A 115,343-nucleotide genomic window follows, 5' to 3' on the forward strand; every position below is an offset into this window, starting at 1 on the left:
CATCCGTCTTGCCGGCGACCGGCTGCGTAGCAGTCGTAAATTTGCGGCGTTTCGCAGATTTCTGCGAGCGCTGCGCACTCGGTCGCCGGCAAGCGGGCTCCTACRGGTGTGAATTTTATAGCCAAKAAAATCAATAAGTTATTTTATGTTTGATGAGCGCGCGGGGACGGCCACAACAGCAACCGCCTGTACATCAGGCGGTTGTTTCAGAACAGCCCCTGCACCTTTTCCAGTTTGCTGCGGGTCATCTGGCCGGTGCGGGTGTGCAGGTTGACGTAGCTTTGCAACACTGCCAGGCGGGTGTCGAGCAGGTCGCGCCGGGCCGAGAACAGGCGTTGCTGAGCATCGAGGATGTCCAGGGTGGAGCGCACGCCGGCCTGGTAGCCCTTTTCAGCTGAAGTCAGGGCGACCTGGCTGGAGCGCACGGCAGTGATCAGCGCACGGATTTTCTCGAAGCCGGCAACCACGCCCAGGTAGTTGGCCTCGACATCTTCGGTCAACTGCTGCAGTTGCGCGTCATAGCTGGAACGGGCGCTTTCCAGGGCCGAGCGGGCCTTTTCCGACGAGGCACTGACGCCACCGCCCTGGTACAGCGGAATGTCGACCACCACCCCCACGTAGTAAGTCGACTGTCGCTGGGACAACTCGTTGATGTCGCTCTGGTCGACTCGCGCCATGCGTCCGCTCAGGGCGACGGTCGGGTAGTGTCCGGACTTCTGCAGTTTCAGGTTGGCTTCGGCCACCTTGATCGTGGCCCGGCTGACGCCCAGTTCGGCGGCGGCCTGATCGGCCTTGAGCATCCAGTAATCGAGGTCTTCCTCAGGCGCCAGCAGGGCGTTGGCCGGCGAAGGCTCCTGCATGGGCTGAATATCGTTCACGGGCAGGCCGGCCCGGCCGGAGAGTTTGCGCAAGGCGGCGCGGCGCCGGGCCTGGGCTTCGATTTCCTGGGCGCTGATGGCATCAAGCCGGGCCTGGGCTTCTTCAAGGTCAGTGATGGTGCCTTCGCCGGCCTCGAACAGGCGCTTGGACTGTTTGGCCAGGGCGGCAATGGACGCTTTCTGCTGGGAGGTCAGTTTCAGTTCGTTTTCGACCTGTGCCACATCGAAATAGGCCTGTACCACCCGGTCGTACAGCGCTTGTCCGGCGTTGTCGTGCTGGAACTCTCCCAGCCGGGCACGGGCCTTGGCCTGCTCGTAGGCCGCCCAGCGGCCTTTGTCGAACAGCGGCTGGCTGACCGTCAGGGCAATGCTGTCGGAGGCAAACTGGTCTTCGCCGCTATTAGCCGCCGACTCCTTGTTGAATTTGCCACCATGGCCATAACGTGAATTGATCGCCACCTGGGGCAACAGGCCACTGCGACCGATCGCTTCTTCCTGGCGCGAGGCTTCGTAATCATGGTTGGCCACCTGGTAGGCCGCATCGTTCAGGCGCGAGGCGTCATACAAGGCCACCAGCGACAGTTGATCGTCAGCCGCCATCAGGTGGCAGGAGAACAGCAGGGCAAATACAGCGACAGGCAGGCGCACGGTCATTCTTCCTTGAAGGCGCCGGCCATACGCTCGGCGATCGGCTGCATCAGATAGTTGGCCAGGGTGCGTTCACCGGTCTTGACCAGTACCTCGGCCTGCATGCCCGGCTTGATGTCCAGGCCCAGGTTGTGCAGCTCTTCGACTTGCTCAGGATTGACCGAGACCTCCACCGAGAAATACGGCGAGTTGGTGTGCTCATCGATCAACTGGTCTGGCGATACGGTCTGGACCTTGCCGACAATGACCGGGGTGTGTACGCGTTGCAACGAACCAAAGCGCAGGTCCACGACCAGCCCGGGCTTGAGCCGGTCGGCCATCATGGGCGGGAATTGCGCCTTGACCACCCAACTGGACCCTTGCGGCACGATGTCCATCAGTCGCTGGCCGGGCTGGGCGATACCGCCAACGGTGTGCACGGCCAGGCTCATCACCTGACCGGCGACCGGTGCCACGACAGCGGCACTGTTGAGTTCAAATTCCAGAGCCTTGATCTGGTCGGCCAGGCTTGAGCTCTGGCCTGAGACCTGGGTCAGTTGCGATTCGGCATCGCTGCGAAACAACTGACCCTGCTGCAGGGTCTTGAGCTTGCTTTCATTGATGCCCTGGCGAGTGCGGCCGATGTCGGAAATCGTCGCGGCCAGTTGTGCGCTCAATTGTGCAGCATTGCTCTCGGCCTCGAACAGGCGGTTGCGCGGCAGATAGCCTTCGCGGGCCAGCTCACGCAGGCCCTTGAGTTCCTGCTGCTGAAATTGCAGCTGTGCCGAGTGGTTGCGCTTGATCTCTTCGTAACCGGCCAGTTGTTCGTTCAGCGAAGCGATTTCGTGCTGGTTGATCTGCAAGCGGCTGGCCAGCTCGGCACGGCGTGTGGCGAACAGGTAGCCTTGCAGTTCCATGGACGCTCGCGCCCGCGGGTCGTCGGCGCGGGCCAGCAGGTCGGGCGACCATTGAATATGGTCACGGTCCAGACGCTCGGCCATCAGCCGCTCTTCAACGGCCCGTGCACTCAGCCATTGGCCGATGGCGACATCAAGCTGCGACTTGGCCTGCACGGTGTTGAGCTGTACCACCACCTGACCTTGCTGCACCTGGTCGCCTTCACGCACCAGGATGCGCTCGATCATGCCGCCGCTGCGTGATTGCACTGTCTTGCGCTCGCCGGACACCACCACCGAGCCACTGCCCACCACGCCCCGGTCGAGCGGTGCAAAACCGGCCCAGAGAAAAAAGCCGCCCAGGCCCAGCAGCAGGCACCACATACCGACGCGGGCGATGTTATTGGCATCGGCATCGGGTTTGGAGACCGGGGTGGACAGGTCGTTCTGACTGGCTTGCATGGATGCCTCAGGCTTTTTGATTGCTGGTTTCCGGGTTGCTGTCGGGTGCACTGGCAGGCGCGACCGCTTTGGGCGCCGCCGCCGGCATCAGGGTTTTCATCACCTGATCGCGTGGGCCGAACAGTTGCTGAACGCCTTCCTTGAGAAACAGCAGTTTGTCGACCACCCCCAGGATGTTCGGCCTGTGGGTCACCAGCACCACGGTGCTGCCTTTGTCCTTGAGCTTGCGCACTGCCTGCACCAGTGCAGCCTCACCGGCGTCATCGAGGTTGGAGTTGGGCTCATCGAGCACCACAAGCGAAGGGGTGTCATAGAGCGCACGGGCCAGGGCGACACGTTGTTTCTGGCCGCCTGACAGACCCAGCCCCCCCGTGCCCAGCAAGGCATCGTAGCCTTTGGGGAAGTGCAGGATCATTTCGTGGATGCCGGCCATCTGCGCGGCCTCAATGACTTTGTCGGAGTCCACTGCGCCAAAGCGGGCGATGTTTTCGGCAATCGTGCCGTCGAACAGCTCGATGTCCTGTGGCAGGTAGCCCAGGTGAGGCCCCAGCGCCTCGCGCGACCACTGGCTGACTTCGGCATTGTCCAGGCGCACCGAACCGTGGCTGGCCGGCCAGATGCCGACCATGGCGCGCGCCAGGGATGATTTGCCCGAGGCGCTCGGGCCGATGATTGCCAGCACTTCGCCCTTGGCCAGCTTGAAGGTCACACCGTTGACGGCCGGGCGCTGCAGGCCGGGCGGGGTGATCACCAGCTTGTCGATGCTCAGGGCACCGCTGGGCGCCGGCAGCGGCATGCGTGCGGTGTCCTTGGGGAATTCATTGAGCAGGCGGTTCAAGCGTTCATAGCTGCTTTTGGCATTGCCCATCTGCTTCCACGAGCCGATCAGCGCCTCGGCCGGCGCCATCGCACGCCCAAGCAGGACGGAGACGGCAATCATGACCCCGGCCGAAATCTGATTCTCGATCACCAGTATCGCGCCCAGGCCCAGGGCCAGGGATTGCCAGGTCATGCGAATAAAACGCGAAATCGCCGCAATGCGTGAACTGCGGTCGCTGGCCTCGCCCTGTTCGGTGATGACCTGTTGCTGGACGTTGTACCAGCGACGACGCAAGGGCTGGAGCATGCCCATGGCCTGAATGACCTCAGCGTTCTGCAAGGTACCGTTCACATAGCTCGAAGACGCCACCGACAAGCGGTTGGCCTCGCTCATGCTCTTGCGCGTGGTCAGCTCGTTCCAGATTGCAAGCCCGGCCAGGATCAGCGAACCGATGACCGTGAACACACCGAGCAGAGGGTGAAACAGAAAGGTCGCAATGACGTAGATCGGCAGCCACGGCGCATCGAACAGCGCAATCAACGCAGGCCCGGTGACGAACTGGCGAATGCTGTTCAGATCGCTCAGGACCTGGGCCGGGTTGCTACTGTTTTCCTTGAGGCTGCGCTGAAAGGCGGCGTCAAAGACCCGTTCACCCAGCTGCGTGTCCAGACCCGCGCTCATCTTGATCATGACCTGGCCACGCACCCACTCCAGGGCGCAACTGACCGCAAAGAAGATGAGCAGGATCAGGCTCAACATCAGCAGCGTGGTTTCGTTACGGCTGGTCAGGACACGGTCGAAGACCTGCATCATATAAACAGAAGGCACCAGCATCAGCAGGTTGATCACCCCGCTGAACAGGGCAAGCACCCCGAAAAGACGACGGTAGCGCAGCAGTGCTGCATCGATGTCTCGCTTGGGATCAAAAAAGAGTCGCATGGCGTCCAGGAGAGAAAGTCACGATAGGAAAAGGGCTGCTGGCCAACAGGCCGGCATCGCATCACGCAAGCTTGATGCCGCGGATGCTAGCACTTTGGCAGACGAACTGCTCAAGGCCGGCCCACACACCTATATCATCGGCTCCAACAGCCTGATCTTGAACCTGTTGACGAAGGCTTCATCGCTGAGCGTACGGTCACGATGCAGCCTGTCGACAAGTACCTGCCAGCCCTCTGCCGCTCGTCGGCACTGACTGGATCCGTTGCGGCCTTTATATCGCGCAAGACGTTTCTTGCCTGATCGCTCAGGTGCATGTTCAAGCTCAGAGCGGCCAATGCTATCGACTACAAATTCCGGCTACATAATGTTTCGGCCTTTGGTTTCAAGTGACAGGCAAAAAAAACAGCTATCTATATAGCTATCTATCTATACGGGTCAGCACGCAGTTGCGCGAAAAATGACGTGCAGCCCCCGTAAAAAGCGATGTGCCGATGCCTGGGCTCTACAGGACCGGTTTACCAGGCAAGGCAGCCGAATCGGCATGGCCGACACCAAAACCGACGTCGCAGGTGAACCGGAGCGGTGCATCGACTACAAATTCCGGCTATGGCAATAACGAAAAATATAGATAGCTATCTAGATATATAGCTATCTTTTAATTCTGCAACTTACTGTTTTAAATACTAATCTTTCAAGATATCCAGCGGGTTTTCGGGAAGTGCCTGCAAGGTATCCCCCAGTGACAGTCGCAACTGGGCAGCCTCTTGAAAGCGAAACACAAGGCTTTTCACGGTCTTGCCTTCGGTGATCGTCTCGTAGGTAATCGAGATGCCCGACTTGGCCATGATCTCGTTGATCGAGGGCGTGATGACACGCTGACGCAGGTTGTTGAAGCGCTTGTAGCTGTCGCCCAGGTCCAGAAGGATGCGCAGCCTCTCGACCTCGATGACCAGAACGCCAGTGCTCTTGAACTGCATCATCAGTTCGAACAGCCGAAAGCTGTGCATCGAATTGAGGTTGGCCACACGGCGCAGGTCGTACGAGGTCAGCTTGCTGTTGAGCATCGACAGGTAGGGGATCACATCCACCGTGAAATTCAACGTCACACGTCCCTCGCCCTCGGCATAGGTCGCCTTGTACACCCAGCGGATGCGCGTGCGGTTCTTGCCGTCGAACGTCTGGATATCGCGCTCGTAGAGGGAATCGGCCGCTTCCTTGAGATTGGTATAGGCAAAACGAATCGGCACACCGTAGATCTCGGCAAAGCTGGCGGCGGTCACGGTGATCTTGGAGGGCATCGGTTTGCGCGGGTCGACCTGGGCGATCGCGGCCAGCAGCAGGCGCTGTTCCTGCAGGGTCAGGCGGTAGGAAGCACTGATCAGATCGTTGGCTTTCGTCACCAGCAGTGACGAAGGTTCTTTGGCGGTCATCGACTACTCCGGGCGCGTTGATGAGTCGATAGTAACAAGCTTGGCGACCGCTTTTCGTCTGGTTTGTGCATGCCTGAAATATCCAGTCGTTAATAGCCATAAGCCATAGCCGGAATTTGTAGTCGATGACCGACACCGGTTTGTCCTGGATTTTCAGTTGCGGCGCCATGATCGACGGTAGCCGGAATTTGTAGTCGTTACCCGCAAGTCTGGCAGTAGCCGGAATTTGTAGTCGTTATGAGCACATGAAGGGCGTGTAGGACGCGTCTGTCAGACGCACTGGCATGGCTGAGGGCCACGTTTGGCGAGGCGTTGAGCCATAGCCGGAATTTGTAGTCGATAGCCAGCCCCTGTTTCGCCACTTGTTTTCGACCGTTGTCGAGCCTACCGGGATGACATCGAGGCAAAGGATCACTTAGCTTAAATTGGGATCCAAAAATTGTTGAATGCCTGTGGATAACAGCCGGAATTTGTAGTCGTCATAGCTGAAATTTGTAGTCGATACAGCTGGAATCTGTAGTCGTCATAGCCGGAATTTGTAGTCGTATAGCCGGAATTTGTAGTCGTTGCACCTCTGGAGGCCACGTAAATCAAGGCCTCCAGAGGTGCTAAAAACAAGCTTTAAAAACAAGCTTTAAAAACAAGAAAAAAAGATTTTAAAAACACACGCGAAGAGCTGATTTTTTTCTGGGATGAAAAATCAAAAGCACAGAGCAAAAAGGAAATAGCGCCAAAACCTCCTGAGAGCTTGCAGGTTGCACGAAATGCATGCCTAAGCTCCACGGATGTGCAAACAAGGGTAAAACCTCTCAAAACTCTCCTCAGGGGCTTTTGAGGCTATTGCTACGAGGTGTGCAGATGAGTTTTTCAGGTGTCATGGAAAATTTTCTGCCGAATTGCCGGCGTGATGAAAAAACACCAGGTGCAATGCATTCGACGTCATATCACTGCAGTCGCGGGCATCGGGGCCGCACTTTGCCCATGATCACCAGAAACGTTACCGACAAGCAAAGCAGAAAAAAACGCACAGTACGAAAAAGCAGAATCTTTCAAAGTGTTCGGATTTTCCCTACAACCACAAATCACTCAGCTGACAGCTGGAATGGAAGACCTGCGCTCGGAGGAAAGCGCATTTAAAATAGCTAGCTAGCTATATAGATAGATAGCTATAATGCACGTCGAAAGAACGGCCTATATATAGCTGCCGCAACGAGAAGGAGACCGCAGTGACTATTTTTGCATGCGTCAATACCAAAGGGGGCGTTGGCAAAACCACCACAGCCGTGCACCTGGCAACCATGCTGGCAACACGAGGAAAGACATTGCTGATCGACGGCGATCCGCAAGCCAGTGCTGCCAGTTGGGCTGCCTGGCGCCGTGATAACCCCGAGTACAGCCCAAGCCCGACCACGGTCTGTCTGCAAGGCAAAGCCATCAACTCGGAAGGCCGCCAGCTGGCGACTTCTTATGAGCACGTCGTTGTCGATGCCGGTGGCCGAGATTCGGTGGGACTGCGCTCTGCATTGTTGTTGGCTGAAGTCGTCATCGTGCCCGTAGGCGCCAGCTCGTTTGACGCAGCAGCAATGACGGATTTGTTGACGGTCGTTGACCTTGCACGCGACTACAACCCCGACCTGAATGTGAAGATGCTGTTGTCCCGAGTCGATACCCGCACCAAGGACACCGGTGAGATGCTGCACTTCCTGGAAGAGCAGTCATTCAGTGTCTTCAAGACCAAAATCTGTGAGCGTGTGGCTTTCCGTCGCTGCATCAGTGAAGGGGCGATCGTTCATGAGCTCAAGCGTGATCATGCCGCCATTCAGGAAATGAACGCGTTCTTTGCCGAGGTACTGGCATGATCAAGTCCAAGCCAGACATCAAAAGCTTCAAGAAGGACCCGAACGATTTTCTCGAAGGCGGGGAGGCCGACAAGGCCTTGAACAAAATGACAGTCCGTGAAGAACCTGTGGCCCAGGAACCGGCCATTGAAGCCTTCAAGCCAGAGCCGACCATCCAGAAGCTGTTTCGCTTACGGTGGGACATTGCCAACGCACTGAAAATGGGGGCTGCACAAGAGTCAGCCAAGAGCGGAAAGCGCGTCACTGAAACTGACATTGTTCAGCAGCTGTTAAAAAAGCACTACAACCTCAAGTAGTTGAAGAGTTGGGCAGGTAAACCATTTTTCGATAGCTAGATAGCTATCTCTTTGGTGCAATCACAGCGCTCTGTCTGCCCGGCAAGGGGTTACCCAAAAGGATAGCTATCTATAAAGATAGATAGCTATCAAAATCAATACCACCCCTAGCGAATAAAAGAGACTAGCCGCTCTACCCCTTCGGATTGCCCGGGCTGGTTTGCGCAGGATGTGTTGTTTTACTTGGGCTCTATATTCAGGGGTGGTATTGAAAAGGAGAGCATATGCTTACTGAAATCGTGTCCGTACATGAGCGCCTGGTTTCCAAGCTTCATGTCTTTAATCAACTATGGCCCAGCCTGGTGGTCAACGGTACGGTCTGGAAGTTGCCTGTCCTGGCAGAGCAAAAGGCGCCTGACCGTATCGATGCACAACGTCTCGAAGGACAGGCTGCCATCGAGGCTGCCATACAGGCCATGACGGCGTTTGAACGTGTTGTCGGCCAGGCACCCGGTACGGTCATGCGCTTGCCGGGTTACTTTGCCGTGCGCGACAGCGTCTTGCCTTGGGTCCGTGAAATCAATGATCTCAAGGACGAACTGATGGCCATGATCGAAAAGACCCGCCTGGAACTGAATCTGGCCACCACGGCACGCTCCAAGATTCTGCGGCAGGCCTTGGGGCATCAATTCAGCATGAAGCAGCTGGGCCGTCATACCCAGGCTTTCGACAGTTGCCCGCGCTTGATTGTCTTTACCTGGGCCGGTCACACCACTGGCGGTGAGCGGGTTGAGGTCGGCAAGGTACGCGAGCTGTTGGCCAAGGCTGCCGAGCAGCAGTCGGACCGCGATAATGTCGCGCCCGGTGAGACCCTTGCCGGCGCTGAACTGCGGCGTATTGTCAACCTGGCGGACCATGCCACCTTGGTCAAATACAAGAAAGTGGCGCCACACCCTCGGGCCATGCTGTATTTCTCGGCCAGTTCCCGTTACGACGCGATGATTCACAGCAATCTGCCGCTGTTCGTGCTGGCCGGTGAAAAGCCGATCGAGGTCCACGAACTGCGTGATTTTGATCGCCATGTACGCCAGGCCGAACGGCCGGACAAGAAAAGCCGCATTGAAGTCATCCCACGGATGAACCTGTACCTCAATCCCAATGACCTGGTCGGCATGCGCAAGTCTCAGCTACCCCAGAGCCGCTCCAGCCTGGTGGCCTCCACGTACTCCGAGAGCCGCGCCAGAACGTCAGAGGACAACCTGCCTCACAACGACGATCAACTGGACCTTAACCTTCCGGCTGCAGATGACTGACGACCTGGCGGGTGCCTTGCTCGATAAAGGCGCTCCAGGCGGTCATGAGCTGCCGGCGTTTATCCAGCAGGTCACCCCGGTGATAAGCCGCTTCAACCTTGTCGCCCAGGGTATGGGCCAGGGCCATTTCGCAGACGTCCCTGGGGAAATCGGTGTGTTCGGCCGCCCAGGTGCGAAAGCTGGAGCGGAAGCCATGTGGCACATAGTCATCGGCATTCAATTGCGCCATGACCCGGCGGATGGCGTTGCCCGGGAGCGCACCACTATGGCGGGCATTGGGAAAGACATATAAAGGGTGTTTGCCACGCTGTTGCTCCAGTACCTGCAGCGCGGCCTCCACCAACGGTACGCGATGAAGCTTGCCGGCCTTCATTCGTCGGGCGTCGATGTTCCAGACCCGATTGACCAGGTCGACCTCCTCCCAGCGCGCTTCACACACCTCTGCACTGCGGCAGGCCGTATGGATGATCAGCTCGCAAGCGCGTGCTGCTGTACTGTCCAGGCTGTCCAGTTCACGGACAAACGCGCCCAGCCGATCAGCCGGCATGGCCGAAAATGGCATCTGGCTGCGCTTTTGTCGCGGCAACAGTTTGTCCAGGTGGCCACGCCAGCGGGCCGGGTTTTCGCCCGTGCGCAGTTTGCGCGCCTTGGCCGCATCAAGCACCAGCTCGATACGGTTACGCAGGCGCGAAGCCGTTTCAGGAATACGGCTCCAGATGGGTATTAGCACATCCAGCACATCGTCGGTCTCAATAGCCTCGACCGTCATTGCGCCCAGCCGTGGATAGACATGATCGTCCAGCGAATGCGTCCATTGCTGGGCATGCCGGACGTTTTTCCAGCTCTGCCGGTGTGTCTGGATATAGCGCTCGGCTTCTTCGCGAAAAGTCACCGGGCCTGCTGCCGCCAGAATGCCTTGTTGCTCGGCCTGGCGCTGCGCCAAAGGATCGATCCCCTGACTCAGGGCCAGACGATGCGTGTCGGCCGCCAGGCGTGCGGCCTTCAATGAAACGGCTGGAAACGCGCCAAGACCCAGGTCATGCCGGCGTTTGTCACGCTGGTAACGCAGCACCCAGTTTTTACTGCCGCCGGCACTCACCCGCAGAAACAGGCCACGTTCGTCAGCATAGCGGCCTGGTTTTTCCACGGTTTTGATAAATGACAGGGTCAGCTTGCTCATTTCTTCTCACAAGGAAAGAACACACAAAGAAGCAAAGTTTACAGCGCAATGTACGCGGAGGCACCCTCCGCGTACATTTGCGATTAAAGCCTTTATTTGCAGGCACTCAGGTTCTGATCAGGTTAATGAACCCTCACTCAGGCCCTCATCGAAATGAAACGCCGCCGATGATAGGGAGCGTTTCATTTCAGCGGGCTGAAAAGACGTCAGATCTTGAAGCTGTCAACCAGTTGCTTGAGGCGACCGGCCTGTTGCGACAAGGCGGCGCAGTCTTTGAGGGTTTCGTTGAGGTTGGCCACACCTTGCTGATTAAGAGTGTTGATCTGGTTGATGTCGACGTTGAGGGTTTCTACCACTGCGGTCTGCTCCTCAGTGGCGGCAGCGACCGACTGGTTCATGCCATCGATTTCACCAATGCGCCGGGTGACATCCTGCAAGCGGCTGCCCGCCTGGTTCGCCACCTCGACACTGCTCTGGCTGGAAGCCTGGCTTTCATTCATGTTGATCACCGCTTCGTGAGAACCACTTTGCAGTTCACCGATCATTTTGTGGATTTCGTCCGCCGACTCCTGCGTGCGATGCGCCAGGTTGCGCACCTCGTCGGCGACCACCGCAAAGCCGCGCCCGGCCTCACCGGCCCGTGCGGCCTCAATCGCTGCGTTGAGCGCCAACAGGTTGGTTTGCTGCGAAATACCCTTGATCACGTCGAGAATGTGGCCGATGTTGTCGGTACTGGCGTTGAGCTTCTCGATTTGTACACATGAGCCACTGATCTTGCTCGACAACTCGCTCATCGAGCGAATCGTCTGTTCGACCACACGCCGACCGTCCTCGGCCTGCTCGCGCGCATCACTGGCCTGGCCCGATGCATCAGAAGCATTACGGGCAATTTCCTGGGTCGCCGCCCCCAGTTCGTTGATGGCTGCCGCAACGCTATTGGTGCGGGCGCTCTGTTCATCGAAGCCGATGATCGACGAGTTGGACGACTCCACCACCCGTTGTGACAGGTCATGCACCTGCAAAGTGGCCGATGAGACTTCAGCAATCGAGGCATGGACGCGCTCGACAAAGCGGTTGAACGAACCGCCCAGTTCGGAAAACTCGTCATTGCCCTGCAGTTTCAGGCGGCGGGTCAGGTCACCCTCGCCCTCGGCAATGTCCTGCATCGCACGCCCCATATCAGTCAGCGGACGCATCAGCGCACTGATCAGCAGGCTCAGCAGCAGAGCGATCACGGCCACCGCAATCAGCACCGCAATCAAGGCCGAATGACGGAACTGGCTCAGTGGTGCATAGGCTTTTTCCTTGTCGATTGACAGCCCGATATACCAGTCAGCCCCTGGCAGGCCGGTGATCGGGGTAAAGGACAGCAGCCGCGCCTGGCCATTGAGCACCACTTCACGCAGGGGCTTTTCCAGTGCCAGGGTCTGGCCCGGATAAAGATCCTTGAGGTTCTTCATGACCTGGTCCTTGTCCGGACTGACGATCACCTGCCCGTCGCGGCTCACCAATACCGCATGGCCCAGGCCACCGAAATCGACCGAATTGATGATCTTGACCAGGACATCGAGGCTCAGGTCCCCCCCGGCCACGCCATTGATCTGCCCACCGGACCGGATCGGGCTGGCAATGGTAACGACAAGCCCCCCTACCGACGCCTGGTAGGGAGCGCTGATGATGGTTTTGCCCGCCGCTACCGTCGAGCTGTACCACGGTCGTTTGCGCGGGTCATAGCCGGCCGGCATCTGTGCGTCCGGGCGCTGGGTGAATACACCGTCGCTGTCACCGATGTAGGTGAACTGGAAAGTGGAAAGCAGCGATTGCGCACCGACCAGACCGCCCAGGTCATTGCTCTTGATGCCTTGGCGCTCCACGTCCTGTGTGAGGTTATCCAGTGCCAGAATCCGGCCGCTCAGCCAGTTCTGCACACTGCTGGCCGTCAATTCGCCCGCCTGGCCGACCGAGGCCTCAAGGTTCTGGCGGATGGTCATGCGTTGCAGGTAGTCGTTGTACAAGGTGAACAGCGCAAAGGCCAATACCACAACGCCCGAGGCGGCCAACAGGATCTTATGACGAAACTTCAAATTCATCAGGGTTTATCTCAGCAGTCATCAGGAACGGGAAAATAACGGACACGTCTTAACGTTCTAGAACTTTAAGGTTCTTGAACAAGAACGATGTCGTACGTCAACTAGGAATAGATGAACGGAAGTATAGATGAGTTTCAAGCGGCTTTTCATTCGGTATCGGCCCGGTGGCATTGTTTTTATGAAGGGTCCTGGAGCCCTTTATAAACGTGGCCTGCACCAAATGAAAGGCTGGTGAAAGAAGAACAGGCTTTTTTCAAAAAATTACTCATTTTTCCTTACAGCCAGACGTTCTGCCGCCGATAGCGTAGTGCGTTATACCTTGCGATGGCCTCACAAAAACAATCCCAGCGGCCCGAATCATTAGAATAGACATTCCAGGAGAACGTCGAATGAACAGCTGGTTTTCCAATATCAGCGTCAATATGAAACTGGCGCTGGGCTTTGGTCTGGTGCTTGTTTTTACTGCCATTTTAGCCCTTGTCAGCTGGACCGGTCTGGGCAAGCTCATTGACCGCAGCAACTGGATGAGCGACATCGGCACGCTCAATGCCCAGTTGACCAAATTGCGTGTTGCCCGCCTGCAGTACATGGTGGCCAACGGTGACGAAAAGGTGGCCGACACCGTGCAGGCGTCCTTCGATGGCTTCAAGGGCCAGATCGACTACCTGCTCAAGACCTTTAAAAGCGCCGACAACCTCAAGATGCTCAATCAGTTGAGCCAGGTCAGCAGCGCTTATCAGCAGTCGTTCAACGACATGCGTACCGGCTACAAGACCAGCAATCAGGCGCGGGCCGACATGGCCATCCAGGCACAAAAGGCTGCTGAGCTGGTCGACCAGACCCTGGCTGAAGTCCAGGGTGATGCCGAACAACTGGAGCAATACCAGGTCATGGTCCAGACCCGCCTGGACCTGCTCAAGGTGCGTTACGAAGTGCGTGGCTACGCGGCAGCTCCCAATCCTGAGGGCGAGCAAAAAGCCTTCGGCCAGCTGGAGACGACCCTCAACGGGCTGGAGCGCATGAACAGCGTCTTCGCTGGCAGCCAGGCTGCACGCGTCAAGCAGCTGGAAAACGCGCTGCTGGGTTACCGTGCGGCCCTGCAAGGCTTCAAGGCAGGTGATGCGCAGATCGTTCAGGCACGCAAGGAAATGACCACTCAGGGCCAGGACATCGTCAAGATCAACGAAGACCTCAACCAGCTTCAACTGGACCGTCGTGACATAGAAAGCGCCCAGGCCCGTCAATGGCAGGTCATCTGCACCTTGCTGGCCCTGATCCTCGGTATCGTGGCGGCCGTGTTGATTACCCGCCAGATCACCCGCCCGCTGCAGCAGACACTGGAAGTGGTCGAGCGTATTGCCTCGGGCGACCTGACCCGCACCCTGGAAGTGACGCGCCGCGACGAACTGGGTGTGCTGCAACAGGGCATCCAGCGCATGGGCAGCACCTTGCGCGAGCTGATCACCGGCATTCGTGACAGCGTGACCCAGATTGCCAGCGCCGCCGAAGAACTCTCGGCCGTCACCGAGCAGACCAGCGCCGGCGTCAACAGCCAGAAAACCGAAACCGACCAGGTGGCCACGGCCATGCATGAAATGTCGGCCACCGTCCAGGAAGTGGCCCGCAATGCCGAACAGGCCTCGCAAGCCGCTTCGGCCGCCGACCGTGAAGCGCGCGATGGCGATCGGGTGGTGGGCGAGGCGATTGCCCAGATCGAACGCCTGGCCACCGAGGTCAAGCGTTCTGCCGATGCCATGACCGAGCTGGAACAGGAAAGCGACAAGATCGGCAAAGTCATGGACGTCATCAAGTCCGTGGCCCAGCAGACCAACCTGCTGGCCCTCAACGCCGCCATTGAAGCGGCACGTGCCGGCGAAGCCGGGCGTGGCTTTGCCGTAGTGGCCGACGAGGTTCGCGGCCTGGCACAGCGCACCCAACAGTCGACCGAAGAAATCGAAGGCCTGGTCGCCGGCCTGCAGAGCGGCACCCGCCAAGTGTCGAGCATCATGCTTGGCAGCCGTGAGCTGACCAACAGCAGCGTGGAGTTGAGCCGCAAGGCCGGTGATTCGCTGGGCAGCATCACCCAGACGGTCTCCAACATTCAGGCCATGAACCAGCAGATCGCCGCTGCCGCCGAACAGCAGAGCGCGGTGGCCGAGGAAATCAGCCGCAGCATTGTCAATGTGCGTGACGTGTCTGAACAGACCGCTGCGGCCAGCGAAGAAACGGCGGCTTCAAGCGTCGAACTGGCGCGTCTGGGTGGTCAGTTGCAGATGATGGTCAGCCGCTTCAAGGTTTGAGTCCATTTGATGTGGGAGGCGCCGGGCGGCACCTCTCACGACAGAATCTCTCTTGAAGATTCCTCCGCTCAATCCCCGATCCGCTTCGTCACCCATTGACGGGTGTACGCCAGCACCTTGTTCGCCATCGTCGTGGGGAAATGAATGAACCCATGCGGTGCGGCCGGCAACCTGTGCATTTCAACCTCTGCCGACCGGGCCCAGCGTTCGGCCAGGCCGAAGGTGTCATCGCGAAGCGGATCCAGCTCGCCAACAAACATCAGCGCAGGCGGGAAATCGGTGAAGTCGCCATACAGCGGTGAGACCGGAGCCTGTCGACGTTGTGCATCGCTCAGTCCAGGGGTAAGCATCTGAAACGCCTCGACCATGCCCGGGCCGTCCAGCAACAGTGTCTCCGGGCCGGCGGTGCGCACACTGGGTGTGCCGCTGAGGTCGAACACCCCGTAGTACAGCACCGTAGCACTGACCCGACGCAGCAGGTCAGGCCACGCTTTCAACGCCAGTAACGTGGCCACCGCCAGATGGCCACCGGCTGACTCGCCGACAACAATGACGGGTAAACCGGCAAATTCCGGAGCGTCCCCCAGCAGCCAGCGGGCAGCACACAGGCAGTCCTGGAGCAGACCTTCGATCGGTGTCGACACGGCAAGCCGGTAATCCACTGAAATGACCGCCACGTCGCAGGCCTTGACCAGGCCGGCGTTGAGGTCGTCATTCATCTGCGCGTTGCCGATCACCCAACCGCCACCATGGAAATCGAGCACGATCCCCCTGACCTTGCCAGCGGGCCTGATGATCCTGACCGGCACCGTCGTTCCGGCCACTGTCACGATTCTGCGTTCGGCGTGCAGGCCATGCCTGTGCAGACCACGGCTGCGCGCCAACTGGCTCATGCGCAGCAGGGCCTGAATGGCCATGGGTGTGAGGCGATTTCTGATGCGAAAACGCGGCAGCCAGGCAAGCTTCTTGTTGAACTGCCTTGCTTGCGCGATATCCTGCTCTGAACACAGGCGTGCGTCATTCTCCAATGGCCGGCTTCCTTGGGTGCACTCTTGAACTACCTGAGGCTGTCGACATATTCGCCGACCGCAATACGCTCGGCCTTGCGCTTGCCAGCCTCTACAAACGCCTCGAAAGACGCGCTGGCCATCAGCTTTTTAGCCTGGATTTCCAGGTGTTTGAGCACCGGCTCCGGCACTTGGGCCAGGTCGTGTTGCAAGGCATGCGAGCACGCCAGTGTTTCCACCAGCTTGGCGCGGAACTTGTCCAGGCCCCGACCGCTTTCAACCCGTTTCCAGGTCGAGATAAAGAACGTCTCACCACGGCCCGGTCCGTTGCTGGTGACATAGGACACTGCACACAGGCCCACCCCACTGCGCTTGCGCCAATGCACGGCGGCATGCTCGTCAAGTTGCAGGATGTCTTGCTCAAGGCACGCATGACCACTGTGCTTGAGGTGAATGCTCGCCGCTTCCAGCGCACCCAGCGTGCTGCCGAATGTGGCATCGGCAAATCGCGACTGCAATATGACACGCTTGTCGCGCACGATACGCACGACCCAGACCGCGCTGCGGACCTCGCGGCTGATGCCACGGGGCACGTTGTAAGTCAGCCCATCGATGGTTTTCTGATAACAACGCAGGCCAGAGACATCGACCGAGGAGCGCACCCAGACGTCGGTACTGGGCTCCAGTGGCTGGTTGATGGGCTGGCCGTTTCGATGCAGGAAACTCAGGATCTGTATAGATCCGGGTGTGACATGGTAGGTGGTCAGGAACGGCCAGCGCTTGAGCGCCAGTTCGCGTACGGCCGGCATGTTCTGGGGATGGGTCGTGTCCAGCGCGCTGCAGCGTTCCAGCGCCTGACTCTCGGCCATCACGTCATCGACAATGGCCTCGGCCTGTTCGGCACCGACCAGTTCCTTGTAATGCTGGAAAATCTCGTCCAGATCCAGGCTGGCCTTGCGTGTCATTTTCAGCATGATGCCTGCCTCGATTGCGCTGTGCGGTGTATCCGCCTGATCCGGTGGTCCAGACGTTCGCCCTGAACGCTGTCCGGAATCTGTGAAACGTCAGAAGCCATGAAAAATATCCTGCTGTCATTATCCGGGCCTGGCAGTAAAAAACCTTGCGCGGCACCGTCGTTTTGCGAACCGGTTCACTGCAGGATCTGTAGATATGGCAAAGCAATATTAAATGGCCATATCTGCACAGTTCGTCATCATGGATCAGGCAACTAAAAAAATGACAAGCGCCTTAAGTTGGAGTTCCCTGTTTTAGTGTAAGCCCATCGGGACAACAGGCTGAATCGGCTGACATTATCCAGCGCGCCAGCCCAGCGATTATTCATCATCGCTCAGGGCTGATCAAGCCAGCGGTCTGTTTCAACCGCCTATCGGATTATACAGGGGTCGGAAATAATCAACAGGCGCCGTGATATCCATGGGTTAACCACGCTCTTCTACACCCCCTGTAACAAGTTGGATGGACTTGAATAACCCCCTCATTTGAATATTAAACGCGGCCTTTTAGAGCATCACCAGCGCCCCTTGTAGCGGTTCAGGGATTCCACATACTGGGCCACGGCAATCTGGTCAACCTTACGTTGTCCGGCCTGCTTGAAACGCGCAAATACGTCACTGTCGAACAAGCGATCGACTGCCTGGCGAATGCTTTTCTGCACCGGATAAGGCGTGTCCCTGGACTCGTTGTCTATTGCCCAGGCCCGTTCCAGCACACTCACCAGCTTGCCGCGAAACTTCTCCATGCCCCGGCCACTGGCCACACGCCGGTAGGTGGAAAGAAAAAAGGTCTCGCCCCGCCCGGGTCCCCGATGCGTGACATACGCCACGGCACATAATCCGACGCCACTGCGCTTGCGCCAATGAACCGCCGTACGTTCATTCAATTGCAGCACATCGTCGCGACGCCAGGCATGGCCACTATGAAGCAGATGAAGAATGGCGGCATCGAGTGCACGCCGCGTGCCCCCGAAGCGCCGATCGGTAAAGCGGGCGGACACTTGCACTTTCTTGTTTTTCAGGACACGAACGATCCACACACGGCCTCGGGTTTCCCGGGTAATGCCGCGCGGAACGCTATAGGTGACATCATCGACACTCTTGTCGTAACACCTCAGGCCTGAAATATCGATTTCAGACTCAGTGTTCATACAGGCAACCGACTGTCTGTAAAGTGAATAAAGCGGCTGATACCGCCGGTTGAATAATCCGTATCGCTGTTCAAGGGCAACTGAACCCGACGGGCCTGTTCACGCCTGTAACAAGTAAGCGTGTAACGGATTTGATCGTGCAGGACACTTCAGGGTGACCGCCGCCGTCGACAGGAACCTTGACGCATGGCGCCCGATCTACACGGTTTCCAGGTTCGGGATACAGACGTCAATCAGTGTGGCAGTCAACAGGCGACCCGGCCCGATCAAGCGATGGATGGACCCGTACCGGGCCCGAAATCTGCCGCCAATTGCCCTCGGTTGCCCGACGCCTGCGCGTTTTTGCCACATACTTGCCGATTCAAGTGACAGCAAGGTCAATCTTCCATTGAAAAATCTACTTCCCTGGCTGCTCGGCGGTGTTCTGTCTTTTCTGCCGCTGTCTTTTGCGTATGCCGCCACTGCCAAGCCTCTACAACTGATCGTTCTGGCCTCCAGCGCCACCATGGGCGCTTTCCAGGCACTAAGCACCGACTATGAGAAGCGCACTGGCGTGCGCCTGGTGGCGCAACTGGCGCCCTCGACAGGCAATGCACCCTATGCGATAGCCAATCGCATGGCTCSCCAGGAGCCGGCCGATGTCGTGCTGTTGAGCCGTCCGGCCCTGGAACGGCTGATCAAGGACGGGCATGCCGATGCCGACAGCCGCGTCGAGCTGGGCAAGGCCTTTATTGCCTTGGCCGTGCCGGCCGGGGCGCCCAAGCCGGATATCAGCACCATGGAGAACTTCCGCCAGACCCTGCTGGACGCTTCGTCCATCGCCTATTCGGACAGCTCCAGCGGTCTTTATGTATCGCGGGTGATGTTCAACCGGATGCACATTGCCGATCGTGTACAAGACAAGAGCCGGATGATCAGCACTGAGCCGGTAGGCGATGTCCTGGCGCGTGGCGAGGCGCAGGTGGGTTTTCAGCAGCTCAGCGAGCTCAAGCAGGCGAACGGTATCCAGATTGTGGGGCTGATCCCCGATCAGGCACAGCAGATGACCTTGTACTGCGGCGCCGTGGCCAGTCGCAGCAATCACCCGCAGGACGCCCAGGCGCTGCTCGATTACCTGGCCTCGAGCGAAGCGGCCGGCACAATGCGTGACAACGGGCTGGAACCCATGAAATGACAGGCTGTTGCCCCGTTCAACTGGTGACCAGTACCCGCACATCACCCTGGCGTTGCAATACCTCGCTCAGCACGCTGCTGCCCGAGCGCCGCAAGGCCAGGTCGACCGAACCCTGGCCGACCTGCAGGCGGCGCAACAGAACCTGATCGAGAAAGGCCGGCAGCACCGGCTCGTCGAAGATCACGCGCAGTCCTTGCGGGTCAAACTGCAGCCCCAGGCATGACTGCAGCATCGACAACGGCGCCGCCGCCGCCCAGGCCTGGGGCGAGCACGCCACCGGGTAGAATGTCGGTCCCTGGGTACGCTGGCGGGCAAAGCCGCAGAACAGTTCAGGCAGGCGGCGCAGGTCGAGGTAGGTCGCGGCCGCGAACAGCCCTTCGCACAGATGCGCCGCTTCACGACGAAAGCCATAACGGGAAAACCCGGCGGCAATCAGCGCATTGTCGTGGGGCCAGACCGAACCGTTGTGATAGCTCATCGGGTTGTAGCGCGCCTGCGCCGAAGCCAGCGTGCGCACCCCCCAGCCACTGAACGATGAACGCTCCATCAGCGTGGCCACCACATGGCGGGCGCGCTCGGTGTAGGCAATGCCAGTGAACAACGCATGCCCGGCATTGGAGGTGCGCACCCGGCAGGGCTGCTTGTCGCCATCCAGGGCCAGCACATAAGTGCCCAACGCCTCATCGAAGAACTGCTCATCGAACTGGCGACGCAGACGCACCGCCTTGCCCTTGAGTTGCGCGGCCCGCTCGGTGTGCCCCAGGCGCCGGGCGATGCTGCGCGCGGCTTCCCAGGCGCCATAGACATAGGCCTGGACCTCGACCAGGGCGATCGGCCCTTTGGCCAGCCGGCCATCGGCATGAAAGACCGCATCGTGGCTGTCTTTCCAGCCCCGGTTGAGCAAGCCGCTGTCAGCACGCCGGTGGTACTCGAAAAAGCCGTCGCCATCACGGTCGCCGTAGTGATCGATCCAGACCAGCGCCGCTTCGATCGACGGCCACAGGTGCTGCAGCGTGGCGACATCACTGGTGCGCGAAAGATAGGCACCGGCCAGCATCACAAACAAGGGCGTGGCATCCATGCTGCCGTAATAACAGCGAAACGGCACCTCACCCAGCACGGCCATCTCTCCGTGTCGGACTTCATGCACGATCTTGCCAGGCTCGGCATCGCTGTCAGCGCGCAGCTCCCGGGCCTGCTGCGCCGCCAGATGGCCCAATACACCGCGGGCAATACCGGGGTCGACCCAGAGCATTTCCAGCGCGGTAATCAGCGCATCACGGCCAAAGACCGTGCTGTACCAGGGAATGCCGGCATAAGGATAAAGCCCGTGCTCAGTCTTGGTCATCAGCATGTACAAGTCGGAAATACTGCGCCGTACCACCTCGTTGAACACCTCATGTGAGGTCTGGATCGCCGCTGCCCGCGACGAAAACGTGCGCAGCTCACGCCGGGCATCGCGCACCGAACTGAAAAAGGCATGCCGCACCGGCACAGGATAAGCGCCTGCATCACAGTCGATGGCCACGAACAATGAGCGACGTTCACCGGGTGCCAGGGTCAGCTCGAACACCGCCTGTTCGCCGTCGAGTTGCTGTGGCGGTGGATTAAAACGTACCGTCGTGGTGCGCAACCGTCCGTCCAGCCCGGTGTAGGAAAGCTGTGCCTGCTGTGCCTCCAGCGCCGCCGGGTGCGGCTGGCCGGTCTGACGACGCGATGTGCCACGGACCTCGAACAGGTCTTTGAAGTCGGCGCCAAAGCGAATCTGCAGCTGTACCTGCCAGGGCTGCTGGTCGAAATTGCGCAACGTGATCCGCTCGAAACATGAACGCTGCCAGAGAAATCGCGAGCGACGCAGATGGATCAGCCCGTGGGGCATACCCTCTGCATCCTGGGTGTCCTCAAGGCCCGGGTTGCTCAGGTCGCACGTCAGCATGGCGTTGTCGTCACGCAGGGTCGAGCTGAGCAATAACGGACGCACTCCGTTAAGGGTCAGGCGCCAGTGCGACAAGTGCCGTGTGTCACGGTGAAACAGGCCTTGAGGGCTGTCGGCAGTCGCCTGCACATCGCCATGAGGATCAAAGACCCCAAAGGTGTCGTTATGCTTGAGGGTGCGCGGACGCAATTCCTGCAACGAGCTGCCGCTGGGTGCCGGTGAGCGGTCGGCCTGCCCGACCTGCTGTCGATACAGCGCCAGGTACTGCGCGGCCATGCGTTCCACTGTGAATCGCTGCTCGAATGCTGCGCGCACCCGGCGACGCTCAAGGCAGGCGAGCGTGCCGATGGCCGCCACCGCCTGCTCGACGCTCTCGACGATAAAGCCCGATTGCCCAGGCGTGATGACCTCCGGTACCGATCCCTGATTGAAGGCAATCACCGGCGTACCACAGGCCATGGCCTCGATCATCACCAGGCCGAACGGCTCTGGCCAGTCGATGGGAAACAGCAAGGCCCTGGCATTGCCAAGAAACGCGGCCTTCTGATGCTCGTCGATTTCACCGATGAACTCGATCGAGGGGTTGGCCTCGATCAGCGGCTGGATCTGCTGACGCCAGTAAGCCTCATCGGCCGGGTCGACCTTGGCCGCAATACGCAGCGGCAGACCGCACGCCAAGGCAATCTCGATGGCGCGATCCGGTCGTTTCTCCCTGGAAATACGCCCCAGAAAAGCCAGGTAGTCGCCTGAGGGCCGGGCAGTGAAAGGCAGCAGATCGTGCGGCAACCCATGCGCAATATTGGCGACCCAGTGCACACCACGCTGCAGATGGCGCCGCTGTGCCATCGAAATCGACACCAGCGGTGCTTCGGAAAAGCCGGCATGAAAGGCCAGCAGTTCCGGATGCTGCAACGGCCCGTGCAGGGTCGTGACGGCTCGTGCTCCCAAGGCGGCACTCATGGGTAGATGGGCGTGACCACCATGAAAATGCAGCACGTCGAACTGTTCCGCCTGCCTGATCACCCGATCCAGCATCAGCAAGGGGAAGGTGTCGGGAAATTCGGGCCTTGGGCCCAGGCGCAAGGCCCGAGGCACGCCTGCCACCAGGCGCGCCCGGGTCTGCGAGTCGCCGCTGGCAAACAGCGTCACCTCATGCCCCAGGCGAACCAGCTCTTCGGTCAGGTACGACACAATGCGTTCGGTGCCCCCGTACAACTGCGGCGGGCAGCTTTCGGCCAGGGGCGCGATCTGGGCGATTCTCATCAGGTGGTCTCCTTGACGGTTCCCTCCTACGCGCGATGAACGACCAGAGCATTATTTCAGGAGTGTCATTGAGCATAGAGAAGTCGCTGGCCGAGGCAGTTCAACGCCATGCCTTGAACGTCACGCCGGCCTGACAAACTGATCCTGACCCGGGCACGTTGTATGACGACATGAGGAAATTGACATTTTGCGAGCGGTGGCCATCCTCTCAATAAACATAAAACAACTGACTTTATCGGATATTGAACTCACCCGTTGCAGGAGCGCGGGGGTTTGCTGTACGACAGCGCTGCGCCTTGGCGCGGTGGACGGACTTTCGAGGCACGAGGTTTTCTCACACCCGGGCGCATTGACAATAGCGCATGAAGCTCCGGATAATCCGGAAAAGTCATACGACGACATACGACAAGGCCTGACCCATGCCCTCTTCTTCTCTTACGCCTTTCAATCGCCTGTTGCTCACCGGGGCCGCTGGCGGCCTGGGCAAGGTCCTGCGTGATTCATTGCAGCCCTACGCCCAGGTTCTACGCCTGTCCGACATCAGTGAAATGGCACCGGCCCGCAGTGCCCATGAAGAAATCCAGCGCTGCGACCTGGCCGACAAGCAGGCGGTGCACGCGCTGGTCGAAGGGGTCGACATGATCCTGCATTTCGGCGGCGTCTCGGTCGAGCGGCCGTTCGAGGAAATCCTGGGCGCCAATATCAGTGGCGTCTTCCACATCTATGAAGCCGCGCGCCGGCACGGCGTCAAGCGGGTGATCTTCGCCAGCTCCAATCATGTGATCGGCTTCTATGGGCAGGACCAGGTAATCGACGCCCATGCGCCGCGCCGTCCGGACAGCTATTACGGCCTTTCCAAGTCGTACGGCGAAGACATGGCCAGCTTCTATTTCGATCGCTATGGCATTGAAACCGTCAGCTTGCGCATTGGTTCTTCGTTTGCCGAGCCGTTGAACCATCGCATGCTCGACACCTGGCTCAGCTACGACGACCTGACCCGCCTGGTCGAGCGGGCCTTGTACGCGCCCGATGTCGGGCACACCGTGGTTTACGGTGTGTCGGCCAACCAGACGGTGTGGTGGGACAATCGCCTGGCCGCACATCTGGACTACCAGCCGCAGGACAGCTCCGAAGCCTTTCGGGCCCAGGTCGAGCACCAGCCACTGCCAGCGACCGATGACCCGGCCCGGCGCTATCAGGGCGGTGCATTTGCTGCCAGCGGGCCATTCGGGGATCATTGACAAAGGCCGGATGGGTGCACGTCAACGCCAGGCAGGCTTTCACTCGTTCGAGTGCAGCGTGAACGTGCATTTTTCCAGGCTTTCACTGCACAGGGGCAAAGGATCATCCTGCTCGCCCCAGTATTCACCCTCTGCCGCCACAGGCGTCGTGCTCTGGATCTGCAGCAGGGACTTGTAGGAGCCTTTTGTGTATTCGCAAAAAATGATCTGGCCTTCGAGGTACAGCAAGACCGCCTGAAACGCCATGGTCGTTCCCTGGCCTTTCTGGGTAAAGTCGGACACTTCAGGGCATTGATCGGCCATGGCCTGAGTCGCCTGTCCAAAGAGCAAAAAAGGACAGGCATCTATAAAAAATTGTTTGATGAAACGGTTCATGATCAAGCCTTCCCTGGCCGTTGCGAATGACACCCGCTGTCCCTGCGGGTGGGCAGCGATGGCTACCCTGCCTGATCAAGCATAGTTCGCCAGGCTCTGGCCTGGCGCAGGCAAGGACCATCGGTGCCTGTACCTGCGCAACAGGCGAATGTCAGGTACTTCTGCAGCGCCCTCAAGCCCTCAAGCCCTCAACCCTGACGCTGCAACTGCACGCCCAGCGACTCCAGCGCCGTCCAGTAGCCAGGGTAGGTCTTGCCGACGCACAACGGATCAAGAATGCGGATGCCGGCCACTTTCAGGCCCGCCAGGGCAAAGCACATGGCGATGCGGTGGTCGGAATGGGTGTCGATCAGTGCATCCACGGTACGACCGGCCAGCTGTGGATCGGCATTGACCACCAGGTCATCGCCCTCTTCCACCGCCAGTTTCGGGTCGATGGCGCAAAGGCCGTCAGACAATGCACGAATCCGGTCGCACTCCTTGACCCGCAGGTTGGCAATGCCCACAAAGCGTACCGGCTGGTTATTGAAGGCCGCCAGCACGGCCAGCGTCGGGATCGCGTCCTGCATCTGCGAGCCGTCGATCACCGCCGGCATGTCCGGGAAGCGCTCGATGAGCTGGCTGGCCAGCGCGTCGGGCTGGGTAAAGGCCTCGGTGGCCACGCCCAGGTCGATACGGCCAGCGGTCAGCGCCTGGGCCGCCCACAGGTAAGTGGCGGCCGACGCATCCGGCTCGATATGAAAATCGGTGGCACGGTAGCCGGTGGCCGCCACTCGCCAGGCCGACTCACCGATGGCCTCGACTTCGGCACCGAAAGCCTGCATGGCCGCCAGGGTCAGGTCCACATAGCCGCGTGCGCCGATCTCGCTGCCGGTCAGGGCCACCTCTAATGGGCCCTGGCCGCACGCGCCGGCCATCAGCAACGCCGAGACGTACTGGCTGGACAGGTTGCCATCGATCTCGATGCGTCCGGCCGCCAGGCCGCCACGGCCCTTGATTGCCACCGGCGGGCAACCAGTCGGTGCGCTGGCCTGCACACCCATGCGCTGCAGCGCATCAACCAGCGGGCCAATGGGGCGCTTGCGCATGTATTCGTCGCCATCGACCACGAAGTCGCCCTCGAAGTTGGCCAGGGCCGCCGTCAGAAAGCGGGTGGCGGTGCCGGCATTGCCCAGCATCAGCGGCTGGCCCGGCGCCTGCCAGTGGCCGGTGCTGGTGACCACAAAGGTGCTGTCGTCCGGCTCGTCGACCTGCACACCCATCAACCGCAGGGCCTCGGACATCACCCGGGTATCGTCACTCTTGAGCGCGCCGGTCAGGCGGCTGGTGCCTTTGGCCAGACCGGCCAGCAGCAGGGCACGGTTGGTGATGGATTTGGAGCCCGGCGGGCTGACACGACCGGTCAGCGGGCGATTGACAGGCACTACGGTAAGCGTGGATTGAGGTCGCATGATGGCCCTGATGAAGATTGGCGGAAAAATCGCGATCCTAACATGCCCGGCGCTCCTCACGGACCTTGCCTGTCGACAGCAATGGGCCCATCAAGTTGGATCCCATGTAACGTATAAATAGAGAAGCCTTTTCGATATTATTTTTTATAAATGTATCGAACTTTTAACACCCTTTAATACTGCGAATTTTCTGGTAAAAATTTTCAAACTTCCTGCGCGCAGCAAGAGTCATTGCTATGTGCACCCCATGCGGTGCCCCTGCCATTGACTGAAGGATGACCACCATGATTCGCGATGATCGAAACCCACCGGCAGGCTATGCCGCACCGGATTACTACGCAGCCAATACTGTGGCGCCTTTACTTAAACGCATTTCATGGAGTGCCATTCTGGCGGGTGTTGTTCTGGCCCTGGTTGTTTCACTGTTGTTGAACTTGCTGGGGACTGCCATCGGTACGGCCACTATTGATCCGATGCAAGAAGCCAACCCGGTCTCCGGGCTGGGCACCGGCGCCGGTATCTGGGTGGTCGTCAGCGCCGTCATCTCTTTATTCGTCGGTGGCTGGGCGGCAGGTCGCCTGGCGCAGCGTGAAGGCGCTTTCCACGGTCTGCTGGTCTGGGCCTCGGTCTCGCTGATTACCGTGTACCTGGTGTCCAGCGCCGTGACCGGCGTGGTCCGTGGTGGCCTTAACCTGGCCGGCAGTGGCCTGTCAGCCGTCGGCAGCGGTATCGCCCAGGTGGCGCCGGCGCTGGGCGATAAGATTCAGGACCAGCTCAAGCAACAGGGCATCGATTTCAACCTCAATGACATCCAGAACGAAATCGAACTGGCCATGCGTCAGACCGGCAAGGCCGAACTGAACCCGGACAATGTGGCACAACAAGCACAGTCCACGGCTCAGGATGCGCAGAACACCGCCGAACGCAGTGCCAACAACCCACAACAGGCCGATGAGCAGATCGGTGGCCTGCTGGATCGCATCAAGGCCAAGGGCAACGAAGCCTGGGATGCTGCTGACCGTCAGGCGCTGGTCAACCTGATCAAGGCGCGTGGCAACAAGACCGATGCCGAAGCCAACCAGATCGTCGATCAGGCCCAGGCCAGCTATCGCCAGGCCTACGCCAAGTACCAGGAACTGAAGGCCCAGGCCGAGCAGAAAGCCCGCGAAGCCGCTGAAGTGGCTGCCAAGCGCGTTTCGCAAGGCGCCTGGATCCTGCTGATCACCCTGGTGATCTCGGGCCTGGTGGCTGCCGGTGCCGGTGTACTGGGTCGCCGTACCCAGCCTGCCGACAAGGTTGTCACCACCCGCTGATCCATCCCTTACAGCCGGCGCCGCCCTGGCGCCGCGCTGTAGCCGTGATCAGCACTACTCCGTAGGAGCAACCAACGGTCGCCAATGGCGCAAAAACCATGCCGGTCTTTTCGCGACCGTTGGTCGCTCCTGCAGACGGGTGTTGGCTGCACGATAGCCCAGGGTCTGCTCAAGCCAGCGTCACCTGGTTGCGCCCGTTCTTCTTGGATTGGTACAACGCCTGGTCGGCAGCCTCGATCAGTGTCTTGTAGTCGGTCGAGGGCTGGCTGAGGTCGGCCACGCCCAGGCTGATGGTGCAGCGGATCTGCTGGCCATCGTGATCCACATGCAGCTCTTCCACAGCCTTGCGCAGCCGTTCGGCAAAGACCTGGGCACCGGCCTTGTCGGTGTCGGGCAACAGCACCGCGAACTCTTCACCGCCATAGCGCCCGGCAATGTCTGCGCTGCGTATGTGAGTACGCATGGCTTCGGCCACGACCTGGATCACCTTGTCTCCGGTCTGGTGGCCCCAGGTGTCATTGACCCGCTTGAAGTGATCGATGTCGATCATCACCATCGCCACTTGCGTGCCGTAGCGTCTATGCCTGGCGTATTCCTGGCGCAAGGACTCTTCCCAATGGCCGCGGTTGTTCAGGCCGGTCAGGCGGTCGGTGCTGGACAACCGTTGCAGCTCGTTGTTGGCATTGAGCAATTGATGGCGATTGGTGGCCACATCGGTCACGTCATAGATCACCAGGCAGATATGACTGATCTGGTTATTGGTGCTGCGCAGCGGAAACAGGGTGGTGTTCTGGTACATGAACGCCTCCTGCCCGGTAATCGGCTGGTAGTTCTTGAAGCGCACCAGATAAGGTCGCTGCTCCCAGATGGTGAATGCCGGCGTGCCCAAGGTCACGACGTTGTCGACCTTCTTGCTGAACCAGGCGCGATTGACCTCCGGAAACAGCTGGAAAAACGACTGGCCAATGGCATCGAACGGCACCACCCCGGAGCGGTTTTCCATGAAGGTGTTCCAGATCTGCACAGTGAAGTCACGGTCGAGCACCACAATGCCTACATCGATGTTCTGTGTAACGGCCAGCAGCCAGTGAAGCTCTTTGATATCGATTTGCTCGTTCATACATCAGCTCATCAGGTAGGCCAGTTTGCGCGAGAGTCGCTCGACCGAGTCTTCGGTGAACAACATCAGCAAATCGAAATGAATGTCGTGCCCTTCCACGCTGTAGCTGACCTCCACGGCCAGGGTCTGTTTCCAGCGTTGCTGGCGGACGTTGATCAGCTCATCGCTGCCGCCCTCCTGGGCCAGTATCTGCGGATGCCCCAGGGAAAAGGGCACATCGATCTGCTCACCGATCCCGCTCAGGCAGGCACCGATGAGGATGGTCGACAGGTCCAGGAGCACTTCCATGTCACTGTAGTCGGGTGAGTCGCGGTGCATCAGCCGGGCGATGTCGGCAATTTCCGAATCGTGCAGCAGCAATAACGCTTCGCCGGCGATACCGCCGCCAATATAGCCCTGGCACACCGCAGTCAGGCGCTGGCCATGCTGGGTGTCGGCCAGTGCCATGTGCAACTCGCCCACCTCCAGCATGTTGACGTTCGGCACCGGCAGTTGCACGAAGACCCCCAGCACCTTGGCCAGCAGGGCAGCGGCACGCCCCATGGCGACGTTGACCGTCTCGCGCATGGCGTCCTGAAAGCTGATGATGCCCTCGCCTGTACGCGGTGCCTGCGCCGTTGCCGACGCCGCCGGCACGCTGGGCGCCTGAGCCGCCAGCGGCTCGCCAAGCAGACCCAGGCGCCTCAGGGTGGACGCCAGTTCATCGGGGTCGGCCGGTTTTTTCAGAAAGGCCAGGGCGCCCAGTTCCATGACCCGGCGCACCGCTTCTTCCTGGACATCGCCGGAAACCACGATCACTTGGGTATCGAGACCTTCGTCCCGGATCGCCGCCAGGGCCTGGTAACCGTCCATGACCGGCATGGTCAGGTCCAGCAGCATCACCTGCCCCAGCCCCTTGCGCACCGCTTCCAGGCCCTCAAGGCCGTTGGCCGCCAGGCTGACCGAGACATCCCAACCGGCCGGCAGCGCCCGGATCAACTGCTTGCGCGCCATATTCGAGTCATCGCAGATCAGTAGCGCGATTGTGGGCATTGCATGGTTTCTCACGACAAAGAAGGTTTCAGGTCAACCCGGACACTGCAGGGGACGCTTCTGGCGGCATTTGCAAGGCCAGCCTGAGCGCCGCTTGTCAGTGTAGGACAGGGGCTGTGCAGGGGCCCGATGGGTCGAATATTCCCCTTTTTTTCTTTCAGAAAAAGGTGATGCAATTAACGTGCTCAGCCTGTCGGCCCATGAGACGGGGCACCGTCGAGGGTGAGCGTGCTACACACACTATCGAAAACCATCAGTAATGGCCAAATAATGGCCAACTAACTTGAACTTTCTATTGTTCGGGTCGCTTGTATGGATGTGGCGGGCACGCTGGTCTCTTACACCACACGGCCTGAATGTGATGTTCCTCACCCAGGGTGTCGAAACTTTATCGTTTTATCGCGGTCGCTCTTCCATCGCCTTTAACCTTTATTGAACCTTTTCCGACGTCAATAATACGCGCGCCTTGCACGGCCTCATGAATGCCAATATTCAGGCGTCATTAAGGCGTCTACCCGCGTTCGCTCAGCGGCCTTGAGGGCGTCCCCTTAAACCGCTTTAGCCCCCTCAAAAAAAGAAAAACCAAAATCAATAAAATAAAAAACACCTTCAAAATCAATTTCTTGCATTGATAACACACCTTTCAATAGTGTTCATACCCTCGTTTGAATATCGCCATGACTTCAACTTTCAAAAAAAGTTTCCGCTCTTTTATTTCCAAAAAACAGGCATTTAAGTTTTGCAAAATCCTTAGGCAATGCTAATAATCGCTCCACTTCCGGGAAACAAGGCAGTGCCGTTTATTCACATGATGTGTCCCCGTGATGATTCTGTTGACCCCGGTACTACGATAGAACCCATCTCACTGCTTGGACCCTTGGCGGTCCCGCTGTTGTAAGCGCGTTATTGCGCAGGAGGCCATCATCGCTAGCAACCACACGCCGATCAAGATTCTGTCCATCTTCGGTACCCGTCCAGAGGCCATCAAGATGGCCCCGCTGGTCAAGGCGCTGGCCGCCGAGCCCGGTATACAGTCACGCGTCTGCGTCACCGGCCAGCACCAGCACATGCTCAAACAGGTACTGGAACTGTTCGACCTCAAGGTCGACTACACCCTCGACGTCATGCGCCCCGACCAGACGCTCAATACCCTGAGTGCGGCCTTGTTCGATGCCATCGATCCGATGCTCGACATTGCCCGGCCCGACCGTATCCTGGTGCATGGCGACACCACCACCGCCATGGTCGCCTCGATGGCTGCGTTTCACCGCCGCATTCCGGTCGGCCACATCGAAGCCGGCCTGCGCACCGGCGACATCCGCCAGCCGTGGCCGGAAGAAATGAACCGGCGCTGCATCGACATGACCGCCGACCTGCTGTTTGCGCCCACGGCCGAGGCGCGCCGCAACCTGCTGGGCGAGCGCCAGCAGGGCCGTTCATTCGTCACCGGCAATACCGTGATCGACGCCCTGCAGCAGACCGCACGGCGCATCGAGCGCGACAGCGCCCTGCGTGACCGCCTGGACGCGCAGTTCGACTTCCTGCTGCCGGGGCGCAAGCTGCTGCTGGTCACCGGCCACCGCCGGGAGAACTTCGGCGAAGGCTTCCTGGACATCTGCAAGGCGCTGGGCACCCTGGCACAGCGCCCGGACATCCAGATCGTCTACCCGGTGCACCTGAACCCCAACGTCAAGGGCCCGGTCACCGAGCACCTGGGCAATGTGCCCCATGTGCACCTGATCGAACCGCTCGACTACCTGTCATTCGTGCGCCTGATGCAGCGTGCTCACGTCATCCTCACCGACTCTGGCGGCGTGCAGGAAGAAGCGCCATCGCTGGGCAAGCCGGTACTGGTGATGCGCGAGGTCACCGAACGCCCCGAAGCGGTCTCGGCTGGTACTGTGCGTCTGGTCGGCACCTCGGCACAGTCGATCGTGCACGGCGTCAGCGCCCTCTATGAAGATGAGCTGCTCTGGCGGCGCGCGGCGCAGGCCAGCAACCCGTACGGCGACGGCCTGGCCTGCTCACGCATCGTCGACGTCCTGATGGGCCGTCCGGTCGATGACTTTGTGCCCGGACAACGCGACTGGCAGCGTGCCGATGCGCTCATCGGCGCAGGCTCCTCAGCCCTGCGGCTGCCCTGTAGCCAGTCGCTGCCCAGCTAGCAACCGCTGTATTGCGACACCGTTGACGCGGGCGGCCATGCTGCCCGCTCGACCGCCAACGCTCACTCGTTTATTACTCGTTCGAGACCACGTCCGATGAAGTCCATCCACCTGGGTGCATTCAGCGCCCTTGCCTGGGGTGCGAGCCTGCTCGCGCTCATGCCGACCCAGACCCTGGCAGCCGAAAGCCCGCTGGCCCAAGCCATTGCCCGACTCAATGCCGACCTGCGCCAGGAGCGCGAAATACGTCTGGACGACCTGGGCATCAACGACCCCATTGTCCTGGGTGCCAGCGACGCGCGGCGCGAGCTGTACCTGCCCGTGCCGGCGGGTGTGCCGCTGACCGATGCCTCGCTGACATTCGACGCCAGCTACCTCAATGGCGAGGGTGGCCGTAACACCCTGCTGCTGTCGCTGGACGGCTACCCGGTGCGCGCCCAGGGCCTGAACGAAGCCCAGGGCGATGCCAGTGCCACCCTGGGCGTCGACAAGGCCCCGCGCGACAGCGGTTCGGTGCGCCTGGGGGTGGCCTGGTCGTCACGGGTGGAACGTGAACTGTGCGAAGACGAGCGCGCCATCGGCAACGTGCTGCGCATCCAGCCCGACACACGCCTGACCTACAGCTACGATGCCAGCCAGTTGCGTGACATCGGTGCGGCCTGGAATGCCCTGCCCGGCCAACCCGGCGTACTGATCGCCCCGGGCACCTTGTCCAGTGCCAGCTACGACGCGGTCTGGCGCCTCGGCGTGGCGCTGGAGCGTATCGGCAAACAGGCGCGCATCCTGCCGCTGCCCGGCGTGGGCGACACCGTTCAATTGAGCGCCCGTCGTGTGCCTGAAGCACTGCGCGGCGTGCCAGCCTTCGCCAGCCTCGACGGCGAGGGTCGCTACACCCTCAAGAACGCCGCTGAAGTCGGCGCACTGCTGGTGCTGGGCAAGAGCCCCGACATCCAGGCCGACCTGGCCATCGATGACGCGCAGTTGCTCAAGGGCATCGACACGGCGCTGGATGCCTTGCAGGCCGAAGTCCAGGCGCTCGACCCCCAGGCCGCCACCGCGCTGGGCCAATGGCGCGAACACCACATCCGTACAGGGCTGGGCTCGCTGGGCAAGGACGAGGCGCGCCTGGCCCTGCTCGGCACCCGGCCGATGCTGTTGATCGCCCCCACGGCCACCATCAAGGCCATGACCCTGTTCAACTCGGCGTGGAACACACTGGCGCGCAACCACCAACTGACCATTGCCGAAGCACAACTGCCGCTGACCCAGGACGGTCGCCTGGCCCTGTCGCGCCTGGGCGGCTCGCCCGGCAGCCTGGATTTGCTGGCCAAAAGCGACTGGAGCGCCACGTTCCCGTTGGGCAATGTTGCCTACGACGGCCGCCTGCCAGTGCGGGCCGTGGTCGACGTGGCCAGCGCGCCCGGCGCCTCCAGCACGGCCCCTGTGGCCTCGGTGTTTCTCAACGATTACCTGATCGGCGCCGCACAACTGGTCAGCGATGGCCAGAAACAACGCATCGAGGCGCGTATCCCGGCCTATGCCCTGGGCTCGCGTAACGTCTTGCGGGTGTCGTTCCAGCGTCAGCCGGTCAGCAACCGCTGCCTGGAAACGCCCCAGGCGTTCCCGGTCAGCGTGCTGCCGACCAGCCATATCGTGCTGGAGAACAGCACACCGGGCAGCGACTTTGCCGGCATGGCCGCGCGCTTTGCGCAACACACCCAGGTGCTGGTGCCGCAAGCCTGGCTCGATCACCCGGCCAGCAGCCTGCCGACCCTGATCAAGATTGCCGACGCCACCGGGGTCTCGCCGCTGCGCGCCCAGCTCAGTGTGCAGGCCGACGACAAGACGGCCGTGAACCCGGACACATCCTTCCTGGCCTTCGAGCTGCCGGTCAAGGACAGTGCCGAGGCCTTGCAGGTCGACGCGCAAGGCCGCCTGCTGATCAACCACAAGGAACAGCGCCTGCTGGACCTGCAGCAGCTGGACAACATGGCCGCGTTGCAAGTGATCAAGAGCGGCAGCCAGCACGGCGTGGTGTATCGCACCCTGGGCAGCCAGGCCCCGCAGTTCAAGGAACCGTTATTGCTGACCCGCGGTAACGCCTCGATCCTCGGGGCCGAGGGAGCGCTGTCGACCTTCGACACCCACGACCCCAGCGGCAGCCAGTTGATCGACGCCGACGAGCCTCGTGGTCTGGACGCCTGGCGCCAACCGTCGCTGTTGTGGCTGATCCCGGCCGGCGTGCTGCTGTTTGCGCTGTTGCTGCTGGCCGGCCGCCGCGCCCGCCGTAATCGTCAATAACGAGGCTTGTCGATGACCTCGCTCTATTGGCCCTACTGGCTGGCTCACTACTACAGCTTCCTGGAAGCCGCGACCCTGGTGGTCGCGGTACTGATCCTTGTGTCCAGCCTGGACGACCTGATCGTGGATGTGTGGTACTGGTCGCGTCGCCTGTACCGCAAGTTCACCGCCGAGCGCCGCTATCGGCCGCTGACCGAGCAGCAGTTACTCGACCGCGACCAGCAACCCCTGGCAATCATGGTGCCGGCCTGGCTGGAATACGATGTCATCGCGCCGATGATCGAGAACATGGTCTCGACCCTGGATTACCAGAACTACATGGTCTTCGTCGGCACCTACATCAACGACCAGCGCACCATCGATGAAGTGGAGCGCATGCGCCGGCGCTACAAGCAACTGCACCGTGTCGAAGTGCCTCACGCCGGCCCCACCTGCAAGGCCGACTGCCTGAACTGGATCATCCAGGCGATTTTCCTGCACGAGAAAACCCACGGCATGACCTTCGCCGGCACCGTGCTGCATGACAGTGAAGATGTGCTGCACCCGCTGGAACTGCGCCTGTTCAACTACCTGCTGCCGCGCAAGGACATGATCCAGCTGCCGGTGGTGTCGCTGGAGCGCAACTGGTACGAATGGGTGGCCGGCACCTACATGGACGAGTTCGCCGAATGGCACGGCAAGGACCTGGTGGTGCGTGAGAGCATGACCGACACGGTGCCCTCGGCCGGCGTCGGTACCTGTTTTTCCAACCGCGCCCTGCAAGTGCTGGCTGCCGAAAACCAGAACCAGCCGTTCAACACCGACAGCCTGACCGAGGACTACGACGTCGGTGCGCGCCTGGCCAAATACGGGATGAACGCCATCTTCGTGCGCTTTGCGGTGCAGTTCCGGGTGCTGCGCAAGTCGTGGTTTCGCAAACCGTACGAATCGACCCTGCACATGCCCTTGTGCGTGCGCGAGTTCTTCCCCGACACCTTCCGCACCGCTTTTCGCCAGAAAGCCCGCTGGACCCTGGGCATCGGCCTGCAAGGCTGGGAGCAGATGGGCTGGAGCGGCTCGCTGGCCAACCGCTACCTGTTGTTTCGCGACCGCAAGGGCATCGTCACCTCGTTCATCAGCATTCTCGCCTACGTGATCCTGCTGCAACTGGTGGCGCTGATCGTGCTGCGCTACAGCGGCCTGTGGGACGTGAGCTTCCCGGCCTGGTTCGATGACAACGACACCTTGCAGGCCCTGTTGCTGACCAACGGCATCGCGCTGCTGTGGCGCATGCTGCACCGCTACTACTTCACCAGCGTGCTGTACGGCTGGCAGCACGGGTTGCTGTCGATCCCGCGCATGGTGGTGGGCAACTTCGTCAATTTCATGGCCGCCGCCCGCGCCTGGCGCATGTTCCTGATCGGCAAGCTGCTGGGGCGCAAGCTGGTGTGGGACAAGACCATGCACGACTTCCCGTCCACCGACCTGGTCGCCGCGGCGCCACGCAAACTGGGCAGCGTGCTGCTGTCCTGGCAGGCAATTACCGACGCCAGGCTGCAAACTGCCCTGGACGAGCAACAAAGCCGGCCGCTGCCACTGGGGCGCATCCTGCTCGGACGTGGCTGGCTCGACGACGAAACCCTGGCCGAGGCCATTGCCTTCCAGAACGACCTGCCGCGCATTTTCGAACTGGACGCCAACCGCCAGGACGGCGCACTCGACGATGAGTTCTGCCTGCGCTGGCGCACCGTCCCCCTGACACCGGCGCCCAACGGCCAGCCGCGCATCGCCGTGACCAGCCCGTTGCCGGACGAAGGCCTGCGCCAGGTCAGTGCCGCGCTGGGTGGTGAGCCGCTGCAATTGATCGCTCGCGAAGGCGAAGTGGTCGAGCGCCTGCGCCAGATCGGCAGCCGCCCCGGCACGCAGCCACCGGCCGCCGGCACACCGCTGCTGGGCGACCTGCTGATCGAGGCCGGCCTGATCGACCGCCAGGTGTTCGACCGCGCCATGCTCAACTATCGCCCGCAGCACCACGGACGCATCGGCGACTACCTGGTCGACCTGGGCGTGTTGCCCCGCGACACCATCGAGCAGGCGGTCGCCCGCCAGCATCGCCCTGCCGCTCTGGAGCCTACGTCATGATGCGCCCGCTCTTGCCCCTGCTGGCCTTGCTGGCCCTGTTACCGGTCAGTGCCACGGCTGAAATCCTGCCGTTGCCCTTGAGCGGCTCGGCCTACCAGTTGGCCAGCGAGGCCTACCGTGCCTACGACCGGGAAAACTACGACCTGGCCATCAGCAAGGCCCGCGAAGCCCTGCGCCAACGCCCGGATGTCGCCCAGCTCAAGACTTTGATGGCCCTGGCCGAGCGCGACAAGTACCGCCGCGATCATCCGCAACGTTACCCGCAAGCGCGACCGGCGCCAGGCTTTGGCGTTGCCGCCCAGGCCTTCAAGGCCTACGACCGAGAAGACTTTGCCGGGGCCGCCCGCGCTGCCCGCCAGGCCATCAGTCAGGCCCCTGGGCGTATGGATTACCGCCTGCTGCTGATCGAGTCACTGCAGCGCCAACAGGATCTGCACGCCGCTGACCAGGCCACCACCGACGCCTTGCGCAGTTTCCCTGACGACGACACCTTGTTGATGCGCCGCGAAGCCATCCGCCGGCAACTGGCCGCACCACTGGCGATTGCCGGCTACCGGGCGCTGCAACAGAGCAACCTGTCGCTGGCCGTGGATCAGGCTCGCCAGGCGGTGGCCTGGGCCCCTGAAGTGGCGGCCAATCAAGAACTGTTGATCAGCGCCTTGTTGGCCGCCAAGGACTATCAAGGGGCCGAGCAAGCGGCCACCGGCGCGCTGGCCCAGGACGACGGCGAGATCGCCCCGTGGATCTTGCGCAGCTATGCCCTCGATCGTCAGGGCAAGGCCCAGGCCGCCCAGGCCGACCTGAAGCGGGCGCTGGCCATCAAGGGCCTGCTCGATTCCGAGGTCCGCGAGATCCGCTTCTTCGCCGCCGACCTGGCGCTGCTCGACCAGCAACCGCAACAGGCCCTGGAACATTTGCAGGCTCTGCCCGAGGACGATGACGGCGAACTGACGCGCCGCCGCGGCGTCGCGCAGGCCGCTGCACGCCAACAACGCAAGGGTTTGCAAACCACGATGCGCTTTCCGGCCCCGGCCCTGAGCTGCCAGGAAAGTGCGTTCGGCCTGGTTTGTGACCTGTGGCCGGGCAATCAGCGTGATGCCGGCACCGACCTGGCTGTGCAGGCTTATGCGGCCCTGGCGCGCAAGGACCCCGTGACCGCCGCTGCACTGGCCGACGAAGCGATTCGCCGCGCCCCCGGCAATCCGGCGTATTACGGCCTGAAGGCCACCGCCCTGAGCGAGCAGAAGCACCTGCCGCAGGCCATCGATGCCCTTGGCCAGGGTTTGCAGGTGGCCGGTGATGACGCCCGCCTGTTGACCCAGCGTGGACGCCTGCGCCAACAGGCCGATGACGATGCCGGCGCCCGCAAGGACTTCAGCCAGGCCCTGGCCATGGGCAGCCTGCCCAATTACGAAGAGGCCAGCCTGTATGCGGCCCTGGGTCAGCAGCAGACCGCCCGCGAGCGCCTGCAACTGGCCCGCGACGGCGGTGAATTGAATGCCATGAGTCAGTTGCAGGTCGCCTACCTGTCGATCCAGGCCGGCGATGATGAAGCGGCCCACGCCTCATTTGCCAAGGCCGACAGCGAAAGCGGTCTGCCGCCGACCGCCACGCAGGATGCGGCCTACACCGCCATGCGAGTCAATGACGACAAGGGCGCCGTGGGTTACTTCAAGCGTGTCGTCGATGCTGAAAAGGCCGGCGAACTGCCCCTGTCGGCGCAGCAGGTGTTCGACACCCGGCGCGCGGTGGCTGATGTCTCGCGCAGCGTGGGCCTGACCAGCACCACCACTTACCGCGGCAACAGCTCGGCCAGCGGCCTGAGCGCTGCCCCCAGTACCGGCAACACCACCGGCGGCAGCGGCAGTCGCAGCAATGACAGCCTGCAGAACAGCACGGAAGCGTCGTGGCGCCCGCTGGGTTACCGCAACGCACGCTACGTCGAAGTCTATGGCCGCCTCAGCGACACGCTGTGGAGCAAGGACGGTGACGCCGACACCGGGCTGGAGGCCTTGCAAGGCGCGCTGGGCGTGCGGGTCAAACCGCTCTCATCGGTCAACGTGGTCGCGGCCGTGGAGCGCACCTTCCCGCTGGGTTCGTCCGACATCGACGGCGACTGGCTGCTGCGCCTGGGCTATGGCGCCAGTGTCGGCACCGACCTGCGCGTCGATACGCCCAGTTGGTGGACCTCGCAGCTGTTCGCCGAGGCGGGCCGCTACCTGGGCGACTCGCGCAACTACTTCAACAGTGAATGGCAGGGCGGGCGCAGCTACGCCATCGGCGGCACCGGCTCGCGCTGGGTGAGTTTCCCGCATGTGGTCGCCGCGTTCGACTACGACTCGAAGATGAACGCTGAAACCCAGGCCGATGGCAGCACAGACTATGCCTCTGGCAGCGCCGGCGGCCTGGGCATCGGCAACAACGTGCGCTACTGGTTTCGTGAAGACGCCTACAACGCACCGCGTTCCTATATCGATTTTTCCTTGCAATACCGGCTGAGAGTCTTTGGCGATGACCGTGCCAAAGGTGTGTTCTCCCGACTGACTTACTCTTACTGAGGACCGCTCATGTACACCCGTATCAGCTTGCTGCTCGGCCTGGGTCTGGCCTGCACCGTAGCCCAGGCCGCCCCCGGCATCGCCCAGCTCTATGCCCCGAAATTGCCTGAAGGCTCGGCCTGGGTGCGCGTGGTCAACCCGGCCGACACCGAACAACAGGTGCGCATCGGCACAGGGGCCGCCCAGGCCCTGTCGGCCCAAGCCATCGTCGCCAGCCCGTTCCAGGCGGTCGATGCCCGCAAGCCGTTGCCGATCACGGTCAACGGTCGAGCGCTGCGCGACCTGAAAGCACCGGCCAATGCCTTTGTCACCCTGATCCTGGACCGTGACCCGGCAGCCGCGCCACGCCTGGTCATCGACCCGCCGCCACGCGGCAAGGACCTCAAGGCCGAGCTCAACACCTATAACCTCAGCACCGGCTGCGCCCAGGCCGATATCAAGCTCGCCAACGGCGGCAGTGTGTTCAGCCAGGTGGCCTCCGGGGGCCAGGCCCAGCGCACCATCAACCCGGTGCAGGCCACCTTGATCGGTCACTGTGGTCAGGCCGCCAGCCTGCCGCTGCAACTGCAACCCTTCCAGGCGGGTGACCGCTACAGCCTGTTCCTGGTCGGGACGGCGCAGAACCCGCGCCTGATCGGCCTTGTCGACAAGACCGCGCCATGAAGGCTGCCGTCCATCCTGCCCGTCGTGCCTGGCCCTCGTGCGTAGCCGCTGTGCTCTTGAGCCTGTCAGGCACCGCCGCTCAAGCCGCCTCGGCGGTGATCGTCGGCCAGGACGGCTGGCTGTTTCCGGCCTGGGAAAGCCTGAGCCAGGTCGATAACGCCGGCCTTGCACGCAGCACCACCCTGGTCAGACAGGTGCAGCAGCGCCTGGCCCAGGCCAGGATCGAACTGGTGGTGCTGGTGGTGCCCATGAAAGCCCCGCTCTATGTTGCACGCCTGCCACAGGGCCAGGCCCTGAGTCCGGCGGTGTCCCAGCGCTACGAGCGCCTGCAAGGCGAGCTGAACAAGGCCGGGCTGACCACGCTCGACATCAAGCCGATTCTGCAACGTACCGAACACGGCGAGCAGACCGCGTTTTATCGCGCCGACTACCACTGGACCGCCTGGAGCGCCGAAAACACCGCCGACGCCACCGCGCAACTGATCAACCAGCGCTACCGTCTGACCGGTGCGCCGGGAGGTGGCGCGGTATTGGGCGAGTGGTTCGACAAACGCGCCTTTGGCGACCTGGCAGCCAACTTTTTGCCGGCCATCAAGCGCAAGGCAATTGGCCGCGACATCTACACCGTGCGCCACCAGGTCGAGAAAGACCTGCTGATCGACGACGCGCCAGCGCCAGTGCAGGTGATCGGCAACAGCTTCGTGCAGCCTTACCTGGGGTTCACGCAAAAGCTCTCCAACGCCCTGGACCGCCCGGTCAACCTGACCTGGAACCCCGGCGATGTAGGGCCATGGGCCACGCTGTTGCAGTACCTGGAGTCGCCGGACTTTGCCGAACACAAACCGCAGGTCATCGTCTGGCAATTCAACGAAGGCCAGTTCCACCTGGGCCCCGACGCCACCGCGCAATGGAACGCCAAGGGTGTGATCTCGTTGAACCTGTGGCAGCAACGCATCCAGAAGGCGCTCTGATTGAATATGTTCGGCCGCACCCTGAACCGCACCGCTGCGGGCCTGCTCCTGCTGGCGCTGACCTTCGTCACCGGCACCACGCTGCTGTACGTCACCGCCGACAAGCCGCTGCAGCCTGGCATCGTCGGCATGGTCTGGCAGCCGGACAACGCCACCGTCGGCATTCGCGGCGACTGGCACACGCTGGGCGCCAGGGAGCTGCTGGTGCAATGGTCGGTGGTCGACGACCAGGCGTTCATCCCCGGCACCGGCCTGCCCGGCGTACCGGTGATGCCCGACTGGCAGCGCATTGCCGGCGAGCCCTGGGCACAGGATGTGATCCTGGGGCTGGCCGGGTACTACAGCGAAAACCGCTCACGCGACAACATCGAGCACTTGGCGGCGTTGTCCGAAAAGGTGGCGAAGATCAAGACTCCACTGCATGTCACCGGCTGGTACTTTCCCGCCGAAGTCGACCCCAGCTGGACCCGCGCCAGCGAGCTGCCGGCGCTGCTGGCCAGACTGCCACGGCCGCTGTGGATCAGCGTCTACGATGGCGCCAACATCGGCCCCGCCGCCACCGCCGAGTGGCTGCAGCAATGGCTGCCCGATGACATCGGCGTGCTCTTCCAGGACGGCGTCGGCGTCTACGCCCGCAGCGCCCCGGTGGCCCGCACCTACGCCGACGCGCTGAGCCAGCGCCTGGGCAAGCACCGTGTGCGCCTGATCGTCGAAGCCTTCCGCCCGCAGGTTGGCGGCGGCTTTCGCCCGGCGACCGTTGGCGAGCTCAAGCCGCAGCTGGCTGCCTATGACGGCTACCCGTTGTACCTGTTCGATGGGCCGCATTATGTGACGCCCGAATTGGTGCAGCAGTTGGCGCGGTGAACGCCTGGAAGAGTTCGAGCCACGGGATGTGCGCCGGATTCAAATCGGCCATTACGAATTGCGCTATGAGATACAGGCCTCGACCATTTACCTGTTGCGCCCTGTGGCACACACGCGAAGATCGCGCCCCTTATAAATAAAATAACTTACTGATTATATTGGATATTAAATTAATTCCTGGCGGAGACCACCAGCCGCCTTGGCGGAGCGCTGTCGCGCAGCAAACACTGGTCTTATACCAGGCACGAGGTCCTGGGCGACATCAATCCTGCGGGAGGGGCTCTGCTCCGGGCGGCGATCCGACGATGAGGCCGGCAAGGCCAACACACCAGCTGCGTCTGTTCCATCGCCATCGCCGGCAAGCCGCCTCCCACAGGAGGTGAATTTAATATCCAATAAAATCAGTAAATTATTTGGTCTTTGATGGGAGGCTGTCGAAACAACACGCCCTCACCCCAGATACCGCTTGCGGTACTCACTCGGCGACACACCAAAGCGCGCCTTGAAGGCCGTGGAAAAGTAGCTGTAGTCCGAGAACCCCCACGCGTAGCCCAGCGTCGATAGCGTCTGGGTCTGATGCGCGCTACGCAGTGATTCGGCGCACAGGTCCAGCCGGCGGTTCTTGATGTACTGGGCGATGACCAGGTTCTTTCTGGCAAACAAGCGGTACAGGCCACGCACCGAAACGCCGACTTCGGCGGCCACCAGGTCCGGGCACAGCGCTTCGTTACCGATGTGTTCGTCGATGAAGTCCAGCGCCTTGCGCAACAGCCGCTCGTGGTTGTCGGTTTCGCGCCGGGCCACGCCGATGGCCGGTCGCAGCAAGTCAAGCACAGCACCCAGAATCGCCTCGCTTTCGGCAAAGCTCAGGCACGACTGGTGGGTCGAATCGAGGATCAGGCGGCTGGCCAGACTGGCCAGCGGTGAATGGCCCGGGATGCGCTGGGCGCAGCGCACTGCGGCAAACTGCAGGCTCTGCTCGACCAGCGGCCGGGGCAGGATCAACGACAATTGCCGGACATTTTCGCCATACAGCAGGCTGGCCGGACGGGCCGCATCCAGCAGCGCGATGTCACCTGGTTGCAGCACGACGCTGTCCTGCTCCTGTTCCAGGCTGGCGCTGCCCTGCAGTTGAAAGACCGCGTAGTAATGGTTGTCGTCGCCGTGGGCCAGTTCGCGCGCACCCCGGTAGAGTTGCACATCGTGTACATCGACAATGCTCAGCTTGAGGGCGCCGGAGCGATGCTCGCGCAGGGCACCGCCGTACTGTGCACCCAGCGGCCTGGCCGCGAAGGCACCACAGGCCTGGTTGACGTCATGCAGCCACGCCTGGAACTGATCGGTCTGTGTGGTCTGGAACATGCCCATGGCGTTTCGCCGCCTCGCCTGTCTTGTTGTATTTTATTGCACCCTTATCCCGATAAATACGGTGTTTGTCTACTGCCGCACCTGTTGGTTGCGGCGATTGACGGACGGCAACTCGCCAAACAACTTCTGGTATTCAAGGCTGAAATAACTGGGGTGTTCAAAGCCCCAATGCGCGGCAATGTCGGCAATGCCCAGTTGCGGGTCATGGCGCATGCTGCGTCGCGCCCCATTGAGTCGAACCGAGCGTAAATAGTGCACCGGGCTGACCGCCGCCACCGATTGAAAACTGTATTGCAGGGTGCGCCGGGATACTTTCAGGCGCCGGCACAGATCGATCACACTGGGCGGCGCCTGGTATTCCTCCAGCAACCACTGGTGGCAGCGATCGACGATATACCGCCGTGTGCCGGCACACGGCACTGCACGAGGTTCGCCCGCCAGGCTTTCCAGCCACTCGGCGGCCAGCAAGACCAGTTGCGTCTTCAGCTCGGCAGGCGGCGGCAGCTCACCCTCGAGCGCGACCAGCAACGGCTTGATGTCAGCGGCAAACCGGGCTGAGGTCACGTTGATACGCTGAATCACCGACGCGCTGTGCAGCCGCACCAGGGTTTCTTCATCCAGCACGCACGCCAGCATGGCGACCGGAATGGACAGGCACAGCACGTCCATCCCGGCCGGGCTGACCACACGCAGTTCATCATGATCGGGCAGCAGACTGGGCTGCAGCACACGAATATCACCGTGTTCATCCCACTGCGGCCAGGCCAGCGGGACCAGGAGCGTGAGCGTCTGCGACGGAAGGCGCAGCGATTGCACCACCGAACGATTCAGGCGCTCGCGAAAGACCTGCACGCCATCGACCTGTGCCATGGCCAGCCAGCCGTCCAGCCGGCCGGGGCTGAGCTGGTCATAGCGCTGCTGCCAGCCCGGCAAGGCGTTGGCGTGCTCGTTGATGTCGGTGGTATGAACGCATTGGCGCATGGGCAAATCCGGAAAGCAGCTTCTGATAATCCGCAGGCTGAGACGGTCATTTCAAAATATTGCAACACTCATGCCGCCCCTCTTAATGCGGTCTGCAGCGGCAACTAGCGAATAAAAACAGCCGCGGTCGCACGGTCATGCAGCTTCATCGAAGTTTTATTGCTCCCGCACGGTGCAGCGTTCTATTGCGCGCCTTTTGAACGGCCCTCATTCATCAATTGCCAATTTGTGTTACTTGCTCATGGCGCCGGCGGACTACAGTCAAGCCTTCATGATTTCACTCTTTAAACACTGACGCTGTTGTTGCTGTCACGCCCAACAAACTGCCTGGCAGGGATTCAAAAAAGCGTGAGCGTTATTGTTACCAAAAGAACCATAAAAAATTTCCGACCGGCTCCTGAGGACTCACACCATGTTTAATGAACGACTCACCGGCCCGCGTATGGCACTCAGGCAACTGGCCCTGGCCGTGGCCATCGCCTCAGTGCCCATGCTGGCCCAGGCGCATGGTGGAGCGGCCGAAATGGTGCCGCTGCAATCGACTCTGGAAACGTTCGGCGCGCGGGTGAAGTGGGACGACTATGCCGACCTGTTCACCATCACCAAGGACGGCGCCTACGTGAAGGTCAAGCCGGGTGCCGCCGTAGCGCAACTCAACGGCAAGCGCGTAGCGCTGGACGTGCCGGTGGTGTTCAAGGGCAAGACCGCCTACATGTCCAAGGACTTCATCAATCAGGTGTTCCAGTCAGGGCTCGACAAGACCTTCGTCGTCGAGTCCCTGCCGCACCCGCTCAACCCGCTCAGTGCACAGGAAATCGAGCAGGCCGTGGCCATCATCAAGGCTTCGGACAAGAACAAGCCGGATCTGCGTTTCAGCCTGATCACCCTCAACGAGCCGGAAAAGGCCAGGGTCTGGGATTTCGCCCTGACCGGCAAGGCGGTCAATCAGCCGCGCCAGGTCAACGTGACCATGCTGCACGGCCCGCATGTCATCGAGGCGCGCGTTGACCTGGCCAGCAAGCAGCTGTTGTCGTGGCAGCCGGTCGAGGGCGTGCATGGCATGGTCCTGCTCGATGACTTCGCCACCTTGCAATCGATCATCGAGACCAGCCCTGAATACGCCCAGGCCGTGGCCAAGCGCGGTATCACCGACATCAAGAAGGTGATCACCACGCCGTTGACCGTCGGCTATTTCGACAACAAGGACGGCCTTGAACAGGACAAGCGCCTGCTCAAGGTGGTTGCCTATCAGGATGTCGGCGACGGCAACTACTGGGCCCACCCGATCGAGAACCTGGTGGCAGTGGTCGATCTGGGGCAGAAAAAGATCATCAAGATCGAAGACGATGGTGTGATTCCCGTGCCCATGGCTCCACGCGCCTACAACGGCAGCGACCGGGTCCAGGCCGCCGTCAAGCCGCTGGACATCATCGAGCCCGAAGGCAAGAACTACACCATCAAGGGCAACAGCATCCACTGGCAGAACTGGGACCTGCACCTGCGCCTGGATTCGCGGGTGGGGCCTGTGCTGTCCACCGTCAGCTACAACGACAAGGGCACCAAGCGCAAGGTCATGTACCAGGGCAACCTTGGCGGCATGGTCGTGCCTTACGGCGACCCGGACGTAGGCTGGTACTTCAAGGCCTACCTGGACTCGGGTGAATACGGCATGGGCACCCTCACCTCGCCGATCCAGCCGGGCAAGGACGCGCCCGACAACGCCGTGCTGCTCGACGCCACCATTGCCGACTACACCGGCGCGCCGACCACCATCCCGCGCGCCATCGCCATCTTCGAACGCTACGCCGGTCCCGAGTACAAGCACCAGGAAATGGGCCAGCCCAACGTCAGCGCCGAGCGCCGCGAACTGGTGATCCGCTGGGTCAGCACCGTGGGCAACTACGACTACATCTTCGACTGGGTCTTCCAGCAGAACGGCACCATCGGCATCAACGCCGGCGCCACCGGCATCGAAGCGGTCAAGGGCGTCACCACCCGCACCATGCGCGACAAGACCGCCGCCCATGACACCCAGTACGGCACGCTGATCGACCACAACATCGTCGGCACCACGCACCAGCACATCTACAACTTCCGCCTGGACATGGACGTCGACGGCGAAAACAACTCGCTGGTCGAGATGAACCCGGTGGTGGCCAGCAACGACCGTGGCGGGCCGCGCACCAGCACCATGCAGGTCAAGCAACGCACCGTGCCGGACGAGCAACAGGCCGTACAGAAGTTCGACCCCTCGACCATTCGCCTGCTGAGCAACCCGAGCAAGGAAAACAAGGTCGGCAACACCGTGTCATATCAGTTGATCCCGTATGCCGGCGGCACTCACCCGGTGGCCCAGGGCGCCAACTTCGGCAAGGATGAGTGGATCAATCACCGCCTGAGCTTCATGGACAAGCAGCTCTGGGTCTCGCGCTACAACCCGCAGGAACTCTACCCCGAGGGCCTCTATCCGAACCGCTCGGCCAAGGACACAGGGCTGGCGCAGTTCACCGCCGACAACCAGTCGATCGAAAACACCGACAACGTCGTGTGGCTGACCACCGGCACCACCCACGTGGCGCGTGCCGAGGAATGGCCGATCATGCCGACCGAATGGGTCAACGTGCTGCTAAAGCCGTGGAACTTCTTTGACGAAACCCCGACGCTGGGGGCCTTGAAGAAGCCTTGAGGGACGCCTCCTGCGGTAATCCGCAGGGTTAATGCCGATCAGTCAAGCCTCGACGCGGGCCTGTGGGAGGCAGCAAGCTGCCGGCGATGACTACGGAACAGACGCAGCAGATATATCGGCCTTGCCGGCCTCATCGCCGGCAAGCCGCCTCCCACAGGATTGATGTAGCCCAAGGTCTCGTGCCTCGCACAAGACCTGTGGGTAGCAGCAACTGTCTGGCCATGACGGGTTTACAAGCCCTGTCTATCTGTCGGCTGTCCTGTCCTCATCGTCGGATCGCCGCCCGCTGCAGAGCAGCCTCCCACAGGTTTGATGCGGCCCTGAATTTCGGACTTCGCACCAGACTGTGGGAGACGGCTTGCCGGCGATGACTATGGAACAGGCGCAGCAGGTGTGTTGGTCTTGCTGGCCTCATCGTCGGATCGCCGCCCGCAACAGAGCAGCCTCCCACAGGTTTGATGTGACCCTGAATTTCGGACCTGACACCAGACTGTGGGAGGCGGCTTGCCGGCGATGACTATGGAACAGGCGCAGCAGGTGTATGGGCCTTGCTGGCCTCATCGTCAGATCGCCGCCCGCTGCAGAGCAGCCTCCCACAGGTTTGATGCGACCCTGAATTTCGGACCTGACACCAGACTGTGGGAGGCAGCTTGCTGGCGATGACTATATGACAGGCGCAGCAGGTGTGTCTGTCTTGGGTCAGGGATCGGACGTGGAGGATCAATTGCCAGGGCGCACTGTCTGAATCAAGCCGGTATGCTGGCGATTGCCCGATCATCCTGACCGCTAGAAGGACCTGCCCCATGCGCCGCTCACTCCTGCTGCTCGCCGTCCTGGCCCTGCCCGTCCACGCCAAGGAGCCGCAATACAGCACCACCTACGACCGTTGTATCGACACTGCCGGTGGCGTGACCAGCGCCATGGTCGAGTGCATCGGTGCCGAGATCAAACGCCACGATGGCCGCCTGAACGCCCAGTACAAGGCCGCCATGGCCACGCTGGATAAAACGCAGCAAGACCTGCTGCTCGACGCCCAGCGCCAGTGGCTCAAATACCGCGACGCCAACTGCATGTTCTATGCCCAGCAGACCGGCGGCACGATGGACCGCATCAACAGCAGCAGCTGCGTGCTTGACGCCACGGCCCGCCGTGCCGATGAGCTGGAAGCGATTGCGGGGATGTAAAACATTGTGACGCTTGCCTCGGTCAATGAATTGATCGAGGACATCCGCAGAACACCCTTCACTGGCACCGGCAAGCCAGAACCGTTGAAAGGTGATCTTTCAGGGTTCTGGTCACAGGCAGACTTCAATAGCTAGCTAGATAGCTATATATCTAGCCATTGGGTTCACCGCCGCCCCACCACCCCTTTGAAATACGCGTACAACCCCTGCGCACTCTGGCGATAGCCATCGGCTGTCATATGCACCAGGTCCGGCCGGGCCAGGTCGCGGGCCTGCCATCGTTCGATCGAGCAGTTGCCGCCCATGAACGCCTGCCAGTCCCAGAACAGCGCACTGGTCTGCGCGGCGACTCGACGCTGGATCTGGATCACCTGGCGCAGGTGGTTGGCCTGCTTGTCTTCACAACGGGCCGCGCGTTTGTTGCGCACCGAATCTGGCGCACTGGTGACCAGCAGCACGGTACCGGGCAGCGCCTTGCGCAGCATCTGCAGGCGTTCCCTGAGGCGCTGCTCGTAGAGCACGGTGTCCAGGCTGTCGTCATAGGCTTCGTTGGTGCCATAGGCCAGGATCAACAGGTCCGGGCGCAAGGCCTTGAGGGTCTCCAGCCAGCCGGCCTGCCACTTGTCGACCACATCGAACGTCGCGCCATTGATGCCCAGCGCCGAGTACTCCACGCCGGCGTTGCGCTGTGATTGCAGCAACCAGCCGCCAACCGCCAGACCGTTGCCGCTGGCAAAGCTCAGGTCCACCGGCAGGCGCACATTGTTGATCGGCTGGCTGAAGCGCCACTGGCCCTGGGTCACCGGCAGCGCCCTGGCCTGGGTCGCACTGTCGCGGGCCTGGAGGATCGTGCTGCGGCTGGCCTGGTACAGCGTCGACAGGCTGTAGCGCTGTTCATCCGGCTCGCGGCTGGCCAGGTTCACGCCGGGACGGCTGCTGAGCGGCACCGACAGATAACCACCCAGCGGAAACTGCGAGCTCTGCTGGTTGCGGCTCGACACCAGGTCCCACTGGCGCTTGCCGGTGGTGATGATCACCTGGTCATAGCGCGTGCCAGGCACCGGTGTGGCGGCGATGAAGCCGATCCCGCCGTTACCGTAGTCCTGCTGGAACAGCCGACGCATTTCACCGCTGAACAGGTCGGCCGCGGTGTGCGAGTCGCCGAGCTGGACGATACTGACCCGCTTGCTCCGCGAGGCCTTGAGCTTGCTGGCCAACAGCGCCAGGTTCGGATCCTGCCGGGTGGCGGGCAACAGCGGCGTCCACGCCTTGGTCACGATGCGCTTGGGCGCGACGGGGGTTTCTGCCCGGGCTGTGCTGGTGCCCAGCGACAGTCCCAACAGCAGCAAACAAATGGCGTGCTTCAACTCAACGCTCCGATAAGCCAGGTTGGTGAACATCGATCAGGGTGAGCACCTTGTTGGCGATCAGTTTCTGGCCGAATGGCGTGAAGTGGATACCGTCATCCACGCGGATCTTGCTCTTCTTGCCGGCTTCGTCGGTCATGTAGAACGAAAAATCTTCTGCCTGGTAACCGAACACCTCGTTGGCCGACAGGTAGATCTGCTGGTACTGCTGCGCCTCGGTGCGGTACAGCTCGCGCAGGTATTGCATGCCTGTGGAGAGCTTGGCCGCGTTCATGTTCGGTGGCCCGACCCAGATTACCTGCGCATCGAACTGCTGCGCCTGCTCGAGAATCGAGCGCACGCGCTGACGGTACAGCGCTTCCCAGGCCTCGCTCTTGAAGCGCAGGAACGGCTTGCCGCGCGACTCGGGCATGTCCCATGGATCGTTGGGCCCCAGGAAGATCACCATCAGGCGGATATTGCGATGCGCCTCCAGTGTTTCATGCACCGTCTGCGGCCAGTTGAAAAACCCTGGGTACGCCAGTCCGGTGCTCTGCTTGCTCAGGTTGATGCTCTTGATGTTGTAGCGCTTGAGCAGCGAATTGGCCAGGTGCGGCGCCACGCCCTGCATCAGCGAATCACCCACGAAGAACACCTCGTCACCCGGCTCCAGCACCACGTGTGGCGCACCTGGTGGTCGCCGGCGGTGCGGCGTGACCGGCACCACCGGTGCCGGTGACAAGGCCACGGCTGGTGCACCCGGTACAGGTATTGAGGCAGGAACTGGGGCCGCCACTGCAGCAGGCTCTACCGGCTTGGGCCTGGCCGGCTCGGGCGTTGCGCCAGACAGGGCAGCAGTGTCGGCCGGCGCCACAAAGCCTGGCGCGTCACGGGTTCCGGCGATGACCGTGACCGCAGCCACTGACGGCGGCAGTTCCACAACCGGCACGCCTGGCACCGCAGGTTCGACAGCCTCGTCCTGCGCTGTTCCGGGGGCGGCTTCATGCCCCGAAAGAGCGGCCACAAAGGCCTCGCGCCCCTGCCCCAGCGACCGGGTAATGTCCGCCCCCAGGCGCCAGGCCGGCAACTCGCCCAGCCCCGGCAGTTCGCAACCGCTGTGGTACTTCTGCTGGCAATACAGGCGCATGGAATCCTGGTTCAGCCAGCTCAGGATGCCGATGACCACCAGCAGCATCATCAGGGTCTTGAGGGCAATGAACAGGCTGCGACCGGCCATGGCGGTGTCAGAAACTGGCATAGATAAAACCCGGTACGCCGGCAGGCGAGGCAAAGATGACCACAGAAATGAACAGCCCCAGCACCACCGGATACAGCACCGCCGGAATTCGCTGGCTGGCCGCGAACAACTCACGCATGAAACTGACCCACGCCGGGTACAACAGCAGCATCACGCCACACGCCAGCACGCTGATGCCTGCTTCGCTGTCCAGCCCTTGCAGGGACAGGCCGCCCAGGCCCTTGAGCAATTCAATGGCGTCGTCCAGCGTCGCGCTGCGAAAGAAAATCCACGCCAGCGCCACGTAGTGAAAGGTCAACAGGCGGGCCAGCAGCCGCGCCACCGGGTGGTTCGACTCGCCCGGGCCCCAGGTTGCCCACAGCTTGTAGATCGCCAGCCCCACGCCGTGCAGCGCGCCCCAGACGATGAAATTGACACTTGCTCCATGCCACAGGCCGGAAATCAGCATGGCGATCATCATGTACAGCATGCCCAGCCACAGCCCGTGGCGGTTGCCGCCCAGGGGAATGTAGATGTAGTCGCGGATGAACCGCGACAGGCTGATGTGCCAGCGCGCCCAGAACTCCTTGAGGTTATGCGCCAGGTACGGGTAGTTGAAGTTCTCCGGCAGACGAAAGCCCAGCAGCAGCGCAATGCCGGTCACCAGGTTGGTGTAGCCGCTGAAGTTGAAGTAGATCTGCAGCGAATAGCCATAGACCGCCAGCAGGATCTGCTCGGCCGAACTGGCGGACGGTGTATCGAACACCGGGTCGACCCATTCATTGGCCAGCCACGAACTGAGCAGGAACAACTTGACCGCCGCCAGGCCGATCAGCCCCAGCGCGCGGTAAGGGTCCAGCACCTGGCGCACCTCGGGCGGGCGAATCTGTGGCATGAAATGCAAGGCGCGGTTGACCGGCCCGGCAATCAGGCTGGGGAAAAACGCCAGGTACAAGGCCAGGTCCGGTAAAGCCACCGGCTTGAGCTCGCCACGATTGATCGACACCAGGTAGCTGACCGAGTGGAACACGTAGAACGACAGCCCCACCGGCAGCAGCAATTGCAGCACCGGCCACTGCAGCGGCAAGCCGGCGGCCTGCACGGCACTGGCCATCAGGTCCTGGTACTTGAAGGCATAGAAACAGCCCAGCACCACCGTCAGGATCAGGCCGCGGACAAACCAGCGGCCCGGCCAGCGCGCGCTCAAGTGCCCCAGGCCGCACACCACCAGGGTGTAGCCCAACAGCACATAGAGAAAGTTCAGGCTGAAGGTTGCCAGGATGCCATAGCTGGCGGCCAGCAACAGCGCATTCTGTAAGCGCGTACTGGCACAAAGACACCAGTAAAGAATGAAAAAAGGCAGGAAAAACAGACCGAATTCGATCGAAAAATAGCTCATCAACGTAGTCCGTTACTTCAAAAATCAAGCGGGCTGGGGCGTTGCGGCGCGATTATGTCAGAGCCTTAACACATGTAACAGGATGTATTCGAATGGATAGAATACAACCATCAAACGATCCGACCTGTATGCAAGTGTGCTACACAGCGCAGTCAACTATTGGGTCAAATGGAATTTCCCATGTCTTTCGACTTCCCTCGGACAACAGGTTCGGCCGAAGATTTCTGGCACTGGCTGGGTCTGGCGCCGCGTGGCGTGCAACTGCATGACGCCCTGCGCGAAGGATTGCCTTATGCGGTGTTCGATCATATGGCCAACGCCCTCGACATCAATCGCTCGACCCTGGCCGAACACCTGGGCATCGCCCCGGCCACCCTGCAACGACGCCTGAAAGCCGGCCGTTTCAATGTCGAGGAAGGCGACCGCCTGTTTCGCCTGGCCTCGATCTACGCCGCCGCGCTGGAATTGTTCGAAGGCCATACCGAGGCCGTGCAACGCTGGCTGATCCACCCGGTCGCCGGCCTGGACCAGCGCCGACCACTGGACATGCTCATCACCTCGGCTGAATCGCACAGCGTGCTCGACCTGATCGCACGCCTGGAGCATGGAGTGATGGCGTGATCCGCATCTATCGACTGATCAAGCGCCGCTGGCTGGCCCAGGCCTTCGACGGCGAAGTGGCCAGTCGTCATGGCGGCCGCTGGAACAGCAAGGGCCAGGCTTGCGTGTACGGCGCCGGCAGCCAGGCCCTGGCCCGTCTCGAAACGTTGATGCACCTGAACGACGGCGCGGTCATGCGCCATTTCGCCATGCTCGAACTGGCCCTGGATGAAGAGCAGGTCCTGCACCTGCCCTGCGCCGACCTGCCCGCTGACTGGCGCGGCGAACCGGCCCCGGCCACCACCGCCTGGCTGGGTGATCAGTGGCTGGCATCCAACCAGAGCCTGGCCCTGGCCGTGCCCAGCGTGCAGGTGGCGCATGAGTTCAATTACCTGCTCAACCCCCGGTATCCGGGCTTTGCAGGGATGGTTGAAGGTGCTATCAATATATATAGCTAGATAGATAGCTATATATAAACGTCATAGCTATGTAAATCCGGGATCACATCGAATCTGTGGGAGGGCCGGTCGGCGTCCCGATCTGCCGGCGATGAGGCCAGCAAGGCCCATACACCTGCTGCGCCTGCCCCATAGCCATCGCCGGCAAGCCGCCTCCCACGGTCTGGTGCCAGGCACAACATCCAGGACCACATCAACCTGTGAGAGGAAGCTCTGCAGGCGATGAGGCCAGTAAAACCAACACACCTACTGCGCCAGTCCCATAGCCATCGCCGGCAAGCCGCCTCCTACAGCCTGATACCAGGCACAACATCCAGGACAACATCAATCCTGTGGGAGGCGGCTCTGCCGGCGATGAGGCCAGCAAGGCCAACACACCTGCTACGCCTGCCCCATAGCCATCGCCGGCAAGCCGCCTCCCACAGCCTGGTGCCAGGCACAAAATCCAGGACAACATCAATCCTGTGGGAGGCGGCTCTGCCGGCGATGAGGCCAGTAAAACCAACACACCTGCTGCGCCAGTCCCATAGCCATCGCCGGCAAGCCGCCTCCTACAGCCTGATGCCAGGCACAAAATCCAGGATCACATCAACCTGTGAGAGGCGGCTCTGCCGGCGATGAGGCCAGTAAAACCAACACACCTGCTGCGCCAGTCCCATAGCCATCGCCGGCAAGCCGCCTCCTACAGCCTGGTGCCAGGCACAAAATCCAGGATCACATCAACCTGTGAGAGGCGGCTCTGCCGGCGATGAGGCCAGCAAGGCCCATACACCTGCTGCGCCTGCCCCATAGCCATCGCCGGCAAGCCGCCTCCTACAGCCTGGTGCCAGGCACAACATCCAGGACAACATCAATCCTGTGGGAGGCGGCTCTGCCGGCGATAAGGCCAGCAAGGCCAACACACCTGCTGCGCCTGCCCCATCGCCATCGTCGGCAAGCCGCCTCCCACAGCCCAGTGTTTGCTGCGCGACAGCGCTCCGCCTTGGCGCGGTGTCAGTGACACGGGGCGAGCTACAAGAGTGGATATACCGCTCACTGCCGCCCGATTTCCACCGGCACATACCCCGTCTGCAAATCGCGCTCCGGAATCTCCCAGATCAGCACCCTGGGCGGGGTCTGGGTGAAGGCCGGGCTGGCGAAGTAGGCATTGGCGGCGCCGGAAAACTCGCCACCGTCCTTGGCGAAGTTACCGAGCGGCGCGCCCAGCGCCCGTTGCAGAAAGTCCACGAACGCCGAATTGCGCGAGAACGAGGTGCCGATCAGTGCGACGTTGGGCAGGTCGGCATCGCCAAACAGGTCATCCAGGCTTTCACCGCCCACCGAGGCCGCTTCGACCTTCTCGCTGATGGTGGTCCGGGCCACGCTTTGCGGCGCCGGTTGCAACGACAGCGGCAGCCAGTCGAGCCCGGCCAGGCGCACCAGGTCACCGGGGCGAGGCGCCAGCGGGGCCACGCGGGTGTCGAAGGTGCGGCTCGGGGTGGCCTTGAAACCGATGTCCTTCAGACGCCGGGCCACGGCATTGGCGGCGGCACTGGCGCCGGTTTCGCTCCAGTGCGTGTCGGTGCGCAAGAAGGCCGCATCGCCCAAGGGTTGCAAAACGGCAGTCAGGTCCAGGGTGTGGACATTGGCGGCCTGCAGCATGCCGCTCCAGCGCGTCACCCGGTTGTGCAATTGCCCGGGGCGATACAGCCCGCACAGTTGATTGGCGGCGATGCGGCTCTTGTCCGGCACCACCACGACCCACAGATCAATGCCCTGCTTGTCCAGCCGCTGCTTGAGGTCGATGACCGCCTGGGCCTTGGCCCGCTCGTTGGCCTGGGCATGGCGGTTGATGCGCTGTTCGTCCGTCAGGAACAGCCAGCCAGGACAGCCCTGGCGCACGCGCGGCCCGGTGTCCTCGAGCAGCAGCCAACTGGCGCCGCGCTCCAGATTGGCCGCCTGCTGCGCCAGGAACGTACCGGACAACTGCCTGGCCAGCGCATGGGTCACCTCACCGTGCAGCAGTGTGTCGCGGTCGACCCTGGCCGGCAGCCACTGGACCTTGCCGCTGGCCATCAACCACCCGCAGGCCAGCAGGCCGATGCCCATGAACACGGCCAGGGTCACACCGGCCACCGGACTGATGCGCTGTGCCAGCTCGCTGGGCGGTGGCGGTGCGTTGGACGATCGGGTCATGGCCGGCCCCTCAGAACTGGAAGTACAAGAACGGCACCGTCTCACGGCTGGCGATCAGCGCGAATGACAACAAGAAGCCCGCCACCGGCCATATTGCCGCGCCCGCCACGAACAGCCCATTGTGCGACCAGCGCTGTTCGACCCGAGGCTGCAGCAACGGCGCCAGTACACACAACACGCCCAGCAGCGCGGCCATGCCATGGGCCGGGCGCAGCGTCACCGCCAGCGCATCGCCCAGGGCCACGCCATGCAGGCCGAACTGACCGGCGTACATCGTCATGGCGGTATGGAAGTCGGGCGAGCGAAACAGCGTCCAGGCCAGGCACACGAACAACAGCGTCAAGCCATGCGCCAACGGCCTGGGCACCGCCGGCAGGCTGGAATGCGACCAGGCGCGGTCGACACACAGCGCGACGCCGTGCGCGGCGCCCCACAGCAGGTAATTCCAGCTGTCGCCACCGTGCCACAAGCCGGCGATGGCCATGGTCAGGAACAGGTTGCGGTAGGTGTTCCAGGTGCCATGACGGTTGCCGCCCAGGCCGATGTACAGGTAATCGCGCAGCCAGCTCGACAACGACAGGTGCCAGCGACGCCAGAAGTCCTGGATGCTGCGCGCCAGGTAGGGCCGGTCGAAGTTTTCCGGAAAGTGAAAACCCAGCATCAGGCCCAGGCCGATGGCCATGGCGCTGTAGCCGGCAAAGTCGAAGAACAGCTGCAGCGAATACGCCAGGCAGCCGATCCAGGCATCGACAAGCGTCGGCTGTGGCAAATGAAAGGCCACGTCCACCAGCGGCGACAAGGTGTCGGCCACCAGCACTTTCATGCTCATGCCGATCATGAAGCGCCGTGCGCCGAGGGCGAAGTTCTGCCCGTTGAAATAGCGCTGGTTCAGTTCGCGCCGCACCCAGTCGTAGCGAATAATCGGGCCGGCAATCGAATGCCCGAACATCGAGATGTAGGTAGCGTAATTGATGAAGCTGCGCTCCACCGGCACGGTATGCCGGTGCACGTCCACCAGGTACGAAATGGCCTGCAGCACGATGAATGACAACCCCGCCGGCAACGCCACCCGCTGCCAGGCGAAGGGCATGGCGCCATAGGCGGTCATCAGCTCATTGGCCGTCAGGGCCAGGATGTTGGCGTACTTGTACCAGCACAGGACCGCGACATTGAGCACGATCAGCCCCACCAGCCAGCGCAGGCGCGCGGTGGTGCCTTCACGCGTGCGGTCGACGACCAGCCCGCCGCCCCAGGCCACCACGGTCAACACCATGTGCAAGGCCAGGAACAACGGGCTCAGCCAGCCATAGAACAGCCAGCTGCCGACCAGCAGGATCGTGTTGCGCCACGACGGCCGTCCCAACGAGTAGACCAGCATGAACGCCGGCAAAAACAGCAGGAGAAACTCAAGGGAGGCAAAGACCATGACGACAACTGCCCGATCTGATCAGTGGGACAACGCATCCATAGTCGACAACAGCCGTGGGCCGCTGGCCGACGGCAACAGCAGTACGCTGTAGCGTTCGCCGGCCTTGAGTTCGCCCAGATCCAGGGGCTCACCTACCGTGGCATTGGCACACACCAGTTGCACCGCCAGCCTGACCGGATTGATCGCGCGTCGTTGCAGGGTGCCGTCGGCCACGGCCTTGAACAGATCGGCCGTGCGCCCGGCAGGACGCAGGCTGGCCTCCACGCAACCGGCATCGAGGCTGAAGAACGCCAGCGAGGCTTTCAGGGCATTGAAGTCATCGGGCGCTTCACGCACCGCGACCTGAGCGACCCCGCCATCGGCCCGTGGCACGGCCACCACCGTGGCGAACTCGCCAGGAGCGACGGTCTGGGTCATTTCCAGCGTCTGTGCACCACTGACCAGCGTGCCTTTCACCGCACCCTTGGCCTGCACCGGAAAAAACGCCGACACCGGCGCAGCGGTTTCCAGGCGCAGCGGGGCCTGGCCCGGCTGGGCGATCACCTCCAGCGGTACCGACGCGGCGTTGACGAAACGGATGAACGCCGAGTCTTCAGCGGGACCTGTGGGGTACAGGGCAATCTCGGCGGCATGCGCGCCAAGACTCACCAGCAGGCCAGCACCTGCGCTCGCCATCCAGCGCACGCAGGTCACTTCTTGGCTCCGCCGGCGCTGACGCTGGAGGCCGGCAACTGCCCCAGCGCATTGCCAATGGCGGTGCCCCAGGCCTTGTAGCCGGCCACGGTGAAGTGCTGGCCGTCAGTGGTGATCCATTGACCTGGTTTGGAGAAACTCAGCGAGTCGATGTAAGTACAAGGGGCCACGTTGGACGCCAGGAACTTGGACATCATTTCCGTGCGTGCATCGTTCTTCTGGTACATGCCGCCCACCTTGCCCCAGGCCGGCCCTACCCAGGCGCACCGGGTGCCGGTGGCCGCAATGGCCTTGGTCAGGCCAGTGACGCTCTGCCAGGCCCAGGTCTTGGGAAACGAGGGCTTGTCATAGGACGCCATGGTGTCGCCGATGACAATCACCACCAGATCCGGCTTGTCGGCGGCGATCAGGTCGCCAATGGGCGTGGTAGTGGCGTCACGGCCCTTGATGACGATCTTGCCGTCGCCTTTCTGCTCGGCACCACAATCGACCTTTTTGGTCAGCAACCAGTCGCCGGCACTGGCACCGCAGGCGCCGATCGAATGCACGATGGCGCCCTGACGGGTCAGGTTGTCATGCAACGGCTCCATCAGGTGGTCGGCCAGGCTCATATGGCTTTCCCCCAGCACCAGGAGCGTCATACCGGCAAGTACGGAAGGCATCGGGTTCTCTCAATCAGTTGGAATAAGGCGAGCTGTAAGGACTGACCGGTAACTCCATGGGACCGGTCATGTTCTCGAGCATGTAGCGCATGTACAGGGCACCACTGAGCTGGCGGTAATCGCGGGCGTTGTCCAGCCCCACGTTGCCCCCCAGGAACATGTTGCCGCCGATGCGATACTCGCCGGCCGCACTCAGGCTGTAGCCGATGCCGGTCTTGCTCTGCCCGTCATAGCTCTGCCCGGAAGCGGCCTGCATGGCGCTGTCGTCGGGGAAGTACTCTGCGCCATCCTGCTTGAAGTGCTGAACGCCGACCGAACCCTTGACCTGGTAGCTGAAACGCTCGGAACGTTGCGACCACATCACCGGGATGCCAATGGCAAAGAAGCTCTGCGGGCTGAAATAGCCGCCATGGCCATAGGTGAAGTAGTTCTGGTCGTTGTCGTAGCTCAGGGCCATGACACTGACACCGGCGGTCAGCTTGCTGTTCTCGGTGTTGTTCAGGTACCAGTAGACGCCACCGCCGATTTCGCCACGGCTGTTGGCCTTGACGTTGTTACCCACCAGCTTGTGCCAGGAACCGTAGCCGTAGCCGCCAATGGTCTGGTTATCGTAGCTGATCTGGCCACGGCCACCGTTGGCCGTCACGCCGCCCCAGGACAGGCCGCTGCGGTCGTCGGTGGAGCCTGCGAACGAGGTCACGCTGTCGGTCACCGGGCGCCGCGAGATGTTCAGGCCGTAACGCAGGTTGGGGTTTTCACCCAAGGGGCGATCCACGCTGACACCACCGGCGACGGTGGTGTACTGGAAGCCCATCGGCGTCGAGCCGATGTCGGCCTTGAGGCCTTCGGCCGGGCGCTCGAAGCCCACCGAAAGGCCCACGCCGGTTTCACGGTTCGACCCTGCAGCACCGGCCGACCCATCACCAAAGCGACTGCCGGCATCGGCCGATACGCTGCCGCTGTTGAGCGTCACCGGCGTGGCACGTACCACCACGCGGTTGTCGCCCAGCGGAATATTGACCTCCAGCGGTGCCTCGACCATCGTCAGCTTGCCCAGGCCGGCCTCGCTGTTGTTGCTGGTCACGCTCAGCCCCTGGCTGACATAGCCGCTGCGTTTTTCAAGAATGCGGTTGAGCGCGCTCTGGGCACCGGTGAGCGCACTGCTGTCGGCGTCGCCGTTGAGCGTGGCCTGGGCCGGTGCCGGAATTGCGTCGTTGGCCGCCACGCTGCGCGAGGCACTGGCAGCGCTCGGACCTGCGGACGGCGTGACCTGCATGGCCAGCGCCCGCTGCTTCTCGCCCTGCTCGATGGAAACCGCCTTGCGCAGCAATTCCTCGGCGGCGCCGCTCTTGCCAATGCTCTCGTAGATGCGCGCCGCTTCGGTCAGCGTCAGCGCGTCATAGCGCCCCAGCCTCAGGAACTGCGCCAGTGCCTGGTCGGCAAACGTGCGGTCATTGGCCTTGACCGCCGCATCGGCCGCACCCAACAGCACTTGCGGGTCATTGGGCTGACGCTGCAGCAAGGGCTTGTAGAGCTGGAACGCCTTGGCGCTGTCACCCTTGGCCGTGTACAGCCGGGCATGCGCCGACACACCCTGAATATCATCAGGGCGCTGGGCCAGGGCCGGGGCCAGGGTGTCGTAGGCACCGGTCAGGTCGCCGCCTTCGCGCAGCAGGTCGGCCTGGCGAATACGGTATTGGTACAGCAGATCGTCATAGCGCTTGCGGGTCTGCGCGTTCATCGACTGGCTTTGCAGGTTGCGCAGGATCAGGTTGACCTGTGCATCATCGCCTGCGGTCAGCAGCACGCCGGCGTATTGCAGCGTACGATCGGTCGAGGGCGTGCGGATCTGGGCAATGGCCGTGCGCGCCATGGCACGTCCACGCTCGACCTCGCCGGCGTCGATGTAGGCACTGGCCAGCGTCAGTTGACGCTCCGGCGTGGCACTGGCCATCGGCAGCAGCCGGTCAAGCAGCGCCAGCGCTTCCTGACGCTGACCGCGCTTGGCGATGCTGACGGCCAGGTTGACCTGCACCGTCATGGTGACTTCTTCGGCCAGCGCTTTCATTTCAGGGGTGCGCTGGTCAACGGGAATGCGTGCAAACGCGGCCTGGGCATCTTTCCACTGGCCCATCTCCACCGACAGCAAGGCGCTGGTGTAGAGCGCATCAATGTTGTTCGGCTGGCTCTTGAGCAGGTCGTCGATCAACGCCCGGGCCTTGGAGGCCTCATTGGTCTTGAGGTACAGGCGGGCCAGGTCGAAACGCGTCCAGACATTGTCCGGATCGTTGCTGACCGCCTCCCTCAGGGCGGCCTGGGCGGCCGGCGTATCACCGCGCTGCTCGGCCAGGCGTGCGACCTGAATGGCACGCAAGGCCTTGAAGCTGCCGCTGTCGTCCAGTTTGGCCTGTTCGGCTGCGGACAAGGTGTCGATCAGGCGCAGCGCTTCATTGACCTGGCCACTCTGGGCCAGGACATTGATCAGCCCGCGCGTGGCCCGTGCATTGCCACGGTCGGCGGCCAGCACCTGGCGATAACTGGCATGCGCGGCTTCGAACTGACCGGCCTGGGCCTGGATATCGGCCTGGGCCAGGCGCACATCGACATTGGCCGGGTTCTGACGCACCGCTTGGGCGGCGGTTTCCAGTGCCTTGCCGCCCTGCCCCTTGGCCTGCAGGTCGCGGGCCTGTTGCAGTTGCGCCCAGGTCTGGACATTTTCCAGCGCGCTTTTCCAGCGGCCACCACCGGTCTGGCGGACGGCGCGGGTCAGCAGTTGCTCGGCTTCGGCCGGGCGGTTCTGTTGCTGACGCACCACGCCCAGGCCACCGAGGGCATCGGCATCGTCGGCCTTGGTTTTCAACCGCTCGTTGAAGGCCGCCTCAGCGGTGGGCAGGTCGCCTTTCTCCAGGGCCTTGAGGCCACGGGCCACCTGCGGGTCCTGCTGCCAGCCTGAAGCACCGGCACCGGTGCCGGCCTGCTGGCGACCCTTGTTCATCAGATCACGCACTTCCTGATCATCTGGATGGGTCTTGAGAAACGCCTCGAATAATGGCACCTGCGCCGCCGTCGGCGGCCCGCTCCAGACCAGCGCCAGGCGCCAGCTCTGGTCGGCGTCGCCGGCGATATCGGGGTGGGTGGTCAACCGGGCCAGGGCACGGATGCCTTCTTCGCGGCTGTCTTCGCGGCGCGCCAGGTGCTTGGCGAAAAACAGCGCCAGCACCGAATCGTTCGGGCGCTGCTTGATCAGGCGCTCGAAGCCCTGGCGGGCCTCGGGCCAGTCAACATTGCTGAAACCCAGGTTGGTGTAGTACTCACGCCCGATAGAGCCTTGAGGCACACGGCCATTGAACAGCTTGCGAAACGCCGCCGTGGCCTTGTCACGCTCACCGGCATCGGCCAGGCGCCTGGCCTCCTCGAGCAAGGCCTTGTTTTCCGGCTGGGTCAGGGCAATGTCCTGCTCCAGCTGGATCGCCTGCGCTGGCATCGGCGACAGGGCGCGCAGGCGTGCCAGGTAGGATTGGGCCTGCTGCGGCTGGTTCTTGTTGACGCCAATCAGGCCCATGCCATACAGCGCATCCACCTGGTTGGGGTCTTGTTGCAGTACTTTCTGCCAGACTTCGGCTGCCCGCGAGGCATTCGAACGCGCCTGCCAGTACTGGCCCTGCTCAATCAATTGAGCCTGTACAGCGGAGGTTTCAGCATTGGCAACGTTGTTGGCGGCGATTGCTGTAAGTAGCCCGATAACTAACGTGTGGCGACTGGCGGGCATGAAGTCTCCCAAGACAATTCAAGCGTTCCGTCAGAGCGGAACTGATAGCGTTGTTCAATCCAGCCCAAGGCAAACAGGCTGAGCATAAGGTTGTAATAAGCAGGTTCCGAGCGGTCTTGCGGGTCATGCTTCATGACCCGGGCAATCCCCTGCTCGACAAGGCGTCGTTGTTGCGCAACCAGCCAGGTGTGTCCCTTGGCCTGGAAGTAAGGCAACAACGCCGCCGAATAACCGAAAGGCGCCTGGCCCTCGCTCGCGCCGCTCATGACCTGGACTTTTTCCGGCGGCACGCCACTCGAGGCGGTGCTGGCCGACATGCCGTCCAGGCGTGCCAGCAGAGCAGCCGCCAGCGGGTCAGAGGCTGGCGTCATGCCAGCCCAGAGGTAAACGCGGATCGCATCATAGCTGCCCAGCTCGCCTTTGGCAGGATCAATCACGAAAAGGCCGGTTTTTGGCGAAGTGCCACGATACGCCAGCCAGTCTGCCACAAAGCCCTTGGGGCTGGAGGCCTGGATCATCTTGAGGGTGTTGTCGGCGATTTCCTTCCAGGGACCGTTCGGCGCCTCCTTGGCCAGGCGGCGCAACAAGGGAATGGGCAGGTAACTGGGATTCAGGCGCCATAAGTGATCGGGCTGGGTAAAGCCTTCAGGACCGGGCAGCACCATTTTGCCTACACCTGGCAGGTCGACGACCAGTCGCGACTCGATGGTCTTGAGCAACGCGAGCGCATCGGTGCGGTAGGCCGGGGCCTGCCAGAGCCGCGCCGCTTCAAGCAGCGTGTAGGCCATCCATAAATCGGCATCGGAGGCCGAGTTGGCATCCTGGAGCTGCCAGGCACCATCCTTGCCCTGCCCCCATAACCAGCCTGGCAGACGAGTCTTGTCAGACCCCATCATGTTGGCGACCGTCCATGACCACAGCGCGTCGAAGCGCTTGCGGTCATTGGCCACCAGCGCGAAGACCATACCGTAGGATTGGCCTTCGGAGGTGCTGTGGTTGGGCTCCATGCTCGATTCAAGCATGCGCCCATCCTCCTGGACATTGCGCTGGGCGTAGTTCTGCCACAGTGGCCAGGTCGGGCCGTCGCATCGCTCGGCGGCCATCAGGGGAGTCAGTATTGCCGAGGCCAGCAACGCTGCCAGCCAGCACATCCTGCGACGTGGGGTCATCAGTAAAGCCAACATGGGTTATCCATTTCCCAGACGACGCTTGGCCAGCGAGCGCAACGCCAGATAGGCCAGGCCACTGACCAGGGCAACGCAGACCGCCAGGATGAGCAAGACAAACAGGACATTGCGTGACATCAGCCATTGCACGTACTTGACCGGGTTCAACTCACCGACGAAGTACTGCTGATCGGCCACCAGGGCCTCGACCGAATCACCACGCACCACGACCAGACTGCCCTGCACCTTATCGCTGGTATCCAGCGCACGGGTCATGTCGGCCAGGCCAGAAGACTGGCCACTGGACATTAATATCACACTGCGTCCTTTGTGCAAGGGCGATTCGAAACCGGTCAGGAACGTGCTTTGCGCACTCCCGGAAAACACAACGGCGACACGGGCGCGCCGCAGGTTTTCATCAAGGTCCGGACTCATCCAGTCACGCAAGCGAAAAGCCAGGTCGGAAATCTCGAAACTGCGCCCCTGGCCCTCGCCAAGGGCTGGCAGGTGCTCGGCCCATTGCTTGAGCAGGGGCTGGCTGGCCCCCGAGGACACCACCAGAATGTCCTTGTCGGCGGCGCTGGAGACCTCTGCCGCCTGGATCACCGAAACCCCGGTCGCGGGGTAGCCGGTCGACTCGCCGAAACGGCCCAGCACGCTCAGGTAGGCGCTGATGTCTTCGCCCGTTGCGCTGTCGGGCAACACCACGGCGGTCTGCGACAGATCGGCCATACGGGTGAACGGAAAGCCCGAATCCTTGAACACGCCCAGGTTCGGCATGGCCATGAAGTGGTCGTAGCCGCTCAGGTCCAGGGTCGACTCGGGGTCGATGCTGCCACGCATGTTGTCGATGATGATGTCCTGGCACTCGCCCTGCTTGATGTAGTCGTACATGTAGCGCAGTTGCAGGCGCGATTGCAGGGCCGCCGCATTGAGCGGCAGGTACATGTCCATTTCACGGCTGACCATGGTGTTGTCGCCGGTGAGGCTGGACAGGATCGAGCCGGCGAGCTTTTCCTCCGACGGCAGCGACTCGGCTCTGATCAGGCGGTCATTGAGACTGACGATGATCGACGAGTTGTTGAAGCGCTGTTGAGGCGTGTAGCGGTACTTGAGCTTCAACGGCACGCCCTCCTCACGCCAGTTGAACAGGTCCGGGGGCAGGTTCAGCGGGATGGTGATATCGCCCGGTGCGTAACCGACCACATCCAGCTTGCGGGTCTCGATCAGTTCACCCAGCTTGACCGGCCGGTCGCTGGGCAGCCAGTTCGGCGCGTCGTAAGGCCGGCGTGGCTTGAGCACCTCGACCCGCTCGATCAACGCGCTGCTGCCGGCCAGGCCCTGGCTGCCGAGCACCACGGCATTGACCGCCAGTTTGAGCTCGGCCGAGTCACGACCGGTGATGACCAGCAGTTTGCTGCCCGGGTCGTTCGGGTGCTGCATCATCGTCAGGGTCGGCCCCTTGGCAGCCGGCATCGTCAGGCCGCCCAGCTGCAGGGGGCCGCTGCCCTTGAGCAGCACCAGGGCATTGCCCTCAGCCGGCAGGTTGTCGAAATGCGTCGGAAACGTCGCGATTCGCGAAGGGCCCTTGAGCGCGCCGATCCAGGACGCCAGTGCGCCGGCGGCTTCAAGCGTGGCGTGGTCGGGCGAGGCGCCCATGACCACCGGCAGCGTTACATCACGGTCGTCACGGCGATCAAAAAACGGCAGCGGCAGAATCGACAGATCGTTGGCCAGGGTGAAGGGTGAAACCTGCAGGTCCAGGCGCGTGTCGCTGTTGATCCGCGCCCACAGGCTGGAATGCTGCGGGTTTTCGCAGCCCATCGAATAGTGGCCGATGAACTGCAGGCTCAGGCGGTTGAACTCGGTGATCAGGTGCGCCGGAATCTCGACCGTGCGGCTCTGCGGCTGGCCGGCGCCTTCCTTGAGCAACGGCAGGCTGGCCGCCACTTCGTCGTTGACCAGCACGTTGATCTGCGACAGGTCCGGTAACAAGGACGGTGAATAGCTGTATTGCAACGTCAGGCGCGCACCGGTCACCACCTTGTCGGCGCGCACGTTGAAGTTGACTGTGTCGTTCGAATCAACGCCGCGCAGCACCATCGGGTAATTGCGCCCCAGTTGCTCGAGCGTGACGGAGATGTCGTTGCCAGGCACGCCTGGTGCGGGCACCGCGACGGGCGGGCTGATCAACGGGGCGGCCGGAGCGGCCATGCTCGAGGCACTGCTCCCCAGTAGCAACAGCGACGACACAAAGGCCGCCAGGCAGCGTGATGCACCGCCGGCCTGGCGGCTGGCAATCGATTTGCAGATCATGATTTTTCCATTACAGAGTCGCCAGCGGGTTCAACTGTACGACGGGTGTGCCAGGCCTGGCGGGTGGCGCTCAACAGCTCGCGAACCCCGCGCAGACTGACCTTGCAGACTTCACACATGGCCTTGAGCGGGGTGTCGATGGCGCCGCGGCCCCAGGTCGCCGCCCAGGTGTCGGCACGTGAAAAGGTCAGGCGCACCAGATCGCTTTGCTGGCGCAGGGTCAGAGGGTCGAACTGCACACCGGCCATCGAGCCATGGCTGAAGACCACAGTGGCGGGAAACCGGCTGAGCGTGTCTTTGCGAAACAGCACGACCTGCAAGGCTTCGCCCCGTGCGATGCCTTGTCCTTCGGGCAACCGCAGGCCCAGGCCCTGTTGCGAAAAATCCAGGGTCACGGCGTCCAGTACGCTGCCGTCGGCCCGCTCCAGGCGGATCGGCAGGCTGGCGGCCACCCGCGGCTCACGGCGCACCTGGCGGGTTTCGCTGGCCACGGCCACGGCCGCGCCGGTGATCATGATGTTGTACAGCGTCCAGGCCAGGTTGATCAGCACGGTCACCGCCACCCCTTCTTCGTTGCTGCCCCGGACCAGCATCGTCAAGGCCACCACCAGACCGCACAGGTTCAGCCCCAGCAGCACGATGTACGGACGCGCCAGGCGCCACTCGAAGAACTTCTCGTCGATGATCCCGCCCTTGTCGGTGACGTTGAAGCCACCGAACCTGGGATTGACCAGGGCCATGATCACCGGCCCCAGGATGTACCAGGCCAGTACCGTCTCGTAGACCTCGTTCCAGAACGAATGGCGAAAACGCCCCTGCATGGTCGAGTTGGTGAGGCTGGAATGCAGGATATGCGGCAACACGTACACCGCGATCATCAGCGCCGAGGCATGGAAGATGCGCGCATCGAAAAACAGAAAGGCCAGCGGCGCGGTCAGAAACACCAGGCGCGGCAGGCCATAGAAAAAGTGCAGCATGGCGTTGAAATAACAGAACCGCTGGCCCAGTGTCAGGCCACGGCCCAACAAGGGATTATCGGTACGAAAGATCTGCGCCATGCCACGTGCCCAGCGCACCCGCTGGCGAATGTGCCGCGACAGGCTTTCAGTGGCCAGGCCCGCCGCCTGCGGGATGGCCAGGTAAGCGGTGTTGTAGCCGGCGCGGCTGAGCTTGAGTGCGGTATGGGCATCCTCGGTCACCGTCTCGGTCGCCACGCCGCCGATTTCTTCCAGCGCCTGACGGCGGATGATGGCGCACGAGCCACAGAAAAACGCGGCGTTCCACAGGTCACTGCCGTCCTGTACCACGCCATAGAACAGCTCGTTTTCATTGGGTACGCTGCGGAAGGTGTCGAGGTTCTTTTCAAACGGATCCGGCGAAAAGAAAAAGTGCGGCGTCTGCAACATCGACAGCCTGGGATCCTTGATGAACCAGCCCATGCCCATCTGCAGGAAAGAACGGGTCGGTACGTGGTCGGCGTCAAAGATGGCCACGTACTCGCCATCGGTAACCTTCAGCGCTTCGTTGAGGTTGCCGGCCTTGGCGTGCAGATTGTTATCACGGGTGATGTAGTTGACCCCGATCTGCGCGCAGAACTCGCGAAACTCGTCGCGCTTGCCGTCATCGAGCAGGTGCACCCGCAATTTGTCGCGCGGCCAGTCAATGGCCTGGGCGGCAAAGAGGGTCAGCTTCACGATCGACAGCGACTCGTTGTAGGTGGGAATGAACACATCCACCACCGGCCAGGTGTCCGGCGCGCCCTGCATCAGCACCGGGTTGCGACGCAGCGGCCAGCAGGTTTGCAGGTAGCCGCACAACAACACCACCAGCGCATACAGCTCGGCCAGCAACAGGCCCAGGCCAAACACCATGTCGAGGCTGTTCTCGAAACCCAGTGTGGACGTCATGCGCCAGTACACGTAGCGCAGCGACATGACCAGCGACAGCACGATCATCGCCAGGATTGCCAGACGGCTGGCCGATCGGCGCAGCAGCACGGCTGCGAAGAAGCACATGACACCGAAAACACCTTGGGTCAGCAGGTCGAAGGGCACTGAAATGATCGAGAAAAACAGCAGCGTCCCCACCAGCATGCCGGCCCGCTTCAACCGCTTGATCGTGCCCGGTGGACGAGCATCAAACCACCCCTGCAAGCGCTGCAGCCGTCCTTGCGCAGAGGTCGGCAGCCCAGGCACTTCGGGTAACGGCGCATTCATGAGCGTTCCACCGCTTGCCCTCGCCCGGCCATGAGAAGGGCGGTGAGGCGGCGTCCCAGCTCAGACAGGTCCTGCACGCCCTTCGTCGGGGCCTGAGCCGGTAAAAGAGGTGCACCGAAAGCCAGCGCCTCGGCGATCTTCTGATCAAGCCGCACCCGGCCCAGCAAACGCTCGCCCAGACGACGGCACAGCACTTCATGCATGTCGGCACTGAAACTGCGGGAAGCCTCGACGCGGTTGATCACGTAATGGCACACCGGCGGCTGGCAGCGCTCGGCCAGCGGTTCCAGGGCACGCTCCATGGCCTCCAGCGTCAGATAGCCAGCCGCCTCCGTATCGACGACGACCAGCACATGACTGGCCGAGTTGAGTGCCTGGTCCAGGTAACGCGACGGGCCCGATGCAACATCCAGCACCAGCACATCGTGAGCGGTGAGATTCAGGCGCTCGAGCTGCCGGACCAGCCAGTGCGGGTCGTTATCGAGGTACTGTTCCAGGGTGCTGCGCTCGTCGGCCGTCAGCGTGCCATAAGGCAGTACCTGGGTGGCGTCCGGGCCGGTCAGCAGCAGGTCACTCCAGGCCTCGCCGCGCAGGCTGCCGGGGGCCAGGCCGGCGACATCGGGACTGACATCGAAGTGATGATGCAGACAATTCTGGGGGTCGAGCTCCACGGCCACCGTGCGCCCGCCGGGCAACCCAACCAGACGCGCCAGCGCGGCGCACAATGTGCTCTTGCCGACCCCGCCCTTGGCCGACACGACCGCAATCACACAGGCTTGGATGGCAGGCGGTGCCGACTTGAACAACGCCTGTTGCAAGGCTTCATGGTTGCGCTTTTCCGCTTCGGCCTGACGGGCACTGGCCACCTCGGCCAACAGCGAGCGCAATGACATCGCCACAGGGCGCGCAGGCGTTGGCGCGGACGTCGAAGCGTGGCCAGGCTCAGGAGCTGCCACAGGCATCGCCGGGGCCTGTAATGCAGGCGCACTGGCCTGTTGCGCCATCAAGGGCGACTGAGAATCCGGCGGCGAAACACACGTCACGATCACCGGCTTTACCGCCACAGCCACCGGGCGCGCTGGAGGCGCAGGTGGCTCCTGAAAATCGAATTCGGTGTTTATTTCCACATAGGCGTCCGTACTCGTATCCAGTTTCTGGAACAAGTTGGCTATATCATCGGCGCGATGCATCGGGGTCGACCTCTTAAAAGGCTGGGAGCAGCAGCCCCTGTAAGAAAGCATTAGGCGGTAATGTGTAATATCAACGTGACAGTGTCAATAATTTGATACCAATTAGGGTGTGAGCGCGCTCGACAGAAATAGCACGCGTTCAAATAGTCATTTTTTTGGCGACTTAATCTTGTTGTTTTTGCCAATATGCATTTTTATGCGCATAGCTAGCTATCTAGCTATACACATCAAAGAACTATTTTTGAACACAACCAAGGCCAGCCGGCAACTTTGCTGGCGATGACGATGGCTATCGTGACAGGCGCAGCAGGTGTGTTGGCCTTGCTGGCCTCATCGCCGGCAGAGCCGCCTCCCACAGGTTTGATGTGACCCTGAATTTCAGGCCTGGCACCAGACTGTGGGAGGCAGCTCTGCTGGCGATGGCTGTGTGACAGGCGCAGCAGGTGTGTTGGGCTTGCTGGCCTCATCGCCTGCAGAGCAGCCTCCCACACGTTGATATGGTCCTGGGTTTTGTGCCTGGCACAAGAGCTGGGGGAGGCAGCCAGACCCAGGCAGCATCCCAAAGTGGATAGTCCCGTACGCTTTTGACCAGTCCTGCTCGAACAGGATTGGCGACAATATAACGAGCAAAGTGCACAAGGTCCTGCTCCCGGCGTACCGCTTTGTCGTGATAGCCATCCTGCCAGAGCGTGCCTTGCCGGCCACAGGCTTTATTGACTGCCTTTGCCGTTTTTGACTTCACCCTTTGCATGATTTCCGCCAGTGAGCCTGTACGCAACTCGAACAGCCAGTGCAGGTGATCGGGCATAACGACCCAGGCCAGTGAATGGACCTGTCCCCGTTCCTGCGCGTGTTTCAACTCTTTGACCAGTAGGCGTCCGAACGACCATTGGGCGAACACAGGCTCTCTGGCGATTGTGGTCGCGGTCACCAGGTAGAGTTGGCCCGTTTGCGAAAATCGACCTGCGCGCAGGTCAGATGAATGTGAAGTTTCAAGCATTCCCTTGCCCTTGTTCACTTGAGTATGGAAGCCCAATGTAAGGCTTCACTGCCGCAAGCAAGTGCATGGGGTATCGCAAGATGTTTCAGGCAGGAATGGCATATTCAGAGCAACACAGCACCTGTGGGAAGCAGCTCTGCGATGGCTATGGGCTGGGACAGTAAATGTGTTGGGCTTGCTGGCCTCATCGCCGGCAAGCCGCCTCCCACAGGATTGATGTCGCCCAGGGTCTTGTGCCTGGCACTGGACTGTGGGAGGCAGCTTGCTGGCGATGGCTATGGGACAGGCGCAGCAGGTGTATGGGCCTTGCTGGCCTCATCGTCGGATCGCCGCCCGGGGCATAGCCCCCTCCCACAGATTGATTTGACCCCCGGATTTTGTGTCTGGCACCGGACTGTGGGAGGCAGCTCTGCTGGCGATGGCTATGTGACAGGCGCAGCAGGTGTGTAGGTCTTGCTGGCCTCATCGTCACCTGGGGCAGATCGGGAGGCCGGCCCCTCGCCACAATCTGATCGGCACCGCGATACGCCGACCTTCAGCGCATGTCCGCATATGGCGAGACCGGCTCGATCGGCATGGGCAGGTTGCCTTGCCATTCGTCGAAGTTATAGCGCAGGTACAGCATGGCCCGGCTCGGTGCATAACCTTCGCTGTGCTGCAAAGAGACGCCCGTGCCCAGCATCAGGTTGTTGCTCAGGCGCCGTTCGACCTGCGCCTGCATGCGCACGCTGGCGCCGGTGCTGCTGCTCCCGGACTTGCTCAGGGTGGTGTCGGCGTCAATGTCCAGGCCGTTGCTGGCCTGTTGCGCAAACAGCTTGCCGGCCGGTCCGTCGAGCGGGTACAGGTCGCTGCTTTCGGTACTGGAGAACGACCAGCCCACCGAGCCTTCCACTTGCGCCGACCAGTTGGCATTGCGCCAGGCGTAGCTGAGCGGCACGCCGATCGAGTAATACTGCTGCGGGCTGTAGTAGCCGCCCTGCCCCAGGGTGTACTCGCTCAGGTCCTTGTCATACCCCCAGTACATCAAGGTCAGGCCAGTGCGCATGCGCTCGTCGGCGCTGTCCCTGAGCCGGTAGTAATAACCGGCCATCGCCGAGAGCCGGTAGTTGTCGACCACGTTCTTGCCACGTAGCCAATGAGTGCCCAGGCTGGCCCACAGACCGTCGACACCGCCTTCGTCATGGCTCAGGCTCAGGGTAAAGCCGTTGCTGGTCACCCCGCCCCAACGTATGCCGGTGGCCGGGTCCACGGCACCGGCGTAGGAGATCACCGAATTGGTCAGCGGCCGGCGCGAAGCGGTCACGGTCCAGCCCACCGACTTCCAGGCACCGCTGTAGGCGACGCCGCCCAGCCAGTTGCCCACCTCGAACCCCTGCGGCGTATGGCCGATGTCCACCGCCACCTGATCGTTTTTCCAGCCCACTGCCAGGCTGGGGCCACTGACGCTTTGTGAAGTGCTGCGGCAGCCGTTGGTCACCAGCTCACCGGTGGCGCGGTCACGGACCCGCACGGCACAGGTGCCGAACGCTTCGGTGTGCACCCCGTTTTCGGTCTCGAAATCACTGGCCTTGAGATCGGCCTGCTCGGCCTGGATAAAACCGTGCCCTTGGGCCACAGGCGTGTCGACGCGCACGATCGTGGTCTGGGTGGTCAGGTCGGAAATGCCCGGCGAAGTACTGTCCGTGCGCACGGTGAAGTCGCGATAGACGTTGACCGTCGTATTCTGCGCCTTGTACAGCTCCTCGACATCGCTGCGCAGGCCGCGTGGCAACCAGTCGTCGCTGTCCTGGGCGCGGCTGGCACGGGTCAGGGCAACGTTGTTTCTGGGGCTGGCCTCGTCAGGCCTGATCAGGCCGGCGGCGGCCATGGCCTGAGCGTAGCGGTCCAGTGCCTGCTGCGGATTGTCTTTGGCCTGCAGGCGCGCCGCATCGCGATAGATCAGCGGGTCGCTCTGCGGGGTCTTGAGCAAATCGGCGAGCAGCGCCTGGGCACGGGCCTTGTCGCCGGCGCCCAGCCAGGCGTTGGCCAGCCGCCTTTGCCAATTGGCCGAGGCCTGGGGCGGCATCGACAGGCCGGCCAGCGCCTGGCGCGCTTCGGGCACCCGCTGCGTGGCCAGCAAGACCTCGATCAGTCCCAGTTGCGCATCGGCATTGTGCGGATCGGCCGCTAACACTTTCCTGTAGGCGCTTTCGGCCGCCGGAAAGTCGCTGCGCTGGGTGGCCCAGTCGGCCAGGGTGGCATAGTCATCGAGAGTCGGGTTGCGCAGCAGCAAGGCGATGGCCTGTGGCTCCTGGCCGCTGTTGCGCAACTGCTCGACCCGCGCCAGCAACTGCCGGCGTTCAATACGGGTGGCCAGTTCGCGCATGTTGTCGGTCCAGCCGGCCTTGGCAATCTTGCCCAGGCTGGCCAGCACTTCACTGTCGCGGTTGGCATTGGCCAGGTACAGACCGTGGGCATAACGGGCCTCAGGGTTGTTGCCCTGACGCACCAGCAATTGCGCGAACGCATCATCGGCCTGGCGCGGGTTGCCCAGGGCCACTTCGGCCGCCGCCAGGCGGTAGGCCAGCCACGGATTGTCCGGGTCCAGCACGCGAATCTTTTTCAGCAAGGGCACCAGTTGCGCCCAATCGGACTGCTGGCTGAACTGATCGGCCTGTTGGTTCATGCGCGCCAGTTCAAGGCTCTGGCGCAAGGCGGCGAACTCCGCCTGGTTGCTCGCCGGCAGGGTATTGAGAAAGGCCACGGCACGCTCGTCGGACTGTGTGCGATAGAGCCGCACCAGGGCACGGATCACGTTGCCATTGCCTGGCTCGAGCTTGCGCGCCTGCAGCAGCAAGGCTTCAGCCTGAATGTCGTTCAGTTCGCCACGGGCCACCTCGGCCAGGCCGATCAGGGGCCCGGCTGACTGAGCATCAAGGCTGCGGGCTTGCTGATACGCCTTGCGTGCGCCGGCATAGTCCTTGCGCGCCAGCGCCTGGTCGCCCTGTTGCAGCACCATCCAGTTGCGCGCGGCGTTCTGCAGGTCCTGCCACTTGCTGATGTAAGAGGTGTCCTGCTCCAGCTTCAGCGCCTGGGTGAACGCCGCGTAGGCGTCGGCATTCTTGTCCTGACGCGCCAGGGCGGTGCCCAGCGCACCGTACAGGCCTGGGTCTTGCGGGTAGGCTTTCAGGGCCCGGCGCAGCAGTTGCTCGGCGCGCGCGCTGTCGCTGACCGTGGCCGGTTCCTGCTCCAGCAAACGCTTGGCCTGGACACCGGCCTGCCAGGCCGGGTCGCCCTGCAAACGTTGCTGGTCGGCCAGTTGCTGGCGGGCGTCCTTGATCAGCGGCGAATACGGATAGTGCCCGATAAAGGCCTGCCAGGCGCGCAAGGTCTCGGGGTTGATCGGTTGCTTGAGCAGGTAGTTGTATTCGGTCTCGGCAGCACTGTTGCTGGCCAGCGGATCGCCGGCCAGCTGGTGCAACACCGCCAGCGCATCGCCGTCGCGCTGGTCGGCCATCAGCAGGCTGGCCAGCATCTGCCGCACCCCGGTATTGCCGGGATAATCACGCTCCAGGGCCTGCAACTGCTTGATGGCCACCGGCCGCTGGCCGTTGAGGCGGCTGCGGCTGCCCCAGTATTCCAGCGCCATGGCCAGGTTCGGCGGCTGCTCGCCCAGGACCTGCTCGAACGCCTTGGTGGCTTCTTCGAAGCGACCGGCAGCGGCCAGCAGCCGGGCTTGTTGCAAGGCCTGCTGGCCCTCCTGGCTGCGCAACCTGACCAGCGCGTAAGCCTGGCGCCGCTGCAGCGAATCGGGGTGTTTCTGGTCCAGCTCGCGCAGCAGCTGATTGATCCAGGCTTCGTTAGCGGCCGGATTGGCCAGCGCCTGGACCAACTTGCCCAACAGCACCTGGGGGTGCTGCGGGGCGACCAGCTCCAGGCGCGCCAGCGCGTCGTTGACCACGTCATCGCGGTACAGCGCCTCGCCCATGCGCATCTGCTGCAACAGCCATTGCTGCTGCTCGCTCCCCGACTGCGGCGCCTCGGCCGCCAGCGCCGCAGCGCTCAGGCACGACAGCAGCAAGGTGCAGCGCACGGTCACCGCCTTGAGCGCGCGCACCGGTCTATTGCCCATAGGCCAGGCGACGGCGGGCCGCCCATTGCAGCGCACGCATGACCACCAGCGAGGTCAGCAGCACACCGAACACCGCCATGACCGCCAGCCACACCGGATGCTCGGACAAGGTGTACCAAAGCAATAGCCACCACGGCAGGCTGCCGACGTAATAGCGCTCGCCGACGATCTGGCTGTACACACCGCTGCTGCGAATCAGGGCCACGGAACCGGCCACCGCATTGAGCTTGCCACTGTCGCTGAGCACCTCGCGCAACAACTGGAAGTCGGCGTCTTCGGTGGCCAGCAAGGCGACGATGCTGCGCTGGGCATGGAACGGCGACTGCAGGCCGACGATGGCTGCAATCGGCCCTTGCGCCGACACCTCGACCCGCGTCGAGGGTGGGTTGGACTCGCTGTAGCGGCCCTTTTCGCTGGACTGCAACAGCCAGTCGCGGGAGCGGTCGAGCAACAGGCTCAGGTCGTTATTGGTGCGCATGTCCGGGGCAAAGGTGCCCAGCACCAGCAGGTCGGCGTCCTGTTTTGCAGCCTGCTCCCAGTTATCGCTGATCTGCAGCTTCATGGCCGGCAGGCCGGAGCGGGCCGAGATGCCGGCCAGCGCTTCCAGGTAAGTGCTCAACTGCAACGCATTGGGCTGCGCGGGCAGCACTACCACGGTGTCGGACAGGTCGGCCATGCGGCTGTACGGAAAACCGCTGCGGGCAAAGGCTGACAGGTCGGGCATCGCCATGTAGTGGTGATAGCCCGACATATCAATGCTCGACTGATCATCGATCACCGCCTGGGCATCGATCGGCAGCGAGGTCTGGCAGCGGTCGCGCTGGGCGCTGCCGCCGGTGGTGGTAAAGCTGAACTTGAACTGCAGAATGTTACGGTCGCCCACTTTCAGCGCCGGCACCGAAAGTTTCTCGTTGACGTTAGCCGACTCGCTCGACAACACCGCCATGCGCAGCTCTTCAAGCTGGTCATTGCTGTGGACCTGCAACGGCACACTGCTGATGAACTCGTTGTTGAGGCTGATGTTCAGCCGTGAACCGTCATTGAACGGCGGCGGCGTGTAGCGGTAGCGCGTCTGCAGCGGGATGCCCTGGTTGCGCCAGACGAACAGGTCCGGCGGCAGGTTCATTTCCACGTTGATCGGCTGCGGTTGCAGGCCACTGACGCGCAACTGCTCGGGGTACTTGATCAGCTCGGCAAAGCGCACCGGGCGGTCGGTGCGCATCCAGTTCGGCGCATCGTAAGGCTGGCGCGGTTGCAACTGCTGCACCTTATCGATCACCACCCGCTCGCCGCGCAGCAGATCGCCGCCCAGCGCCAGGGCCTGCACGGCGGTGAGCAGATCGGCCTCGTCGCGACCCATGACCAGCAACACCTTGCTGTAGCGGTCCTGCGGATGATCGATCATCTGCACCACCGGCGCCTCGACCGCCGGATACTTCGTCAGGTCGCTCAGGAATGCCGGGCGATGGCCGTTGGTGGCAAACACGATGGAGGCGCCGGCCGGACGCTCGGCCGTGGCCGCCGGCAACTGGTCGAGCAGCACCGGAAACTGCGTGCCGCGCCAGGCAGCCTGGCTGCCGAAGTACGAGGCCAGCACCCCGGCGGCGCGCTGCTCGCCCAGGGTCGGCTGGCCGGCAAAGACCATGTTCAGGGTCGGTATGCCGTAGCCACGGGCATCGAAGAACGGCACCGGAAAGTACGCCAGGTCGTTCTTGATCGCCAGCGCCTGCTCGGTCAGCGTCACCTGGCTGGTGCGGCTGATGTTGACCCACAGCGCACTGTTGGACGGCTCTTCACAGATGTCGGTGTAATGCCCGACGAACTCCAGGCGCACGCGGTTGAAGTCACTGACCAGGCGCGGGTCCAGCGCCACCTGGCGCACGGTCTTCTTGCCCAGTTGCTCCTTCTCGATGGGCACCACGCTCATCAGCACATCATTGAGGTAGATGCGCAGGTGCGACAGCGTCGGCAGCAGCGCCGGCGACGGGGTGTACTCCAGCTGCAGCCCGGCCTGGCTGGCAATGCGGTCGCGGCGCAGGGTGAATTCAAACTGATCGGTCGTGCGCGTGCCCAGCAACAGGCTGTCGGCAGTCCGGCCCAGGCGCTCGAAGCTGTGCTCGACCCCCCAGCTCGGCGGCACCGGCGCGGCCACGGGGGCTGCAACCGGCGCCGGCACGGCCGCCCTGGGTGTCACCGCGCCCGGCAGTGTCGGTGTCTGTGCGTGGGCGCACCCCATGGCCAGCAACAGCAGGCTGGCAAGCCTGAAAGTGAAAGAACGACTCATGGGGCAGACACCGATCGGGAAATTGAAGAAGCAGACGTCCTGGCGAACCGTGGCACATAGCTGATCAGCCAGGCGCAGGCACGCACCAGCGGCCGCGCCAGGGTGCGCAGCCAGGACGGCAGGTACTGATAAAGACGGTAATAGCCGGTCGCGCCCAGGCGCAGCACTTCGACGAAGCTGTGCAGCGGGCGGTCGGGGGTGAAGTTTTCGTTCCAGTTCAGCCAGGCATCGGCACGGGCGAAGGTGCACTGCACGTAATCGATCTTCTGCGCCGCCGACAGCTCGTTGAAGGCGATGCCGACCAGGTTGCGGTGGCTGCGGGTCACGACACCGGGGAACAGGAATTCGCGATTGCCGCGCTGCATCATCAGCAACACCCGCTCACCGATCGTGACCGCCAGCCCGGCATCCAGCTCAAGGCCCACGCCGCCATCGGAATAGTCGACCAGCGTGCCGGTGTAAAAGCGCCCATTGGGCAGGCGCAGCGCAGCGGGCAGGCGCGCCAGCACGCGGTGGGCTTCACGCACCTGGCGCACTTCGGCGGCAATCGCCACGGCGGAACCGACGATCAACAGGTTGTAGAACACCCACAGGCAACTGACCAGAATCGTGCCGATCTCATCGGCCGGCCCATACACCAGCCGCCACCCGGCAAAGCCCAGGCCCAGCACGTTGAGCAGCGCCAGCACCAGGTAAGGCCGGGCGATGGCCCAGTCGAACTGGTTTTCGCTCATCAGCCCGCCCTTGGCGGTGACGTTGAACTTGCCCTTGCTGGGATTGAACAGCGCCACGGTGGTCGGCCGGGCGATGTACCAGGCCAGCACCGTTTCATACACCTCGCCCCAGAACGTCAGGCGGTGCTCGCCCTGAATCCGTGAGTTGGTCAGGCTGGCGTGGACCATGTGCGGAATCACATACAGCACGATCATCACCGCCGGGGCGTAGATGATGTAGGCATGAAACAACAGGAACGCCAGCGGCGCGGTGAGAAACACCAGGCGCGGCAGGCCGACCAGAAAGTGCAGCATGGCGTTGGCATAGCAAATGCGCTGGAAGAACGTCAGGCCGCGGCCCAGCAACGGGTTGTCGGTGCGAAAGATCTGCGCCATGCCGCGTGCCCAGCGAATCCGCTGGCCGATGTGCGCCGACAGGCTCTCGGTGGCCAGGCCCGCGGCCTGCGGGATGCGCACATAGGCCGAGTTCCAGCCCCGACGGTGCATGCGCAGCGCGGTGTGGGCATCTTCGGTGACGGTTTCCACGGCAAAGCCGCCGATGTCTTCGATCGCCGCGCGGCGCAACACTGCACACGAGCCGCAGAAGAACGCCGCGTTCCACATGTCGTTGCCGTCCTGCACCAGGCCGTAGAACAACTCGCCTTCGTTAGGGCGCTTGCGGAAGGTGTCCAGGTTGCGCTCGAACGGGTCCGGCGACAGAAAGTGGTGCGGGGTCTGCACCAGCGCCATCTTCGGGTCGCGCAGGAACCAGCCCACGGTCAGTTGCAAGAAAGAACGCACCGGCACATGGTCGCAGTCGAAAATGGCGATCAACTCGCCGGTGAGCTGGCCCAGCGCCCGGTTGAGGTTACCGGCCTTGGCGTGCTTGTTGTCGGTGCGGGTGATGTAGTTGACCCCGGCCTCGGCGGCGAACTGCTTGAACGACTCGCGCTTGCCGTCGTCCAGGATCGAGATGCGCAGCTTGTCGTGCGGCCAGTCGATGCCCAGTGCCGCGTACACGGTGCCGCGCACGATCGACAGGTCTTCGTTGTAGGTCGGAATCAGCAGATCGACCGTCGGCCACAGGTCAGTGTCGCGCGGCAATTGCGCAGGCTGGCGCTGCAGGGGCCAGCAGGTCTGGATATAACCAAGCACCAGCACCAGCCACGAATAGGTCTCGGCCACCAGCAGAATGACGCCCAGCACCAGGTCCACCGGGCTGTCCCAGTTCAGGGTCGCGGTGTAGCGCCACCACAGGTAACGGCACGACACAATCAGCGACAGCATGATCAGCAGCAGGGTCGGAAAGCGCCCCGGCACACGTCGCACCAGCATCGCCACGGCCCACAGCAGGGCCACGAACGCCACTTGCGAAATCAGGCCGAACGGCTCGGTGATGCACATCACCACCAGCAGCACGCCCAGCACGGCACACAGAGTGTTGAGCCACAATTGCTGGCGTCGCCCCAGGGTCGCCCACCACTGGCTACTGCCTTGCATCGAACGGCTCTGGCTGACCTGATCAGGCAAGTTATTGAGAAAATGCGCCAGCCGCGCCCAGAGCCCGCGGTTGAAACGACCAGCCTGGAGCAGCCACGCCGGCATCGGCCGCCGGCGCACTTCGGGCCAGGGCTGGAACAGCATCAGCCACAGGCTTTGCAGCACGATGCGCAGCGGATCACCGGCACCGGGCGCCTTGTCGGCCAGGTGCGGGTACCAGCGCCGGCGCTGTTCGATCAGGCGCTGCCAGACCGGCGACTCCAGGCGCAGGAACACCCAGGCCAGCGCGCTCAGCGTGGCCAGCCACAGCGCGGTAGGCGGATAGCAGTCATGCTGGCGGCGCAAGGCCCGGTAAGGAAACCAGCGCCCGATCATGCGGCCTCCAGTTCGTGGCGCCGGGTCAGGCACCAGGTCGCCAGGCTCAGCGCATCCTGGGCGGCCAGGCTGTCGGGGGCGTACTGACCCGCCGGCTGACGAAAAGCCATGGCCTCGCGCAGGGCCTCATCACTGTGCACGGTCAACGGCAGCAGGCGGTTGCCCGGGCTGTTGCGCCACACCAGTAACAGGTCGCGCTGCAACTGACTGCCCGGATCGAAACGATTGACCAACAACAGGGGCGGCACATGACCGGGCTCCTGCCGGGCCTGCTGCAACAGCGCCAGGCACGCAGGATCCGCTTCGGCCACCCGGATCGGCAGCAGGCACGGTCCCATCGCGGCATGACCCGGCAAGCGCTGCGGCAGGTCGAACAACAGCCAGTCGTATTGCCCGGCCAGGCTGGCCTGGCGCCGGGTCCAGAGCAGCGGGTCAGTCAGCAGGCGCTGCTCGACCACATGGCTCTGGGCCGCGCTCAGGCGGCCATAAGGCAGCAGGTGCAACTGCTCGGTCAGGCGCCAGGCGTGTTCATGCCAGGGCTGGCCATCAAGCATCGCCCGCGCCCAGCCCGACGACTGCTCCAGGGGCAGGTTGAAATGCAGGCGCAGCTGGTTTTCCGGGCACAGGTCAATCATCAACACCCGTTCGCCCAGGCTTTGCAGGGCAAAGCCGAGCGCGGCCAGCAGCGAGGTGGTGCCCACCCCGCCGCGCACGCCGGACAGGCTCAGGACCGTCATAGGCGCGCCTCACGAATAATGGACCGCTCGTCTTGGTCATCAACGGCCTGTTCATCCGGCTCGTCGGCGCGGATCAGCTCGACCAGCAATGGCCAGCGCTTGAGCGCCTGGCTCAGTTCCAGCTGCGCGGAAATATCGACGTAGTGCAGGTCCGCCAGGTTCAGGTCAGCCTTGAGCCTGGCGATGTCGTCGGCACGCTCGTTACGTGTCAGCGCCGCTTTGTTCATTTGAACCGTTGTGGGTAAGGCAGCCATGCGCCCTTCTCCTTGATCCGAACGTAAGGCTTGCCGGCGTAATCGAGCACCACGGTGCCTGAGTTCTCCGACACCATCGGGGTCTGCGGCAGGTTGGCCAGCAACGCCTGCCAGTCCGGCTCCTGGCCTTCGGCCGTGGGGCCGGCGGCGTACAACCGGGCGATGATCTGCGACAGCGCCAGATAACTGCTTGGCGCGCTGACATGGATCGGGCCATTGGCCGGCGGCTTGCCCATGCCCACCAGCTTGATGCCGACCGGCACATGGGTGATCGAGGGGCTGGGAATCTCGCGCATGCCGTCGATCTGCATGCGGTCGCCGTGCAAGGCTGCGCCGTGCTCGGGCACGATCACCACCGCCACGCGCCGGCCGCTCTTTTCCAGTTGCTTGAGAAAAGTGTTCAAGTCGTCGATCAGCGCCTGGGCGCGCGGCTTGTAGTCGGCGCTCCGGGTGCCGCCATCGGCGGTCAGCGCGCGGTTGCCGTCGTGCAGCGTGGTGGTGTTGTAGAACAGCGCCACGCGCGCATCCTGCTGGCCGACGCGGTTGAGCCACCACTTGTCGAGCACCTCGCGGTCGCGCCAGATCGGCGAGCCATCGAAGCCGACCAGTGCCCGTGGCAGGTTGGCGGTGCTGACCTGCGGCGCCGGCAGCGAACCCTGGCTGCGCACCTCATCGATAAAGCCCTCGAACTGGCCGGTGTGGTTGAGCATCACCTGGCTGCTGAAACCCAGCTTGCGCAAGTCGTCCATCAGCAGGCACTGCTCGGCGGCCATGCCGTACAGCTTGCTGTGCGGTTGCTGGCCGCAACTGGCGCGCAACAGGCGAATGGCCGCCGGGCCGCTGTAGGAGGTGGCCGAGTTGAAGTTGTCGAAGACCATGTCCATCTGTTGCAACAGCGGATTGTCGCGCAGGCCCACCGCCTCCAGGTCGTCCCAGGCCATGGAACAGATATTGATCAGCAACAGGTCGAACGGCTGCGCCGCCGAGGTCGACGGCTCGAACTTGACCTGCCGTGCGGCCTCGGTGGTGTAGAACTTCTGCAGGTAGGCTTCCAGCGTCGGGCTGTCGGGCTCGGCATTGCTGACGGCCGCAACGCCCGGAACCGGCGCCACACTTTGCGGCGCCGGCGCCTGCATGGCCAGCAGGCTGGCACTGCCCAGCCAGGCGAAGCCGGCCAGGGTCAGGGTGGTCAGGCGCAGCCACTGGCGCACAAAGAAGTACACCACGGTCAGCACCAGCAACTGGCCGCACAGGTGCCAGTCAATAAACCGCCCGGCCAGCTCCAGCAAATATTCGCTGCTGAAATTCAACACGCCCGGCTGGTCCAGCAAGCGGCTGAACGGCGGCAGCCAGGTGTCCTGATAAAACAGCGCCACGCCCACCGGCACCGCAATCAACGTGCGCAGCCACACCAGGTAACGATGCGGCAACGGCACCAGCAGCACCGCAGCCAGCACCAGGTTCGGCAGCAGTTGCAGGTTCAGGTAGCCGGCCCAGAACAGCGCCAGTTTGACGATGAAATACAGGTTCCACAGGCCCAGCCCCGGCCAGGTCCAGACCGTGGCCGCCGGGACGGCCTTGTCGCGTTCAAGGCTGCTCATGGACATCACTCCCGGTCGCATCGGCAGACTGACGGCGGCGCACGCCACGCGGTTTCAGGTGACGTGGCGGCAAACAGGTCTGCCACCAGCGGGCCAGGCGCTGGCGGACACTGCGCAGCAGCAGGAGCAGCGCCACCGTCAGCAATACACTGACGGCCATGACCTGCAGCAACTGGGCGTAATTCATGAACCGGGCTCCGACAGCGTGAGCGTGATGCGTTGCGGCACAAAGCCGGCCTGATTGATCGACCGGTGCAGGTCGGCGGTCACCTGTTGCAGCGCCTGCTGCGAGAGGTCCTGCATCACCGGCGCCAGCACAAAGGCCTGGCGCGGCAAGGCGTCCACGCCGGGCAGCACGGTGCAGTCACTGAACAGGTCGCGCCACGGCAGGCGGCAGACGTTGCCCAGCGCCGGCTCCAGGCCGTCGCCGCGGCAGGCAAACAGAAACAGGTAGAACTGCCCGTCGACCACGCAGGCGACATCGCCGAAGCGGCGCAGGGTGATCTGGCCCAGGTACTGTTCCAGGTTCAATTCACCGCGAGGCTGTAGCCTGAGCAATTGGTGATCCAGCTCGCCGCCGGCGCCGCCATAGACCTGATCGAGCAGGTCGATGAACGCCTTGGGGTCCAGCAGGCCGCGCTGGGCCGGCGGGCGCAGCCGATCCAGCAGCGACTCGATGTCGGACGCCTGGCGGTGACGCCAGACCTGTCCCTGGACGCTTTCAACCATGCTCAGAAAGCGGGCCAGCGTGGTGTTGCACGGCACGATCAGATTGGCCCCGCTGGCCAGCAGCAGACGTTCATCGCGATACCGCAGGCAAGGCTCCATTTCGCGCACGATGATCTTCAGGGACACACCGCAGTGCTCACGCAGTTCGTGCAACTGGCCGGCCAGCGCCTCCACATCCTTGTTGCTCTCCAGCGCCATGATGACGCTGGCAGCACGCGCACTGCGCGCCTGCTGCAACAGCTCGCTGCGCTGCTCGAACAGCCGCCACTGCCTGGACAAGGGCGGCGCGCCCTCAAGTACCAGACGCTGGGTCAGGTAAATGCGTTGATCGTCGGTGCGCGACTTCGCTGTAGCGCGTTGCGTCTTGTCCAGGGCAAAGCCGCAGGCGCCTTGTTGCAGCTCGAACATTTGTGCGGCACAAACGCCCAGTGGGCTGTGCCAGTAATTCAATTGATAACGAATCGCACCATCCTGGCGATACAACTGCGCCAGCCCGGAAAGTTGCTCGTTAAAGCCCAGCAAACATTGATGGAGTTGTGGCGACTGCCCGCTGCTCAATACCAACAGCGTGGCCTCGAACGACAATAACCACTGGCGCATATGCACGCACCAGCGTTGCAGTTCAAGCGTGTCGAACGTGTCCAGCCAGGCGGCCGGCACCATCAAGACCAACTGGCTGCCCCGGGCCAGGCGGATGCGCTGCAGGTCGACACTCAGGGCCGGCAATACCGCCGTGGCTGCCGCGTCAGCGGCCACGGCAAACAGGCGCAAGACAGAGGGGCCGCTGTCCGCAGCAAGGCGCCCGGCAAGGGCTTCAGGTTCAGTGCCGACACACACCAGCGTCGCCTCATGCTGCGCCGACAAGGCGCCCAGGAACTGACAGGCAAGCATCTGCGCATCCGCTGGCAGATCATGCGCGATCCAGTAGAGGCCTCCCTGGCGCAGTAAAATATGCTCATCCTGCAAATGCCGGATGGCCAAGGTGACAGGCCCCAAACCTTTCTACTCCATGAATACGAATGCACAGACAGGCCTCAACCGCAATGATTGAGCACTGGCCGTAAAACCAGAACGTCGAGAACTTGAACCTGAAGAGAAGACGAGTGGATTAAGCGATTACCCGTGCTATCGGCAAGCGGGCTTATAACTAGAGTGCGCGCATGATACGGAGGATGCTTATCGGCTGACCAGCGTTAAAACAGGCCTGTCATGATTGTGTAATACCGTTCGTCATAAGAGACATAGTGTGGCATCAAACTGCCACTGTCAATATTATGTGATGATTGGTTTTATATTGAGTAGACGTTTAAAAAACGCCAAATTATTGACCTTCTGGCCTTTCGCTGCAGCACTTGTGGGAAAGACCAGCAAGACCCACACACCTGCTGCGTCTGTCACATAGCCATCGCCAGCAGAGCTGCCTCCCACAGTCCGGTGCCAGGCACGAGGTCCTGGGCGACATCAATCCTGTGGAAGGGGCCGGTCGGCGCCCCGATCTGCCCGCGATGGTCATGATTCCAGCCTTTCGCAGGCAGAGAAGTGCAGACCGGCTATGACTCACCCTTGGCTGTCACCCAGTCTTCAATTCGCAAACCCGGTACTCGTTCAAACTCACGAAGATTGTTGGTAACCAGAATCAGCGCTTCAGCACGCGCGTGACCGGCAATCATTTGATCATAAGGTCCGATCGGCGCTCCTGCCTTTGCCAGCTCGGCACGAAGCTGGCCGGTATGCGCAGCTGCATTCACGTCATAGGAGAACACTTCAAGACGGGCCGTGAACCCTTCAACGTCTGCCATATTACGTTCAGGCCTTGAAGACTTTTCTGCGCCGTACATGAGCTCCATCAACGTTATCGTGCTGATGCACATTTGACCGTGGTGCCGCTTGAACAGGTCGCGGACCGACTCAGGGCGGTTCTTGATGGTAAAAATGCAGATATTGGTATCGAGCATGTACTTGATCATTAGAACGACTCGCGTTCCTGATCAGAGGGTTGCTCCCGATGAGTCATGAAATCGCCAGTAACACCCTCCTGATCAAACCAACTGTCCCAGGACTCGCCCGCCGGGGTAATGATTCGTGTCCTGCCAATCGCCACGACATCGACCCGTTTGACATCATCGGGAAGCGCTGCCGCCTTTGGCAAGCGGATTGCCTGGCTACGGTTGCTCTGAAAAACAGCACCTTGCTCCATGGAACACCTCTTGGGATATGTCACTTGTATATCCCATGATAGGCCTTTACATGGCTACAACCAACCTTCTGACAATGACAAAACGTGGCCCTTAAATCCTGTGGGAGTGGGCTCTGCCCCGGGCGGCGATCCGACGATGAGGCCGGCAAGCCCAACACACCTGCTGCGCCTGACACATAGCCATCGCCAGCAAGCCGCCTCCCACAGTCTGGTGCCAGGCACGAGACCTTGGGCGACCTCAATCCTGTGGGAGGGGCTTTACTGCGCCGGCAATGCCGTGCCCTTGGGCCACAGCAGCCACACATTGCCTTTCTGTTTCATGTCGCCGGCCAGGTGCCCGGCGGCGTCACCGGTGCCCCAGAACAGGTCGGCACGCACTTCACCGGCAATTGCCCCGCCGGTATCCTGCGCGGCCACCGGGCGCACCAGCGGCGTGCCATCCGGGCGGGTGGTCGACAGCCACAGCAGGCTGCCCAGCGGAATCACCTTGCGGTCGATGGCCACGCTATAACCGTCGGTCAACGGCACGTTCAGCGAGCCACGCGGACCTTCGTTGCTGTCCGGATTCCGGGTGAAAAACACATAGCTGGGATTACTCGCCAGCAGCTCCGGCACCCGCTGCGGGTTGGCCTTGGCCCAACCGGCGATGGTGCCCATGGTGACCTCTTCTTTCTTCAAGGCCCCCTGCTCCACCAGCCAGCGGCCAATGGCGCGGTACGGATGACCGTTCTGGTCGGCATACGCCAGACGCGCCTGCGAGCCATCCGGCAGGCTCACCCGGCCCGACCCCTGAATCTGCAAGAACTGCAAATCCATCGGGTCGGTCAGCCAGGCAATCACCGGCGCTTGCAGGCCCTGGGCGTTGATGGTCGCGGCATCGTCATAAGGCCTCAGCACCCGCCCATCAAGCCGGCCACGCAAGCGCTTGCCCTTGAGCTCGGGGTACAGGCTGTCGAGGTTGACCACCACCAGGTCCTCGGGAATGCCGTACACCGGCACCGTGGCCTGCTCGGTGCGGGTCAGGCTGCCGGGGTAGACCGGCTCGTAATAACCGGTGATCAAGCCATCGGCGCTGCCGCCCTCAGCACGCAAGCTGTAGACCTGCAGGTTGGCCTGCAAAAAGCTGCGGATCGCCATCGCCTCAGGCGCCGGCGCCAGGCTGGCCGCCGCCGCACAGGGCGCGCCCCACACCGGATCCGCCTTGAGCCGCGTGCAGGCGCTGCGCCATGCACCGAAACCGGCCTGCAGGTCGGCATCCGCCACCGCCGGCAGCTCGTCCCAGCCGGCCTGCCGGTACGTGGTGTGCGGCTCGGCCGGCTTGACCGGTGGCGTGGGCTTGGCGGTGTTATCGGTGTTGTCGCACGCGGCCAGCAACACCAGCGACGAAATGACCAGGGCTTTGCGCCAAGGAGTAAAAAAGACAGGCATCGGCGGGCAGTCCTAACTAAAAAGCGCCCATTGTGGCGGATGTGGCGTGAGGGGCAAGTGATTGTCGGTCAAAGGTAACCATTGGCCAGGCCGTGACCTGTATCGGCTTTTATCGAGGTCTACCCTGCAAGCGTCTGATGCATGCAGAACACACCTGCTGCGCCTGTCCCATCGCCATCGCCAGCAAGCTGCCTTCCACAGCCTGATGCCAGACACGAGACCCTGGGCGACATCAATCCAGTGGGAGGGGGCTCTGCCCGCGATGAGGCCAGCAAGGCCCATACACCTGCTGCGCCTGACACATAGCCATCGCCAGCAAGCCGCCTCCCACAGTCCGGTGTTTTCTCATCGCGTGCTTTCGCCGTTGATAGCCTCCGGATCAATCACATAAAGCCCGGCCGAACCGCCCCCCGGCAGTCAATACTTCTTGGTGTGCCGCTTGCGGTCGCTATCGCGCTTGGCCAGGCCGCCCACGCCTTCCAGCGCCCTGAGGTGCCGGGTACAGCACGCAGCCGGCGCAGGACCCGCTCCACAGCCCCGGTACTGCTCATCGCCCTTCAGGTAACAGGCAGTCCGCTAACCCGGCTCAGCGCAATGCCGCCAACACATGAACCGGATCGTTATGGATGGCTCGCAGCAATGCACGGGCTGGCCCTTCAGGTTCACGGCGACCTTGCTCCCAGTTGCGCAGCGTCCCTACCGCCACATCGATACGTTTAGCGAACGTCACCTGGGAAAGCCCGGTTGCCTGGCGGATCTTTCTGACTTGAAGTGCATTGATGTGAAATTCACGCGATGGCTGACGCTCACCACGATCAATCTCGTCCATCTGCGTCATGCTTTCCACAAGACGATCAAACAGGTTCTTTTCCATCATTTCCACCCTTTGTTGAGGGCTCGAAGCTGAGCCTTCTGTTTGTCGGTCAAGGTATCCATGATTCCTTTCCGGTAGATCAATATCATGCGTATCTGGCTTGCAGAAGTGAGAGCGTAATAAATCACTCGCACTCCACCGCTCTTGCCTTTGCCATGCGCCGCCCAGCGGACCTTCCTCAATCCTCCGGTATCCTCGATGAGAGCGCCGGAGTCCGGATGTTCAGCCAGATGCTGCTGGAGCGACCTGTATTCATCATCATCCAGATGGTCTTTCAAATCTGAGGTAAACACCGGTGTTTCGATGAAGATCATACAACTCCTTTAGTACGCCATTGGCGCATACTGATTCTAGGTCGCCGCTTAATTATGAGCAACCTCACCTTGTGGCACGCCTGCATGACCTGAACACTCAAGCGCTTTGGGTCCCTATGACTTCGGGGTCGACTACATAAAGCCCGGCCGAACCGCCCCCCGGCAGCCGATACTTCTTGGTATGCCGCTTGCGGTCGCTGTCGCGCTTGGCCAGGCCGCCCACGCCTTCCAGCGCCTTGATGATGCGGCTCAACGCATGGCCATTACCCGCCTCGATCAGCGCCGGTTTGTTGAACAGGTACAACCGCCGCTCGCCCGTCACCTCCCAGTAGCCGGCACGGTTATGCACCTTGAGGTCGGTGGTGTCGTGCTTGATGCATGAAAAGCGGCTGCTGCCATGTTTGTCGATGAAGTCCGAGAGGCTGGCGAGGATCTGGCGGTCTTCGGCGTTTCCGCTTCCGATCTGGGCCAGCCATTCGCCATAGAGCAATCGGCAATGATCCAGAGCGCTGCCCGGCGTCCAGGGCAACAGGTGGTAGGCGATTGCCATTTCCGCCGCCAGCGCGATCACGGCGAAGCGATCCGCCACCCGACCGGCCTGGGCGTTGTCTTCGATAAAGCGGGCACGAACACTGGCGAACTCCTGCAGCAACCCGGCCCGATCATCACTGGCCAGCAGACACTCGACGAACGCGGGCCCAAGATGACCATGATGCTTGCTGACGGCCACAGTCAGCGCCCGATGAAAGTCAGCCCCCGCCAGCCCGTGCAGTTCATCGAAGGCGCGGTGCGTGCGGGTGCCGGCGTTGACGTCGACCATGCGCAACTCGGCCCCGGCATGAGCGCTGTTGCCGCTGATGGCCGCATGCATGGACAAGGAACGCTCGCCACTGGACAGCGCCAACAGGCGCCAACTCAATTTGCCCCGCGCTTCACGGTCGCGGGTCATGGTGCCTTTGCCTTGGCCATTGGCGAGGCTGTAAGCCATTTCCTGTATGCGCTTGGGGTCGGCACGCTTGATCTCGTCCAGCGGCAGCATGGTGTCGTTGCGGCTGGAGGCTTCGATTTCCAGCCCGCCCTTGGTCATGTCCCAGGACGCCGCAAACACCCCCGGATCGCCCCAGACCGACGAGCCGATCAACTGCACCAGCGACTTGCCACTGGAGCTGTCGCCCACCAGATGCACGCCGCCACCCAAGACACCCACAAGGCTCAGCAGCGGACCTGCCAAAGCGCAGCCGATGGCCAGTGTCAGCACCGGATTGCCTGCGCATCGGGTAGCGACTTCGACTTGCCATCCATCCAGGCTGCCACGACGGTTGAACAGCACCTGAGTTGCAGGATTGCTTTGATAACGCACCTTGTCGCTGCCAAGGGTAAGGCCAGGCAGTACGAAAGCGCCGGACTCATGCCAGCCCGGTCGGCTTGTGGTCGCGAAGGCTTCGACAGGCCTTTGCTCCAGCAAGTAATCCATAAACTGGCCACGCTTCTTCATGAGAATAATGGCGCCCATGTGGAAGAGTTGCCGTCGAATCTCTTCGCCGCTCCCACCGAACGCCTCCATGGCGATGATCAGCTCCTTGGGTCCATCATCGGTCAGTAGACGCAGCAAGCGCCCATGGCTGCCGTCATCACTGTTGGTAGTACGGGCCACCACCGTCACAGGGGTCGACACCCACTCATCGACGATAGGCAAACTCTGCTCGCAGCCTGATTCCTCGTCGCCAAGCATGCGTTTGTAGCCATGCCAGTACACACCGGGCCGCAGACGCCGGCCCTTTTCATTACTCACCCAATGTTCATACACCGCCCAGCAAGGCCGTTCAGGCGCGATCATCGGCATATCAGAATGCAAGCTGATGAAAGTCTGTTCAGGCACGTCCATGCGCACGCCTCCAGACCACCAGGTCGTTGTAGTCGGTCAGGGTCAGTGGCGCCTCGGCGGGCCAGTCCGGAAAGGCGACCCCTGCGAACGCCGCCACCGCAGCGGCATTGGCCAGGGTGCGGCCCGGGTTGCCCTCGGTCTGTCGATCATCGTCGCCGGCGATGATGATCTGCAGATGGGGATACCGCATCCGCAAGGCCTGCGCCACGGGCTTGAGGTTGCCCGCATTCATCGCCGCGGCCACCGCATAGCCGCTGTGGTGCAACGTGGCCGCCGTGGCCCAGCCTTCGCAGATGCACAGGGGTTTGTCAGGCTTTACCGTGCCCAGCGGCGAATAACTGCGCTGCACCTTGCCGCCACGCAAAAAGCGCTTGCGACCGTCAGCGCCGATACGCTGCAGATTGACCAGATGGCCATACTCGTACAACGGCACCAGCAGTTCATCACCGCGTTGGCGCAGGGTGTAGGCACTGACCTGTTTCGCCACCAGATACGCATGTCCAGGATCGGCAGGCTGCGCCCTGCGCCACCAGTTTCGCGCCAACTCGGCGGCCTGTTTCTGGCCGCGCACACGCTCGACCTCCCGTCGCATGCGCGCCTGCTCGATGTGCTGGCGCACCTGCTCGGTCTCTTGGCGAGTATGCGGTTGCCGGCTGCACCAGGTATGCGTACCGCCAGCCTTCCAGCTGCCGAATGCACCCGACGCAATCGTGTCGACAAACAACACGTACCACCCATTGAGCCGCCCCGGCTTGTCACCCGGCACATGAAAGCGATGGATCTCGCCATCGCCGATCGGCACCCAGTCGAGCACGCCATAGGCCGATTGCAGGGCCTCACGAAACAGCAGGGTCTCGACCTTCATGCCTCACCCCTGGCGATCTGCTCGCGGATTTCGGCGGCCGTCTTGCCTCGGGTTTCTACCTTGGTCTTGAGGGCCTGAATACGGGCGATTTCCTCATCGGTCAGGCCGAGACTGTGCAGGCCATCAATCCATTGCTGGAAGCGCACGGGGGCCGTTTGCCGGGCATTAGGGCCTTGGGCGCGCTGGCACACCGTGCACATGTCTTCAGGAAACGGCTTGCTCAACCAAGTGCCGGGCCGACGGTATTCGTACAAGCCACAGGCGCAACGGCACAGCCATACGGTGCCCTTGCCCGAATGACTGGCACGAGCCCAGGCAATGGCGGTCATCTTGCCGCGCTGTTTACCGGTGTGGTCGCTGGCCTGCGCCGGACGCGGTGACAGTCTGGGCAGATGATCGAGGGTGAGGCGTTTCGAAGAGACGTTCATGCCTGCCTCCATTGAGTGGCAATACCCAGCAAGGCCCGGCACACCCACCCATTGTTAACGGCATGCCCGCGAATGAAATCGTCAACCGCAAAGACCTGACGGGCCTCGACAGCAGCGCCAGCGCTGCGAATAACAACCCGTGCGCATTCGGCATCCGCACGGGTCAGGAACGGTCCAAGCAACGGCTTGGCGACCTTGGGATGAACGATAAAAAACAGTTCGGTGGCTTTTTTCAGGCAAGCCGATCCTGTTGGCGCCAGTGCGCCGTTTTGATTTTTCATGAATGTTCCGCCGGCCCTGTGGCCCTGGAATTCAGATCACTATCGCAGCCACCCGCCAGGGTGACCGCGATCCCGTTTTGCTCAGGGGCAGCCGGTCAGGTCGAGACGACGCAATCCGGGCATGGCTGAGTCCCCTCGGCCTGTTCAAAGGCGCGAGCGCGGGCCATGTGGCGGTTGTAGCGGGCCAGGCGTGTAGCAAGGGATGAATCGGCGTGCAGTGCACTCAGGGCCATGCGGCGATGAGCAAAAGCACGGATTCTGGACGGACTATGGGTAGGCATTGATGTAGCTCCTTCGTCAGATAGAGCTGCTGGCTTCACTTCCACATGAAGGGTGGCAGCTGTGCGAAGGTGTGGAAGACCGGTGACAAAGGAAACCGGCAGGCCGAAGCCTCCAACGCACAGCCGCCATAGCACGAAACCTCAGACGCAAAAAAAGCGCTCTCAGTCGTGGTCTGGGCGCTGTTGCGCCTCTGTCTATTCGGGCTTCCACACCCGGCCATGGGATTTACCATGGCTTGGCGGAAACCATACCGGGCATCACCATGACGTGCAACCGGGCCAGCCGTATTCAGGCTGTCTGAAAACGTGCCTGCAGGTGTAGGGCTGTTCGTGTTGAGTCGGAGCTTCGCCAATTGTACCCAACAAAATCGTGACGGGAATGACGAACACATGCCAATCCCCCCGTAAACATTGGCTTTTCCTTGCATTCCCAATGTTCCCGCCGTTTTGAAATCACAGGCACATTTCATGAGAAGGATCTCTGAGGTCAGAACGTCCAGATCTGAAAGCATCATTCACAGGAACCTGAACGCCACAGGAACAGTCAGAACGCTGCGAACAATCAGTAAATACGGGGCTTTGCGGCGTACCCACGTAATAAAAAAAACAGGAACAGGTGTGAACACAAACACCTTTCTGACTATAAGCGCTTACGACCTCCTGCCCATCGTCCCCACAACATCCCTGTACATCTGGTCAGCCACCTGGATCTCCAGGCACAGGATGTCTTTGGTCTGCGGGCAACGCGTCACCCTGAACGCCTTGATCAGGCTCGCATGAAGCACAACCGTCTGCGGCACCCGCTTGCTCATAAACTTGCGCTCAGTCTTCAGAAACGTCGTGCTCAGGCGCTGCAAGGCGTTGCTCAGCGCGTTGTCGGCGTAATCGCCGTGGTTCTGGCGGTAAAGGTCCAGCACGGCCTCCAGAGGCATCACCACAGTCTGCGCGGGCCGCACGCTGCCGTCCTTGCGATACGCCCTTGTTGCCTCGGTCAAGCATGAGCGCGCCAGTTTCACGATGGCGTAGTCCTCGACCAGGGCCATGCCATGAAACCCGGCCGACAGCTCAAGGTAACCATCATTCAGCGTGAACCGGATCGGCGTGGTAAGGCCCAGAGGCGCCCTGGACAGAAACCTCTCGGCCAGGTACTCCATCGGCGGATGGTAATTGGCGCCCATGACGTAAGTGATCGGCACGCCGTCGATGTCATCGTCGTAGAGCAACGGCTCGTGCAACCAATACCCGGCTTCCACGGGCTGCAGCGGCTGATGGCCAGCCGGGCGCTCGGTCGGCTCGTACGGCACAGTCGGGTCCATCGGCAAGGGGTGTCTCAGGTAAAGCGGGCGAAGTCGCTCGTCGGTCGGCATGGCAAAGCTTCCATCGTGAAAAACATGCCAGCAAGAACGGGCAGCGCACGATGGTAGGCGCTTGTACGGTAAGAAAAAATCAGAGCGCGGCAACGCGTGTTGCAGGACGTGTGTGTGAATTACGGGATATTTCTTACTGGAGCGTGTAGGAGATTACCCGCCCTGCCCAGTGGGAGGGGGCTCTGCCGGAATGCCGGCAAAGCCAAGCAGCGCAAGCGATGGGTAATTTACGCAAAGCCGTCTCAAGGACCGACCGAAACCCCGTATTTGCAGGCCTTCGGAAGACCGTGGGGGTTATGAAGCGGGTGAAAGCATGGGGGAAGGCGTAAATCACCCATCCGTAGGGCTGCGAAAACACGGCGTTGGTGGCTGATGCAGCGGCCTGCAGGGCGGTGTGTAAAGTACATGAAATGTGCGGTCGAAACGCTGAAAGCCCTGTAAATGCGGGGGCCAAGCGCCTGATGGATGTAGCAAGAACCAGCAAAACAGCCCTTTTTATGTACTTTACACACCCGCCCGGTACGGCTTTTTCAGACACGGCCTCGCCAAGGATGACGTGCACTCGCCAGCAGGCCCTGAGTCAGCGTCCCGGCCTGCGTTTTTTCCCTGCTCAGCAGTTTTAAGAGTTTTTAAACAGTTTTATATAGTTTTGGGCTATGTGAATAACTCGCTTCAGGCCTTACAGATCAAGGGGTTGAGCCTGTTTATAAGCCTGTGGGTGAGTGTGTGAATTACGGTAAGTCGTGTGTGAATTACGGAAAACCGTGCGTGAATTACGGCCTTCGGTGTGTGAATTACGGTTTTTAACCGAGGGTGGCTCTCCCGTGTCTGAATTACGGTTTTCAGCGGTGTTTGCGCCCATGCAAGCCTTTAAAACCTGGGCCAGGCAGCCTCAAAGTGTGTCTTTTCCGTAATTCACACACACCTCCAGAAATGACCTCGCTGTTTTACCTCGGCGCCAAACCTCCTATCATCCCAAGCGCCGTAATTCAGCGGCGGCCACTTTGTGACGGATTCACGCATGCCGACCAGCCGCAACGCCAAGCGCATCGAAGACATCAAATCCAGAAAAGTGAAGGACGATGCACTGGAAAGCACGATGCCCGTGGCAAAGCAGGCCAAGAGGCTGGCGGCACCTGTAGCAACGATCCCTGAAGCAGATGAAACGGCTCCACCTGCCGCCAGGAAGTCGCGGAAAAAAGCTACACAGCTGCAGCCAGATGACTACTGCCCCATGATCTATGAAGCAAGTTGCCGGGATAGTCGGCTGGTCATGGACGTGGCTATATTTCGCTTATCGAAGAACATCAAGCGCGCGAATACCACCATTACCTACCACTTGCCCGACGGGTTTGTACGAGTGGTTTCAGGGCCGCTGGGCATGGCATCCGTCTATGACTACGATCTCGTCCTCATGGCCGCATCGCACCTGACCGAGGCCATGAATCGTTTTCGAGAAGGCAAGGGCAAGAAGCCCGGGCAGATTTTCAGGCCTACCATCAAAGATGTGCTGACGTTCTGCGGCAAGGAGGACGGTGGGCATCAGAGAGCAGCTGTCATCGGGGCGCTGGATCGCCTGAGCACGACCCAAGTCAAAATCGAGCGTGTGCGTAACGTGAAGGGTACATCCAAGCTCATCACCGAAGGTGAGAACCTGATAGGCCCGTTCAAGGTCATCAGCCACGCGAAAACCAAAACGATCGAGAGCCTGGCATTCCGGATAGCTGACTGGATGTATGAAGAGATCACCAATGGGCATCAACCAGACGTGCTGGCGGTCAATCCGAACTATTTTCAGCTCGAAAGCGGTGTGGCACGCTTTCTTTACCGCCTGGCCCGTAAAACGGCCGGCAAAAACTCTGCATGCTGGAGCTTCGGATTACTTTACGAACGCAGTGGCAGCGAAAGCCCGCGCAACGGGTTCAATCGCATGCTGCGCACCCTGATCAGAAAAAATCAGATGCCTGACTATGTATTGGCCGAAGAGCAAGGCAGGGATGATGCACTGCTGCGCATGGTGCATCGCTCGCAAGCGGAGCAGTGGAAGGCAGACGACTGAATGAGTCTGCGTTAAAACCGGAGCGCGCTAAAAGCACGCTCCGCCTTTTCAGACCGATCAGTCGAACAAGTCTGCACCCTTCAACGCCACACCCAACTGGTCCTTGCCCGACAGCTGCGGCGTACAGTCCAGTGGCCATTCGATCCCGATTTCCGGATCATTCCAGGCAATGCAGCGCTCGCATTCTGTCGAATAGAAATCAGTAGTCTTGTATAGAAACTCGGCCGTGTCGCTCAGGGTGATGAACCCATGGGCAAAGCCTGGCGGAATCCACAACTGGTTGTTGTTCTGCGCCGACAGCAGCGCGCCCACCCATTTGCCGAACGTAGGCGACGAGCGGCGAATGTCCACCGCCACGTCAAACACCTCGCCCTGCACCACACGCACCAGTTTGCCTTGCGCATGCGGGTTCAACTGATAGTGCAGGCCGCGCAGCACGCCTTTCACCGAGCGCGAGTGGTTGTCCTGGACGAAGTCCGGCTCAAGCCCTGTGGCGTCCTTGAAGGCGCGTGCGTTGAAGCTCTCGTAGAAAAAACCACGCTCGTCACCGAATACCTTGGGGGTAAACAGCACGACTTCAGCGATGGCCAGAGGAGTGGCTTGCATCAAAACACCTTTTCTTTGAGCAGGTTCTTCAGGTATTGGCCGTAGCCGTTCTTGAGCAGCGGCTGCGCCAGGCGCTCCACTTGTTCGGCATCGATCCAGCCGGCACGGAAGCAGATCTCTTCAGGGCAAGCGACTTTCAGGCCCTGACGGCGCTCCAGTGTGGCGATGTACTGACCGGCTTCGAGCAGGCTGTCGTGGGTACCGGTGTCGAGCCAGGCATAGCCACGGCCCATGATCTCGACGTTCAGTTGCTTCTGCTCGAGGTACAGGATGTTCAGGTCGGTGATTTCCAGCTCGCCGCGGGGCGAAGGCTTCAGATCACGTGCCAGGTCGACGACCTGGTTGTCGTAGAAATACAGGCCGGTAACGGCATAGCTGGATTTCGGCGCCTTGGGTTTTTCTTCCAGCGACAGTACACGGCCGCTGTCGTCGAACTCGGCCACGCCATAACGTTCAGGGTCGGTAACGTGGTACGCGAATACCGACGCGCCGGACTCACGCTTGTCGGCATTGAGCAGCAACGACTGGAAGTCATGGCCGTAGAAAATGTTGTCGCCCAGCACCAGGGCCGACGGATCGTTGCCGATAAAGTCGGCACCGATGGTAAACGCCTGTGCCAGGCCGTCCGGTGTTGGCTGCACTGCATAGCTCAGGTTCAGTCCCCACTGGCTACCGTCGCCCAGCAGTTGCTGAAAGCGCGGGGTGTCTTGCGGCGTGGAAATGATCAGGATGTCGCGGATACCGGCCAGCAACAAGGTGCTGAGCGGGTAGTAGATCATCGGCTTGTCGTACACCGGCAGCAGTTGCTTGGACACTGCCAGGGTGGCCGGGTGCAGGCGAGTGCCTGAACCGCCAGCCAGAATGATGCCTTTACGAGCCATTGAGTCAGTCCTTATTGCTGGGTTTCGTCCAGCATACGTTGTACGCCCTGTTGCCAGAGCGGCATCTTCAGTTGAAAAGTGGTTTCGAGTTTACCCAATGCCAGGCGCGAATTGCGCGGGCGTGGGGCCGGTACCGGGTATTGTTCGGTACTGATCGCGCCAACCTGATCGGGGGCAACCTTCAACACCACGCCATTACGCTCGGCATGCTCCAGCACAAAGCGGGCAAAGCCGTGCCAGGAGGTCTCACCGGCTGCCGCGAGGTGATAGACACCGCTCAGGGCTGCTGCGTTCTGGGCAGCGAAAATCTGCCGCAGAATGTGGGTGGTCACATCGGCAATCAGCTCGGCACCGGTCGGGGCACCGAACTGGTCGGCCACCACATTCAGCGTGTCGCGTTCCTTGGCCAGGCGCAGCATGGTCTTGGCAAAGTTATGACCGCGTGCGGCGTACACCCAGCTGGTGCGCAGCACGATGGCCTTGGCACCACTGGCGGCAATCGCCTGCTCGCCAGCCAGCTTGCTGCGACCATAGGACGACAGCGGGCCGGTCGGTGCGTCGACTTCCCAGCGCTGCTCGCCGCTGCCGTCGAACACGTAGTCGGTGGAGTAATGCACCAGCCAGGCGCCCAGCGCCGCGGCCTCGCGGGCCAGCACGCCCGGGGCCTGGCCGTTGATCACATCGGCCAGTTCCGTTTCGGTCTCGGCCTTGTCCACGGCGGTGTAGGCCGCTGCGTTGATGATCACGTCTGGCGCGATCTTGCGCACCGTGGCGGCCAACCCTTCCAGGTCAGCCAGGTCGCCACATAGGCCTTCGCCGCCCTGACGGTCCAGCGCAATCACGTCACCCAGCGGCGCCAGGGCACGCTGCAGTTCCCAGCCCACCTGGCCATTTTTGCCGAGCAAGAGGATTTTCACGCTGGCGTGACCTCGTATTGCTTCTGGACCCAGTCACGGTAGCTGCCATCCATGACGCCAGTAACCCATTCCTGGTTAGCCAGGTACCACTCCACGGTCTTGCGGATACCGGTGTCGAAGGTTTCTGCCGGCTTCCAGCCCAGCTCGCGCTCGATCTTGCGGGCATCGATGGCATAACGACGGTCGTGGCCGGGGCGATCGGTGACGTAGGTGATCAGCTCGGCATAGCCTTGTACCGGCTCGCCGGTCTTCTGGTTGATGACTTTGCGGGCAGTGGCCGGCGCCATTTCATCGAGCAGCGCGCAGAGGGTGCGCACGATGTCGATGTTGGCCTTTTCGTTCCAGCCACCGATGTTGTAGGTCTCGCCCAGGGTGCCGGCTTCCAGCACACGGCGGATGCCCGAGCAGTGATCTTCGACATACAGCCAGTCGCGGATCTGCTGGCCGTCACCATAGACAGGCAGCGCCTTGCCGGCCAGTGCGTTGACGATCATCAACGGGATCAACTTCTCGGGGAAGTGGAACGGACCGTAGTTGTTCGAGCAGTTGGTGGTCAGCACCGGCATGCCGTAGGTGTGGTGGTAAGAACGTACCAGGTGGTCACTGGCCGCCTTGCTTGCCGAGTAAGGGCTGTTGGGCGCGTAGGGCGTGGTTTCAGTGAATGCCGGATCGGTCGCGCTGAGCGTGCCATACACCTCGTCGGTGGACACGTGCAGGAAGCGGAACGCCGCTTTCTCTTCGCCTTGCAGGCCATTCCAGTGCGCGCGAGCCGCTTCCAGCAGGCGGAAAGTGCCCATCACGTTGGTTTCGACGAAAGCTTCGGGGCCAGTGATGGAGCGGTCGACGTGCGATTCGGCGGCAAAATGAACCACGGCACGTGGCTTGTGCTCGGCGAACAGCCTGGCCAGCAGGTCGGCGTCGCCGATATTGCCCTGCACGAAATGGTGCTGCTCGTTGCCTTCCAGCGACTGCAAATTGGCCAGGTTGCCGGCGTAGGTCAGGGCATCGAGGTTGATGACCGGCTCACCGTTGCGAGCGCACCACTGGAGAACGAAGTTTGAGCCGATGAAGCCGGCTCCGCCTGTGACTAGGATCATGCAATACCTATAAATAGTTATTAATTGAATATTAATTAATGCTGACCGGCACCCTGACCAAGTCTCGGTCAAGCGTTAAGCGACACCCATCTGATAAGTTGAATCGGGTATAGTAGAGGTAAGCACTATTGCCTACGGTACCAAAATTAGGATCTGTAGAATCCTCGTCTATTATCGATGGGTAGGCTGCTGAAACTTGAGGTTTGCGACAAGTATCCGATTTTTTTACGGATATTATTGTGATGGGTTTGCTCCAGTCAAATAGGTTTTCAGACCAAGAATAGTTAAAGCTAACCTCCATACCATGATCTATGCTTTTGTCTTTTTTGACATCTTCAAATACAGCAATGTATTTTTTACTTGCCTCGTGCCACACAAGGCTTCTTATTTTGTAAGGCAAGGATTCAATAACCTTACATTGGCTCTGACTACTATCTAAAGACTTATTAGGCGAAGTGGCAAATTGTTGATTGAAATCTTTTCCATCCCATGCACGCCAAGAAGAAGCATCATTTAGATCAGATGTACGAGCAAGGCAATTACCTTTGGGCTGATCTTTGTTTTTACCCGAATAAAAAAACGAATAGTAGTATTGGTCTTTTTTGAATATGTTTGAAGTTGTAAAAAACCCGGATGGCTCTTTTGAATCAGTAGAAAAATAATTAGGCGATCGGGCTACGATATGTTTAGGAGGTTGAGCAGTAATAAAGCTCCTACCCCCGTCATCAGAACGCGCTAAGACTATCGAGCTCCACCAGCAGCCTTTGTTTCTTGCATTTTCATCAGGGCACTTATTAAACCAAGATGCATGGTAGTCAGAGCTGCCTAGGCTATAAACAGTTTTGCCATTATTTTCGGTATAAAATGACTGAAGCCATATCCGAGCATTATAACGTTCTGGGTCAGGATCCATGGATGCAGTAAAGATATTGCTGCATACAGGCTTAACTTTTTTTAATGAGGCCCCTACTAACGGCACATTAACATAGTGAGTTGCGTAAAGATAAACCTGCCCATCTGCTGACTTGAAAGCACGAGCGGGGGAGTCTGGAATGTTTTCATCGGAGCATTTATCTTGACTCCAATCAAATACGGTTTCTTCTGTATCATTTGTGACAGAAATTCGAACACCAGTGTCTTTTGCTTGTGCTAATCCTGAAGAAGAAAGTAATAATAGAAAAAAAGAAAGCTTAAATGAAGTAGGCATGGCGCGCACCCTAGAAATACAAAGTTAATCTCTCAAGAATTGAAGCCTTGCAATTTGCAAAATAAAACTTAAATCAAGACATTTCAAGTGAAGGCATGATGAAACTTAAAAGCATCACCATGCTTTCTATAAACCAATTAACTGAAGTAAACTGATTTGAATTGAGCTATGACGTTACTTACAGGCTCAGACTTAACATGAATACCATCCTCCAGAAAAGTCTTGCATCGTTCTGAGTTCATGATAATTTCGTAACTTGGGAAATAGTCTACATATTCAAAATTTTCAGCCAGCGCTGAAGCAACAGTACGCAATGTTGATTTTGACAATTGATTGGCAACAACAACACTTTTATCTGTGAAAGTTGCGCTTAGCGGTACTGGAGATACAGTTAGGATGATTTTACACTTGGGCGAAAGATCGTGAATAATCTCTAGTGATCTTTTTACTAAAGACAGGCACTCATTGTAACCCAGCAACTCAAACTCAAAGTCTTCAATACTACGTCTTAAGCTGACGTGGGAAGGCGTGCGATTTATATAGGTGTTTTGAGGTTTATACAACCAAGACTCATTGTATCCAAGTGTAATTATAACAACATCTGCTTGAGGGAGTTTTTTATAAGTAGCGACTAATCCGTCTCGGATACTATTTACTGCATCGAGTTCCAACGGGGCTAAACCAGACGTTAATAAGTCAAAGTATTTATCGTTCGATCCGAAAATTGAGTGGTGCGTATTCTCGGCAGAGCAAAGGCTTACTGCTTCCAGTACAGAGCCTGGTGTGTAAACATTTTGGTAGCCTGTGCGAGCGTCGCCTCCTATTTCGTAATATTCTCCTGGCAATGGCGGAACACTGCTGAGTATAGATACTCCACTATTTCTTAAAGCATTTTCAATGTTTCTTGCAAAACAAGATCCGATAGTGAAAAAATTCCCCTTGGCAGGAAGCTTGAATTTCCCAGTATGAGGAACCGTTGGGTAATCAGGAAGGTCCTTTGCCCAGGATTGCATTAACCTATTAGGATTGCATTTAGCAATTTCAAACGCTTCTTTACCAGACAGCTTCATAGTTCTTCCTCACAGTAAGATATATGTCGCTTAGCATCTAGCTAGCGAATAGAAACCCCATTGTTTGCAAAAAACATTTTGTATTGTTCTGCAATGGTTTCACGATTTTTATCAAATGCTTTTCCGTCAAACTCAGAAAGCGTTTTTAAATCATTAAGGGTTATACCATCTTTGATCTGATCAGCCATAACGTACGGTATTTTACTTTTTTCGCACAGCTCTCGAATTCTTGAATCATGAGCGATGCAAAGACCAGGAACACCTGCTTGGATAGCAAGCATAACGCCATGAATCCGTGCTCCAACTATAAAATCAAATCGTTTTAAATATTCCATCCAAGCAGGAATATTGTAAAACGATATAAAATACTTCCTGATCCATTGTGTAAACTGAGCGTCATCAAGATTTAATTTTAGATAAGATTTAAGCTTTGAAATGTAAGCTGGATTAACTAGATCGAAATCATTTCGCGACAAAGCTACTGCTTCATCAGTGGCTTGTACAATGTACATGCCGTGTGTATCTTCCATAATCCTAACAAGCGATGCTTCAATAGCACTAAGCGCTTTCCAGTTAGGATGACCTGATGCAATGGCAACTTTTTGATAGTTAGACTTATAGCGCTCTTCTAATTGCTCACCCAAGTTCCTAGACTTATTTATTAAAAGGGAAGGGCAGCCCATCGAAATAGCTTTATCACCGAATCCGTAATGCTCCATAACCTTAAGAGTATAGTCGCCCCTTACTGTAATGTTAGGCTTATCAGATGCAGCTCGAGCAACTAATTCCTCAAGCCAAGATAGTGTACCTTGAGGAAGAACCGGTATATCGTCATGGCCCACGCCACCTTGTGCGCCTAAACCAATGGCCAACATATTAGTTTTCAAATTTTTAAATGTGTTAGCTAGCCCCCCCATATTCATATGGCTGCCTAGCTGATTCGCACAAGGCATAATGCCAATGTCGCCCATGAGGTTAATTTGCTCTGCACTTGAGCTCCAAGAAACTGTACGAGGAACCGTATTTATTAAACGATTGATCGCATAGTGAAATGCAAGATTACCAGTATTATGACCAACAAGATTGTACAGTTCCTTTGTACCAATGCTTGCAGAAGCAGGAATCGACTCATTAAGACCAAATGTAAATATTTTTTTCATACTAACTCCATGTTGATAGTTAGAGCGCTAATGCCTGATAATTTTAGTATGAGTAACACAGGAAAAGGCTCTACTATCATAAGCTTAACTCAGGCAATTGACGGGGCTAATGATACCACATTAATTTTTGCCAAATTATTCGGACGCTGTAACAGATCTAAATGAACTTTTGCGCAATCAGTATAGCTGATGGGTTTCACGATATTACTGTGCAGTGTCTCCCATTGCCCTTCTGCCGTAGCCGCGCTCAATAAAACTTCGGCAAGATCGATAGAGTTTCTTGCTTCAAAATGAAGACCATCAACACCGTCTTTTACCTTCTCTGCCATACCACCAATATTTGCGCAGATCACAGGCCGGCCGTAAATAAAGGCCTCTTGAATAACCATAGGCGAGTTTTCCCACCAGATCGACGGCACGATAACCCAGTCGACTTTAGACATTCTATTTTTAAGTTGGCTTGCTTGATAAGGGCCTGCCCATCGTACGCACCCTTCAGCAATCAACGGATCCATCATGTCTTTAATACGACGTTGAAATTCATGCGACTGATGCTCGAGATTTGCACCATGAAATTCAACTACCAACTTTTTCCGCTCTTTTGGGGACAAACGACTAATGGCCTCCAGCAGAAGGTCTGCACCTTTGAACTGATTAATCTGACCAAAAAAACCAAATCGATTACGATGGGGAGATGTTATTGGCCTCGGCGGTGCAGGCAAACATTCATCCTGACCATTTTCAATTACAGTTATTTTGTTAGGGTCGATGCCCCAGGCGATATATCGCTGACGAAGGAATTCAGAGGGCGAAACAAAGTGGTCAGCAAATTCAAAATGGTTCTTGATAAACTGCTCTCTCAACCAGAACTGCTCTCGGCTAAAACTCGGTATGCAACGGTGACAATCATCGATCGATGATTCAGTGCACAGCTTATTAGTTCCTGCCTTAACCATTTGGCCTTGCTGGTGACAAATGGCCATGTATTCGTGAAGTGTAACAATCAACTCTGCATCAGGGAGCTCTTGCTTGATGATTCTAAAGTATTCAAGCCCTAGGTGAAAGTAGTGATGCGCATAAACTTTAGTCGGCTTCAGGGCTCTAATCATGGCTCTGAAACTGTGCCAGACCGAATAGGGATTAGCTGCTTTAATTAAAAAAGAATCTCCTAACGACTGCTCCCAAAGATACTCATCCTCACGGCGTGTGCTGAACGCACCAGTTGCACCATTGCCACGGTCTACGCGACCAATAAACCAGGCTTTTTCTACATCTGGATTATTTTTAAAAGCCTTGAACAGGTTATAGGCCGCAATCTCACCACCTCCCAAGTTAAAATCAGGATGGCCATGCGCTAGAACCAATACACGGTGATTACTCATAATTATTACTTAGCCTCGATATCTGTCATAAGGTTTTTAATATCATTGCCCCATTTCTTGCTATGACGCCAAGCATTGTAACGAACGACCAGGGTTCTAAATGATGTGTCACCAAGTAATGTGAACGACTGACGTTCCAAGTGAGTAAGCACTACAGAAGGCAAATAGCCAATTCTTAGACCTTCAGCATGTATTTTCATACACAGATCAGAGTCTTCGAAATCACCGATCAAATAACCTTCGTCAAACCCATCAATTTTTATATAGGTAGCTCTGCTGATTGCCATACAGGCACCCGTTACTGCGGGCTTTTCCATCAGATCTTTAGAGCTATCAATATTTGGGTCCAACCCGGCAAGCGGATGTTTGTTGAGCCAAACGGACCAGCTTTGAGAATAAACAAACTCCATTCCCCCATGCTGGAGGCCACCGTCCGGGAATAGCAACTTCGCACCAATAATGCCATAGTCTTGATTGGCTTCGAGGGCATTGCACAGTTGCTCAACCCAACCGGTGTGTGTCGGGAACACATCACTGTTCAAGAGAATCAAATACTCTCCATGAGAGTATTTTACCCCGAGGTTATTAGCGCCAGAAAAACCTCGATTACGGTGTCCCCATACAAAAGTAAATGGGATCCCATACAGTTTTAGCAGGTTTTCTGCTTCGTTAACCACAGGCGTAATGAGTGCAGGATCATCGAAAACATAGACAATCTCGACATTTTCATAGAATGCTCTGTCTTTAGAGAACTCATTGAGTTGATGTTCTATAAAATCCCAGCGACCATACAATGGAATGATAATACTGTATTTAATATCTTCCTTTTTTTGAACACCAAACTTCCAAACAACAGGGTCAATTTCCGAAAGCCGATGAGCTGCGTTTCGCTCTTCGATTAAAGTACTGATCGCTTCACCTTCCCAACTGTCCAAGCGATAGTTAAAGTCTTGGGCTGGTGTTGGAACTTGAAAAGCATATTTGGCGTAGCTAACAGGATCGTTTGAAATAGGAGTCCATCTGTTTAAAGTGATTTTTTTAAAAACACCCTTATCCTCTTCAACGATGGCCAATAAGTCTTCTGGATCCTGTGGATATGGCCAATTAGTCACAAAGCCTGAGTATATTGTGTGCGAAGCATATTCATCAGAAAAAATTCGAGTAATATCATCACGATGAAATCTCAGACATTGACTTATGTCTTTTTTATTTCCCTTGCTATCCATCAACCATGTTATAACACCAGGTTTGGCAATACACCAGCCTGCAAGGACACCAAACTTTTTTGTTATCGCACCGCAAAAATCAATGTGCGCTTTAGATTTTTTTGAATCAACTAATTCTAGATTTTCAATTTTGCAATCAAGCGTTATTGGCGAAACATATACAGTGCCGCTAATGTTAAATGTCAAAAATAATGGCTTAACTGATTGCTCCGTCGTCACTTTTGTTTTAATGACATAGCCTTTTACAGGTTGACTTTTCCCAATCAGCGCCAAAACATCCGGTCTTTCGACTAACAATGTCTCGCACGGAATGGCTTCGTCAGGCGAGGCTATGCAGAAATTCAGCTGTGTATGCGTTGACCATGCAATAACGGTCATCTCACCATTCTTTATAAAGGCTTCATCGACCTTTATAAGGATCTCTGTGCCACCATTCACAGGGATAATCGATTCTGGCTTTTTCTGAATGTTGTTTATGACAACGGGTGGTGATGTAACGACATTCTTTGGCTTGGCGACTGGAGTACTGACAGCGCTTGTTGGAATAGCTTTGTTTGTGGTGATGGTTTTGGATGGTTTCACAAAATTTTCCTTGAAAGATTACGGCTCATCAGGATGTTATTGAATCTCTGGATACCCTTCCGGGTAGTTACTCTGCCATCGCCACGTATCGAGTATCATGTCGTCTAAAGTTCTTATGGCTGTCCATTTTAATTCACGTGCGGCCTTTTGAGCATCAGCCCATGATGCTGCAATGTCACCAAATCTGCGCTCAGCATAACGATAGGGTATCTGCTTCTCTGCTATTTTTTCAAAAGCATTTACAATTTCAAGCACACTGTAGCCACGACCAGTGCCCAAGTTCCATGTGTGTATACCCGACTCATTGCTTATAAATTTAAGGGCACGTATATGTCCATCGACTAAGTCCACCACATGGATGTAATCCCGCACACCGGTACCATCGTGTGTTGCATGGTCATTGCCAAAAATAGTTAATTCTTTTCTTTTCCCAACCGCCACTTGACTGATATAAGGAAGAAGGTTGTTGGGCGTTCCCTTGGGGTTTTCGCCAATCTGCCCACTTTCATGTGCGCCAATAGGATTAAAGTACCTTAAAATGGCAATGCTCCAGCGCGGGTCAGCAGCACTGAAATCACCAAGCATTTCCTCAATGATCAACTTTGTTCGACCATAAGGGTTGGTGGGCTTTCCTGTGGGCGAACTTTCGCTGATGGGCATATGAGCGGGTTCTCCATAAACGGTAGCTGAAGAACTGAAGATGAATTTGAAAACATTATTGGTTGCCATGCATTTCAAAAGACGCAATGTGCCAACCACATTGTTTTCATAATAGATGACAGGCTCACTGACACTTTCACCTACTGCTTTGAGTCCAGCAAAATGAAAAACGCTGTCAATCTTATATTTTTCAAATATACAACCCAAAAGTTTTTCATCAGAAATATCGCCCTCAAAAAAAACAGGTTTCTTTCCTGTGATTTTGTAGAGATTTTCCAGTGATGACGAAGAGCTATTGCTTAGATTGTCAAGCACTACGACCTGGTGGTCAGCTTCCAACAGTGCCAATACTGCATGTGAGCCAATGTATCCGGCTCCCCCCGTCACCAAAATGGTATTTTTCATGAAGTACTCTTGTAAGACTCTTACTGTTCAGTTTTCGGCACGCTACCGCCCCAAGATTTAGCGTGCATTCTTGACGACGGTGCCTATTTTCATCACGATTCCAGGTTTGCTGTGTCAGCCTATTAAGGATCGTGGCATGTGGTGTATCAACCGTTACATCGTTTTCTGCATAAGCTTGATCAAGAGGCATGTCCTCGTCAATGAGTCAGCTTCTTTGAATATTTCTTCAAGCCATACAGAGTAGTGTTCTCTACTGCAGCTTGTGGTTTGACTCAACGCAAATCCAGATAATCGTTTTTTGATTTCGTCTATAATCGTTGCAGAAACACTTTTAGGCTCGACTCCAAACTGAACAAAACGCTGGATACCTTTGGTCGAGCGAATAGGGGACCAATCTTGATTTCTACTTAAAAAAACGAATATGTAACCAGGAAAAAGCGATTTTTTTACCGGTTTTCCATTGGTTGTCTCGATGACTTCCGGCCGATAACATGTGAATCCCTGCCGCATCAGATTTTCTTCAGCCACATGATCCTGCTTTGCTTTGCACAACAGCACATACCATCCCTTCGCATGAGGGTTGCTGCCCACATGAAGTTCCTGTTTGTTACTGTTCGCGTCATCAGCATGATTCATTATTTGCAGGTCAAGGTTTCGTTAATATGGAATATGTTAATTTTCATAAAATTACCGTTTGGTCTGAACCAATGCCTTACCGGCCCTGACCTTAAGCGGCCGGCACGGTATTGCCAAGCCGCCGTAAGGACCACTCAGGTAGTCCAAACTAAGGGCTGGGTGATAATACAAATCATTCTGACCAACGTGCGACCAGCGCTCAATAAACCCTTGCTGTTCGCGTGATGCACGAGCGCGTTTTTCTGGGATTTGATCCTTACCTCGGCTCGCTGACTCAGCGTGAATCAGTTGTGCAAAAGGCGTCCAGATCAAATGTAAACCTAGTTGCTGAATGCGCAGACACAAATCTACATCATTGAAAGCCACCGGAAAGGCGCGCTCGTCCAGTCCATCCACTGCGTCAAAGATGGATGCTCGTAACAATAGGCAAGCTGCTGTTACGGCACTTTGTCGGCGTGTAATCTGATTCATTCCCAGGTAGCCTGGGTCCTGTTGCTCAAGGTTGTTGCCTGTGTGCGCAGCCAGCCCATTGACTCCCACTACAACACCACCATGTTGAACCATACGATTAGGCCATAACAGCTTGGCCCCAACAGCCCCCACATTCGGGCGTAGCAGCTGACTGACCATCTCTTTCAGCCAGCCCGCTTCGATAATCTCGATGTCGTTGTTGACCAAACCAAGCAGCTCGCCAGTCGCATGATCTGCTGCGTAATTATTGATGGCCGAGTAATTAAAGGGCTGCGGGTAAGGCAGCACTTTTACTCCTTGAGCAGGCAATGCGTCTAAATAACTCAGCGTGGCCGGATCGCTAGATTGATTGTCGACAACGATGATTTCTAGATTCGGATAGTCGGTGTTTTTTAACAAGCCGTCGATACAAGTGCGCAACAGTCCAACTTGATCTCGCGTGGGAACGATTAGACTGACTTTTGGCAGCTCGGCTGGTAGCGGCCATTGTGCATGCAGCAAAGCTGGATACTTAGGCAAGGCCCTTACCAGCGCGCCCGGAGTCAGACACTGGCACAACCAGGCTATGGCTTGGTGACGGTCCATTGAGGCTGCCGCCTCTTCAGGACTGGCCGGAGCCAGATGATGGCGGTGATACAAGACCTGTGGCAGATGCGCTACGCGGGCATGGCTCATTTCAGTTGCCAGTGCGATACCGGCAAGCAGGTAATGCCAGTTAAGTGACTTCAGTCCATCAAGTGGGGTCAATAGAGCCAATGCCTGATTGAGGATGGTTGAACTGAAGATCGCTCCGGGCGTAAAGATATCGGCGCCGATAAACAGGTCAATGTCCCAAACCGGCTTGAACCAAGGCAGACTTCGTTCGCCATGTGAACCGTCACGGTCGCAGTCGGCATATGCCCAAGCATTGCCGTTGTCGAGCAAACCGCTTAAATGCTCAAGTGCATTGACGCCCAGCCGGTCACCATCAAACAGTGGCACGATACGGTCGCACCCATCTTTGAGCAGATGGGCCAGCGCAGGCAGGATGTCTTCGGCCGAGCCCTTGGCGATCTGGTACTGCATTGGTCTCTGGCTACGCAGACTGCCCAGACTGATGCTTTCTAATGCAATATCGCCCTCACTGATCAACAACAGACCCAGTTTACCTTGAGATGGCCGGTTTTTCGGCGGGGCATTGTGTTGAAAGAGTTCGAACCATTGAGGGTAATGCCCGAAGCCTGCGCTCTTGGGTAAGTACAATGCTTGTTCTTTTGCCACTTGAGTGAGCAGTGTCATGGTCTGCTCATCTGGAATCTGGTCATACTGGTGCAGCAAGCCTTCCAGCCCTTCGGGCCAGCAGCACACCTTGATTGGGCTGCCAGCTAAAGGCTGTCCCAAATCATTTTCAACATCTATGATGTGTAGTTTCCCGTCAGCCAATGACCATGGGAGGTCAAAAACAAATCCATGATCGCTACTGCTGCGGTAGCTGAGTGATTGCTGATGCTTATCGCAAAATATCCTACCAAGTACTTTATTACTTTCACGCACTGTAACTTGGACATGTCGCTGTGGCGCTTGTGGATCCCATGACCATCCGCCAATACGCAGTCCGCCGCTATGCCAAACGATAGCCGCTACAGGTGCTGGCTCCTTACTCGGCAAAACAGGTATCTGCAATTGACCATCGAGCCAATGGTCCTGGTTAGCGACCATGGCGCTGATACGTGTAGCACCCTCAAGCCAGTGCTGTTGAAGCTGCGCACTGAAGCCATGAAACTGGTCACCCGCTTGAGCATTGGGCTGGAACTGGTCAGCTCGCACCAAAGCAACACTGGCGCCGTCGATACAAATATCTATGATCAGGCGCTGGTCTGGTTGTGCACTGTTGAACGCCCACCCCTGCAGCACATCCCCGTACAGGCCTGTAATGGCGCCATTGAAAGTAGAGTTTTCGCCTGCGTTGGGCTTGTTCAAGACTTCATTTGGCATCAGACCTGGCCCAGAGAAAGAGGTAGCAGTTTAAAAGAAATTGCGCCGGCCTCATTTGTAAATGTGCCTGGCGGAGCATATAACGGTACGCATAATTCGCTAGCCAGAGCCGGTGCATTCCAATCAGCGTCTGGATTGCACTCTAGGCTTATCGCTGCCTTGCAGCCAGAAAGCAGCATACACTCAACAGCATCAAGGCCTTGAACATTAGGTAAGGCATGAACTGCACCAGTGGCTACCAAGGCTTTACTCCAAGGACTGTTTCCGTAGGTCAACAGTTGTATGGGTAATTTTTCACGAGTGATGCGACGACCTAGCTCAAGCCATTGATGCGCCAGTTCGGCACTGTGCAACTCATCTGCAATCAATAGCACACTGGAGGTGTTTTTGGCTGCCGCAACGAATCTGTGCTGTTTACCAACAGAAAACTTTACGGTTGGCAGTGCTGTAGCGTAGCGCTTTTGCAAAGCTTTAAAAGGAAGCTGGACGCTGCTTGCCAATTGTGCAAAAGCAGACCAGTCATACGAACTGTCTGACTTCAACAACTGATCGTCTCGGCAAACAACACGATACGGCTTACCTAACTGATGAGGTAAATCGAGTAATAAGCGAGGGCAACTGTTCAGTTGCTGATAAAAAATCTCATCAATCGGGAGGATTTTAAGGTCCTCTAATAAGCGCTCATGTTCAGAAGGCCAGAGGTAGTCAAGACTAAAAGCAAGCGGTTGTAGGTTCGCTTGAAGCGTTACCCAGACCTGCTGGTTTTCATATCGCCAGATGAGGCTCAGTGGCATGTCATCGAGTTTGCCAGTGTGCAGATGTAGCTGTTTCAAGCCCGTCTTAGGCCATCGTCTCTCTGGATGTGTCGCGATGTGATCGCTTAGCTCACCAAGACGAGCACGTTGTAGCGCCTGCCGTGCCGGTTTTATAGTGTCTCTCAAACAAAAAGCGCTATACCGCGCCGAAGCATCCGGATAACGCTTTCTGAGAATGGCGTTGTTGTACGCCACACGAATGATCTTTTCGTCGCCAAACGACGCACCGCCCTGGTGCGCCACAAACACATTGGGCGCGCCCATGTGTCGCCAGCCATGGCTACGGGCGCGCAGGCACCAATCGGTTTCTTCACCGTAGCCGCGCATCAGGTGCACCTCGTCGAGATAACCGACCTCGACGATGGCGCGACGCTTGATGTACAGGCAAAAGCCACAACCGGTCTCGATTTCCATGGCCGGGCTATCGGTCTGGCGCGCCAGATCGTCCAGGTGTGCCTGTTGCTCGGCGGTGGGCATGGGGTGGCTGACCCGGCTTTCGGGAAAGCTCATCAGCTCGCCGTTATTGGTAAACGGCGTCACCGACGCAATGCCTTTGTCGCTGTAGGCGACCGCGCGCAGGCGATCCAGCCAGTCACCGTGCACGCGGGTATCGGCGTTGAGCCATACCACGTCGCGCTCCGGACTCAGGGCCATGCCGCGATTGACGTTGCGGATAAAGCCCAGGTTCACCGGGTTGATCACATGCTCGATGTCGCCGGCGGCGGCCATGGCCAGCAGCGCCTCGCGTAGCTGGGCATTGGGGGTGACATCATCCAGTACCACCAGACGATGCGCCGTGCGGTTCGCACCCCGACTGCGGATGACGCTGTTCAGACACTCGAGGGTTTCTTCATAACCGTCATACACCGGCACCAGGATATCGACCGGCTCTTGGCGGCTGCGGGTCTTGCCCACTTGCACCGGTGACACGAAAGGCGGCTGATTCAACAGCGGGCTGCCCAGCAAGGGCGTACCGTCGCTGAACTGCACGTCCAGCGTGAGTGCCGCATCGCGGATGATTTCCTGAATGCCACCATGGGCAGCCGGAAAGCCCGCCTGGGTCAGCAGCGGGTGAGGTTTGTCGGCCGCACATTGAGTGCTTTGCCCGGCATTGATAATGCTCAGGCCAACGACCGATCCAGGATTTCTAAGATCCACGGCCCAACCTTGGACCTCACCGGTTTCAACCTCATAGGTCACTACGCCCACGCTGGCCAGCGGGTTGGGCTGGGTGGCCAGCAGGCTCAGCACCAGGTGCAGCTCTTTAGGGTCAGTGATTTCCGGCAGGCGGGCGAGGATCTGCTTGCGCAGTTTTTCGGGGGTTTCGGTTTTACTGCGGACTTGCCAGAGCATGATGCGCAACGCCGGGTCGGCGGGCATCTGTTGCCAGGCAGCGGTCAGTTGCCGTGCAGCGAGCGCGGGCTGCTGCTGGGCGAGAATGCTGCGACCTACAAGTGCACGAACGTCAGCCCGGTCGGGCAGCGCATTGGCGGCACTGGTGAGGTAGATGAATGCGTGGGTGGGGCGTTGTTCCTGCAGCGCTTGAATACCTTTCCAGATCAAGGCTTCAGGACGGTATTCGGGGGTTTGCAGCGCACGTTCCAGACAAGCCGCGGCATCGCCATGCTGGCCGCTTTGGCGCTGGCGATGGAAATGATCCATGAGCGTGCCTCGCTCATGTACGACGTCTTTAGACATGGGCATGGTATTTCGCTGTTAAATGAAAGAGGGGCGCCCGAAGGTGCCCCTTTTTGAAAACCCCCAGCCTTGCGGCTGGAGGTGTTCAGCTTTGTTGCAGCGGAGCAGTGATTAGACTGCGCCTGGCACCACGATTACGTGGGTAGCGTCGGCGTTCAGGTCAGCCTGACCGATGACCGATACAACCACGTCTGCGTGCGAAGCACCGCTTTCCAGGGCCAGCAGGTAGCCAGCTTTGGTTGCAGCATCGCCACCAACAGTTTCGAACAGCGAGTCAACGAACTCGGTGTTGGTCTTGGTGTTGGCTTCAGCCGAGGCGAAGATGTCGTTGGCGACGTCAGTGCGCGAAGCACCCGACTCCAGCAGCGAGATCCAGCCATTGGTTTCAGCACCTACGGTGTCACGGCCCAGTGCAGCTTCGTACAGAGCGGAGACGAACGAGTCGTTGCTCAGAGCCGAGGCTTCAGCGGAACCAGCGATACCGGCGATCACGTCGCTACGGCTTGCACCTTGTTCGAACACCGACAGCCAGCCGTTCAGGCCAGTGTCGTCAGTCTCACGACCGAACAGACCGGTGTACAGGTCGCTCAGGAAGTCAGTGCGTTCGATGGTCTGATACTCGTTCGAGTTCAGGAAGTCACCAACAACGGCTTCCAGCGAAGCGCCACCGTCAACAGCGTTGATGAAGTTAGCAGCGCCGTCCTTGTCTGCATCACGGCCCAGCAGGGCTTGGTACAGGCTCAGAGCTTGTGCTTCTTCTTGCGACTCAACGATGGTCAGAGTTTCGCCACCAGCGAAGGTTACGATCTCGCCGCCAGTTACGGTAACGCTGTTGCCAGCCGAACCGTTAACACCGGTCAGAACCAGTGCTTCGCCGTCAGCCGATACCGACTTGGTGAAGTCAGCGAAGTTAGCAGTCACTTCGATGGTGTCGTAGCCAGTGCCTGCGTCGATAACGTCGTTACCTTCGCCAGTCACGATGACGTCATCGCCGCTGTCGGTAGTGATGGTGTCGTTGCCAGCGCCGCCAGCTACCAGTACGTTTTCAGTACCGTTGTAGGTGATGGTGTCGTCGCCGTTACCGCCAACTACTACGCGAGCAATACCGTCAACGTCAGCAACGGCAGCTACAGCTACGTCGCCAGCAACGCGAGCCGAGGCAGCAGCGTCGTCGCCGATGGTCAGGGTCACGTCAGCTTCGCTGTCGATGATGATAACTGGAGCGTTTTCAGTGCCAGTAGGCAGAGTCAGATCAACCGGGGCGGTGCCAGCAACGTTGATCGACAGAACGTCGATAACTTGACCAACAGGTGCATTGACAGCACCAACGCCATTCCAGCCGGCTACAACCAGGGATGCCGAAGAATCCAGGCCCAGTACGCTGTTGATAGCAGCAGCGGTGGAGTCGGAAATGTTGGTGTTGGTAGCCAGTGCTGCTGCGAATTCAGTGCTCGTTACTGGGGTATCGTATTGCAATGCCATGAGTCAAATCCTGCCATATCAGGCCAATTGGCCTATGTTGCTATCTGTCTGCGTAATCGCAGGTTGTTCCCTGAGAGATGTATGGCGGAGGGCGTTGATCTCGTTTCTGGGAGTAATCGTTAAATTCAGTGCAACCAGAGGCTCAGTGCCGCTGGGTCCAAAAATCATCTGGTCGCTCACAATGGCTTGTCGCTCGCCACCAGCAAATACCGCATGGCCGGCCAGTTCATAGTCGGCGCGTTCTGCGCCAATCAGGCTGAAGCCTACCGCTACGATTGCTGCAGCTTTATTACGAGCACCTGTGAAGCTACCTGTCGTCACTTTCTGGCCTGGGCCTGCACCTGCCAGCGTGGTGGTGTAAGCCAGATCAATACCTTGAGGCTTGTTTGCCCAATTAATGGCAAAGCCTTCAAGGCGATTTTGCCCGGCTTCATCGCCCAGGCACTGGTTAATGACCGTGACATCGCCGGTTTGTTCGATATGACCGGTCAACGTCAATACGACTGCACCAGAAGCGGTGCTGGGCAGGGCTGCAGTGTCTGGAGCAGAAATGTTAGGTTTGAGATTGCGCATGATGGCCGGCGAGGTGTCGATGCGATCAATACGCAAATCCACTGGCTCAACTTCATGATTAGCCAAGAAGTACTCGGTGATCAGAACCGTGGTGACGCCGCCTTTGACACGGCCGATGATGCAGTCACCCAGCTTGGTGAGAATGTTCTTGCTCACGCCTTCAGCCGGAAAAAAATCGATCGCACCCTTGCCCAGCGGCGCTTGCTGCAAGGCGATGCAGACGCTTTTTTCAGCGGTGGGCTGGGAGGCGTAGCGGAAAATGTACATTCCCGGTTCCAGCAGGGTGATCCGGGAATTGATTTTCAGGCCATCGTGTTTTTGCGACTGCACTCAATAAGCTTCCTTCTCATCTTGAGCGGCTACATCTATTAGCGGCGTCGAAGCCGCTAACCAACTTCTCTAGATGTAATTGTTCAGGCGACCCAGTTCGAGTCACGAAGTCGAGAGGGTAATCCATTTGTGGGAAAAGTCAATTGACTTGATAGGAAAATTCCATAGGCGGTGTGGGAAATTTTCCCTGCCTCGAGATGAGCCTGCCATCGAAAACTGACCTGTGATAGTGCAATGCATGTTCATCTTGACCTAAGACGAGGCTACTACCCGCAAGGCGTCTCCGCAGCCCAGTCGACGCATGCTCGACGTCGTACGACATCGCCTCCCAAGCAAGGATTCCGGCCTTTCGGGCCCTTTCGAACCCGCCCACAGGTAAAAAACGCTTGGTATTATTTTTCTCCCCACGGAACAAATGATGGCGAACGCTGTCCTCATGAACCACAGGTTTGTATATGTCATGGAGAGCTGCTGATAATTGCTGTAGCGCGACATGCAAGTTATGCCGCGGCGTTATTTGCTTATGCAGGATCCTCAGTGGTGGCAGGCTCGCTAAGACAGCCCCCTCTAGCGCGCACCTAAGACTGCTATTTGCATTTTTCACAAGAAAAATGGAACTTTTTTTGAAGTTAAGAAGCGGCGCTTGGCATTTTTTCAGACGCTTGCCAATGCTTTTGGGGAAATATTCACTTGTGTTTAACAGCGCTTTGGTTAATTTGATGGCCCTCTAATGCTGCACCTGCACCAAGGCCGGTGCTACACTGCCGCGCCTTTGCCGCCCCCTCATCAGTACGGATTCTATGAGTCGTTCACACGAAAATAATTTGCAGGCAGCCCTCAAGCTCTGCAAAAGCAGTTTTCTCTCCGTTGGCTTCTTCAGCCTGTTCGTAAACGCCTTGATGCTGGTTCCTACCTTCTACATGATCCAGGTTTCTGGACGAGTGGTGCCTACCTCAAGCACTCCAACCCTGATCATGTTGACCCTGATTCTGACCATCCTGATGCTGACCTTGGGGTCTCTGGAATGGGTTCGTTCAAGAATTATGGTGCGTATCAGTAACCGCTTGGACGTCTTGCTCAGCCGCGATGTTTACCGAGCCAGCTTTAAAAAAGCACTCAACAGTGGTGGTATGGATGCATCGGCGCAGCCGCTGAATGATCTGACGTCCTTAAGGCAGTTTCTGACAGGTAACGGTCTTTTTGCCTTTTTCGATGCGCCTTGGCTGCCGATCTATACCGCTGTCATGTTCCTTTTCCACCCCTGGTTCGGCTGGATGACCGTTGCGTCTGCAATTGTCTTGGTTGTGCTGGCCTTTCTGAATCAGCGTTACACAGGTAAAGCTCTTGCGGACGCTAACCAGCAAAGCGTGATCGCTAATTTGCAGACCACCAAAACGCTACGCAACGCCGAGGTCATCGAGTCAATGGGTATGCTCGATACCCTTATGGGGCGCTGGGCCAAGCGGCAGCGGCGCGTTTTGGTACTGCAGTCCAATGCCAGTGACAAAAGCAGTGTTATCAGCTCGATTTCTCGGATATTCCGGTTGTGGGCTCAATCAATGATGCTGGCTATCGGTGCGTACTTGGTCATTCTTCATGAAGTGAACCCTGGTTTGCTGATGGCAGGTTCGCTCTTGCTAGGACGTGCGCTTTCACCTATCGACCAAATGATTGGTAGTTGGAAAGGGTTTATCTCAGCACGCGTGCAATATGAGCGCTTGAACGAGACCATGGAACACCTTAACGCTGAGCCTCAGCGCATGACACTGCCTGACCCCGAGGGCCATATTCAGGTCGAGAATCTGGTGGTTTCTCCACCAGGTGCAAAATCTGCCGTCATTCGTAATATCAGCTTCGTGGCTCCAGCCGGCAGTATCGTAGGTATCGTCGGTCCTAGCGGTGCAGGCAAGTCGACCTTGGCTCGTGCGCTGCTGGGCATATGGACTCCAAAGGGTGGTACGGTCCGCCTGGATGGAGCTGATATAAGCAGTTGGGATAAAGAGCTTCTTGGTCCGCATCTGGGCTATCTACCCCAGGATATCGAGCTGTTCGAAGGGACCATCAGCGATAATATTGCCCGCTTCGGCAAGGTTGATCCTGACAAGGTTGTCTTGGCTGCACGTATGGCCGGTGTGCATGAACTGATCCTGCAACAGCCTGATGGCTACGACACCGTGATCGGCAGCGAAGGCATCAACCTGTCGGGTGGCCAGCGTCAGCGTGTCGGCCTGGCACGTGCCTTGTATGGCAGTCCCCGCCTGATCGTGCTCGATGAACCCAATTCCAACCTGGATGATGTCGGCGAGCGTGCATTGAGCGTGGCCTTGCAGAAGGTCAAGGAAACCGGCGCCACGGTTTTCATCATCTCGCACCGACCAAGCATCCTGTCACGCCTTGATCGGGTAATGGTGTTGAGCAATGGCACCATAAGCATGTATGGCGCACGCGAACAGGTAATTGCCGAACTCGCTCAGCAGCAGGCCAAAGCAGCGCAACTTCAGGCTCAACAGAAAACGGCCTCAACCGGTACCGACGTTGCTCCCGCGCAACCTGGCGCGTGAAAGGAATTTGTAGATGAGCAGTAAAGCAGTGAATGTGCTCGAAAAGCATTCCGATGAGCAATCTGATGATATGCCGACTTCCGATCGCGGTATTCGCCGCATCGGGATGACAATCGTACTAGTGACTTTCGGCCTTTTTGGTACTTGGGCAGCCTTCGCGCCACTGGACAGCGCTGTATACGGCACCGGTGTGGTAACGGTACAGAGCTATCGGAAGACGGTTCAGCATCTGGAAGGCGGTATTGTCAAGGAGTTGCTGGCACGTGACGGTGACACGGTACATAAAGGCGACCCACTGATCGTCTTGGATGAAGCACAGCTAAGTGCTGAATATGAATCCACTCGCAACCAGTTGGTTTCTGCCAAGGCAAAGGAAGCACGCTTGCGGGCCGAGCGCGATGATCTTGACGAAATACCTGCGTTAGTCATTAAAGATACTGATAGCCAGCGTGCGCAAGAAGCGATTGAAGGCGAGGCACAGGTATTCAGGGCACGCAAGCTCTCCAGGCAGGGAGAGATCTCTGTACAGCGAGAGCGTATCGGCCAGTTGAAGCAGCAGATCATTGGCCTTAAGGACATGATTCGCACAAAGGGCAGCTTGCAACGCTCTTACAGCAGTGAAATCAGCGAACTCAAGCCTTTGCTGGCACAGGGATTCGTCGAA

At 59.8% G+C, this 115,343-nt stretch carries 83 protein-coding genes and 4 pseudogenes (1 of these 87 running past the window's edge); 23 read left to right on the forward strand and 64 right to left on the reverse strand.

Features of this window, described 5'->3' with window-relative positions:
- Positions 1-206 precede the first annotated feature (206 nt).
- From ASF84_RS04475 to ASF84_RS04490, 4 genes are all read right to left on the reverse strand, one after another.
- The gene (locus ASF84_RS04475) at positions 207-1,532 is read right to left on the reverse strand and encodes a TolC family outer membrane protein (protein ID WP_056835684.1); all 1,326 of its coding nucleotides are present in this window, start codon (positions 1,530-1,532) and stop codon (positions 207-209) included.
- On the reverse strand, positions 1,529-2,863 hold the full coding sequence (locus ASF84_RS04480; RefSeq protein ID WP_056835686.1) for an HlyD family type I secretion periplasmic adaptor subunit: 1,335 nt from the start codon (positions 2,861-2,863) through the stop codon (positions 1,529-1,531). Before ASF84_RS04480 ends, ASF84_RS04475 begins: the two co-directional genes overlap by 4 nt.
- Before the next feature lie 7 nt (positions 2,864-2,870).
- On the reverse strand, positions 2,871-4,622 hold the full coding sequence (locus ASF84_RS04485; RefSeq protein WP_056835689.1) for a type I secretion system permease/ATPase: 1,752 nt from the start codon (positions 4,620-4,622) through the stop codon (positions 2,871-2,873).
- A 683-nt stretch (positions 4,623-5,305) separates the two neighbouring features.
- Positions 5,306-6,052 carry a replication initiation protein gene (locus ASF84_RS04490; RefSeq protein ID WP_056835690.1) on the reverse strand — a complete coding sequence of 249 codons (747 nt, stop codon included), beginning with the start codon at positions 6,050-6,052 and terminating at the stop codon, positions 5,306-5,308.
- A 1,226-nt stretch (positions 6,053-7,278) separates the two neighbouring features.
- Here ASF84_RS04490 and ASF84_RS04495 point away from each other — a divergent pair.
- The 3 genes from ASF84_RS04495 to ASF84_RS04505 all read left to right on the forward strand — a co-directional run bounded on the left by ASF84_RS04495 (position 7,279) and on the right by ASF84_RS04505 (position 9,499).
- Positions 7,279-7,911, forward strand: coding sequence for an AAA family ATPase (locus ASF84_RS04495; protein ID WP_056835692.1), 633 nt, complete (start codon positions 7,279-7,281; stop codon positions 7,909-7,911).
- Positions 7,908-8,207: a hypothetical protein gene (locus ASF84_RS04500; protein ID WP_056835694.1), complete on the forward strand. Its 300-nt coding sequence runs from the start codon at positions 7,908-7,910 to the stop codon at positions 8,205-8,207. The genes ASF84_RS04495 and ASF84_RS04500 overlap by 4 nt, the downstream gene beginning before the upstream one ends.
- Before the next feature lie 263 nt (positions 8,208-8,470).
- Complete coding sequence (locus tag ASF84_RS04505) at positions 8,471-9,499, forward strand: DNA replication terminus site-binding protein (RefSeq protein ID WP_056835695.1); 1,029 nt, start codon at positions 8,471-8,473, stop codon at positions 9,497-9,499.
- On the opposite strand, the gene ASF84_RS04510 is transcribed toward ASF84_RS04505, so the two are convergent.
- From ASF84_RS04510 to ASF84_RS30080, 3 genes and pseudogenes are all read right to left on the reverse strand, one after another.
- Entirely contained in the window at positions 9,474-10,679 is a 1,206-nt protein-coding gene (locus ASF84_RS04510) for a tyrosine-type recombinase/integrase (RefSeq protein ID WP_056835697.1), read from the reverse strand. The genes ASF84_RS04505 and ASF84_RS04510 overlap by 26 nt on opposite strands.
- 206 nt (positions 10,680-10,885) lie before the next feature.
- Positions 10,886-11,695 (reverse strand): methyl-accepting chemotaxis protein, encoded by an 810-nt coding sequence (locus ASF84_RS30075; protein WP_442963018.1) that lies wholly within the window; start codon positions 11,693-11,695, stop codon positions 10,886-10,888.
- A gap of 96 nt (positions 11,696-11,791) precedes the next feature.
- Positions 11,792-12,769: pseudogene (locus tag ASF84_RS30080) on the reverse strand (cache domain-containing protein); the annotation flags it as partial.
- Between the two features lie 524 nt (positions 12,770-13,293).
- Between ASF84_RS30080 and ASF84_RS04520 the strand changes: the two are divergent.
- On the forward strand, positions 13,294-15,069 hold the full coding sequence (locus tag ASF84_RS04520) for a methyl-accepting chemotaxis protein (protein WP_442963019.1): 1,776 nt from the start codon (positions 13,294-13,296) through the stop codon (positions 15,067-15,069).
- A 68-nt stretch (positions 15,070-15,137) separates the two neighbouring features.
- Here the strand turns inward: ASF84_RS04520 and ASF84_RS04525 are convergent, their stop codons facing one another.
- The 3 genes from ASF84_RS04525 to ASF84_RS04535 form a co-directional block, all read right to left on the reverse strand.
- Entirely contained in the window at positions 15,138-15,986 is an 849-nt protein-coding gene (locus ASF84_RS04525; RefSeq protein WP_082481352.1) for an alpha/beta hydrolase, read from the reverse strand.
- A 140-nt stretch (positions 15,987-16,126) separates the two neighbouring features.
- Positions 16,127-17,050, reverse strand: coding sequence for a type II toxin-antitoxin system RelE/ParE family toxin (locus tag ASF84_RS04530; RefSeq protein ID WP_236709365.1), 924 nt, complete (start codon positions 17,048-17,050; stop codon positions 16,127-16,129).
- A gap of 554 nt (positions 17,051-17,604) precedes the next feature.
- Positions 17,605-18,240 (reverse strand): hypothetical protein, encoded by a 636-nt coding sequence (locus ASF84_RS04535; protein ID WP_056835705.1) that lies wholly within the window; start codon positions 18,238-18,240, stop codon positions 17,605-17,607.
- Positions 18,241-18,628: 388 nt separating this feature from the next.
- Here ASF84_RS04535 and ASF84_RS04540 point away from each other — a divergent pair, with 388 nt between their 5' ends.
- Positions 18,629-19,414, forward strand: a complete 786-nt coding sequence (locus tag ASF84_RS04540) for a substrate-binding domain-containing protein (RefSeq protein ID WP_056835707.1) — start codon at positions 18,629-18,631, stop codon at positions 19,412-19,414.
- A gap of 16 nt (positions 19,415-19,430) precedes the next feature.
- On the opposite strand, the gene ASF84_RS29580 is transcribed toward ASF84_RS04540, so the two are convergent.
- Positions 19,431-22,613, reverse strand: a complete 3,183-nt coding sequence (locus ASF84_RS29580) for a glycogen debranching N-terminal domain-containing protein (RefSeq protein WP_056835709.1) — start codon at positions 22,611-22,613, stop codon at positions 19,431-19,433.
- Positions 22,614-23,032: 419 nt separating this feature from the next.
- Here ASF84_RS29580 and ASF84_RS04550 point away from each other — a divergent pair, with 419 nt between their 5' ends.
- The gene (locus ASF84_RS04550; RefSeq protein ID WP_056835711.1) at positions 23,033-23,854 is read left to right on the forward strand and encodes an NAD-dependent epimerase/dehydratase family protein; all 822 of its coding nucleotides are present in this window, start codon (positions 23,033-23,035) and stop codon (positions 23,852-23,854) included.
- A 39-nt stretch (positions 23,855-23,893) separates the two neighbouring features.
- Here the strand turns inward: ASF84_RS04550 and ASF84_RS04555 are convergent, their stop codons facing one another.
- Both ASF84_RS04555 and aroA read right to left on the reverse strand, forming a co-directional pair.
- Complete coding sequence (locus tag ASF84_RS04555; protein ID WP_056835713.1) at positions 23,894-24,229, reverse strand: hypothetical protein; 336 nt, start codon at positions 24,227-24,229, stop codon at positions 23,894-23,896.
- 188 nt (positions 24,230-24,417) lie between these two features.
- A complete protein-coding gene (aroA, locus tag ASF84_RS04560; RefSeq protein WP_056835715.1) occupies positions 24,418-25,680 on the reverse strand; it encodes a 3-phosphoshikimate 1-carboxyvinyltransferase in 1,263 nt (420 codons plus the stop codon).
- Positions 25,681-25,964: 284 nt separating this feature from the next.
- On the opposite strand from aroA, the gene ASF84_RS04565 reads away from it, so the two are divergent.
- A complete protein-coding gene (locus tag ASF84_RS04565; protein WP_056835717.1) occupies positions 25,965-26,993 on the forward strand; it encodes a hypothetical protein in 1,029 nt (342 codons plus the stop codon).
- Between the two features lie 169 nt (positions 26,994-27,162).
- Here the strand turns inward: ASF84_RS04565 and ASF84_RS04570 are convergent, their stop codons facing one another.
- The gene (locus ASF84_RS04570) at positions 27,163-28,113 is read right to left on the reverse strand and encodes a sensor domain-containing diguanylate cyclase (RefSeq protein ID WP_056835719.1); all 951 of its coding nucleotides are present in this window, start codon (positions 28,111-28,113) and stop codon (positions 27,163-27,165) included.
- 3 nt (positions 28,114-28,116) lie between these two features.
- Complete coding sequence (locus ASF84_RS04575; protein WP_056835721.1) at positions 28,117-29,145, reverse strand: response regulator; 1,029 nt, start codon at positions 29,143-29,145, stop codon at positions 28,117-28,119.
- 923 nt (positions 29,146-30,068) lie between these two features.
- Here ASF84_RS04575 and wecB point away from each other — a divergent pair.
- The 8 genes and pseudogenes from wecB to ASF84_RS28305 all read left to right on the forward strand — a co-directional run.
- Positions 30,069-31,310 carry a non-hydrolyzing UDP-N-acetylglucosamine 2-epimerase gene (gene wecB, locus ASF84_RS04580; RefSeq protein WP_056835863.1) on the forward strand — a complete coding sequence of 414 codons (1,242 nt, stop codon included), beginning with the start codon at positions 30,069-30,071 and terminating at the stop codon, positions 31,308-31,310.
- 96 nt (positions 31,311-31,406) lie between these two features.
- Positions 31,407-33,611, forward strand: a complete 2,205-nt coding sequence (locus ASF84_RS04585) for a cellulose biosynthesis cyclic di-GMP-binding regulatory protein BcsB (RefSeq protein WP_056835723.1) — start codon at positions 31,407-31,409, stop codon at positions 33,609-33,611.
- Between the two features lie 12 nt (positions 33,612-33,623).
- Positions 33,624-35,732, forward strand: coding sequence for a glycosyl transferase family protein (locus ASF84_RS04590; protein WP_056835725.1), 2,109 nt, complete (start codon positions 33,624-33,626; stop codon positions 35,730-35,732).
- Positions 35,729-38,290 (forward strand): bacteriophage N4 adsorption protein A, encoded by a 2,562-nt coding sequence (locus tag ASF84_RS04595; RefSeq protein WP_056835726.1) that lies wholly within the window; start codon positions 35,729-35,731, stop codon positions 38,288-38,290. Before ASF84_RS04590 ends, ASF84_RS04595 begins: the two co-directional genes overlap by 4 nt.
- 9 nt (positions 38,291-38,299) lie before the next feature.
- Positions 38,300-38,953, forward strand: coding sequence for an alginate O-acetyltransferase AlgF (locus ASF84_RS04600; protein WP_056835729.1), 654 nt, complete (start codon positions 38,300-38,302; stop codon positions 38,951-38,953).
- Positions 38,950-39,924, forward strand: coding sequence for an alginate O-acetyltransferase AlgX-related protein (locus ASF84_RS04605; protein WP_056835730.1), 975 nt, complete (start codon positions 38,950-38,952; stop codon positions 39,922-39,924). The genes ASF84_RS04600 and ASF84_RS04605 overlap by 4 nt, the downstream gene beginning before the upstream one ends.
- Complete coding sequence (locus ASF84_RS04610; RefSeq protein WP_162241245.1) at positions 39,925-40,788, forward strand: hypothetical protein; 864 nt, start codon at positions 39,925-39,927, stop codon at positions 40,786-40,788.
- Positions 40,784-40,928: pseudogene (locus tag ASF84_RS28305) on the forward strand (type II toxin-antitoxin system RelE/ParE family toxin); the annotation flags it as partial. The gene ASF84_RS04610 and the pseudogene ASF84_RS28305, both read left to right, overlap by 5 nt.
- Before the next feature lie 310 nt (positions 40,929-41,238).
- On the opposite strand, the gene feaR reads toward ASF84_RS28305, so the two are convergent.
- A complete protein-coding gene (gene feaR, locus ASF84_RS04615; RefSeq protein WP_122701039.1) occupies positions 41,239-42,150 on the reverse strand; it encodes a transcriptional regulator FeaR in 912 nt (303 codons plus the stop codon).
- A gap of 75 nt (positions 42,151-42,225) precedes the next feature.
- A complete protein-coding gene (locus tag ASF84_RS04620) occupies positions 42,226-43,137 on the reverse strand; it encodes a helix-turn-helix domain-containing protein (RefSeq protein ID WP_056835734.1) in 912 nt (303 codons plus the stop codon).
- Positions 43,138-43,549: 412 nt separating this feature from the next.
- On the opposite strand from ASF84_RS04620, the gene tynA reads away from it, so the two are divergent.
- The 3 genes and pseudogenes from tynA to ASF84_RS28310 all read left to right on the forward strand — a co-directional run.
- Positions 43,550-45,823, forward strand: coding sequence for a primary-amine oxidase (gene tynA / locus ASF84_RS04625; RefSeq protein WP_056835736.1), 2,274 nt, complete (start codon positions 43,550-43,552; stop codon positions 45,821-45,823).
- Between the two features lie 803 nt (positions 45,824-46,626).
- Positions 46,627-47,007, forward strand: coding sequence for a lysozyme inhibitor LprI family protein (locus ASF84_RS04630; protein WP_082481329.1), 381 nt, complete (start codon positions 46,627-46,629; stop codon positions 47,005-47,007).
- Between the two features lie 3 nt (positions 47,008-47,010).
- Positions 47,011-47,124 (forward strand): annotated as a pseudogene (locus ASF84_RS28310) (type II toxin-antitoxin system YoeB family toxin); the annotation flags it as partial.
- Positions 47,125-47,171: 47 nt separating this feature from the next.
- Here the strand turns inward: ASF84_RS28310 and ASF84_RS04635 are convergent.
- From ASF84_RS04635 to ASF84_RS04645, 3 genes are read right to left on the reverse strand one after another with little or no spacing between them, the layout of a single operon-like run.
- A complete protein-coding gene (locus ASF84_RS04635) occupies positions 47,172-48,374 on the reverse strand; it encodes an SGNH/GDSL hydrolase family protein (protein WP_236709367.1) in 1,203 nt (400 codons plus the stop codon).
- A 1-nt stretch (position 48,375) separates the two neighbouring features.
- Positions 48,376-49,611: an SGNH/GDSL hydrolase family protein gene (locus ASF84_RS04640; protein ID WP_056835740.1), complete on the reverse strand. Its 1,236-nt coding sequence runs from the start codon at positions 49,609-49,611 to the stop codon at positions 48,376-48,378.
- On the reverse strand, positions 49,598-50,989 hold the full coding sequence (locus ASF84_RS04645) for an MBOAT family O-acyltransferase (protein ID WP_056835742.1): 1,392 nt from the start codon (positions 50,987-50,989) through the stop codon (positions 49,598-49,600). Before ASF84_RS04645 ends, ASF84_RS04640 begins: the two co-directional genes overlap by 14 nt.
- A 180-nt stretch (positions 50,990-51,169) precedes the next feature.
- Between ASF84_RS04645 and parS the strand changes: the two genes are divergently transcribed.
- Together parS and ASF84_RS04655 are read left to right on the forward strand one after the other, a co-directional pair.
- A complete protein-coding gene (parS, locus tag ASF84_RS04650) occupies positions 51,170-51,610 on the forward strand; it encodes a type II RES/Xre toxin-antitoxin system antitoxin (protein ID WP_109513467.1) in 441 nt (146 codons plus the stop codon).
- On the forward strand, positions 51,607-52,047 hold the full coding sequence (locus ASF84_RS04655) for an RES family NAD+ phosphorylase (protein ID WP_056835745.1): 441 nt from the start codon (positions 51,607-51,609) through the stop codon (positions 52,045-52,047). The genes parS and ASF84_RS04655 overlap by 4 nt, the downstream gene beginning before the upstream one ends.
- A 1,032-nt stretch (positions 52,048-53,079) precedes the next feature.
- On the opposite strand, the gene ASF84_RS04660 is transcribed toward ASF84_RS04655, so the two are convergent.
- The 29 genes and pseudogenes from ASF84_RS04660 to ASF84_RS04790 form a co-directional block, all read right to left on the reverse strand.
- Positions 53,080-54,222, reverse strand: a complete 1,143-nt coding sequence (locus ASF84_RS04660; protein WP_056835747.1) for an alginate O-acetyltransferase AlgX-related protein — start codon at positions 54,220-54,222, stop codon at positions 53,080-53,082.
- 10 nt (positions 54,223-54,232) lie between these two features.
- Positions 54,233-55,648 carry an MBOAT family O-acyltransferase gene (locus tag ASF84_RS04665; RefSeq protein ID WP_056835749.1) on the reverse strand — a complete coding sequence of 472 codons (1,416 nt, stop codon included), beginning with the start codon at positions 55,646-55,648 and terminating at the stop codon, positions 54,233-54,235.
- A gap of 21 nt (positions 55,649-55,669) precedes the next feature.
- Positions 55,670-56,326 (reverse strand): cell division protein FtsQ, encoded by a 657-nt coding sequence (locus ASF84_RS04670; protein WP_056835869.1) that lies wholly within the window; start codon positions 56,324-56,326, stop codon positions 55,670-55,672.
- A gap of 14 nt (positions 56,327-56,340) precedes the next feature.
- Positions 56,341-57,006, reverse strand: coding sequence for an SGNH/GDSL hydrolase family protein (locus ASF84_RS04675; protein WP_056835751.1), 666 nt, complete (start codon positions 57,004-57,006; stop codon positions 56,341-56,343).
- 13 nt (positions 57,007-57,019) lie between these two features.
- The gene (locus ASF84_RS04680; RefSeq protein ID WP_056835753.1) at positions 57,020-60,775 is read right to left on the reverse strand and encodes a cellulose biosynthesis protein BcsC; all 3,756 of its coding nucleotides are present in this window, start codon (positions 60,773-60,775) and stop codon (positions 57,020-57,022) included.
- A complete protein-coding gene (gene bcsZ / locus ASF84_RS04685) occupies positions 60,751-61,959 on the reverse strand; it encodes a cellulose synthase complex periplasmic endoglucanase BcsZ (RefSeq protein WP_056835756.1) in 1,209 nt (402 codons plus the stop codon). Before bcsZ ends, ASF84_RS04680 begins: the two co-directional genes overlap by 25 nt.
- 3 nt (positions 61,960-61,962) lie before the next feature.
- Complete coding sequence (bcsB, locus tag ASF84_RS04690) at positions 61,963-64,257, reverse strand: cellulose biosynthesis cyclic di-GMP-binding regulatory protein BcsB (RefSeq protein ID WP_082481333.1); 2,295 nt, start codon at positions 64,255-64,257, stop codon at positions 61,963-61,965.
- Positions 64,254-66,473, reverse strand: coding sequence for a UDP-forming cellulose synthase catalytic subunit (bcsA, locus tag ASF84_RS04695; protein ID WP_056835758.1), 2,220 nt, complete (start codon positions 66,471-66,473; stop codon positions 64,254-64,256). Before bcsA (ASF84_RS04695) ends, bcsB (ASF84_RS04690) begins: the two co-directional genes overlap by 4 nt.
- Positions 66,470-67,366, reverse strand: coding sequence for a cellulose biosynthesis protein BcsQ (bcsQ, locus tag ASF84_RS04700; RefSeq protein ID WP_236709372.1), 897 nt, complete (start codon positions 67,364-67,366; stop codon positions 66,470-66,472). The genes bcsA (ASF84_RS04695) and bcsQ (ASF84_RS04700) overlap by 4 nt, the downstream gene beginning before the upstream one ends.
- Before the next feature lie 841 nt (positions 67,367-68,207).
- A pseudogene (locus ASF84_RS28315) lies at positions 68,208-68,663 on the reverse strand (REP-associated tyrosine transposase); the annotation flags it as partial.
- A gap of 535 nt (positions 68,664-69,198) precedes the next feature.
- Positions 69,199-72,774 (reverse strand): cellulose synthase complex outer membrane protein BcsC, encoded by a 3,576-nt coding sequence (gene bcsC / locus ASF84_RS04705; RefSeq protein WP_056835762.1) that lies wholly within the window; start codon positions 72,772-72,774, stop codon positions 69,199-69,201.
- On the reverse strand, positions 72,764-75,010 hold the full coding sequence (bcsB, locus tag ASF84_RS04710; RefSeq protein ID WP_442963020.1) for a cellulose biosynthesis cyclic di-GMP-binding regulatory protein BcsB: 2,247 nt from the start codon (positions 75,008-75,010) through the stop codon (positions 72,764-72,766). Before bcsB (ASF84_RS04710) ends, bcsC begins: the two co-directional genes overlap by 11 nt.
- A gap of 44 nt (positions 75,011-75,054) precedes the next feature.
- Entirely contained in the window at positions 75,055-77,646 is a 2,592-nt protein-coding gene (bcsA, locus tag ASF84_RS04715; protein ID WP_056835765.1) for a UDP-forming cellulose synthase catalytic subunit, read from the reverse strand.
- Entirely contained in the window at positions 77,643-78,383 is a 741-nt protein-coding gene (gene bcsQ / locus ASF84_RS04720; RefSeq protein WP_056835767.1) for a cellulose biosynthesis protein BcsQ, read from the reverse strand. Before bcsQ (ASF84_RS04720) ends, bcsA (ASF84_RS04715) begins: the two co-directional genes overlap by 4 nt.
- On the reverse strand, positions 78,380-78,637 hold the full coding sequence (bcsR, locus tag ASF84_RS04725) for a cellulose biosynthesis protein BcsR (RefSeq protein ID WP_056835770.1): 258 nt from the start codon (positions 78,635-78,637) through the stop codon (positions 78,380-78,382). Before bcsR ends, bcsQ (ASF84_RS04720) begins: the two co-directional genes overlap by 4 nt.
- Positions 78,607-80,238 carry a cellulose biosynthesis protein BcsG gene (gene bcsG / locus ASF84_RS04730; RefSeq protein WP_056835771.1) on the reverse strand — a complete coding sequence of 544 codons (1,632 nt, stop codon included), beginning with the start codon at positions 80,236-80,238 and terminating at the stop codon, positions 78,607-78,609. Before bcsG ends, bcsR begins: the two co-directional genes overlap by 31 nt.
- Positions 80,225-80,425, reverse strand: a complete 201-nt coding sequence (gene bcsF / locus ASF84_RS04735; protein ID WP_056835773.1) for a cellulose biosynthesis protein BcsF — start codon at positions 80,423-80,425, stop codon at positions 80,225-80,227. Before bcsF ends, bcsG begins: the two co-directional genes overlap by 14 nt.
- Positions 80,422-81,963: a cellulose biosynthesis protein BcsE gene (bcsE, locus tag ASF84_RS04740; RefSeq protein ID WP_056835775.1), complete on the reverse strand. Its 1,542-nt coding sequence runs from the start codon at positions 81,961-81,963 to the stop codon at positions 80,422-80,424. The genes bcsF and bcsE overlap by 4 nt, the downstream gene beginning before the upstream one ends.
- 554 nt (positions 81,964-82,517) lie before the next feature.
- Complete coding sequence (gene vapC, locus ASF84_RS04745) at positions 82,518-82,934, reverse strand: type II toxin-antitoxin system tRNA(fMet)-specific endonuclease VapC (RefSeq protein ID WP_056835776.1); 417 nt, start codon at positions 82,932-82,934, stop codon at positions 82,518-82,520.
- A complete protein-coding gene (gene vapB / locus ASF84_RS04750; RefSeq protein WP_056835778.1) occupies positions 82,934-83,164 on the reverse strand; it encodes a type II toxin-antitoxin system VapB family antitoxin in 231 nt (76 codons plus the stop codon). The genes vapC and vapB overlap by 1 nt, the downstream gene beginning before the upstream one ends.
- A gap of 258 nt (positions 83,165-83,422) precedes the next feature.
- A complete protein-coding gene (gene mltA, locus ASF84_RS04755) occupies positions 83,423-84,592 on the reverse strand; it encodes a murein transglycosylase A (protein WP_056835780.1) in 1,170 nt (389 codons plus the stop codon).
- Positions 84,593-85,178: 586 nt separating this feature from the next.
- Positions 85,179-85,466 (reverse strand): helix-turn-helix domain-containing protein, encoded by a 288-nt coding sequence (locus ASF84_RS04760; protein WP_056835784.1) that lies wholly within the window; start codon positions 85,464-85,466, stop codon positions 85,179-85,181.
- The gene (locus ASF84_RS04765) at positions 85,466-85,780 is read right to left on the reverse strand and encodes a hypothetical protein (protein ID WP_056835787.1); all 315 of its coding nucleotides are present in this window, start codon (positions 85,778-85,780) and stop codon (positions 85,466-85,468) included. Before ASF84_RS04765 ends, ASF84_RS04760 begins: the two co-directional genes overlap by 1 nt.
- Before the next feature lie 97 nt (positions 85,781-85,877).
- Positions 85,878-87,665, reverse strand: coding sequence for a DUF927 domain-containing protein (locus ASF84_RS04770; protein ID WP_056835789.1), 1,788 nt, complete (start codon positions 87,663-87,665; stop codon positions 85,878-85,880).
- Positions 87,652-88,530: a toprim domain-containing protein gene (locus tag ASF84_RS04775; RefSeq protein ID WP_056835791.1), complete on the reverse strand. Its 879-nt coding sequence runs from the start codon at positions 88,528-88,530 to the stop codon at positions 87,652-87,654. Before ASF84_RS04775 ends, ASF84_RS04770 begins: the two co-directional genes overlap by 14 nt.
- Positions 88,527-88,958, reverse strand: coding sequence for a hypothetical protein (locus ASF84_RS04780; protein WP_056835793.1), 432 nt, complete (start codon positions 88,956-88,958; stop codon positions 88,527-88,529). The genes ASF84_RS04775 and ASF84_RS04780 overlap by 4 nt, the downstream gene beginning before the upstream one ends.
- Entirely contained in the window at positions 88,955-89,239 is a 285-nt protein-coding gene (locus tag ASF84_RS04785; protein ID WP_056835795.1) for a hypothetical protein, read from the reverse strand. The genes ASF84_RS04780 and ASF84_RS04785 overlap by 4 nt, the downstream gene beginning before the upstream one ends.
- A 95-nt stretch (positions 89,240-89,334) precedes the next feature.
- Complete coding sequence (locus ASF84_RS28320) at positions 89,335-89,520, reverse strand: hypothetical protein (RefSeq protein WP_082481335.1); 186 nt, start codon at positions 89,518-89,520, stop codon at positions 89,335-89,337.
- A gap of 650 nt (positions 89,521-90,170) precedes the next feature.
- Positions 90,171-90,887, reverse strand: coding sequence for a replication initiator protein A (locus tag ASF84_RS04790; protein WP_056835797.1), 717 nt, complete (start codon positions 90,885-90,887; stop codon positions 90,171-90,173).
- A gap of 1,021 nt (positions 90,888-91,908) precedes the next feature.
- On the opposite strand from ASF84_RS04790, the gene ASF84_RS04795 reads away from it, so the two are divergent.
- Positions 91,909-92,946 (forward strand): replication initiator protein A, encoded by a 1,038-nt coding sequence (locus ASF84_RS04795; RefSeq protein WP_056835798.1) that lies wholly within the window; start codon positions 91,909-91,911, stop codon positions 92,944-92,946.
- 57 nt (positions 92,947-93,003) lie between these two features.
- On the opposite strand, the gene rfbC is transcribed toward ASF84_RS04795, so the two are convergent.
- The 15 genes from rfbC to ASF84_RS04845 all read right to left on the reverse strand — a co-directional run bounded on the left by rfbC (position 93,004) and on the right by ASF84_RS04845 (position 112,055).
- Positions 93,004-93,552, reverse strand: a complete 549-nt coding sequence (gene rfbC / locus ASF84_RS04800) for a dTDP-4-dehydrorhamnose 3,5-epimerase (protein ID WP_056835800.1) — start codon at positions 93,550-93,552, stop codon at positions 93,004-93,006.
- Complete coding sequence (rfbA, locus tag ASF84_RS04805; protein ID WP_056835802.1) at positions 93,552-94,433, reverse strand: glucose-1-phosphate thymidylyltransferase RfbA; 882 nt, start codon at positions 94,431-94,433, stop codon at positions 93,552-93,554. Before rfbA ends, rfbC begins: the two co-directional genes overlap by 1 nt.
- Before the next feature lie 11 nt (positions 94,434-94,444).
- On the reverse strand, positions 94,445-95,350 hold the full coding sequence (rfbD, locus tag ASF84_RS04810; protein ID WP_056835804.1) for a dTDP-4-dehydrorhamnose reductase: 906 nt from the start codon (positions 95,348-95,350) through the stop codon (positions 94,445-94,447).
- Complete coding sequence (rfbB, locus tag ASF84_RS04815) at positions 95,347-96,447, reverse strand: dTDP-glucose 4,6-dehydratase (RefSeq protein ID WP_056835805.1); 1,101 nt, start codon at positions 96,445-96,447, stop codon at positions 95,347-95,349. Before rfbB ends, rfbD begins: the two co-directional genes overlap by 4 nt.
- 31 nt (positions 96,448-96,478) lie before the next feature.
- Positions 96,479-97,654, reverse strand: coding sequence for a hypothetical protein (locus ASF84_RS28955; protein WP_156684149.1), 1,176 nt, complete (start codon positions 97,652-97,654; stop codon positions 96,479-96,481).
- A gap of 137 nt (positions 97,655-97,791) precedes the next feature.
- Positions 97,792-98,724, reverse strand: coding sequence for a GSCFA domain-containing protein (locus ASF84_RS28325; RefSeq protein ID WP_082481337.1), 933 nt, complete (start codon positions 98,722-98,724; stop codon positions 97,792-97,794).
- 41 nt (positions 98,725-98,765) lie between these two features.
- Positions 98,766-99,884, reverse strand: coding sequence for a polysaccharide pyruvyl transferase family protein (locus ASF84_RS28330; RefSeq protein WP_082481339.1), 1,119 nt, complete (start codon positions 99,882-99,884; stop codon positions 98,766-98,768).
- An 89-nt stretch (positions 99,885-99,973) separates the two neighbouring features.
- Positions 99,974-101,266 (reverse strand): glycosyltransferase family 4 protein, encoded by a 1,293-nt coding sequence (locus ASF84_RS28335; protein ID WP_082481341.1) that lies wholly within the window; start codon positions 101,264-101,266, stop codon positions 99,974-99,976.
- Between the two features lie 5 nt (positions 101,267-101,271).
- Entirely contained in the window at positions 101,272-103,074 is a 1,803-nt protein-coding gene (locus ASF84_RS28340; RefSeq protein ID WP_156684150.1) for a glycosyltransferase family 2 protein, read from the reverse strand.
- 36 nt (positions 103,075-103,110) lie between these two features.
- Positions 103,111-104,139, reverse strand: a complete 1,029-nt coding sequence (gene galE / locus ASF84_RS28345; RefSeq protein ID WP_082481345.1) for a UDP-glucose 4-epimerase GalE — start codon at positions 104,137-104,139, stop codon at positions 103,111-103,113.
- Between the two features lie 153 nt (positions 104,140-104,292).
- A complete protein-coding gene (locus ASF84_RS28350; protein WP_161959198.1) occupies positions 104,293-104,730 on the reverse strand; it encodes a transcription termination/antitermination NusG family protein in 438 nt (145 codons plus the stop codon).
- Between the two features lie 96 nt (positions 104,731-104,826).
- Positions 104,827-107,220, reverse strand: a complete 2,394-nt coding sequence (locus ASF84_RS04830; RefSeq protein ID WP_056835811.1) for a glycosyltransferase family 2 protein — start codon at positions 107,218-107,220, stop codon at positions 104,827-104,829.
- On the reverse strand, positions 107,220-109,697 hold the full coding sequence (locus ASF84_RS04835) for a glycosyltransferase family 2 protein (RefSeq protein WP_056835813.1): 2,478 nt from the start codon (positions 109,695-109,697) through the stop codon (positions 107,220-107,222). Before ASF84_RS04835 ends, ASF84_RS04830 begins: the two co-directional genes overlap by 1 nt.
- 147 nt (positions 109,698-109,844) lie before the next feature.
- Positions 109,845-111,215 carry a DUF4214 domain-containing protein gene (locus tag ASF84_RS04840; RefSeq protein ID WP_056835814.1) on the reverse strand — a complete coding sequence of 457 codons (1,371 nt, stop codon included), beginning with the start codon at positions 111,213-111,215 and terminating at the stop codon, positions 109,845-109,847.
- An 18-nt stretch (positions 111,216-111,233) separates the two neighbouring features.
- A complete protein-coding gene (locus ASF84_RS04845) occupies positions 111,234-112,055 on the reverse strand; it encodes a hypothetical protein (RefSeq protein ID WP_056835873.1) in 822 nt (273 codons plus the stop codon).
- An 863-nt stretch (positions 112,056-112,918) separates the two neighbouring features.
- Here ASF84_RS04845 and ASF84_RS04850 point away from each other — a divergent pair.
- Both ASF84_RS04850 and ASF84_RS04855 read left to right on the forward strand, forming a co-directional pair.
- Positions 112,919-114,679, forward strand: coding sequence for a type I secretion system permease/ATPase (locus ASF84_RS04850; RefSeq protein WP_056835816.1), 1,761 nt, complete (start codon positions 112,919-112,921; stop codon positions 114,677-114,679).
- A gap of 13 nt (positions 114,680-114,692) precedes the next feature.
- Positions 114,693-115,343, forward strand: the 5' end (the start) of a protein-coding gene (locus tag ASF84_RS04855; protein ID WP_056835818.1) for an HlyD family type I secretion periplasmic adaptor subunit. 687 nt of this gene lie beyond the right edge of the window; only the first 651 of its 1,338 coding nucleotides appear in the window; the start codon lies at positions 114,693-114,695; the stop codon falls past the right edge of the window.

It is taken from the genome of Pseudomonas sp. Leaf127 (genome assembly GCF_001423155.1).
GTDB classification, from domain to species: Bacteria; Pseudomonadota; Gammaproteobacteria; order Pseudomonadales; family Pseudomonadaceae; genus Aquipseudomonas; species Aquipseudomonas ovata.

Coding starts and splice junctions, on each gene's coding strand:
- ASF84_RS04565 (WP_056835717.1), top strand. CDS start 25,965: ATGATTCGCGATGATCGAAACCCACCGGCAGGCTATGCCGCACCGGAT.
- ASF84_RS04575 (WP_056835721.1), bottom strand. CDS start 29,145: ATGCCCACAATCGCGCTACTGATCTGCGATGACTCGAATATGGCGCGC.
- ASF84_RS04555 (WP_056835713.1), bottom strand. CDS start 24,229: ATGAACCGTTTCATCAAACAATTTTTTATAGATGCCTGTCCTTTTTTG.
- ASF84_RS28320 (WP_082481335.1), bottom strand. CDS start 89,520: ATGCCTACCCATAGTCCGTCCAGAATCCGTGCTTTTGCTCATCGCCGC.
- ASF84_RS04480 (WP_056835686.1), bottom strand. CDS start 2,863: ATGCAAGCCAGTCAGAACGACCTGTCCACCCCGGTCTCCAAACCCGAT.
- galE (WP_082481345.1), bottom strand. CDS start 104,139: ATGAAAAATACCATTTTGGTGACGGGGGGAGCCGGATACATTGGCTCA.
- bcsQ (WP_056835767.1), bottom strand. CDS start 78,383: ATGACGGTCCTGAGCCTGTCCGGCGTGCGCGGCGGGGTGGGCACCACC.
- ASF84_RS04530 (WP_236709365.1), bottom strand. CDS start 17,050: ATGCTGAAAATGACACGCAAGGCCAGCCTGGATCTGGACGAGATTTTC.
- ASF84_RS04595 (WP_056835726.1), top strand. CDS start 35,729: ATGATGCGCCCGCTCTTGCCCCTGCTGGCCTTGCTGGCCCTGTTACCG.
- bcsG (WP_056835771.1), bottom strand. CDS start 80,238: ATGAGCAGCCTTGAACGCGACAAGGCCGTCCCGGCGGCCACGGTCTGG.
- bcsZ (WP_056835756.1), bottom strand. CDS start 61,959: ATGTTGGCTTTACTGATGACCCCACGTCGCAGGATGTGCTGGCTGGCA.
- ASF84_RS28330 (WP_082481339.1), bottom strand. CDS start 99,884: ATGAAAAAAATATTTACATTTGGTCTTAATGAGTCGATTCCTGCTTCT.
- ASF84_RS04590 (WP_056835725.1), top strand. CDS start 33,624: ATGACCTCGCTCTATTGGCCCTACTGGCTGGCTCACTACTACAGCTTC.
- ASF84_RS04680 (WP_056835753.1), bottom strand. CDS start 60,775: ATGCCCGCCAGTCGCCACACGTTAGTTATCGGGCTACTTACAGCAATC.
- ASF84_RS04660 (WP_056835747.1), bottom strand. CDS start 54,222: ATGACCCGATCGTCCAACGCACCGCCACCGCCCAGCGAGCTGGCACAG.
- bcsB (WP_442963020.1), bottom strand. CDS start 75,010: ATGGGGTGCGCCCACGCACAGACACCGACACTGCCGGGCGCGGTGACA.
- ASF84_RS04840 (WP_056835814.1), bottom strand. CDS start 111,215: ATGGCATTGCAATACGATACCCCAGTAACGAGCACTGAATTCGCAGCA.
- mltA (WP_056835780.1), bottom strand. CDS start 84,592: ATGCCTGTCTTTTTTACTCCTTGGCGCAAAGCCCTGGTCATTTCGTCG.
- ASF84_RS04775 (WP_056835791.1), bottom strand. CDS start 88,530: ATGAAGGTCGAGACCCTGCTGTTTCGTGAGGCCCTGCAATCGGCCTAT.
- bcsC (WP_056835762.1), bottom strand. CDS start 72,774: ATGGGCAATAGACCGGTGCGCGCGCTCAAGGCGGTGACCGTGCGCTGC.
- ASF84_RS04765 (WP_056835787.1), bottom strand. CDS start 85,780: ATGATCTTCATCGAAACACCGGTGTTTACCTCAGATTTGAAAGACCAT.
- ASF84_RS04845 (WP_056835873.1), bottom strand. CDS start 112,055: ATGTACATTTTCCGCTACGCCTCCCAGCCCACCGCTGAAAAAAGCGTC.
- ASF84_RS04500 (WP_056835694.1), top strand. CDS start 7,908: ATGATCAAGTCCAAGCCAGACATCAAAAGCTTCAAGAAGGACCCGAAC.
- bcsQ (WP_236709372.1), bottom strand. CDS start 67,366: ATGTCATTGCGCTCGCTGTTGGCCGAGGTGGCCAGTGCCCGTCAGGCC.
- ASF84_RS04520 (WP_442963019.1), top strand. CDS start 13,294: ATGAGCGACATCGGCACGCTCAATGCCCAGTTGACCAAATTGCGTGTT.
- parS (WP_109513467.1), top strand. CDS start 51,170: ATGTCTTTCGACTTCCCTCGGACAACAGGTTCGGCCGAAGATTTCTGG.
- bcsR (WP_056835770.1), bottom strand. CDS start 78,637: ATGGCTGCCTTACCCACAACGGTTCAAATGAACAAAGCGGCGCTGACA.
- ASF84_RS04510 (WP_056835697.1), bottom strand. CDS start 10,679: ATGAGCAAGCTGACCCTGTCATTTATCAAAACCGTGGAAAAACCAGGC.
- feaR (WP_122701039.1), bottom strand. CDS start 42,150: ATGTTCCAGACCACACAGACCGATCAGTTCCAGGCGTGGCTGCATGAC.
- ASF84_RS04630 (WP_082481329.1), top strand. CDS start 46,627: ATGCGCCGCTCACTCCTGCTGCTCGCCGTCCTGGCCCTGCCCGTCCAC.
- ASF84_RS04790 (WP_056835797.1), bottom strand. CDS start 90,887: ATGCCGACCGACGAGCGACTTCGCCCGCTTTACCTGAGACACCCCTTG.
- tynA (WP_056835736.1), top strand. CDS start 43,550: ATGTTTAATGAACGACTCACCGGCCCGCGTATGGCACTCAGGCAACTG.
- ASF84_RS29580 (WP_056835709.1), bottom strand. CDS start 22,613: ATGAGAATCGCCCAGATCGCGCCCCTGGCCGAAAGCTGCCCGCCGCAG.
- ASF84_RS04665 (WP_056835749.1), bottom strand. CDS start 55,648: ATGGTCTTTGCCTCCCTTGAGTTTCTCCTGCTGTTTTTGCCGGCGTTC.
- ASF84_RS04620 (WP_056835734.1), bottom strand. CDS start 43,137: ATGCGCCAATGCGTTCATACCACCGACATCAACGAGCACGCCAACGCC.
- ASF84_RS04475 (WP_056835684.1), bottom strand. CDS start 1,532: ATGACCGTGCGCCTGCCTGTCGCTGTATTTGCCCTGCTGTTCTCCTGC.
- ASF84_RS28325 (WP_082481337.1), bottom strand. CDS start 98,724: ATGAAGCTGTCTGGTAAAGAAGCGTTTGAAATTGCTAAATGCAATCCT.
- ASF84_RS04640 (WP_056835740.1), bottom strand. CDS start 49,611: ATGCCAGTTTCTGACACCGCCATGGCCGGTCGCAGCCTGTTCATTGCC.
- bcsA (WP_056835758.1), bottom strand. CDS start 66,473: ATGAATGCGCCGTTACCCGAAGTGCCTGGGCTGCCGACCTCTGCGCAA.
- ASF84_RS04760 (WP_056835784.1), bottom strand. CDS start 85,466: ATGGAAAAGAACCTGTTTGATCGTCTTGTGGAAAGCATGACGCAGATG.
- ASF84_RS04490 (WP_056835690.1), bottom strand. CDS start 6,052: ATGACCGCCAAAGAACCTTCGTCACTGCTGGTGACGAAAGCCAACGAT.
- ASF84_RS04570 (WP_056835719.1), bottom strand. CDS start 28,113: ATGAACGAGCAAATCGATATCAAAGAGCTTCACTGGCTGCTGGCCGTT.
- ASF84_RS04525 (WP_082481352.1), bottom strand. CDS start 15,986: ATGGCCATTCAGGCCCTGCTGCGCATGAGCCAGTTGGCGCGCAGCCGT.
- rfbB (WP_056835805.1), bottom strand. CDS start 96,447: ATGATCCTAGTCACAGGCGGAGCCGGCTTCATCGGCTCAAACTTCGTT.
- ASF84_RS04770 (WP_056835789.1), bottom strand. CDS start 87,665: ATGGACGTGCCTGAACAGACTTTCATCAGCTTGCATTCTGATATGCCG.
- bcsB (WP_082481333.1), bottom strand. CDS start 64,257: ATGATCTGCAAATCGATTGCCAGCCGCCAGGCCGGCGGTGCATCACGC.
- rfbA (WP_056835802.1), bottom strand. CDS start 94,433: ATGGCTCGTAAAGGCATCATTCTGGCTGGCGGTTCAGGCACTCGCCTG.
- ASF84_RS04835 (WP_056835813.1), bottom strand. CDS start 109,697: ATGGATCATTTCCATCGCCAGCGCCAAAGCGGCCAGCATGGCGATGCC.
- ASF84_RS04585 (WP_056835723.1), top strand. CDS start 31,407: ATGAAGTCCATCCACCTGGGTGCATTCAGCGCCCTTGCCTGGGGTGCG.
- ASF84_RS04830 (WP_056835811.1), bottom strand. CDS start 107,220: ATGCCAAATGAAGTCTTGAACAAGCCCAACGCAGGCGAAAACTCTACT.
- ASF84_RS04785 (WP_056835795.1), bottom strand. CDS start 89,239: ATGAAAAATCAAAACGGCGCACTGGCGCCAACAGGATCGGCTTGCCTG.
- vapB (WP_056835778.1), bottom strand. CDS start 83,164: ATGGAGCAAGGTGCTGTTTTTCAGAGCAACCGTAGCCAGGCAATCCGC.
- rfbC (WP_056835800.1), bottom strand. CDS start 93,552: ATGCAAGCCACTCCTCTGGCCATCGCTGAAGTCGTGCTGTTTACCCCC.
- ASF84_RS04850 (WP_056835816.1), top strand. CDS start 112,919: ATGAGTCGTTCACACGAAAATAATTTGCAGGCAGCCCTCAAGCTCTGC.
- ASF84_RS04645 (WP_056835742.1), bottom strand. CDS start 50,989: ATGAGCTATTTTTCGATCGAATTCGGTCTGTTTTTCCTGCCTTTTTTC.
- vapC (WP_056835776.1), bottom strand. CDS start 82,934: ATGATCAAGTACATGCTCGATACCAATATCTGCATTTTTACCATCAAG.
- aroA (WP_056835715.1), bottom strand. CDS start 25,680: ATGCGACCTCAATCCACGCTTACCGTAGTGCCTGTCAATCGCCCGCTG.
- ASF84_RS04485 (WP_056835689.1), bottom strand. CDS start 4,622: ATGCGACTCTTTTTTGATCCCAAGCGAGACATCGATGCAGCACTGCTG.
- ASF84_RS04550 (WP_056835711.1), top strand. CDS start 23,033: ATGCCCTCTTCTTCTCTTACGCCTTTCAATCGCCTGTTGCTCACCGGG.
- ASF84_RS04795 (WP_056835798.1), top strand. CDS start 91,909: ATGCCGACCAGCCGCAACGCCAAGCGCATCGAAGACATCAAATCCAGA.
- ASF84_RS04605 (WP_056835730.1), top strand. CDS start 38,950: ATGAAGGCTGCCGTCCATCCTGCCCGTCGTGCCTGGCCCTCGTGCGTA.
- ASF84_RS04600 (WP_056835729.1), top strand. CDS start 38,300: ATGTACACCCGTATCAGCTTGCTGCTCGGCCTGGGTCTGGCCTGCACC.
- bcsF (WP_056835773.1), bottom strand. CDS start 80,425: ATGAATTACGCCCAGTTGCTGCAGGTCATGGCCGTCAGTGTATTGCTG.
- bcsA (WP_056835765.1), bottom strand. CDS start 77,646: ATGATCGGGCGCTGGTTTCCTTACCGGGCCTTGCGCCGCCAGCATGAC.
- ASF84_RS04675 (WP_056835751.1), bottom strand. CDS start 57,006: ATGCCTTCCGTACTTGCCGGTATGACGCTCCTGGTGCTGGGGGAAAGC.
- ASF84_RS28955 (WP_156684149.1), bottom strand. CDS start 97,654: ATGCCTACTTCATTTAAGCTTTCTTTTTTTCTATTATTACTTTCTTCT.
- ASF84_RS28335 (WP_082481341.1), bottom strand. CDS start 101,266: ATGAGTAATCACCGTGTATTGGTTCTAGCGCATGGCCATCCTGATTTT.
- ASF84_RS04780 (WP_056835793.1), bottom strand. CDS start 88,958: ATGAACGTCTCTTCGAAACGCCTCACCCTCGATCATCTGCCCAGACTG.
- ASF84_RS04505 (WP_056835695.1), top strand. CDS start 8,471: ATGCTTACTGAAATCGTGTCCGTACATGAGCGCCTGGTTTCCAAGCTT.
- ASF84_RS04670 (WP_056835869.1), bottom strand. CDS start 56,326: ATGGCGAGCGCAGGTGCTGGCCTGCTGGTGAGTCTTGGCGCGCATGCC.
- ASF84_RS04535 (WP_056835705.1), bottom strand. CDS start 18,240: ATGAACACTGAGTCTGAAATCGATATTTCAGGCCTGAGGTGTTACGAC.